Below are 111,823 nucleotides of genomic sequence, written 5' to 3' on the forward strand. Positions count from 1 at the left end.
GGAACGGCGCGACGACATCCACGAAGCCTTCCTCGGCCTCGCCACCTGCCTCATCACCCACCGCCACGTCCAACGCCTTTGTTAGGACCTCTTAGAGGTTGTCTCACGTGACTTGATGTTCGTGCGGCCTGATGCCGGTTGTGGGTGCTCGTCCATCGAAGTGTCTGGTTCCTGTTGAACTCTGGTAGCCGGCTGCCCCGTTGCTGCCATCCTTCGCTGCTCGTCCGCAAGGTGGTGGGACCGCTCCGTGTGACGAGCGGGCGTGTTCACGGCAGTGGTGTACTCGCTGACCAGCGGCTGTGCTTGGCGGCATCTGCCGCCGGCGTTCGGCACGTTGCCCGCCACCGCGCGCTACTTTCACGGTATGGACCGAGGCCGGCCTGTGGCGTCGGCTGCACCGGACGGTGCTGGACGAACTCGGGTCCCAGGGCGAGGTGGAGTGGAGCTCGGCGATCGTCGACACGGCCTCCGTTCGCGCCGAAGTGCGGATCGGTGACCGGGCTGAACCCGGTCGATCGCGGCAAGAAGTGCAGCAAGCTGCACGTGCCGTCCGATGCCCAGGGCATCCCGCTCGCCGTCGCCGTGTCCGGCGCGAACATGCACGAGAGCCTCGCCCTCAGACCACTCATCCGCGGCAATTCCCGCCGTCCGGTCCCGCCGGGGACCTCGGCGGCGCCGACCCGTCAAACTCCGCGCTGACAAGGCGTACTCCCCGCCGAACACTTGGCCTGGCTGCGCGAGCGCGGGCTCGTCGCGCGCATCGAGCGGCCCGGCATCGAGTCCGGCGAACGTCTCGGTGAGCACGCTGGAAGATCGAACGGTCGATCGCTTGGCTCTTCGGCTACCGCCGCCTCACCGTCCGGTACGAACGAAGGGGCGGCCACTCCCTCGCCTTCCTCGGCCTGGGCGCCGCCCTGACCTGCTACAAGAAGCTCGCGAAACCTGACACGTGAAACACCCTCCTGCAGTGAAGCGACGGCCTAGCGCAACCATTTGCCATGCGAGTGGTCTTTCTGGGAGAGCAGAGGCGACCGGGGTCGGCCGGGTACGACCGCCGCAGTTGTCCGGGGGCCTCCGCTGATTTGCTACTCGTTCGCGTAACTACGCACAACCGGGGGATGGTTCATGCTGGACTCTCGATTCCGTACCGCATCTGCGGTCTTCGTGGCGCTCGCAGTCACCGGGTACGGCGCTCCGCTCGCCTTCGCAGATACGGCTGTGGCCACCGGATCCGCGGCGGTCTCGGGGCAGCACGTCGACTTCAACGGCGACGGGTACGAGGACATGTTCGCCTCGGTCCCCGCGGGTACCGTCTCCGGGGTCCCGAAGGCCGGCTACATAGCGGTGTACCCGGGTGACACGAAGGGCATCAGCCCTTCCCGCCACCGGGTGATCAGTCAGAACTCGGACGGCGTGCCCGGGGCGGTGACGGCGAACGCCCGGTTCGGGGCGGGAACGGCTGCCGACATCGACGGCGACGGATACACGGACCTGCTGGCATCCGTCGGCCAAGGTGGGCAGATCATCCTGTTCGGTGGGACGAAGGGGCCGGGAACCCGGGCGGTGGCGTTCCAGGGCCAGGGCAACGCGGTCGGCGACTTCGACGGGGACGGCCGCACAGACGTGGCCGGGATCGACCGGGCCGACTGGGGTGGGACGGTCGTGGTGAACGAGAACATCGGCGCAGACGGCTCGGTCGGCAGCACCCGCACGGCGCTTGCCGCCGACGGCAGCAGCGTCCTGGAGAGCGTGCAGGCCGTGGACATCAACAGCGACGGCAAGGACGACCTGTTGGTGCGCAGCGGCTGCAGTGACGAGCCGGACTGCGACGGGACCGCGCTGTATCTGTCGACCGGCACCGGTTTCAAGCACACCACGCTCGTTACCGCCCCCGGGACCTACCTCAACCACTCCGCGGTGACCGTCGGCTCGGTCAACGGGGACGCTTATCCGGACCTGGTCTTCACCCGGCAGCCCACCGGTTTGGACAGCGACCTGGACTTCCCGAGCAAGGGCGGTGCCGTGGCGGTTGTCTACGGCGGCCCCTTGGGGCAGAACACCGCGCTCAAGCCGAAGTGGATCACCCAGAGCACGACCGGGGTGCCGGGCGCCGACGAGACCGGTGACAAGCTCGGCGCGAGCGCGGCGGTGAAGGATCTGGACGGTGACGGCTATGGCGAGGTCGTCGTGGGTCTGCCGGGCGAGGACGTGGGCGAGGCCAGGGATGCCGGCGGGGTGCTGGTGTTCAAGGGCCGCGCCTCGGGCATCACGGGCGCCGACACGAAGGTGATCGGTCAGTCCACGGCGAGCGTCCCGGGCGTCGACGAGAACGGCGACGCGTTCGGCGGCGAAGTCCACATCGTGACGGCCGCCAACGGCGTACCGGCCACACTCGCGGTGGCCGCCCCCAACGAGAACGCCGGACAGGGCGGCGTATGGCTGCTCAAGGGCAGCGCCTCGGGGCCGGTCACCCAGGGCAGCATCGCCTTCGGCGAGGCAAGCCTGGGGCTGACGCCCTCCGCGGTCAACTTCGGTGGCCTGCTGGGATGACGGCACTGACCCGCTGATGGAGCGGGGAACGTCCGGCGGAATGGCGACCGACGCCCGGTCGCTGCTCCGCCGGACGCCGAAGGAGCACCTGCCGACGGCCAGAGACCAGAGACGAGCGACCGGGAGACGACTGCGGCTGGAACCCGGCACAACAAGGGGCTCCGAGTGCAACTACGCCACCCACGCACACGATCTTGAGGGGCCAACCAGGGACGTGACCCCAGGATCCCGCTCATCAGCCCGCCTTCGCACCACCGATAGGCGAGGAGGGTCAGCGGGTGGGTGGGACGAACTCGGGCTGGTCGAGCAGTCGCAGCCAGCTTCCGTCGGGCTGGCGCCGAACGACCTGCGCCCGGGCGCCCGCACCGTCCTTCGGCGGGGTCGAGGTGAGAGCGATGTCGCCGCTGATCAGGGTCGGCAGGGGTGTTTCCGGCTCGAAGTGGGGACCGCCGGCCAGCACCTTCTCCCACAGCACACGGATCGCCTCCCTCCCGAGCGTCAGCTCGCCGGGCGGGAAGGCCAGCACCGCATCCTCTTCGTAGAGCGCGGCGACGCCGGCCGCGTCACCGGCGTTGGATCGCTCGACGAACAAACGGGTGATGTCTTCGGGTCGCATCGCCTGCTCGTACTCCGGCATGGATTCCTCCTGTGTCGGGCTCTGGGCCTCCCAGCGTGGTCGCCAACCTTTCAGAAGTCCAACAGATGGAACTTCCACAAACTAGAATCTATGGATATGGAACTGAGGCAGCTGGAATACTTCGTGGCAGTCGCCGAAGAGCAGAACTTCACCCGGGCCGCCGAGCGGGTGCACATCAGCCAGTCCGGCGTCAGCGCCCAGATCCGCCAGCTCGAACGTGAACTGGGTGCAGAGCTGTTCGACCGGTCCGTCCGCACGGTCACCCTCACCGTCGCCGGCAAGGCCGCACTCGAACCCGCTCGTGCCGCACTCGCCGCTGCCGGGGCCGTCCGTCAGGCGGTGGGCGAGGTGACTGACCTGATCCGGGGTCGGCTGACCGTCGGGATGGTCACCGGCTGCACCCTCACCCCGCTGTTCGACGCCCTCGCCGCATTCCACGCGGCACACCCCGGTGTGGAGATCTCGCTGCTGGAGGACAGCTCCGACCGCCTCGCCGAAGGGGTGCGTACCGGCACTGTCGACTTGGCACTCGTCGGCGCGGCAACCTCCGCCCCCGACGGGCTGGACTCGCTGACAATCATCACCGAACGGCTCGTCGCGGCGGTCCCGGCCGAGCACCCCTTGACCAGTCAGCAGCGAGTCACCCTGCGCGACCTGATGACCTACCCGATCGTGTGCATGCCACCCGGCACCGGGCTGCGTGCGGTGTTCGACCAGGCTTGTGCCACTCAGTGCCTCCAACCCACGATCGCCCTGCAAGCCAGCGCCGCAGACGCCATCGCCGGCCTCGCCGCCCGTGGGCTCGGCGTCGCCATCCTCAGCAACTCGATGGCCGAGAGCTATCGCGACCGGCTCACCGCCCGCACCATCGTCGATGTCGAGACACCAGCACTGCTCGCCCTGGTCTGGAAGAACGCGCGCAATCCCGCTGTGCGCGAGTTGCTCGTGCACAGCCGGCAAGCGTTCATGGACTCTCCGGAACTCCGTCAGTAGACGCCGGCCGGCGCAGTCCCTGTGAACGTACCAACTCATCACTGACCAGGTCCCGGCCTACGACGCGTGCGGATGTTCGGCCGCACGGCCGCTCAGCAGCACACCGATCCGGGCCAATTGCGTGGCCGACGGTGCGGGTCATCGAACGGCGACACCGGGCCGGGACAGCCTGTCCCCCAGAGTCGGTTCGGTCAGGCGACAGCCCGGAAGGCCCTCGGTGTCATCGGTAGCCAGCCAGCCCTCACGTGGCACAACGTGGCACGCGCCTGTGCCACGCCTTGATCCGCTCGTTCTCGGCAGAGTCGGGCTCGGACAACGGGAGCAGGTCATGGAGCAAATGATCCGCACCCAGGTCCCGACCGAACACCACTACCTGCCTGCACGTGACCGATCCTGGGCGCCGTGCTCATGTGGACTGCGGACCCGCGGACCCTCAGACCCCCAAACCCCCCGCAGACCCCCGCAGCGCCAAGAAAGCGCTCCTCCGCTCGCCCCTCTGCAGTGGTGGGGTCGCGGCAGCGGGGAGAGCATGGGCGCATTGGAGACCGGTCTGCGGGACGAGCGCCGACGGCGACGCCGGAGCCGGATGTGGGGCGTCTTGTCATGCTCCGGCGTCCGGTCACCCGGCTGCGCGGCACGCGACCGCATTCCTGTGACAGCGAGAAGGAGCGGTTGGCAGTGACAGACGCAGCGAGCTCAGGGCCGAACCCGGACGACGACCGGCCGGAACTCACGAACCGGCAGGGGCATGCCGTCTTCGACAACCAGAATCAGCGCACGGTGGGCGCGAGGGGCCCGGCCACCCTGGAGAACTACCAGTTCCTGGAGAAGATCAGCCACTTCGACCGGGAGCGCATCCCTGAGCGCGTCGTGCATGCGCGGGGCGTGACTACGTACGGCCATTTCGAGGCGTACGGGAAGTGGGGCAGCGAGCCCATCTCCCGATACACCCGGGCCAAACTGTTCCAGGAGGCCGGCAAGCGTACCGACGTCGCTGTCCGCTTCTCGACCGTGATCGGCGGCCGCGACTCGTCGGAGTCGGCGCGTGATCCCCGTGGGTTCGCCGTCAAATTTTACACGGAGGACGGGAACTGGGACCTCGTGGGGAACAATCTCGGCGTCTTCTTCATCCGGGACGCGATCAAGTTCCCCGACGTCATCCACGCGCTCAAGCCCGACCCGGTCTCCCACGAGCAGAAGCCGGGCCGCATCTTCGACTTCATGTCGCAGACCCCCGAGAGCATGCACATGCTCGTGAATCTGTTCAGCCCCCGGGGCATCCCGTCCGACTACCGCCATATGCAGGGATTCGGCGTCAACACCTACAAGTGGGTTAACGCCGAAGGGGATTCGGTGCTGGTCAAGTACCACTGGATGCCCAAGCAGGGCGTCCGCAGCATGACCGCCGAGGACGCGGCGAACGTACAGGCGCAGGAGCTGGGCCACGCGACGAAGGATCTCTACGACGCCATCCAGCGGGGCGACCACCCCGAGTGGGAGCTGGTCGTCCAGATGATGTCCGACGACGAGCACCCCGAGCTGGACTTCGACCCGCTGGACGACACCAAGACCTGGCCCGAGCAGGACTTCCCGCCGAAGCCGGTGGGCCGGATGGTGCTGAACCGGGTGCCGGAGAACTACTTCGCGGAGAATGAGCAGGCATCATTCGGCACCGGCGTGCTGGTCGACGGGCTGGACTTCTCCGACGACAAGATGCTGGTCGGACGGACCTTCTCCTACAGCGACACGCAACGCTACCGAGTGGGCCCGAACTATCTGCAACTCCCCGTCAACCAGGCGAAGAACGCGCACGTGGCCACCAATCAGCGCGATGGGCTGATGGCGTACGACAACGGCCACCACGGTGCGAACCCCGAGGTCAACTACGAACCTTCGATCACCGGCGGGCTGCGCGAGGCGCAGTACCCGACGCACGACGAGCAGGGGCCGGAAATCCGTGGCCGCCTCACGCGCAAGCGCATTCCCAGGACCAACGACTACCTGCAGGCCGGGCAGCGCTATCTCCTCATGGAGGAGTGGGAACGGGACGACCTGGTCGCCAACTTCATCGGCCAGCTCTCCGAGTGCAGCAGGGCGGTGCAGGAGCGAATGGTCTGGCATTTCCTCCTCGTCGAGAACGATCTCGGGCTCCGGGTCGGCAAGGGGCTGGGCATCACCCCGCAGGATGTGGCGGGGCTGAAGCCTCTGGCCGGCCAGGACCTGTCGGACGACGACCACAAACGGCTCGCCCGGCTCGGCGAGAACCCGCCACGTGACGTCGAGGGCCTGACGATGACGCACTGCGTCCACAACGAACGGCACGTCGTCTCCCGCTGAGGGCGACGGCGCCGACCGTTGGCATGTGGACCGGGCACTCCGGGTGAGTGCCGGGTCCGCCTTCGTCTCCCGAGTCACCGGAGTGTGATCCCGTGCGGCTGCTGCTCACGTCCGACACGCACGTGCCCAAGCGCGCGAGGCAGCTGCCTCCACTCCTTCTAGCGGAGATCGAGAGGGCCGATGTCGTCTTCCATGCCGGCGACTGGGTGGATTCGGCAACGCTGGATCTGTTCGAGGCCAGCGCACAGCGCCTCGTCGGCGTGTTCGGCAACAACGACGGGCCGGAACTGAGGACCCGTCTGGCTGAGGTGGCCCGGGTGGAGTGCGGAGGCGTCCGCTTCGGAGTCGTACACGAAACAGGGGCTTCCCAGGGCCGCGAACGGCGCTGCGCGGAACGCTTTCCCGGCGTCGATGTGCTTGTGTTCGGTCACAGCCACATCCCCTGGGACACCACCACCCCCGGGGGTCTGCGGCTGCTCAATCCGGGATCACCGACCGACCGGCGGCGACAGCCGTACTGCACCTACATGACCGCCGAGGTGTCGGATGCCCGGCTGCGCGACGTACAACTACACCGGCTGCCTCCCCGCTCCTGAGCCGCGCCGAACCCGACGACGCCCAGTCGCTCGGCCATGACCCCCGCGGATACGGGCCCGGGAAACCTCATCGCGCCCTTCGTACGTGGCAGCACGCGACGCCCGGAACCACCACCACCTACAGGGATGGCAGGGTCACCCGTGCCGCCGCAGGCTCTCACCCCAGCCAGGGGAGTAACGCGTCGGCAGGGACGCGCACTTCAGGAGCGGGTGGCGGTCGCGCAGCCGTCGCCCGCGTCGGTCGTGCCGTCACTCGTGTCGATTGCCTTGGTGCGGTCGTACGGATCGACGCGATGGGGCTGTTCTGCGGGCTGCTGGTCGGCCGTACCGAAGGGCGGCACGAAGTAGCCGGTCGGGACGGAGCAGCCGCCGTTGGTCATGTCGAGCGCGTACGAGACGAGTGACATCGTGCCCGGCTCGGTGATGACCTTGCCCGGGTTGTCCCAGCTCATCACCACCTCGCGCCGCACAATCGTGCGGACGACCTCGGCGTCCCGCCCACCGTCGCCTGTCCGGATCACCGGGTACACGAAGGTGACGTCCGCCGTCACCTCGACCGCTCCCCGCTTCCCCTCTTGATACATGAGCCGACCGCGCGTCTTGACCACGTCACCGACCAACTGGGCCTGTTCCGGCCGGAAGCGGCTGAACAGGAGCAACGGGTCGGTGTCAGGAGCGGGCACCTTCGAAGACAGGGCGGTACGGAGATAGTCCTGCACGTCCTTCTGGTGCGGGTTCAGCAGCGCGATCGCCTTCGTCGGCCGCGCACCGCGCAGCACCCGGGGGTCGAGCCCCGTGGCCACCAGGAAGTCCCGGCTCTTCCGCAGTGCCCGATCGACCTGGTGGACGTCCATCCAGCCGGTCGCCTTGGCGGGCGGCACCGCGATGCCTGCCGATCCATCGGCCCAGCGGGCGGCAGGTGAACCCCGGAAGGGTTCGGAAACGGTGGGGCGGAGACCCGGCTCAGCACCGGGCGCGTTCCGCGGGCTTTCCGACTCGGCGGCCAACGGCGCCCCGTCCTGCCCGCCGCCGTCGCCACCGAACCAGCCGACGAACTGCTGCGGGAAAACCCCCACGACCAGGAGGGCCACGGCCGCCACAAGCCCGGTGACGTACCAGCCTGTCCTGCGCCGCGGGCGGGCCGGCGAGTACGTACGCCGGCCCTCCGGCGGCCCGGAGCTCTCCGGCGGCCGCCGCTCCACCTCACGGGCGCGCGCCGAGGGCTCCACGGGGGCCTCAGCCGCACCCGTCACCGATTCGCGGAGGAACCGCTCCCACTCCTCGTCGGACGCTGATGACCCGTCCCGCTCCCCAGCCCCGCTCACACCGCACGCTCCCGTTCTCCGTCAATTGCTCGATCGCTCGATGTCCGATGGCTATACCGCTCTCCCCCGCACTCAGTTGACTGAGCATCAGGCGTCGGACGCCAGCCTCAGAATCTCATTCTTCGGGGTCGGGCACACCGACGGGTAAGCCCCGGCGAGATGGACTACGCGACAGCCCTTAGGCTCCATCGCCATGACCAACGATCTCGGATTTGCCTGCGCGGGCTGCGGGGCGCATCACCCTGAGCTGCCGATGAACTACACTGCCGACGCCCCGGCCGTGTGGGAGCCGGATTTCGCCGAGGCCGACGACTGCCTGCTCTCATCCGACCAGTGCGTGGTCCGCGCGCAGCACTACTTCGTCAAAGGCCTGATCGAGATACCGGTCATCGACAGCGACGCGGTGTTCTCCTGGGGTGTCTGGGTATCGCTCAGCCGTGAGAGTTTCTCTCGGACGGCGGACCTGTGGGACCGGACCGGTCGCGAGGACGAGACGCCGTACTTCGGCTGGCTCACGACCGACCTGGCGGTCTACTCCCCAACAACCCTCAACCTCAAGACCCACGTCCACACCCGCCCCATCGGTGAGCGACCCTACGTCGAGCTCGAGGACACCGACCATCCTCTCGCAGTCGAACAGCGCAAGGGGATCACCCTGGCCCGAGTGCGGGAGATCGCGGCGGTACTGCTCCACCCGAGCAGCGACGAGCAGCGATGACGGCTGCCAACTCAGGATCGCCATTCCCTGTCGCGCCTGCCGGCCTGAGCCGAAGGGCCCGGAACTTCGTCGAGGTGGACGGCATCCGTGTCCCCCACCAGGACATCCGGCACCACCGCTCGGCGTGGATCGAGCACGGGATCCCCGCTGCGGAGATCGACCGTGCCGCAGCCTTCCAGGACCGCTGGGGCGGGCTCGCACTGCCGCCTGCCCCGTTCTACGAGGGCGGCCCGCGGATCCTGGACGCCGACTGTCCTGAGGGCTCGGCCGCGGAGGGCTGGTGGTTCCCGGCCGGGAACTGCCGGGTGTCCATGGCCTACGGATTCCTGATCGGCCCCGACGGCTCATTCGGGATCGACGCCTACCGGTGGACACCCCTTCACGCCAGCACGGTCGGTTGGGTCGAATCGTTGGCACTGGCCGCCCACGCGAGACACTGGGCCAAGAACATCACGAAGATCACAGGCAAGGCCGTCGAGTCCCTGGACCTCGACGGGTACGAGCCCGTGTCCGAAGTGCAGGGCCTGACCGACACGTGGTGGCGGGGCACGGACTCGCTGATCGCCATCTATCGTGGCGAGGCCGTCGGTCTCGATGCCCCGCAGTGCCTCCAAGCTCACGTCTACGGCGGCCTCGACGAATGGGGGCTCCACGGCAACTGACTGCCCGCCGGCACCGCCAGGCTGAGCAACCACCACCTACACCTCGCCGGAGCCGACGCGCGCGGCCTGATCACCAACGGCGTCGGGGACGACCCCACCAGCCCGCGCCCGGGACTTCCCGCTTCCCGTCCCCGCGCGTCCTTCGGGCTGGGGCTCCCCACCTTCAGACCGCGGGGTTGGCCCGGCAATCCACGAGCCCGGGGTCAGCAGATGCTCGGTGCGGTCCTGTCGGCGAACCGGTCCACCGGGCGAGCCAGGGCAGGCCGTCGGCGCCTCGTGCCCTCGGTCACGGCGATGTGGGCCGGGTACGTGATGGCCGGCGAACTTCACCACCGCCCGCGACGGCACCAGTGGCCAGCCAGGTTCTTGCCGCCATGCTGAGGGACGACATTGCCCAGCGCACTGTGCGAGAGCAGAACGGGCGCCCCGGGCTTGCGCTTGCCGAGCTGCTGGTCGGCCACGATCGAAGCCCACGGCGCGCGCTTGAAGCGCTCGGTCAGCGGGCGCCCGTCCGGTGTGAGGAAACGGGAGTTCAGCACCGACAGCGAAGCCGTCCGTCACCCGGCCTCGTGCAGGTCCGCCAGTCTCCAACCCGTCCTCCGTCCTTGCCCGCTCGGTCCGGCAGCGAAGCAGGGGCTGGGACTGGGACTGGGACTGGGACTGGCCGAGGGTGTGGCTGCCTCGCTACTTCGAGGCAAGTAGTGAAAGCTTTGCAGGGGCCGATACTCTCTCGCCGTAAAAACCCACGCCTGTCTCGCGGGTTGGGTCGTCGGGTACGCCGTCCTCGGAGCGGTCATGAGCGTAGCGATGAGTTTTCTTGGCCCATCAAGTCTCAATGCCGTTGTCGACAGCACAGGAGGAGCACATGGCGCAGTTGCTGAGAGTTCAGAACTTCAATGTGTCGAGCGACGGGATCGGTGCCGGTGAGGATCAGACTCTCGAGAGGCCGTTCGGTCATGTCGATCCCGGGAGGCTGTTCGCCTGGGCCGGTGCCACGGCGAGCTGGCCCATGCGCACCGACCCCGGGGGCAGCCGCGGCCTCGATGACTACTTCACGCGGGACTTTTCGCACAACATCGGCGCCGAAATCATGGGCCGCAACAAGTTCGGGCCTCAGCGCGGGCCCTGGCGCAACCATGAGTGGCAGGGCTGGTGGGGTGACGAGCCTCCGTTCCACACCCCGGTGTTCGTCCTGACCCACCACAAGCGTCCTGCCTTCACGCTTTCCGACACCACGTTCCACTTCGTCGACGGTGAACCCGCCACGGTCCTCGAACAAGCCCGGGAGGCGGCGCAGGGCAAGGACGTCCGGCTCGGCGGCGGTGCTACCACCATCCGGCAGTTTCTCGACGCCGACCTCGTCGACACCATGCACGTGGCGGTCTCTCCACTGGAACTCGGGTCCGGAGTACGACTCTGGGAGTCCCCCGACGAGCTGCTCGACCGGTTCCACTTGGAGGTCGTTCCCAGCCCCAGCGGCGTGAAGCACCACCTGTTCTGGCGAAAGTGACCTGCCCTCGGGTCGCCCCCCGGCAGCTGATTCGCCTGCCGGGGGCGCCCTGAGGCGGCCCGCGTCTTCCTTTCCCGAACTACTGGCACGGCGGATTGTCTGAACTGGCTGACGGCCACCCTCTGAGTCGGACCAGGATCGGATGCAACTATCGAGGTGCCTGGGTGACATCACCAGACAGGCGCCTCGTCGCGGCACGGCTAGAGGTATCCGGCCTGACGGCTGCTCTGTGAGCTGTACGTCGGCCGCGATCAGGCCGTGGGCCTCTTCGGTGGCCAGATAGAGCAAATAGGCGGTCACGACACCGATCTCCTTGCCCCTGCCCGCGTCGTACCCAGCCATCGGCTCTTCTGTGCGCGTACTGCACGATGACCACGATCTCGACCGGTCCGGTCCGGTTTGCGGGCCGCCCAGTAGTGCTCGAAACTTGCCTGCTTTCGGTGCAAGCAGGGCCGTCCACGTCAGGCGACCAGCTCGTAGACGCTCCGGGCCGTGAGAAACAGACCTGCGAGCAGGGAGAGCCTGACGATCAGCTGCTCCTGGTGTTGCTCGAGCCAGCTCCGCAGGGCGTTCAATCGGGCGTCCGCGGCTGCGGGCGCCCGGAGCGCGTACATCTCCATGACGATGAGACTGAGCGTGGCCAGCAGACAGTAGCCGGTCAGTGCGAGCCAGGCGGTGAAGGTGGACAGGTTCGCGTCGACGGCGGTCGCTGCGCCGGCGCCGACCAGCGCCCAGGGCTGCAGCAGCCAGGCCAGGCCGGCTGCGGTGGCCTGTGAGGCGTCGTCGATCCGGGCGGTCCAGCGTGGTGGGCCGTGCGGGCGGGGCGGTCGGCGATGCCGGTGCGCGCCGTACAGCAGCAGGGCCAGGCCGATGGCGAGTTTCGCAGCGATCGCGGCCGTCGAGGGCGCGCTGTGATGGGCAGGGGGCTGACCGCCGGTCAGCAGCGCCACGCACGCGATCACCGCAAGCAGGTTGGCCAGCCACGACAACAGGAACGCCAGGCCCTTGCGGACGCCGCGCCTCGAAGAGAGCAACAGGATGAAGGCGCTGTTGTGCAAGGGCCCCAAGGTGATGGCTGTACCGATCACAATCAGGTCGAGGACCATCGGATCGGCTGCTCCCGGGTGTCAGGGCCGGCTGTCGCCTGTGGACGGGCGGATCGGTCGGCAGGGTTGCGCGGCGCTGCTGCTGTGCCGCATCCCGACTTTGCAGGGGGCGGCCCGGCCGGTCAAGCAGGCCACGCCCGCGTCCCCGCCCGCGTCGATCCGGGGCTCGCACCTGCCTTCGATGGCCACGTGGCGACATCCCACGATGTGGTCCGTGCTGGCCGGCTGCACATCTGAGGTGAGCGCTTCCTTCGGCGAGGATTCGTACCATCGCGGCATCACACCGGCCTGACGAACTGCCACTCAGCCTCGGGAGAACACCCAAGCGACGGCGCTCAGGTCTGTCGGCCCACTCCGATGCAGGGCTGAGTGAGCGTCGGCCTATGTGCCGGTCGGGAGGGTGACGGAGCGTCGGCGTAGGTGTGGTGACCGGCTCCCACAGCCGCCGGGAGGTGTACCTGCGGGAGAAGGCCGTGGGGCGGCGGAGGCCTTCGAAGCCGCTGCCCGCGAGGGAGATCCTGGGTGGCCGCAGCTGCTCACGGGGCCACCTGCGGCCCCGGGGATGTGTCACCCACCGCTCCCAGGCACCCGGGCACCCGCCAAGGTCGTGGCCCCACGCGACGTATGCCCGTACACCGGAACGTCCGCAGCTGACTTCGACCCCTCGACACAGGCGAGTGCCTAACTCACTTGCCGGCCGCACCTAGTGGCACCTGGTGGCGACAACCGCTGAGCGGCGCTTCTTGATCCTTCTCGGTGGCCACGGCGCCGGCGGAGAGGAGCGTCGCAGCGGCGAGGCTGCCCCAGAGGGCGGTCACACCGTGAGGTGCGAGAACGGTGATGACCGCCGGGGAGACGGCGAGGCCGAACCCCGTCGAGAGCTCGAAGCGGGCGAGGGTGCGCCCCAGGACGTGGGCCGGGGCGAGAGCGGTGACGAGCGCGGTGGCACTGCCGGCATAGATGATCTCGCCGAGCGTGCAGACCACGGACACCGTGGCCACAGCCGGGGCACCCCAGCCGTGCCCCAGTGAGATGGCCGCGAGGAAGCCGAGGTAGGACGCGGTGAGCACTACGCCGGCGAGAGCGAGCACGGTCCGTCGGGAGAAGCGGGACATCAGTACGGTGACCGGAACCTGGAGGGTGACCACCAGGACCGTATTGGCCACGAAGATGGCTGCGGACCACACCGGGGATGCGTGCAACTGTGTCACCAGAACCAGAGGAAGGGCGATCTCGGGGACGTTGAGGCAGAAGGCGTAGACCACGTTGGCGGCCAGCAGAGCGGGCATCCGGGGTGCGGGCCCGTCCTCCCTGTCACTTGCCGGGGTAGCCGCCGGATGGGCACGCAGACGGACCGACCATGCCAAGGCAGCCGCGGTGAGATAAGCGAGCCCGGTGACGGCTGCCAGTGCCTGCAGTGCCGTGGTGCCGCCCGCCAGGCATGCGGTGGCAAGGAGCGCGCCCGCGCCCATGCCGGCGTTGCGCAGGGCCCGGCCTCCCGCGAGAGCGGTGTCGCGTTCCCGGCCGTGGGCGACCGTGGCCACCAGAGCGGCATGGGCGGCAGGCCATGCCTGGTTGCCGATGCCGAGGAGAAGCGCCGCCGCCGCGAACAGCCAGACGTGTCCCGCGGGGGTGGCCAGGAGCAGCACCACACCCAGCACCCGCACCAGCATCGACGCCGCCACGACCGTGCTGCGTGCGCCACTGTCCAGCCATCGCCCCACCCCGGGCATGCACACCAGCCCTACGACGACGCCGAGCGTCATGGCGACTCCGGTGACCGGCGCCGACAACTCCAGCACCGTCACTCCGTACAGCAGCAGAAAGGGCCGCAGCAGACCGGTGCCGAGCGCGTCCACGGCCAGTGCAACGGCGTAACGGGGGCCTCCGGAGGCCCGAATGAGGGCGCGGGGCCGGACCTTGGTGGTGAGTTCCATGGCGGTAACGGTGCGTACCGGCCGCCGGGCTGCGTACGTCGGTTGACGGATAGCGTCAACCGACGCCGCCGTCGGCCCACGCGGTCGGTGATGATGAGGAGTGACCTTGAGGATCGACATCAGCGGACTGCCGTCTGAGCGGATACGGTTCGCCGCCTCCCCGCTGGCCGAGCTGACGGCGATGCTGCACGTGCTGGCCGAGCCCGGGCATCATCCGGAGCGCGCGGTCTGGGTACGGGATGTACAGGGCAGGCTGCCGCCGGAACTGACCGAGAGGTTGCGGGAGGCGGAGTTCCTCTGGCGTTCCTCACAGGCCGACTTCCTGATCCCCGCCCGTCCTCGCCCCACCCTCGCCCAGGAGCTGGACGATGTGGACCGGATCGACGACGAGGCGTATGTGACCGCCGCGCTCGTCACGACGTGCGGCAGCAACCGGGTCCCCTTCGCCACGTCGTCGCCGCTCTCCGACGCGACCGCGCGCGAGCGGGCCCTGGACCTGGCCCAGGCGCGCGGGCCGCGGCAGGAGGCCTTCGCGGAACGGCTGCTCGCTGACCCGGGCGCCGTACGGGCGCGGGTGCGCCACACGCTCGAACAGTGCGCCGAGGCATTCTTCGGCACCGCCTGGGCGGGCGTGGCCGTGCAGATCGCCACCGACCTCCGGGTGAAGAAGGACCTGCTGAAGCGCCGGGGCATCGAGGCGGCACTCGCTTCGGTCTCCGGTGCAGTCACCCTGGCACCGGACGGCGACTGCATCATCGTCGACAAGCTGCAGGACAAGGCCACCGCCGCCCGCGGGGGCGGGGTCACGTTCATCCCCAGTGTCTTCAGCCGCCCGCACCTGGTGGCGGTCCACGCGCCCGGGTGGCAGCCGGTGCTGCAGTACCCCGTGACCGATACGCGTCCACCGGAGCCGGTCTCGCTGGAAACGGTGACACTGCGGCTGGAGGCACTCGCCCATCCGGTGCGGCTGCGGCTGCTGCGCACCCTGGCCCGCGGCCCGCACACCACGGGTGAACTGGCGCACACCTGGGGACTTTCGATGCCGGAGGCTTCCCGCCACCTGGCTGTCCTACGCCGCGCGGGTCTGCTCACGGCCCGGCGGCACGGTCGTTACGTCCGTTACTCCCTGAATCTTCCCGATCTGACGACGCTGGGCGGCGATCTGCTGGCAGCCGTACTGCGCTGAGGATCTTCGGGCTTACCAGAAGCCAAGGACCAGCCAGAACGCGAACGCCGGCGCCGCCTGCGTGACATCGTCCGGCGCGGCTCCCGGCCGGTGTAGTCCCTTCACGCCGGCCAGCACTCCATCTACTGATGCGCACCGGCCGGGGCCCGGAGTTCACGAGGGCCCCGCTGTCCGCGCTCAACGTCGACCGGACGAAGCCTGCCTGCCGTCAATGCCCAGTCCAGCCTCAGATGCGCCACAACCGTTCGACTCGCGACCGAACGCCCTGGTCTCGTCCACCGCCGGCAGAACATCCGCGGTTGACGAAAAGGCTTCGGCTACGCGGGCGGGGGCGATACTGAGGGTGACAGTCCGCCCCGCAGCCCGGCCTATCTCATGTGGCAGGCCCGGTTCGGGGCGGCGCCTCCATGTCGATGTCTCCGAGGGGAGCCGTTCATGACCACGGCGAAAGACCTGTTCATCATCACCATGGACCCGGGGTCGAAGCCTTCCGTGGGACAGGGTGACCTGTCGCTCGCACTCGCGGGAGCCGAGCTGATCGATCTCATCGGTGCGGGCGCGGTCACCGTGGACGAGGACCACATCGTGCCGGGTGGCCCGCCGACGCCGGACGATCGGCTCATGGGCGAGGCTGCGGCTGGGCTCACTCGACAGGAGCCCTATGAGCGAATCGAAGACTGGCTGTGGCGCCGGGGCCGCGACCTTTCGGCCGCGTACCAGACCGCTCTGGAGGAGGACGGTGAACTGACGCGGAAGCGAAGCGGCCGGTTGCCCTTCGGCTCGGAACGCGTGGCGCTGGTCGATTCGCCCGCGCGCCGCAGGGCGGCGGACCGCTGGCAGGAGAAGGAACCCGTCCTGGCCGCCCTGGCCTCGGTCGTGGGCATCAACGGCGAACGGCCCGACGATGAGCCCGGCCTCGATGACGAGGCGATGACGACGGTGGTGGCCGCCATCCACGACGCGGTGATGGAGCTGGAGGCCGTACGTCAGCGGCGGTCCATCGAGAACGCGGCATTCGCCAACCTCTGGCGCGGACCGTAAGCCGAATCGGGTCCCGGGGTGCGGTCGCGCCCGACGGCGCGGGTGAACGGCCGTCGGGTGCGTACGGGACGGTTCCACCGGGATCCGGTAGAGGCCCCTCCGTCAGGCCCCCCGCGTCGGGCCAGCGACTATTCGACGCTTGGGGACCAGTCTGACTTGGCCAGGCTCATCTGCAACGCCGACCAGGACCGGCCCTCCACACGTTCCACGTCGGAGAGCACCTCGTCCACGCGAAACCCCAGCCGTTCATAGAGCCGCACCGCGTTGTGGTTGTGGGTGAAGACTCCCAACTCCAGGCGTTCCAGGCACAGTTGCGCGAAGGCGAGCCTCAGCACCTGCGTCAGAAGTGCGCCCCCGTACCCGCGGCCTCGGGCATCCGGAGCGATGAGCACCCGTCCTAGCCTGGCAGTCACCTCATCAGCGCCCAGTCGCAGCGACGCATGCCCCACGAGGCGGCCGCCCGGACCGACTCCCATCCAGGTCCGGCGCCCCGGCTCCACTGCATAGGCTGCGATCTGCGGATGATCCAACGGCCACGCGAACCCGGGGCCGGCCCAGGTCAACAGCTCGGCCGGTCCGGATATCCACGACACGAGCGCATCAGCATCCCCGAGCGTGAACTCGCGTAGTTCAACCACAACGTCCCCCTCGCCGAAGTCGGCTTTCTTGCCGCCGGACACTACCGATGGCAGGCACACCCTGGCCACGCGCCAGACCCGCAGAAGCCGACCGTGCACAACAACAGTCCTTCCCGCTGCGGGCGCAGGGGGAAGGAGCTGTCTGCCGCACGTCGGCCCGGCCCGCGTCAGCAGGTGGCGGGCAGCTCCCTGCCCCGGGAGTGCCCTAGCCGATCCTCAGAGCGGTTCGAGGCATACGCGCACACTGACAACATCGTGAAGGCTTCGAAGTGCCGCAGCTGACACGACTGTCGGGTTTCGCGCGCACCCGTCAGCAAGTCCGCCGCACATTCCGCAGGCTGCGACGGCGCCTCTTCTTCGGAGTTCCCGCCGCCGCGCTGATCGCCCTTGGCACTGCCGCTACGGCGAAAGCGTTGTGGGACAACACAACGCAGGCGTGCGTTCATGGGCAGCCACTGCTGTCGACTGGGCTACGAGGCATGCCGAAGACATCTGGCAGGGTCGGAGTATCGGAGCAGGATTCGTTGTGACACTGGCCGGCTTGCTCTTCTGGCAGATCGGGAAGTCCGCCTCATGGCGGCGAAGACTGCTGCGGGGACCTGTCGTTCTGGTCCGCGTCACCGCTCTCTGTCTGATGCTGGGGCCGGTCATAAGCCTCTTCTTCGATCCCGATCTCAGACGCCGGTTCTTGGCGCTGAACGAGATGACCACCGTCGGAAATCTCATGGCCCTTCTGGTCGTGCTGTTGTTGGTCCTCTCCCTGTGCGCATTGATCCGCAGCGCCAGGTTCTCCAGCACCATGCAGCAGCGAACGTGGAAGCTCGTCAGTCTCGGGTTGGTGGTCATGGCCGCCACCGCCGTCCTGCGAAGCGGCACTGTCCAAGGGTTCCTCCTCGACTCGGAGAACCCTGTCAGGGTGGCCTACTGCGTAGCGGGGCTGCTTCTCCATCACCTCGGAGGCTTGAGAAGTAAGCCGGAGGAACCTGAACTGGTGATCAAATGTCGTGATCATCTGTATCAGCTCAAGACAACCCAATCGACGTCAGCCACGGTCAATTTCGGCGTTGCAGGACCCACGGTTCTGGGCAGCGCTCACGCTTCGTCGCTTGCCAGCGTTCCGCCGAACTTCCCGCAGCTGGTGGAGGACCTGAGGGCCCGACTGGCCGAGGTTGCCGAACATGTCCATCGCCAGCGGGGCCGAACCATCATGTGCATCGATGAGCTCGACCGCCTCGGGTCCGAGCAGCAAGCGCTGCACTTCCTCAGCGAGATCAAAGCGATCCTGGGCGTTTCCCGAGTGCATTACCTCATCTCCGTCGCCGAGGACGTCGGTGCGGCCTTCGTCAGGCGGGGGCTGCCTCATCGTGACGCCACCGACAGCTCACTCGACGACATCCTGCATGTTCAGCCTGGCGACGTCACGCAGTCACGCGCCATCATGGGCAAGCGAGCCAGCGACCTCCCGGAACCCTATGTCCTCCTGGCGCACGCACTCGCCGGAGGCATCCCTCGCGATCTGATCCGTTACGGGCGTCGGATGCTGGAGATGCATGCGGAGATCTCATTGATTCAGCAGGCGCGGGCGGTGGAGCTCACACAGATCTCCGGACGCCTGATCGTGGAGGAGCTTTACGACACGCTCGCCGGATTCCGCACCCTTCTCGCGAAACAACAGTGGACGCACGAGAACGCGGCCTGGTTGTCCACCTATCGCATCGTGATCGACCATTTGCGTCACGCCCGCCCCGGCACCACCGGGGAATTCATGGTGGCTCTGGAATACCTTGCCGCCTCGGGAGCCGTGCCGCCCAGCGGATCTCCGGCCGAACCGCCAGAAGCCGCACGACAACTCTTCACCGAGGCATCGGCTTACACGTATTTCGCGCTGACCTTGCTCCAGATCTTCCGCCCTGACTGATTCGAGGACCGACGCGTCCGCGCCGGCGCGACGCCGGCAGGGGACTTTCAGTTTCTTGCAGAAGCCAGGCTTGAGCTGACGGTGTCCCCGCACAGCGCACGACCACTGATCGATGCCGTCCGCGACGCATGGCACCTGCCTGCTCTCCGTAGCACGCTCCCGCCAGTCAGCATTCCCACCGCTCGTAGTTGAGAGTGCCCCGCAGAAGGACACAGAAGGACGCAGCCGGCCCGCACGGCGTTGTGGGGACAGGTTTGACTGCAGTCGCTGAGCAGTTCGTTGACCGAGTCGGTCACGAGCGGAGGCGACGGTCGCGGGTGTCGGCCGTGTGACGCGCTTCAAGGGCCTGCCCGCTTCGGAACTGTGTGCACCTGGTCGGTCTTGCGTTGCGGACCGCCCCGACGATGTCGTTGCACGGTTGGGAAGGTATCGGGGTCGCGCCGTACGGGACGGGGATCTGGTGTGAGGCGTTGACCCAGCCGAAGACGATGACGCTGTCCTCGCCGTAGTCCTCACGTCCGGTGACGGGTGGGTTGAAGTAGCACACGAAACGCGAGTCGACTGTCGGGCGCGGGGTGCGCTTCTCGTGGCCGTTGAGGAGGTACATGGTGCCGGAGGTGATGGGGCGCTTCTCGCCCGTATCGTCGTTGCTGAGCTCGGTCTCGCGCTCCGTACAGCGGTCACCCCACATTGCGGCCCCTTGGTCATGCACCTAGTGCACCTGAGCGACCGGGGCTCCGCCGGCGGTCGGGAAACCGATTTCGGTGGTGCTCGATGCACCGGCGGTCCTGGTGTGGTTCGTCGCCTCAGCCGCTCGTTCCGGGCTGCGGCGTCCGCGTCCCGCCAGGCGGCAGCCCCAGCAATCCGGGTGGCCCTGGGCTGCTGCCCGGTCCCGTGTACGCCAGTGGTACTCGGCGGGCGGGCGCGGGCCACTGGGCTTCCCCCAGCCGTTCAGGTGCAGGACCCAGGTGACGAGGGCGGCAAGGGCAAGCGCGCCGAGGCCCAGCCAGAAGCCGATCGGCCACGCTGCGATCATCGCGGCACCGGAGAGGATGAATCCGACGAGGGCGACGCAGGTGCCCGTCCATCCGGCGACCGTGTGCCCGAGGTCATGGTCGCCGTGTATGCCGCTCATAGCTCTCCTTGTCGGTATCTTCGCAAAACGCGAGCCACAAATTTATCTCGCGAGCTAAGTAACTTAGATGCTAAGGAGAATTTTGGTGAAGGGCAAGCCCCGCCCCGAGACGACGCCGCAGCAGGCCCTGGACGCGATGGACCAGATGATCGCGCTCGCCCTGATCTCGCAGCACGACATCGCTCAGCGGCTTGGGCTGAACGTCACCGACCTGACGTGCCTCGGTCACGTCATCGGTGCCGGGGACCAGCATCTGAGCGCGGGAGACCTCGCCGCACGCGCCAACCTCACCACCGGCGCCGTCACCGGCGTACTCAACCGTCTGGAACGCGCCGGATACGTGCACCGGCAGCCCGATCCCACCGACCGCCGCCGCGTCCGCGTCGCTCTCGACGAGTCGGCGGCCTCCCGGGTCTTCGCCGTGTATGGCCCGCACTACGAACGGCTCGGCGCTCTCTTCGCCGACTACACGCCCGATGAGACAGCCGTTCTGGCCGACTGGTTCGTGCGCGCACGGGCCGCGATGCAGCTCTCGCTCGACGAGATCAGAAGGGGATGACGCCTGACCGGTCCTGGGCAGGGAGCGCGCCTACGCTCTACGGGACCGGCTGCATCAGCGCTCCGACGGCGGAGTCGCCGCTCGCCCGCAGCCGTCAGGCGCGGCCGAAACGTCGTGCGACGGCACCTTTCGCCCTGCGAGGCGGCTGCGCCTCATAGGTATGGATCCGGTCGCGCCAGGGACTGCCCGGAGAACACAAAGGCGGGACCCGATGAGGGTTCCGGACGCACTATGCGCGCACAGTTCAGACGGCCGTACGCGCATAGTTCAGACGTGAGTCGTGGCCTGCGGACGGACGCCTGGGCACGCGCGGGCGGTACTCCACCCCCACGATCGCCGGCGCGACGTACCGGTCAACGAGCTCGTCCAGCCCGACCACGCCATCAGGCCCACACCGCTGAGAGATCGCATTGCACATCGGGGTGACCGCGGTGAGCGTCGTCGGGTAGTGCGTCAGGAGAACGCCCACGCCCCCACCCTGCTCCTGGGGCCAGCGCGGATCCGGCGGAGCAGGGCTCGCGACGCCCTTGTCCAGGCCCGTGTGACGCATGCGGCACACGTCGACCTGCTGCGTATGGGGCTCGGCCGGCGCCGACCGTCCGACTCGGTGCGGACTCTAGAGGCGGCGGGGAAGGCGAGGCGGCACGGGAAGCGAGTGTCGCCCCCCTCGGGGGCGAGCCACAGAATCTGCCCCGGGCGGTGCGCCATGCCGGATTGCCCCTCGATCGGGGCGCGCCGCAGCGTCCCCGCCCTGGTTCCTGCCGGTTGCCGGCCGGTCGGTCGGCAAGGGTGTGTCGCTGTTGCATTCGGGAGATGCGGCGGGTGCGATGGGGTGCGGCTGCGGGACCTGACTCCGGACCTGACCGCTACCGCTGTCCGCTCCCGGTCCCGGCTCTGTGCTGTCAGCGCCACGCCCGCCACGACTCGCGGCGGGCTGTGACCGGGTTGTCTGGCCGACAGGGAAGGAAGGCACCGATGGCGAAGCCCAGTCCTCGATCCGCTGCGGACGACAGCCCGGCGCAGCCTCAGGAGGCGGATCGTCTGCGGGACCTGCTGCTGGCTCCCGGATACCTGAAGCTGCTCGTCCTGTGTGCTCTCATCGGCATCCCGGTATCCCTCGCGGCATTCTGGTTCCTGGTGGCACTGCACGAACTGGAACACCTCCTGTGGGACGAACTCCCGCACGCCCTGGGATGGGACACGCCCACGTGGTGGTGGCCGCTGCCTCTCTTCCTCGTCGCGGGCGTGGTCGTCGGCCTGATCGCCGTTCGTCTGCCTGGAGCGGGCGGACACATCCCGGCCCTGGGGCTCCATACGGGAGGAGCCTCACCGAGCACGCTGCCAGGGGTACTCCTCGCCTCGGTGGCCAGCCTTCCGTTCGGAGCCGTCCTGGGCCCGGAGGCACCGCTGATCGCCCTGGGCGGCTGCCTGGCCCTGCTGTTCCGCAACCTCGCACGTGCACCCGCCACCCCGCAGAGCACCATGCTGCTGGGTGCGGCCGGAGCCGCGGCAGCCATCGCGGCGATCTTCGGCAATCCACTGGTCGCCGCCATCCTCCTCATGGAGATCGGCGGTGTGGCGGGACCGCAGCTGTTCGCCGTCATGCTGCCTGCCCTGTTGTCGAGCGGGGTCGGAGCCCTGGTGTTCAGCGGCTTCGGGCGCTGGACCGGGCTTGAGACGGGCAGTCTGAGTCTCGAACTCCCGGAGTCGTCCGCCCGTCCGGACGTCGGAGACATCGTGTGGACCCTTGTCCTGGCCGTGGCCATCGCCGTCGCGATGCGCCTGGTCCTGAGCGCGGGACGACGGGTGGCGTCATTCGTCCGCAGCGGCGTATGGGTGCGGACGGTCGTCTGTGCGCTGGGAGCAGCGGTCTGTGCCGCGCTCTACACACTGATCACCGACCGCTCACCTGCCGAGGTCGCATCGTCCGGCCAGAGCACCCTGAGCGCGCTGGCCACCGACCCGCACGCATGGAGCGTCGGTGCGCTGCTCGCCGTGCTCCTCTTCAAGAGCGCCGCCTACGCGCTGTGTCTGGGCAGCCTGCGAGGCGGCCCTGTCTTCCCCGCCCTCTTCCTGGGAGCCGCCATCGGCGTCCTGCTAGCTCCGCTGCCCGGATTCGGCACCGTCCCGGCGATGGCGGTCGGCATGGCAGCGGCCACGACGGCGACGCTGAAGCTGCCCGTCAGCAGCGTCGTGCTGGTGGCCCTGCTGCTCGACAGCCCCGACATGATGCCGCTGGTGATCCTCGCGACCGTCATCGCCTTCATCACCACCGAGCTCCTGCAGCCGAATCCGGGCAAGGCCGGCGGGCAACTCCCCTCGTCCGGCGGCGAAACCGCTTGACACGGTGCGTACGCGCGGAGCGGCCGGCGTGAGCCGCTTACCCCGCCGGAGGGCCCAACGACCGTTACGCCTGGGGCCTGTCGGCAAGAGCACGTCGGTGGCGGGAGTGATCTCCTCGGCCGATCCGGACCGAGCGGCGTAACCGCTCTTGGGCAGCGATGCACTCCGGGACTAACCGCCCACGACGGCCGTGGGCGCGGGACGCCCCGCGCCTGTCGGTGACCTACCGGGCACCCACTGGGCACGCACTCCTACGACGCGTACGCACTGATCAATGTGTCTGGCCATCACGTGTCTGGCCATCACGGCGAAAATCGGTTGCGCCTGGAGTGTGGACCGGCTTGGGTTCGTGCTCGTGACTGACTTGAATGATCTCGTACGTCCGGACCGCTACCCGCGTTCCTCCCGCTATGACCCCGCCTGGTTGCTCGACCTCGACATGGGTCCGAATCCGTTGTGGCTGCTGGAGGACCTTGCAGGGGACCTCGATCTCCGCCCGGGAATGCGCATTCTCGACCTCGGCTCCGGCAAGGGCGCCACGTCGGTGTTCCTTGCGCGCGAGTACGGCGCCCGGGTCGTCGCGGCAGACCTGTGGATCGCCCCCGAGGACGCGGCAGCGGTCTTCGCCGAGGCTGGTGTCAGCGACCAGGTGGAGGCTGTACGAGCCGAGGCTCATGCCTTGCCGTTCGAGGAGGAGAGCTTCGACGCCATCGTGAGCGTCGACGCGTTCGAGTACTTCGGTACGGCGGACAGCTACCTTCCCTACCTACTGCGGTTTCTCCGCCCGGGCGGGCAACTGGCGGTCGCGACTCCCGCCATGACACAGGAGACCCGCGAACTCGGTGCCATCCCGTCCCATATCAAGGACGTGGTCGGCTGGGAAGCGATCGCCTGGCACACCGCGGAGTGGTGGCGCTTCCAGTGGGCGATCACCGAACTGGTGGACGTCACATCCGCACGGTTGCAGCAAGACGCCTGGCGTGACTGGCTGCTGTGGGTCCAGGCGTGCGCCGCACACCAGCCGGACGGTCGGGACGCGAACCAGCCCGTCATCGACATGCTCACCACCGACGGCGGGGAATATCTCTCGTTCGCCCTCGTAACAGCACGCAAGAAGTAGCCGACACCACCCGCACCAAGTGGAGGAGCGCCGTGGGGGTCCGCAGGGCAGGGAAGAACGTCGGCGAGTTCCTGGTGGAGACGGTGGGGGAAGCCGTCACCGAGGCGCTGCTCAGTGTGCTCGCCTGCGCGCTCCTTGTCGGCCTGGCTCTGATCGCCTACCTGAGCTGGACCTTCAGCCCTCGCCTGACCCTCGCGGGTGCAGGGCTGTGCAGCCTCTTCCTGGCCCACGGCGCCTGGCGCGGCTACCGCGACCCTGCGAAGGGGCGCCGCCGCCGGGGCGTTGCCGCTGTGACCACGGTCGGCTTCACCCTGACCGCCGCGACAGCCGTTTTCCTGTTGCTCTACGCCGACGGCTGCGACTGCCTCTGAAGTGGTGAAGCCGTTCCCCTGCCTCTGGGGAGCGATCGTCGTGTGACAGGGTTGGGGCGCGGACGGGGGTCCGCCCGAGAGACCCCGGACAGCCCAGGGAGCGGCACGTGAACAGCCCGGACACCACCTTGCCCGGCCGCAGCTCGACCCGGGAACGTTCGGACCTCACCCACGTCAAAGCCTGGTGGAGAGGGCTGGGGCGCAGCGGGTTCACGGTGCTTCCGCCGCCGAACCGGAGCCGATACACGCAGTCCGACGGGCACGAGGACGCCGCAGAGATCTTCGCGACGCGAGGGCTCGACGACACCACGTCCTTCGCGTACTGGCACTGGCAGTCCCACCAGCGGGCCTTCGACCGGTCCGGTGCACTTGTGCACGAACTGATGCTGCATTGGGGCGGCGACCACGCGGTCGTCGCCGGTGGACTCGGCGAAGGACCGGCCGGTTTCCGGGTGGTGGACGGCGGATCGCGGGGCGCCTTCCGGCTGGACCGGATCACGCACCGGGACGGCACGGGGATGCCCGACCCGCAGGACCCCTCCGGCGTACGCCAGTTCCTCGACGGGCTCGACGAACCGGTCGACCGCAGCGGTCACGTCCTCAGCTACCGGCCGCTGACAGCGGCCGAGGAGGCATGGCTCCATGAGCGCCTGCGCGGCTCCGCGGACCTGTCCGGCGCAGCCAGGTTCGCGACCGCCCTGGAGCGGCGGGACGCGCTCACGTCCGACGAGACGGTACGCCTGCTGAGGTCCTGGCGGGAGGAGTACGAAGGACGCCTCGCCGAGTGGAGCACCTGGAAGGTCCTGCTCCACGCCCTGCTGCGCCACCATCACGGCGAGGCCTGGGATGTCGTCGCCACCCTCGGCGCCGGGGCATCCGGCGTACTCCGCGAAGTCCCGTCCGAGAGGGGCCTGGAGGTCGTGCGCGCGTACGCGCTCGCCGGCGACCGTGCCGCGATCGCCGGCTGGCTGGCGTTGCACCGGTCGCTCCGCGAGCCCGACGCCGTTCGGGCCGCAGCCGCTCTCGCGCAGGAGCTGACCGCGCACGACGCCCCGGAGACATCGCTGCGCGCCCTGTACACCGCGCTGACCGGGGCCGTAACGGCCGACTGGCGAGACGCGTCGGGAGCCGACCACCGGACGGGCCGGTCCTTCGCCGCCCTCTCGGAGGTCCGGTTCAGCACCGACGAACGGCTGCCGCGCGCGCTGCGCGTCCTCGCCGCGGAAGCCGCGCGCGACCGGGTCGCGCACGTACGGGAAGAGGCCCTCCGCCTCGGCCCCGGCTACACCGCGCTCACCGGCACGGACACGGCCGGCGCCCTGGCCGCCGCGGACCGCTACGAATCTGCTCGGGACGATCTGCTGGCCGGGACCGGGCCCGATCTCACCTCGTACGAGGGTGCGTTGGGTGACATCTGGCACCGGTACCGGGCTCTCACCGACGCCGACGTGCGCTGGCTCAGAGACCGTGTGGCGGATCCGGCGACCGGTATGCAGGGGATGGGCTTCTGTCTGGAGCTTCTCCACTCGCACGGCGTGGCCACGGAATCCGAGGTCGAAGCGCTGCTGCCCCGCTGGAAGAAAGAGCTCACGAAGAAGTACCGGACCACGTACACCGAGTGGCGCCATCCGCTCGTCACACTCACCTGCCTCGCCATGGAGACGGGCCATCCGGCAGCTGACGAACTGCTGTCCTGGTGGGCCAAGCCGCGGCCGGTCTGGAAGAACGAACTACGGTTGCTCACCCATCTCGGCGCCCCCGACGAGGCCGGAGCCACCGAGCTGTGGGACCACGTCGTCTCGGGTGCCCATGACGTCGGTCAGCTGATGGCGTGGGTGCTGTTGCGCGCCCGGCTCGACAAGGAGCCCCCGCTCCTCGTCGCCGACCGGTTGCTCGGCTCTCCGGGGCTGCGCTCACATGACCTGCAGCGTGTGCTGATCGGCGTCACCGACCCCGCGCAGCCCCTGTGGCACTACGCCACCGACCTGCGCAGCCGGGGCTGGTGGCAACGGGCGCGGGAGGTCGCCGAGCATCCCGGGCTCTCGCCCGACGCACGAGCGATCGGTCTGCACGTGGCCCGCGAGCACCACCTGCTCCGCCACCCGGACCAACTGCGCCCGCCACCGACGGAGGCCGAGCGCGCGGCGGCCCAGGCATGGATCGACCGGCACACCCCTTGACACCATGGTCCGCGTGACTGGAACAGCAGCTCGGAGGCCGCCGTCACGCCGCTGTTCCCCCACTGACGATCCCGCCGGGCACGGACGCAGCCGACGGGACGGACCCGCACCACCGGGGCCCGTCGGTACACCGGTGCCGCCTGGCAGACTCGGTGGCATGTCCGAGCAGCTTCCCGGCGGCGTGGCGCCGAACGATCCCATGAGCGCGTACGTGACGCTCTATCCCGAGATAGTCCAGGCGGGTTCCCTCCAGAACGCGCTGCAGGCCGAGGCCGATCGCTCGGGCCGCAGGCTGGCGGTCGAGCTGACGGCCTCGCCGGGCTGGCGCCATGAGGCCGCGCGCGTGGAAGCCGACGGCCGCTCGGCGCATGTCCACATGGGCCTCACGGAGCGAAGCTTCTCCGTCGACTGCTGGACCAGCGGTGTCCACATGGCTTCCGGCGACACTCAGAACCTGTCCGAGGCTGTCGGGGCTCTGCACTCCTGGCTGCAGGGGCCCGGGGTCCGCGAACTCGTCGCGCAGTGGCCCTATCTGCGTACCTGGGAGCTGGCCGAGGCGCATGAGCGGGGCGAGGCTGTGCCGGTGAGGTGGCGCCGGCTGCGCGAGAGCGCCGCACGCACGCCGGGCTCGGCGCTGCACGAACTCGTCGAGAGCGCCTTCGCGCAGGAGCGGCTTCGTGCCCTGTCGCCCGGCCGGAGCATGTACTGGCTCACCTTCAGTCGCCGTGCCGCGCCGCCGATCTGCCACGACCTGCCGCGGGCCATGCCGATCGGGAACGGGCGCTACCGGGTGTTCGTGGGAGGCCGGCTGCTGGAAGTGGACGGTGCGGCCCAGGCCGTCGCGGCCATCCTCGACGGCCTCCCCGACGACGCCGTCCCACAACGTCAGGGACCGGGCACAAGCAGCCCGGAGGCCGCCTCCTGACAGGCCGGACGCGGGCTCCAGGGATATGAGAGTCCGGCCTACATGCCCAGCACGTACCACTGCCTGGTCGACGGGCCCCGCAGATAGATGTGCCGTCCCCGTCCGACGGGGCGTGCGTACCGCCTGAGCGGGGCGCCGTTGGGCATCGTGGCTTCCGCTTCCTCGAACACCACGACCTCCTCGTCGGTCATGCGGCAGTAGTGGAGCCGGCCTCTGCGGTCCGGAGCGCCTCCCCCCAGCATGAGCACCCGGTCACCGTGGACAGCGAGGCCCACGGGGCCGGCCACGGGGCTCCTGCGCACACGGACGCTGCCGTCGTCGTGCACTTCGAGGAGGGGGAAGGTGGGATAGTAGGCCGCCCAGGCGGCCTTGTCCGTGACGTTGAAGGCATAGACCGTGTCGATGTACTCGATGCCCGGCGGTGCCGAGTAGCCCCACAACCGGTTGCCACCGCTGTCCCAGCGGACCAGGCCGGCGAAGCTGACGGGATCGACGTAGACCCCCTCGTCGAAGTAGGCGCTCCACAGGTTGTTCCGCCGGTCCGCCATCATGAACTCGAGCGCGCTCCCCATGACGAAGGTGTGTCGCAGTCGGCCGTCACGGCCGAATATCTGCGCGTTCCGCTCCCCCACCGCACCATGGCTCTGCAGGATGAGCCGCCCGTTGGGCAGAGTGTCCACGTGACCGGGCAGCAACGTCAGGTTGTGCAGAACACGCTCCCGTACGACTCCCGCGGCGCCGGTGACCAGAAGCGCGTCGTACGGGTATCCAGGGGGATGGGGCCGCGGTTTCGCGTACGGACGCGACACCGGCTCAGCCTCGGGGCAGATCAGCCACAGGGCCCTGCCCCACCCGTCCACCGTGGTGGCCAGTACGTTCCGCTCGTCGTACTGCCGAGGCAGAGTCGCGTAGGGACGCAGCGCCACCTTTCTCAAACGACCACCTCGCGGGCGAAGGTACGTGACCGAGCCATCGTTTCAGACGCGGGGATCAGGCCGGTCGCCTGGCCCCGTCTCCGCGCGCCTCATCCGCTCCACGGGTCCGGCAGCTTCAGTACGGCCGAGCGGCCAGGCGCCACCGACACGGCACGGTCGCGCAGCCGGATCTCGATGGGGGGCATGTCGGAGGGCGGCACGCTGATCTCCAGGCCCAGCGGACGGACGCGGAGCCGTACGCCCCAATGGCCTTGGTAGCGCAGGGAGAACCCGTATTCGGTGAAGTGGGGCGAGGGAACCGGATCCAGCCACAGCGCTCCGTCCCGGGCCTCCAGGCCCGTGAGCCCTCTTTGCACGAGGTCGATCGTGCCGGCCATCGCGCCCAGGTGGATGCCCTCCTCGGTCGTCCCGCCCTGCAGGTCGGCGACATCGCCTTCGAGCGCCTCCTGGACGTACGTCCATGCCTCGTCCCGCCGCACACGGGCCAGTACCCAGCCGTGCACCAGCCCGCTGAGCGTCGAGCCGTGGCTGGTGCGGTGCAGGTAGTAGTCGACGGTGCGGTGCCAGGTCTCGTCGTCCAGCTCGTACCCCAGCCGGTGGAAGATGCCGGCGAGCTCGGGGGGCGAGAAGAGGTAGCCGAGCATGAGGACATCGGCCTGCTTCGACGCCTGGTAGCGGTTGACCGTGTCGCCTTCGGCCTCCAGGATGCGGTCGAGGCGGCGGATGTTGCCGTACCGGGTGCGATACGCCTGCCAGTCGAGTTCCGCCAGCTCGCCGAAGCCCTCGAACTGGCTGATGACACCGTCGTGGAAGGGCACGCGCAGTTTTCGTGACACGTCCTCCCACAGTGCCAGTTCCGAGACGTCGACACCGGTCCGCTCGCAGAGTTCCGCGCGGCGGGGCGGCGGCAGTTCTTCGAGCACGTGCAGCGCCCGGGACAGGACCCAGGCGGCGCACACGTTCGTGTAGGCGTTGTCGTCCAGCCCCGGCACGGGCGAGCCGGGGTAGGAGTCGTGGTACTCGTCCGGCCCGAGCACGCCCAGGATCCGGTAGCGGCCCATGTCTTCGTCGTAGGTGGCCGAGTCCGCCCAGAAGCGGGCGATCTGCGTCAGCATCTCCGCGCCCTTGGTGTGCAGGAACTCGATGTCGCCGCTCGCCTCGCAGTACTTCCACACGTTGTACGCGATGGCCAGCCCCACATGGTGCTGAAGGTGCGAGTGGTCCGCGAGCCAGTGCCCGGACCGGGGGTTGAGGTGCAGTTGCTGGGTCTCCTCACGGCCGTCGCTGCCGCTCTGCCACGGGTACATGGCGCCTCTCCGTCCGGCGTCGTGCGCCGCGGCGAGGGCGCGTGGAAGTCGCCGGTGACGGTAGAGCAGCAGCGCGTGTGACACCTCGGGCAGGTGCAGGTTGAGGTAGGGCAGGACGAACAGCTCGTCCCAGAAGACGTGCCCGCGGTACGCCTCGCCGTGCAGTCCTCGGGCGGGCACACCGACGTCCAGTTCGGCGGTGTGCGGCGACAGTGTCTGCAGGACGTGGAAGAGGTGCAGCCGGAGGATCGCGCCTGCGTCACCCGGCACGTAGAGGTCCGCCTTCTCCCACAGCTGTTTCCAGGCCGCCGTGTGCGACTCCAGCAGGTCCGCGAACCCCGGCGCTCGCCCGACGGCATCGATCGCCGCGTGGAGGGGGTCGCTGATGGCGGGGTCGTGCGAGGTGTACAGGGCGACGATCTTGTCGACCGCGCACGTGCCGCCGACCGCAGGGGGACGCAGGCGCAGGAGCTGGACGGCTCTGAGGGGCTCGTCGGCGTGTGCGGTGCCGGTGTGGAGGGCTCCGCTTCCGTCCGTCGTGCGGGCCGCCAGACCGATCCGGATGTCGGACGTACTCGTCCGGCAGCGCAGCCACATGGTGCCGGGCGAGTCGGCGCCGGTGTTCACATGGACCAGATGCCGGCCGTCGAGCTGCTGGTAGCGGGCGACGCCTGAGTTGGTCACGGAGCCGTCGAGGGCAGCTTCCACCTCGATCTCACCGGACCAGCCGCCGTGCGCGGTGAACTCCGTCCGAAGCGCAGCGAGGTGGGGCTCCGCCATGTGTACGAGGCGTAGTTGGCGCACCCCGAGGACACGGCCGTCGTCCGTCTCGTACGTGAGGGTTCGCTCCAGAACTCCGGTTCGCAGGTCGAGACGCTGCCGGTGCTCGCGCAGCGCCTCACTGTCGGGCGTCAGCCAGGGCGTGTCGCCCTCCGGGCTGTACATCCTGAAGCGCAGCGGCAGCCAGTTGGGGAGGTTGACCATGTCCTCGTTCTCGACCTGGCGCCCGGCCACGGTCGAGGTGAGCCGGTTGTAGCAGCCGGCGGCGTACGTGCCCGGGTAGTGCACCGTGTCGGCGGCGCACTCGGGCGCCGCGCCCCTGGTCGCCATGTAGCCGTTGCCCAGGGTGCACAGCGCCTCGCGCAGCCTCTCCCGGGCGGGCTCGTACCCCACGTATTCCCAGGAGTGGTCCGCTTCGGGAAGGTGCTCAGCCATCATCGTCCTCGGTGGAGTCGGTGAGCAGTTCGGAAAGGTCGTCGACGACGACGTCCGCGCCCCTGCCGAGCAGTGCGGCGCGCGTGTCCGGAGCGGCGTTCCGGTCCACTCCTACGACCAGGTGGAATCCGCCGCGCCGGCCCGCCTCCACACCTGCCAGCGCGTCCTCGATCACCGCCGTACGTGCGGCCGGCAGAGCCAGCCGTCCGGCTGCGGCGAGGAAGAGATCGGGGGCAGGTTTGCCCGGCAGCCCGAGGCGGGCCGCCTCGGCTCCGTCGATGACGGCGGCGAAGTACGGGAGCACCCCGGAACGGTCCAGGAGCTCCCGGGCGTGCCTGGACGCGGACACGGCAGCCATGGCCACCCCCTCACCGCGAAGGTGTCGCAGCAGGAGGAGCGTCCCGGGGTACGCCTCGACGTCGCGCGTCCTGATCCGCTCGGTGAAGAGCTGCTCCTTGCGGGCCGCCACCGCTCCCACCGTGTCCGTCCCGGGCGGGTCCGCGATGGTGCCGGGAGGCAGGGTGAGCCCTCGGGAGGCGAGAAAGGCCGTGGCACCGTCCATGCGCGCCTTGCCGTCGACGTACCGCAGGTAGTCGTCCCTGTCGAAGGGGCGCCGCGCGGACAGATCGTCCGGCGGGTTGGCCTTCAGGCACGCGTCGAAGGCGGTCTTCCATGCGGCGGCGTGCAGGCGCGCCGAGTCGATGATCACCCCGTCGGTGTCGAAGACCACCCCCGCCGCCTGCCGAAGACGGCCCGGGGGCGTCTGCCCCGCTTCTGCGTGTCGTCCGGCGCTCACCGGCGGCCGTGCCGGTGCCGGGACTCTCCACTGCGGCCTGCGGTCATGTCCAGCCTCCAGGCGGTAGCTGCCGGAACACGCGCGTACTGCTGGGTGCCCCACCTCCCATAGTGCCCACACTTCGCGGGCCTGCGCGGGAGGCCCGCGGCGCTCGGCGGCGGGTCTCCCCGGCCGGAGGCACCCCGGTGCGCCTCGGACAGGGTGACGAAGCCCGAGTCCACGCCCGCAGACGGCGCCCGCCCTATTGATGCGTACGCCAGTACAGCTCGTTTGCAATAGCCCGCGCACACAACTATTGTCGACGCTTGTAAAGAGCTTCCGCGTCTAAAGGATTGGCGTCATGCCCCTCGCACTTCTGGCCCTTGCCATCGGGGCCTTCGGCATCGGGACCACCGAGTTCGTGATCATGGGACTGCTGCCCGAGGTCGCCGGCGACTTCGGAGTCTCCGTCCCCACCGCCGGGTACCTCGTCACCGGCTACGCCCTCGGCGTCATGTTCGGTGCTCCGCTCATGACCGTTATCGGCACCAGAATCACCCGCAAGCGGATGCTGATGGTGCTGATGGGCCTGTTCGTCGTGGGCAACCTGCTGTCCGCCGCGGCTCCGACGTTCGGCATCATGCTGGTCGGCCGCGTGGTCGCCTCCCTGGCTCACGGAGCCTTCTTCGGCATCGGTTCCGTCGTCGCCGCGGAACTGGTGGCCCCGGAGAAGAAGGCCGGCGCCATCGCGACGATGTTCACCGGCCTGACCGTCGCGAACGTCGTCGGTGTCCCCCTGGGAACCTTCGTGGGACAGACCGCCGGCTGGCGGATCACGTTCCTGTTCGTGGCGGCGCTGGGACTGGTCGGCCTGGCCGGAATCGCGAGGCTCGTGCCCGACCTGCCCAAGCCGACGGGCGTCCGGCTGCGCGACGAGCTGAACGCCTTCAGGGACGTACAGGTCCTGCTCGCCATGGCGATGACCGTTCTCGGCTTCGGCGGAGTGTTCGCCGCCATCACCTACATCGCCCCGATGATGACGCACGTCACCGGCTACGCCGACTCCTCGGTGACCTGGCTGCTGGTGCTCTTCGGTCTGGGCATGGTTGCCGGAAACCTGCTCGGCGGGAAGTTCGCCGACCGTGCGCTGATGCCCATGCTCTACACGGCGCTGGGCGGCCTGGCCCTGGTACTGGCTCTGTTCACCGTCGGCGCTCACGACAAGACCGCCGCAGCGGTCGCGGTCTTCCTGATCGGCGCCCTGGGCTTCGCCACCGTACCGCCGCTGCAGAAGCGGGTCCTGGACCACGCCCACGGCGCCCCCACCCTGGCGTCCGCCGTCAACATCGGCGCCTTCAACGCCGGCAACGCGCTGGCCGCGTGGCTCGGCGGCGTCGTCATCAGCGGCGGGCTCGGCTACACCTCCCCCAACTGGGTCGGCGCCCTCCTGGCCGCCTCCGCCCTGGCGCTCGCCGTCCTGTCCAGTTCGCTGGAGAGGCGGACGGCCCGGCGCTCACCCACCACCGGCGAGGCCGCTGCGACCAAGCAGCCCGTCGCGGCGCGCTGAGGTATGAGGGGGACATCGAGGGGAAGGCGTCGTACCGCATCCCCCGGCCTCCTGCCCCCGCAGCTCCGACGTGGCCCGTACCCAGCTCTCTGACACCCGATCCACGGCGCCGGCGCACGTACCTGAATAACTGCCGCCGCCGCGCACATCACACGCAAGGAGACACAGCATGACCTCCATCCCCCACATCACCCTCAACAACGGCGTCGAGATGCCGCGCCTGGGATTCGGCGTCTTCCAGATCCCCGACGAGGAGACCACCGCCGCCGTGAGCACGGCACTCACGGCCGGGTACCGCAGCATCGACACCGCCGCGATCTACGGCAACGAGCGCGGTGTCGGCCGCGCCCTCGCCGAATCGGGGATCAGCCGGGGCGAACTGTTCGTCACCACCAAGCTGTGGAACGCCGACCAGGGCTACGACAGCACCCTCGCGGCCTTCGACGCCTCCCTGGACAAGCTCGGCCTCGACCATGTCGACCTGTACCTGATCCACTGGCCCACTCCGGCCCGCGACCTGTACACCGATACCTGGCGTGCCATGGAGAAGCTGCTCGCCGACGGTCGTACCCGCGCGATCGGCGTATCCAACTTCCAGCCGGCCCACCTCCAGCGCCTCCTGGACCACAGCGGCACCGTGCCGGCCGTCAACCAGGTGGAGCTGCACCCCGGCTTGCAGCAGCGCGAGCTGCGCGCCTTCCACGCCCGGCACGGCATCGCCACCGAGGCGTGGAGCCCGCTGGCCCAGGGCGCAGTTCTCAAGGACGAGGCGATCACGTCGATCGCCGCCCGCCACGAGGTGACCCCTGCGCAGGTCGTCCTGCGCTGGCACCTGCAGACCGGCAACGTGGTCATCCCCAAGTCCGTCACCCCGCAGCGCATCCACCAGAACCTCGACGTCTTCGGATTCGAACTCACCGCTGACGACATCGAGGCTGTCGCCTCGCTCGACAGCGGGATGCGCACCGGCCCCGACCCCGACACCCTCAACTAGGACAGATGCGCAGCTGCTGGCGCTGACCGTTCACTGGCGGGCCGGGCCCCGGACCGCCAGGAAACGGCGCGCGCCGTCATAAGTCCCGCCCTCGCACTCCCCCACTGTGCCGGGCGAACCGAATGCCTGGTCCCCCTCATCGAACCGGTGACACCATCCTGATGTGTTCGACTTCGGAATCGAGGGCTACCGGCCCCAGTGGCTCAACAGTCACTCCGACCTCTCGGCAGGCCACGGCCGGCGCCTTCGGGGGCTCATCGGCCGCCCGTTGACGCGTGTGTGGCTGGTGTGGGACGTGCGGGACGACGAGTGGTTCTCCGACTGCCCCGTCCTGCTCGACTTCGCCGGGGAGCAGGTGGAGATCAACCACCACAAGTTCGACGATCTCTCGGTCACCTGGAACACGGTCGACCCCCACCAGCCGGTTCTGTGGCCCGGCTTCGACCTGCGGTGGCGCCACGACACGCACTCCGAGCTGTCGGCCCTCCAGGGCCACATCCTTCAGGACGTCGAGCTCCTCGAATGGACCGGCAGCGACGTGGCGGCCGGCTCGGTCGCCGTCAGCTTCCGTTTCTCTCACAGCCGACTGACCGTTGCCAACTCCCTCGACGAGAACGAACTGACCTTCGGACCACCCGATGCGCACCACCGTCGTCACTCGGTGGCCCGAAGCACATCCGCCGAGCCCGGCCACCTTCAGGGCTGATGCGCGTGGGCTCCGCCCGCTCGGCAACTCGCGGAGGAGGTGGCCACGGCGTGGAAGCGATACACAGACGGCGCACCACTCACGGCACGGCTCCTCCCCCCGTGTTCCTCAGGCCGCGAGGCAGACGGAGCCCGAGCACGGACCGTGGCGATCTACGGGTCAGTGGGGACCACGACGGGGTGGCCTCAACAGGGCCCACATGGCGAGTGTCTGGACAGAGTACGAGAATCGTCCGGCGAGTTTCCGGACAGTGGAGCGGCGCAGAGTGCGATTCCCAGTGCGGCCAGGCCGGCCCCGACCGCCTGGCCGCGAACCGCACAGTGGCAGACCATGATCCGGTGGGCGCTGATCGACATCATGGTCCCGCTCAGCTGAGGACGCCCAGCAAGCCGGCCAGGACCACAACGTCTTCGGTGAACAGCCCGCAGTAGACGACAAGCACCCGATCGGCGTCAGGAATGCGACGCGGCGCCCACGAACCGCTCGACCTCGCTTTGCAGGTCCTGCGAGAGGCCGGACAGACCGCCGACAATGGAAGTCAGCTGCCTTTCAAGATCCGGATAGACACTCCAGACGGCTGACCTCCTGGTCAGGACCGCGCGCAGCAGGTCGCCCTCGTACATGTCGCCTTCGGCGAGCGGGTTGTCACGAAGCACCTCCACCGCGAGCGGGAGAAGTACCGGCAGCCCGATGTCCTGCCCGATGAGCAGGCGCAGGTCCTCGACGGTCAGAGTCCCGACCGGTCGGCTCCGCAGGGTGTGCGCGGTCGACATGAGGCGTGTGGCGTCGGGTGGAGGCGCCCCCCAGCGATCACGTTCAAGCTCCTCGAGGGACCGCTTACGGTCGATGGATACAGTCATCAGGCGATTCTCGCGTAAGCGCGTGACTGCGCGCTTCGCTGGCCCGCTCAGCAACTGCAGCGCTTAGCAGTTGGTCATGTGAGAGCCGATCGACATCATCGCTGGGACGCCCAATCTGACGAAGCTCGGGCCACTTCGATGTCGTACTGATCGGCGTCGAAGTGAAATATTGGGGGCCCCGCCTCTTTGCCGGGCACCTGCCAGTCGGACCACTCCACAACGCGTCCCTGCCGCTGCACGAACACCGAGAGGAAGCCGCAACATCCGCCCGTGCACTCGGGCTCCCCCAACACCACGCGTCGCCGCTCTCCGGTCGCCCACAGCCGGCTGCGCCCCTTGGCGCCCAGAGCCTCTTCCGCGACCGGGCCACGGCCTCCGTCGCCGACCGCCTCTGCCACCACATCTTCGCCGTCGATCCACAACTGCGCCTGGGCAGGCCACCGGGACCCCGGCGGCAACACCCTGACCTCCAGCTGATTGAACATCTCTTCACCCTATGGGAGGGCCGGCCGCCGCAGGCCAACGCGGACGCCCGGTCGGATCGACTCGATCGCACTCGGGCAACTGAGGCACTCAGCCGAGGTGAAATCTCAAAGTCGGTCTCAGAGTGCGATAGGCCGGTACCCGAGGGCCGCGTCGACGATCTCCTCCGCTGTCGCGTCGTGGAGCTCCCCCGAGGCATGGAAGGAGTGTGACCGAGATACGCGATGTGCTTGAAGCCCTGATCCGCTCGGATTTCATGTGCACTCCGGCGGCCCGAATGGTCCGCCGCAGGTCGCGGTGATCACGGTAAGGGCTCCGCCGCCCGACGCCGACCAGGCCTGGCGCCAGCATGTTTGCCTCGGTCATGCCCCCAGATCCTCCGTCACGGGCAGGCACTCTGCGAGCAGGTCGACGACGTCGCGCCAAGCTCGCTGCGCGTGCCGTGGGTGGTAGCCGACGCCGGGGACCACGGGGTGGCCGACCGGCGGGTGGTGGAAGGCGTGCAAGGCGCCGCCGTAGACCACGAGGCGCCAGTCGACGCCCGCGGCCTGCATCTCAGCGGTGAACGCGTTCCGTTGCGCGGGTGGCATGATCGGGTCTTCCGACCCGACCCCGGCCCACACCGGGCAGCGAATGCGGGCCGCCTCACCCGGTCGGCCCGTGGTCAGGGCGTTGACTGTCCCGATCGCGCGCAGGCTGACGCCGCCGCGGCCCAGTTCCAGCCCGACGGCACCCCCGGTGCCGTAGCCGACGGCGGCGATCCGCTCGGGGTCGGTCCGCGGTTCGGTGCGCAACACGTCGAGCGCCGCATGGCCGATGCCCCGCAACCGGTCGGGGTCGGCGAGCAGCGGCAGGCAACGGGCCAGCATCTCCTCGGGGTCGCCCAAATAGCGCCCGCCGTGAAGGTCGAAGGCCAGCGCTACGTATCCCAGCTCGGCGAGAGCATCGGCCCGGCGGCGCTCGACGTCGCTGAGTCCCATGCCCTCTGGTCCGAGCAGCACCGCGGGCCGGCGGCCGACACCGGCCGGGAGCGCGAGGTGTCCGATCATCGTCAGCCCGTCGGCCGGATACTCGACCGTACGCGTCGTAATCGTCGTCATGGGACTGGACTTTAGTGATCGTCGAGCCCGGTCCGGCCGGTGTTCTGCCGCTGGCAGAGCGCGGTTATCCCTCTGAAGTACGGCAAGGGCTCACAGGAACCGTCACCACCGGCCCTCTCCCGTGAAGGGCGTCGGCTGGTTCACCTCACGGTTCAGGCGGCCTGGCCGAGACCGGCGGCTCGATGGGGTTGTTGTCGGCGATGACTTCGCGATTTCCGAACCCGATCCACTGGGAGGACCGGCAAAGACAGGGAAGCTCTGGCCCTGCGTATCCGCGTGCACCGTGGTCGGCCGCACCTCGGAGGTGTTCTTCAGCGGGCCCTCTGTGATGTAGACGGCCTCCCATACCGCATCCGGGGCAAATGGACGATAGGGCCGCATTTATGCAGGTAGAACACTTGCGGTCGCGCCTGTGACGGTGCGCCCCGTCACCCCGGTGAGGGGGAGAGGTTGTCCAGGACATCGGCGGCCAGCTGGTCTGCGTTGTCGATCGCGGTCGTGAGCTCGTCCCGGGTGGCGCCGAGTGCGTCGAACAGGGACCCCGGATCGCTCCCTCGGCATCCCCGGAGCGGCTGTCGAGCAGATCGGCGATCCGCTCGATCTCCCAGCACAGCTCCGTCAGCCGCTCGCTGCTCACGGGTGCGGGAAGCAGCTCAGGTCTCCAGTCATCCCTGGCCGTAGGTCCGGTCTCCGGCCGGAATTCCAGGCGCAGGCCGTCGTCCGGCGTCCTTTCGGACGTTTGTCATAGACCGACGTCAGGCGCCCCGCCCGGCTGGGAGACGGCATGGCGCGCGAGGGGCAGGCGGGCGCACCGGCGGCAGGCTCGGGCCGAGGAGGCGATCGGCGCATGGGAGGCGGCTGCGAGTGTTCCGGCGAACGCGAGCAACGTCCAGTTGGTGGCCAGCGCGGAAGCGGTGGCCAGGGCCAGTGTCGTGACCGCCATGGCGACGCCGGCGGCCGTACCCGCGCAAGCGACGAGGAACGGCAGCTGGTGCGGTGTGGGGAGACGGCGGGCGAGTGTTCCGGTTGCGGCAAGGGTCCCCGCGGACAGCAACGCGGCCACGGTCGCGACAGCGGCGAGGTGCACCGCCAGCGCCTGTGCCACGTAAGGGAGTTGCCAGGTCGCCTCGTGGTCGGTGGTGCGGGCGAGGTGCCAGCAGGCGATCAGGAAGGGGGTTGTGAGAGCGACAGTACGGGCGGTGTGCCTGGCCTGCGCGATGGTCAGTTCCCGTTGGCAGCTCGGCACGAGTTCGTCGAGCGTCCCGAACTCCCGCACCGCTCGCTCGGCCGCGCGCGCGTAGGGCACGTCTTCATCGGCGATGGCCTCGGCCGTGTCCGTGAGGCCGTCGTGCAGTTCCTCGATCATCCGGGCCTTGGCCTTGGCCGGCCCGTGGAGGGTGGCCGCCAGGGCGACGATGTGGCGCTCGATGGGGTCGGCGTTCCGGCCGTGGGCGTTCATGTGGCCAGGCCGGGCGGGGTGGCAGGGTTCAGGACGGAGCCGATGGCCGTGGTGAACTCGTTCCACGCCGTGCGCTCGCCCGCGAGCGTGTGCCTTCCGGCGGCGGTGAGTTCGTAGCAGCGGCGGCGCCGTTCACCGGCGGACTGCCAGCTGCTGCTCAGCAGGCCGATCCGCTCCAGCCGGTTCAGAGCCGGGTAGATCGTGCCCGTGCGTAGTTCGAGTACGCCCCCGCTGCGGTCCTGGACCGCGGCGATGATCGCGTAACCGTGCAGCGGGCCCGATTCCAGCACGGCCAGCAGCAGTCCATCGAGGTGCCCTCGCACCGCATCAGCCTTCATGAGTAGGCAGCCTACCCAATAGAAGCGTTGGCAGTGTATGTATTGGCAGCCAACGTATTACTGTTCCGACTCGGAGGCTTCCGCCGTGACCAAGCTGCTCCTGTCCGTACACGTCCTCGCGGCGATCCTGGCCGTCGGGTCGATCACCGTGGCGGCCTCGATGTTCCCGCGCTACGCGGTGCAGGCACTGGGAAGCGGGGGAAGGGACGGCCGTGCCGCCGCGATCGCCGCCCTCCTGCACCGCGTCTGCCGCGGCTACGCACTCGCCGGGCTGGCCGTCCCGGTGTTCGGCATCGCGACCGGCGCCCAGCTCGGCGTCCTCACCGACGCCTGGCTCATCGCCTCGCTCGCCCTGACCGCGATCGCCGCAGCCCTCCTGGCGGCGGTCATCCTGCCCGGTCAGCAGCGCCTGCTGGCGCTGGACGAGGAGACGCCCGCAGGGGAGACGGCCGCCGCCCAGGACACACCCGCGCGGGAGGATGCGGTCCAGGAGGCGTCCGCACAGGAGGGACCGGCTCCGCTGATGCCTGAAGCACGACTGGAGGCCATGGCCCGCCCGGCCGCCATGCGCCTGACCATGATCACCGGCATGTTCAACGTCCTCTGGGCGGTCGTCGTCGTCCTGATGATCGTCCGCCCCGGCTCCACCACGGGCGCGTGACCGGGTGCGTATCCTGCGGTTCGCGGCAGGCGTCGAGGCCCTGCCACTCGTAGCCCTGCTGGGCAATCTGTTCAGCACCCGTACGCCGGCGGTTTCCGAACTCCTCGGCCCGCTGCACGGCACCGCCTACCTGGTCACCATCGCGGCCACGTGGATGCTCCCCGCCACCCTCTCGTCGGTCGCCCGGTGGCGCACCCTCACCCCCGGAGTCGGCGGACTGCTCGCCCTGCGCCTGATTCGGACCCAGGAGCCCTGACGGAGTAGTCCTCAAGGGACTTGCCTGAGCCGCCTACCGTCAAGACTCGAACGCATCGCAACGTTTCGTAATCGGCAACTGCCCCTGGTGTGCGCTCTATTGACACTACGTTTCAGGAGTTTTACGTTCCTTGACATCTGAGAGCGCTCTCAATGGCGCCTCCGTCCTCCTCCCACGACTTCGAGGTGCTGCTCATGCAAGCCTCCTTCTCCAGACCTGCCGCAGCGACGGTACTGGCCATCGCCCTGGCCACTGTCGGTCTGGGTTCTGCCGCGACCCCGGCGGCAGCCGCCACCATCCCGGCCGGTGCCGGCAGTTACTCGGATTCCCGTCCCGCGGGCACCTCCGGCCCGACCACGAACACCGGCGCCCCCGTCACGCCCAAGCTCACGGCCGCCGCGCGGGACAAGCCGGTCCCCACCAACGACTGGTGGACCTCACTCGCCTACCAACGGTACGGCGACAACCCGTACTCGACCCCCATGTACGGCCACCCGCTCACCTACCAGGCCACTTCCGGTGGACTGGAGGTGGGCTACCCGACGAATCCCGCCGTCGTCGGGGACGGCCGCCAGTACGAATACCCGCACAAGGCCGACCTCACCGTCGGCCTGAGCGGCCTCAACTCCCCCGACACCAAGGCCGACGACTGGTCGGACTGGACAGTCACCCCGTACTGGTCGGACGGCGCCCGTACCCTGCGTACGACGATCGGGCACGGTATGCCCTTCGTGTACGCCAAGGGCTCCGGCGGGGACGCCCGGATCACCACCGCCGGTACACCGGCCGTCTTCGCCGACAACGGCAACGTCCTGGGCATCACGGTCGCCGGTCACCACTACGCCCTGTTCGCCCCGACGGGCAGCGACTGGACGGTCTCCGGCACCTCCATCACCGCGGGGCTCGGCGGCAAGGACTACTTCTCGCTCGCCGTACTCCCGTCCACCGACGCGCTCGCGACGTACCGCAAGTACGCCTTCAGCTTCGTCACCGGCTCCCGGGTGAGCTGGGAGTCGACCGGCGGCACCGTCAAGGCGACCTACAGCCTGACCACCGAAGCCAAGGAGGGCACCGAGCGCGGCACGCTCCAGGCCCTCTACCGGCATCAGTGGCTGCACACCGCCGACGCGCTCACCCCGTACACCTACGTATCCCCGCGCGGCACCATGAAGGTGCGGGAGTCCGCCTCCTTCACGACCAGCCAGAAGAACTCCGGCGTCATGCCCGCGCTCCCCGCGTCGAGCGGCGTCGACAAGGCCCGGCTGACCGGATATCTCAACGAGGTCGCCAACGCCTCAGATCCCTTCTCCGGCGCCAGTGACACCTACTGGACCGGCAAGGCGCTCGGCCGACTCGCCCAACTGGTGCCCGTCGCCGACCAGATAGGCCAGCCCGGCATCCGGGACAAGCTGCTCGGCCTGATGAAGGGGCGCCTTCAGGAGTGGTTCACCGCGGGCGGCGCCAGCGAGTTCAGTTACGACCGGGACTGGAAGACGCTGACCGGCTACCCCGCCTCGTACGGCAGCGACACCGAGCTCAACGACCACCACTTCCACTACAGCTACTACGTGTACGCGGCGGCGATCGTCGCCCAGTACGACCAGGCGTGGGCAGCCGACTCCGCCTGGGGCACCATGGTCAAGACCCTCGTGCGCGACGCGGCCAACCCCAGCCGCACCGACACCGCGTTCCCGTTCCTGCGCGGATTCGACGTCTACGCGGGCCACAGCTGGGCCTCCGGTCACCAGGGATTCGCCGCGGGCAACAACCAGGAGTCCTCCTCGGAATCCATCAACCTCAGCGCGGGACTCGTCCTTTGGGGTGCGGCGACCGGTGACACGGCGCTGCGCGACCTCGGCAGCTACCTCCTGACCACGGAGTCGGAAGCGATCACGCAGTACTGGTTCGACGCGAGCCAGCAGGTCTTCCCGAGCTCCTTCGGGCACGACACGGTCGGGATGGTCTGGGGCAGCGGTGGCGCGTACTCCACCTGGTGGACCGCCAACCCGGAGGAGATCCACGGCATCAACGTCCTCCCGGTCACCGGTGGTTCACTGCACCTGGCCCGCGAGAAGGCCGCCATCAAACGCAACATCGCCGAGATGGAGCGCGAGAACGGCGGGCCCGCCGTCGAGTGGCGGGACCTGCTGTGGGAGTTCGAGTCGCTGGCGGATCCGGCTGCCGCGAAGTCCAAGTGGGATGCGGGCAACGCCGGTTACTCACCGGAACAGGGTGAGTCCAAGGCACACACCTACCACTGGGTCGCGACGCTGGACACCCTGGGTGCTCCCGACATGACCGTCAGCGGGAACACCCCGACCTCCGCCGTCTTCGCGAAGAACGGCGTTCGCACCTACACGGCCCACAACCACGGCTCCACGGCCCGTACCGTCACCTTCTCCGACGGTGCGACCCTCTCCGTCCCGGCACGCTCCACGGCCACCGGTACGGGTACGGGCGGCGGGGACCCGGACCCGGATCCCGACCCGTCCACCGGCAACACCTTCCGGCTGAAGTCCGGCGGCGTCCTCACCACCGCGACGGACGGCGCCGCGGGGGCGGACACAGTGGCCTCCGCCGACGGCGTCAACCGCGACGGTACGCCGTACAAGCCGACGGTCTACGAGGTCAAAAACGTCGACGGGACGCTCGCAACGGGCACGTCCACCACGTTCCGCCTCCGGGTCGACGCGGGGACGACGGTCGGGCTCGCCCCGCAGGTCAGAGTCAGCTACGACCTGACGGGAGACGGTACCTTCGACCGGGCCGAGACCTTCCGCTACTTCGCGACCGACCCGGTCACGGGGTGGGAGGAGTACACCCAGGCCGTGGGCACGAAGTCGGTGACCGGGAGCCTGGGCGCCCTGCGCGGCGGAACGGTCCGGCTGGAGATCTGGAACGCCCTGAACAGTGGTACGTCCAAGGTGCAGACCGGGACGGACGGAGCGGTCCTGAAGATCCCGTACGTCTGACCTGACCCACTCACGTGCGGCGGGTCTCGTGCCACTCAGGCCGAGGCCCGCCGCACCAGTGTGGTGGGCGTGATCACGGAGTCGGGGCTTTCGGCATCTTCACGGTCCCCGTTCAGACCGCGCAGCAGCAACCGTGCCATCAGCCGGCCCTGCCCCTCTATGTCCTGCCGCACGGTGGTCAGCGGCGGATCGGTCGCCTCGGCCACCGAGTCCATGTCATCGAAGCCGACGAGCGCCACCTGCTCGGGAACCCGGATCCCGTGCTCCCTGAGCACCCTCAGAGCACCCGAGGCCATCAGGTCGTTCGCGGCGAACACGGCGTCGAGGTCGGGCCGCCGCTCCAGCAGCTCCTGCATCGCCCGCGCCCCGCTCTCCACCGTGAAAGCACCTTCGGCGACGAGGGTCGCGTCCGCGTCCAGCAGGATGTCCTGGTATCCATGGAGCCGGTCGATGGCGGAGGTCTGGTCGGGCGGCCCGGCAATGTGGGCGATCCGTTCCCGTCCGAGGTCCCGCAGATGCTGAACGGCCGCCCGCGCACCGCCACGGTTGTCGGCGTCCACGTACGGCACCGCGCGATCGTCCGGTGCCGCGCTCCAGCTCGGCCTGCCGCCGTACACCGTGGGCACCCCGGCCCGCCGCGTGATCGCCGGCAGCGGGTCGTCGGTGTGCAGGGAGAACGCCAGGGCCCCGTCGACGTGGCCACCCGCCAGATACCGCGCGACCCGGTCGAAGTCGTCGGGTCCCTCCACGATCAGGAGGACCAACTGCGTGTCGTGGGAAGCGAGTTCTCTGCTGATCCCCCGCAGCTGCTGGGAGAAGAAGGGGTCGGAGAAGATACGGTTCTCGGGCTCCGCTATGACCACGGCGACCGCCCCGGTGCGCCGGGTGACCAGCGTGCGCGCGGCGGGATTCGGGATGTATCCGAGTTCGTCCACCGCCAGGCGGACCTTGTCGACGAGCGGTTGACGTACCCCGTCACCCCCGTTCACGACGCGTGACGCCGTGGCCCGTGAGACACCGGCACGCGCTGCGACGGCTTCCAGGGTGGGGCGGGGCCCGGGGAACTGCTTGGGCAAGGCGGAAGCTCCTCGGCGCTGGGGACTGCGGCGGCACGGGCCGGCCATGGCGACGCCGGATCCGCTACAGCGTATCGCCGCCCGATCGGCGCGGTGCGAGTGATTCCACCTGGCGGGAGGCGATCGTGCCGGTGGAGCGGTGCCTCAGTCGGTCTGCTTCTGCCACACCTTGACGGCCGTCTTCGGGTTGGACGCGGAGTTCGACTTGTGGGTCACCGAGCAGCGGTACTGCTTGCCCAGATACGTCACCCGGTCGTTCGCCGCGTACTGCCGGTTGACTTTCCACTCCGAGAATCCCGCTGCCATGTGAGGACTTCCTTTCCGCAGGCCGACGCACTGTCGGCCTGCGGGAATCCTCCCACGTCCAGCGCTGTCCCCCGGCCGTCCGCCTCACTCTCCGTCTCGGCCTGACGGTGAAAGGATGCTCCGGAACGCGGGAGGCGCCCGTGGGCGGTGGGGTGGGGGGAACCATGCTGGAAGGGCTGGACACGGTCGACTGGCACGAGCTGGAGCCGGGACGGCGGGACCGGCCGGCCACCGACATTCCGAAGGTGCTGCGCCGGATGGCGCGGGCGGACGCCCGCACCCGGCAGGAGGTCCTGGACCGGACGTTCGCTGATCTGCAGGACCTGCTGCTGGGCGCCGACCGGGCCTCCGGGACGGCTACGGCCGCTCTGCCGTTCCTGGTGGACCTCGCTGTCACCCCGAACACGGTCGCGCGACCGGACCTGATCGACGTGATCGCCGGACTGGCCGTCGGTGCTGCGGGCGCCGAGACCGGTGCCACCCCGTCGGACGGGGACTGGGATACGGCCTGGCGGCGGGAGTGGCCCCGGCTGCGGAGCCTGCTCGTGGACGAGGACCGGAATGTGCGGCGCTCCGCGCTGCAGCTGGTGTCCGACCGAACCGATTCCTTGTTGGAGCGGTGGCACGTGGAGGCCGACCGCTCGGTGCGGCTGACCGTGCTGCTCGCGCTGGGCGCGGCCGCGGCCGCCGACGACCCCACCGGCACGACGGCCGCAGCGGTGCGCACGGTGCTGGACGGTGCCAGGCACGGCGCTGACCGGGTGATGCGCGTGGCGGCGGTGATCGCTACGGCGCGCCTGGACCCGCAGGCACCCCTGCATGCCTTGCCGATGCTGCTTGAACTCCTCACCGACCCGGTGCTCGCTCCGGAGTTCGGGAAGGTCTGGTACACCCTGGACTGCGAGTATCCGTACCACCGCGACGAGGTCGCATCCTGGGTCATGGGTCTCCTGGTGAACGACACGTCTGCGGCGACGTCCTTCGTGACAGGGCTCGCCGGGGCCGGGAGCCGGACCGACGACGTGGAACTGCGTCGGTGCGCGATGGACGAGGCATGGAGACTCCTGGTCCTCCGGCCGTCGTCGGCCCCCGCTCTGCTGGGGTCGGCCGCCGGGCTGCTGGCCGACCGGGATGACGACGTGCGCTACAAGGCGGTGCACCTTCTGGCTGTTCTCGGCCCCCTGGCCGCCCCGTACGCCGACCGGCTGGCCGCCCTCCTGGACGATCCGGGCGAGTCCCAGATCTTCGACGGCACCGTCGGCGAGCACGCCCGCTGGGCACTGACCCGGATCGGGGATCCGCGCGCGCTCCCGGATCTGGTCGAACGGCTCGTCGCGCCGTACCGGGACACGCAGGGCCGGGGCTACTGCGTCAGCGACCCCCGCCGGCCTGACGTCGTCGACGTACTCCGGCCGCTGCGTGCACACGCCGCGGGACTCGTGCCGGCTGTACGGGAGGCGCTGCGGGACGAGGTCGCGCGCCGGGGCTGGCTGGTGCGTGAGCTCAGGGAGGTGCTCCAGGCGTGGGGCGAGGACCCGACGCTCCCTGAGGAGACGGAGCCGTACCCGCAGCCGTGGGAGCCGGGTCCGATGGAAGCGGAGGAGGCGGCGACGACCGTGCAGGCGTTCGCCGCCGAAACCGAGCAGCAGCCGTACTGGACGTTCCACGCAGCCCTGGCCTCGCTCCTACGTCTCGGGCACATCACCCAGCCGGTACGGGAAGCGCTGGCCACGCTTCGGAGCGCGGACCGCCGCTTGTCCCAGTACGGCGACTACCGGGCGTTCCTTGAGGACGAGGAGATCCGCGAGCGGATCGACACGGTACTCACACTGCCGTAGCCGTCCCGTGTCCGGCGGAGTCGTCGACGCGGGTCCACGGGTGGTGCGGGCGCGCCGGGCAGTCTGCCTGCCATGGAGTGGTCTTCGGACCACCCGCGTGTACATCGGCGAGGTGATCTTCGGGCGTCTTACGGTCGTCCCATGCGATCTGTCCCGCGGTGGGTCCTGTTCTCCTCGATGTGCGCTCCGATCCTGCTGGTCTGCGGCTGGTCGGTCGCGGCGGTGCTCCACGGACCCGCGTACGACCCGGCCTCGACGACGATCAGCATCCTCGCGGCGAACGGCGCCGACGGGTACTGGATCATGACGTCCGCTCTGATCGCTCTGGGGGTCTGCCATGTGGTCACCGCCTGCGGGCTGCGCCCCGCGGCGGGGGCGGGGCGCCTGGCGCTGTGCGGCGGCGGAGTGTCGGCCATGCTGCTGGCCGTGTTCCCGGCACCGAGCAGCGGGGGCTCGCTGAAGCACGGTGCCGTGGTGGTGGTCGGATTCTCGCTTCTCGCGTTATGGCCCGTCCTCGCCGTACGCCGCGAAGTCCTGGGGCGGAGCCTCGCCACCGGCCGACGTCCCGCCTCGGCTCCGGCGCCTGCGGGGAGCACGCCATGGGCTCTGCGGCGCGGACCGTCGCTGGTGGCGACCACTCTGATGTGGCTCGGCGGTGCCTGGTTCCTGCTGGCCCTGCTCGTGCACGACACCGCCGGGGCCGCGGAACGGGTGCTGACGTTCGCGCAGTCCATGTGGCCCCTCGTCGTGGTCCTGTCCTGCCTACGGCAGCCCACTCGCGACGACGGGCTGACATAGCCTCCATCAGGGAATCCGTGAAGCCGGCACGATCCGAACCCGAGCTGTTCCGTTCAGGCGCCCTTGCGAGGTCCGGCCGGCCGGGGTTGCGCGAGCAGCGCTGCGGTGACGATCACCAGGATTCCGAGCAGCTGGGGCAGCGACAACGACTCCTGCAGGAACACGTATCCGAGGATCGCCGCGACGACGGGACTTGTCAGGGCGAGGAAGGACACCGCGAGCGCCGGCAGCCTCTCTATGCCCCGGAACCAGATGGCATAGCTGATGACGGCTCCGAGCGAGATGAGGTAGGCGAACCCGAGGACGTTGGTGCCGGTGACGGCAGTAGGCAGCCCCTCGACGGACAAGGTGAAAGGCAGCAGCACGAGCCCTCCCGCGACGAGCTGCCAGCCGGTGAAGGCGGGCAGTCCCACGCCGGCGGGGCGCCTCCAGCGTTTGGTCATCGTGATGCCGGTAGCCATGCACGCGGCCCCGCCCAGCGCCGCCGCCACACCGACGACGTCCAGCGCCACTGCCCCCTTGAACACGAGCAGCCCGACACCGCCCGCACCGAGGGCACACGCCACCACGTGGAGCAGTCGAACTGCTTCCTGGAGGAAGAGCGCCGCCAGGACCAGTACGAACATCGGCTGCGCCGTCATGATCACCGCCGCGATCCCGCCAGGCAGCCGATAGGCCGCGACGAACAGCAGGAAGAGGAAGGCGCCGATGTTGAGCGTTCCGAGCACCAGGACACGCCACACCCATACTCCGGTCGGTCTCGTGCGGGCGAAGGCCAGCAGAATCAGTCCTGCGGGCAGCGACCTGACGGTGGCGGCCAGCAGAGGACGGTCCGGGGGCAACCATTCCGTTGCCACCAGATAGGTGCTCCCCCAGATCGCCGGAGCCGGCGCCGTCATACCCGCAGTGAGAAGAGGGTGCCCGTTCCTCACGGGGCGTCACCAACCGCGCTGCGCGGCGAACCGTCAATATCCTTGCTTGTTAAGGGACTTGTCACGCACACAGTGTCGTCCGGGCCTGATCGATGAGTCCAACACATGTTTGTCACCTCATCCATCGTGATCCACGATGGATGGATGGAGCTTCAGCAGATGCGCTACGTCGTCGCCGTCGCCGAGACGAACAGCTTCACCCGGGCCGCGACACGTTGCCTCGTCGTCCAGTCCGCCCTCAGTCACCAAATCGCCCGCCTGGAAAAGGAATTGGGCGCCAGGCTCTTCGACCGCACCAGTCGCCGGGTACGGCTGACACCGGCAGGTGCGGCATTCCTCCCCGCGGCCCGTCAGTGCCTGGACGCCGCCGAGCGCGCGGCAGCCGAGGTCGCGGCGGCTGTCGGTGAGGTACGGGGACGGCTCGCCGTGGGCCTGATACCCACCGTCACCGCGGTCGACATTCCACGCGCGCTGCGCGACTTCCGCGAGCGGTACCCGCACGTGCGCATCAGCCTCCGCGTGGGCGCGAGCGATGAGCTGGTCGAGCACGTCAGGGAAGGAGTGATCGAGGTGGCCTTCCTCGGGCTGCCGACCACCGCGCGACCGCAGGGTGTCAGCGCCCACGAACTCGCCCGTGACCGACTGGTCGCCGTTGTCGCGCCGGACCACGCACTCGCCGGAGAGGCCACGGTCACTCTTGGCCGGCTCTCGTCCGAGGCGTTCGTGGACCTGCCGGCCGGCACCGCGGGCCGCATCCAGTCCGACCAGGCCTTTTCAGCCGCCGGCCTCAGCCGCGACGTCGCCTTCGAAGTGACCACCGCCGACTTCATGGCCCGGCTGGTCGGACAGAACCTGGGTATAGCGATGCTTCCCTCCGCCTACGTGCCCCAGCTCACCGGCGTCCGCACGATCGAGGTCACGGACGCACCGGCCCGCATCGAGTACGTCGTCTGGAGCCGTGGCAGCCGTACGCCGGCGGCGGCCGCCTTCCTGTCCGTTCTCGACATCCCGGCCGCGCACGACAGGGCGTGAGCCCGACACGCACAGGCGGGGGCACGGCTCAGCGCGCCCCGGCTCAGTACGGGCATGGCCGGTCCGGGCATGGCATGGCAGGCCCGGGAGCCGGCCGGCCCGTATTCCCGCGGAGCCATTCGACTTCCTATACCGGACATGCGATTCCCCATTGGAAAACCGTTGAGGTCTGCGTATACGTTCGAGGACATCGCCTCACCGACGATCCGCCCGAGGAGCGTAAAGCTCGCGGGCGGGTCGAGGCGCCCGATCCATCCTCCCGGGCCCCAACGGGCCCGCAATCCCCGGAGTCACCCCATGTCCAAGATTCTCTTCGTGATGACCGGCGTCGACCACTGGACGCTGGCCGACGGCACACAGCACCCCACCGGTTTCTGGGCGGAGGAAGCCGTCGCACCCTACGAGGCGTTCAAGGCCGCGGGCCACGACATCGTCGTCGCCACGCCCGGTGGCGTCGTCCCCACTGTGGACAAGGCCAGCCTGGCGGCCGACGTGAACGGGGGCCAGGAGGGCGCCGACAAGGTCGCCGCCACCCTCGACTCGATCAGCGAGATCAAGAACCCGGTCCGGCTGCAGGACGTGAACCCGGACGACTACGACGCCGTCTTCTACCCCGGCGGCCACGGCCCCATGGAGGACCTCGCCGTCGACCCCGTCTCCGGCGCACTGCTGATCGCCACACTTGAGTCCGGCAAGCCGCTGGCCATCGTCTGCCATGCCCCCGCCGCCATCCTCGCCGCGACGCGGCCGGACGGCACGAACGCCTTTGCCGGATACCGGGTGGCCGCGTTCACCAACGTCGAGGAAACCCAGGCAGGCCTCGCCGGGAAGGCGAAGTGGCTGCTGGAGACGCGGCTCCTCGAAGCCGGACTCGACGTCCGCACCAGTGAGCCGTGGGCCCCGCACGTCATCGTCGACCGCAACCTCGTCACCGGCCAGAACCCCTCGTCCTCGGCCCCGCTCGCTGTGGAGCTCCTCAAGAAGCTGGCCTGAGCGACCTCGGCCGCGCCGCCCGACCGCCCGGCGCGAAGCGTCATCGGAAAAATTAGGCTCACACCCATGAGGCATGAAGATCCGCATGGCAGCGGCATCCCGCCGCACTCCCCCGGCCAGTCCACGGCGCCGGTGGTGACGGACCTCAACCTGCTGCGTACGTTCCTGGCCGTGTACCGCTCAGGTTCCTTCACCGCCGCCGCCAAGCTGCTGGGGCTGTCGCAACCCACGGTGACCACACAGATCCGTGCCCTGGAGCGGCAGGCGGGCCGGGAGATGTTCGAGCGGCTGCCGCGCGGCGTGGCCCCGACCGCGGTGGCGCATGACCTCGTGGCTCGCGTCGCCGCACCTCTCGACGCGCTCGCCGCCGCCACGGGCCAGGACACGGCGACGAACGAGCGGGCCGCTCCCGTACACCTCGCCGGGCCGGCCGAGTTGCTGTGCTCCCTCGTTCTGCCGGCGCTCGCCCCTCTGACCGCCACGGGCGTACGCCTCCGCGTGAGCATGGATCTCACCGATCCGCTCCTGGAGGAGCTCCGCGCGGGGCGTCACGATCTCGTGATCGCCACGTCCCGGCCGCGCGGCAGGACAGTGACCGCCGTTCCGCTCATGGACGAGGAGTTCGTGCTGGTGGCCGCGCCCTCGTGGGCCGGCCGTCTCATGCCACGCCTCGCGACGGTCGGCCCGGCCGCACTGCACACCGTCCCCCTCGTCACGTACGCGGAGGACCTGCCCATCGCGCGCCGTTACTGGCGCCACGTCTTCGGCACGCGCCTGTCCTGCGGGGCCGCCGTCACCGTGCCCGACCTGCGCGGTGTGCGCGCGGCAGTCGTCGCGGGTGCCGGCTTCACCGTCCTGCCGCGCTATCTGTGTCTGGACGAGATCGCCTCCGGAACCCTCGTCCTCCTGCACGAGCCGGAGGACCCGCCCATCAACACCGCCTATCTCGTCCAACGGCCGGGCACTCCGGACAACCCCGACGTCGTCCGGGTCCGCGACCTTCTGCTCAAGGCGGGGCGGACCTGGTGACCGTAGGCCCGGGACAGCTCTCCGGCCGGAGGATCACCGGCGGATACGGGCGATGAGCAGCGCCACGTCGTCATGGTTGCTGGGCTGGCGCAGTGCGGCCAGCAGGTGATCGCAGGTGCCTTCGATGTTGCGCTGCGGACCGTCGAGGAGAGCGACGAGCATGTCGAGACGGGCGTCGATGTCCTGGTCGCGCGTCTCGACCAGTCCATCGGTGTACAGGAGCAGTTGGTCACCCGGGTCCAGGTCGACGGAGGTGGTACGGAAGGGCACGCCGCCCACGCCGAGCGGGGCGCCGGTGGGCAGGTCGAGGAGTTCGGGCCGGTGTCCCGGCCGTATGCGGACGGGGGGCAGGTGTCCGGCCGTCGAGATCTGGCACTGCGCGGTGTGGGGGTCGTAGAGCGCATAGATGCAGGTGGCGATGTACGGGTCGAGCCCGGCGGTGATCCTGTCCAGATTGCGGAGTACGTCCGCGGGCGGCAGGTCCAGACCGGCGAGCGTCTGGGTGGCGGTACGGAGCCGCCCCATGGTGCTGGCGGCGTTGATGCCGCTGCCCATGACGTCACCGACGACGAGCGCCGTTCTGTCGTCGGTCAGGGACAGGACGTCGTACCAGTCACCACCCACCTCGATGGCGGCGCCCGCGGGCTGGTAGCGGGCGGCGACCTCCAGGCCGTAGAGGCACGGCGGCGGGTGCGGCAGAAGACTGCGCTGGAGGGTCAGAGCCGTGTCCCGCTGCGCCTGGTACCAGCGGGCGTTGTCGATACACACGGCGGCGCGGGCCGCCAGTTCACCGGCCAGCGTGGCATCGTCGTCGGTGAAGGGCAGCGGGTTCTGTGCGCGTACGAGGTCGAGGGCCCCGAGGACTTCCCCGCGGGCGATCAGGGGCACGGCCAGGTAGGAGTGGACACCCGCCTCGGCGAGGAGCGTGGCGGACTGCGCGTTGCGGGCGATGAGCCGCAGATCGGCCTCGCCGACGTGCGGGACCATGACGGGCCGCCCGGTGTTGACGCAGCGGGCGATGAGCCGTTCGGCGTCGTAACGGGCCACTTCGCCCGGCGGGTCGGCCGCGGAGACGGCGGCCGTGGGATAGGCGGTGACGACGGCCAGGGCTCGGAACACGGCAGGACCGTGGGAGGGATCCGGATTGCGGTGCCCCTTGAGGGCTGCCTCGAGAACGTCCACCGCGGCCAGGTCCGCAATCTCGGGCACAGCGACATCGGCCAGCTCACGGGCGGTCTGATCCAGGTCCAGCGTGGTGCCGATGCGAACGGACGCGTCCGCGACCACGCTCAGGCGGTGCCGTGCCCGCTCGGCGTCCAGCGCCGCACGGTGCCGGTCGGTCACGTCCACCGCCGAGACACCGACGCCGAGAACCTTCCCGCTGGAGTCCTCCAGCCGGTAGAAGGACACCGACCAGGCATGTTCGGTGTCGGGGTCATCGTGTGTGTGGCCGACGGTGTACTGGTCCACCAGCGGAACACCCGTGGCCAGGACCTGCCGCATCGCGGAATCGACGATGCTGCCGCCCATGAACGACACCGCCTCCGCACTCCGGCCGAGGTGGTCGTTCGCGGACATGCCGTTGATCCGCTCAAGGGCCGGGTTCACCATCACGTACCGCAGATCCTTGTCCACGACGGCCAGACCGATCGGTGACTGGTCGACCAACCGGACGGACAGGGCCAGGTCGCGCTCGACCCGCCTCAGCGTCGCCTGGTCGGTGGCGAGCCCGAGGGCGTACACGTCCCCGAGGTCGTCCAGCAACCTCATGTTGCGGAACTCCAGCAGTCGTGTCCCGCCGTCCTTGTGCCGTACGGGGAAGGTGCCCGCCCAACTCCCTTCGCCGGACATCACCTCACCGAAGAGGCGGAGCACGAGATCGACATGTTCCTCCGCCACCAGGAGCTGGATGGCGAGCTGGCCGAGCGCCTCCTCCGCGCTGTAGCCGATCAGTTCATGCGCCTGCGGACTCCAGAACACGATCCGGCCGTCCGAATCAAGAACGATCGCAGCCACGCCGAGGACGTCAAGGAGACCTCCGGGAGGCGAGCCGCCCAGCTGAGCGCGTCCCGCGGAGCCCGGATCCGCCTGAGGCCCGTCTGTAGCCATCGTCTGCCGCTCCTTCCGCCGCAGGCAGACCGTGCTTGCGGCGTTCCGCAGGCGGACACCCTGCAGGCGCCGACTCCCTCCCATAGTCCCCCTCCCGAGCCACCCCCGCAGCGCTCTGTCGTCGGACCGGCAACGACGTGGCCGGGCTGACGACCGGCGGCGTCGGTCAGCCGCGTTGCGAAGCGTTGAGGGACAGGGCTCAGCCGGGCATGGAGCCGACACCGGCGGACGGGACGGCGGCGGGGAGGTCGGCCGGGACACCGGCGGATACATCGGCCGGGGCGGCGACCGCGGCGTCGGCCGCAACAGAGCCCTCCGCGATGGCATCGCGCTGCCTCAGGTACGTGTCCAGCTCCGCCGCACCCGTCAGCATGGCCCGCGCGCGGGCGGACAGCCGATCCTGCCAGTCACGCAGTGTGGCCTCCAGCAGCTCCGGCCCGCCGGCCGTCCGCACCTGCGTGATCAGCGGGGCGATCTGCTCCAGCAGGTAGCCGCCTCGCCTGAGCTGGTGGGCCAGCCGGGCGTCCCGTACGTCGGCCTCGTCGTAGACGCGGTATCCGGTCCGCGGGTCGCGGCGTGGGCGCACCAGGCCGGCGCGCTCCCACTTGCGCAGCGTCGCGGGCCGGATCCCGAGCCGCCCCGCCAGCGGGCCGATGAACGTGTCGCCACGCCCGGACACGGATTCGGCGTCGGGTCCGGACGCCGTGGTGGGGGCCAGGTCGCGGAGCGCGCTCTCCACGGCCCGGAGCGTCCTCCGGTCCTCCAGGAGCTGGGCGTGGCCCTCGTCGATGAATGGGAACGCCCCGTCGGTCTCGCCCTCGTTGACCGCTCGCATGATCGACGCCGCCGTCCGGTGACCGTGGCCGGGCACCAGGGCGAGAAACGCGCGCAGAGCCCCCGCGTGCAGGGAGGTGTAGGTGCGGTAGCCGTGGGGCGTGCGGCCCGCGGCCGGAAGGATGCCGGCCTCCTCGTAGTTCCTGACCGCCTGCGTCGACAGCCCGTGCCCGCGCGCCAGATCCACCGGCCTGAGCCGTTCACTGCTTTGAAGGTTTTGCCCCATGAGGCCGACGGTAGCGCGAATCGCAGGAATAAGTTTCAACCGATGGTTCAACGATAGCGTTTAAGGCATGGCTATCGACATCAAGGACACCGTCCACGCCGTACAGGCTGCGGCCCTCATGAGGATGCTGACGGTCCGCCCCCGTCTGCTCGCCCTCGGCGAGCCCACGCACGGCGAGGACACTCTTCTCGGACTGCGCAACGAGCTCTTCCGGCAGCTCGTCGAGCAGGAGGGCTACCGGGCGATCACGATCGAGAGCGACTGCATGATGGGCCTGGTCGTGGACGACTACGTCACCGGGGGCGCGGGCACGCTCGACGAGGTCATGGAGCACGGATTCAGCCACGGCTGGGGCGCGTCTGCGGCCAACCGCGAACTCGTATGCTGGATGCGCGAGTTCAACGACGGCCGGCCCGCGTCCGACCGGCTCCGTTTCGCAGGTTTCGACGGCCCGCTGGAGATCGCCGCCGCAGCGAGCCCACGGGAGGCTCTCACCGCGCTCCACGGCTACCTGACCTCCGCCGGAGTGGACACGGACCTCCTCCCCTGCACGGCAGACACACTCGACCGCCTGCTCGGCACGGACGAACGGTGGACGGATCCCGCCGCGATGAGGGACCCGTCCCGGTCCGTGGGGCGGTCGGACGAGGCGGGTGAGCTGCGGCTGATCGCCGACGATCTCGTGAACCTCCTCGACACCCAGGCGCCGCATCTGCTCATGGCGACCTCGCGGGAAGGCTGGGACCGGGCGCGTCTGTACGGGCGCACCGCTACCGGCCTGCTGCGCTACCACCACTGGATGGCCGACACCTCAACGACCCGCTTCGCACGGCTCGTTGTAGTGCGGGACCAGATGATGGCCCACAACCTCCTCGCCGTCGCCGCTCGGGGCCCGGCGCTCGTCCACGCCCACAACTCCCATCTCCAGCGGGAGAAGAGCACGATGCGGATGGGCGGGGCGCCGCTTGAGTGGTGGAGTGCCGGTGCGCTCGTGAACGCCCGGCTCGGCGCGGACTACGCCTTCGTCGCCACGGCTCTCGGCACCGTTCGGCACCAGGCAGTGGACACGCCTCCGGCCGACACCCTCGAAGGGCTGCTGTACGCGCTACCGGAGGACACCTGCGTCATCGACGCCTCGCGGCTGGCCACCACGCTCGGCGACACGCTGCCGGCACCCCGCGTCTCCCCCTGGTTCGGCTACGCCCCGCTCGACCCCGCCCACCTGGCGGCCAGTGACGGCATCGTGTTCGTCAAGGACGTCACGAGACCTCAGGGGCTCTGACCGGACCTCATCGGCTCAGCGGAATTGGTGCAACACCTGAAGTTCGCCGACGAACCGTTGCGTCAGACGTCAGACGTCATGGGCGAGTGTCAGAGGCTCCAGGCATGATCGGCATGTCGATTCCTCGTGTCATACACAGGGCAAGGGAGCATCATGCCGGTGACGAACCAGCAGGTGGCGGAACACGCTTTTCTGCAGCAGCTCTACGCGGACGCGTACTACCCGGATCACGTCGTCGACAAGGGACGGGCCATCCTCCTGCGGCTGTGTGAACGCATAGAGGCGGAGCGGCCATCCGACTTGGCAGCGCTGTACGTGCTCACTCACGCGGCGACTGAGGAATTCAATCAGCTGGACGCGGAGTTCGTGGTCGCGGGAAGCGAGATCGAGACCGTCGCACGGGAGGAGATCGGCGGGGACTTCTGGTTCGTGGCGTCGGCCTACGGGTTCTCAGCCGCGGACGGTGAGGAGTTGATCGGCACCCGGGACTGGTAGGTAATCCTGTGGAGGTCCGCTGCCGGTGGTGACAGGCTCTTCAGCGTAGGCCGATTCCGTAAGGTGCCACAGCGGTTACACGCCCACTCGGCCTGCTCCGAACTTCCCCGGCATTTCTCTCACTTCCAGAAGCGAGGGCGAATCAGTGATCGTGTCGCAAGCCGTATTCCTCCTGCTCCTGGCCGCCCAGGCGGTACTGGTCGTACGGCACAGCCGCGGCTGGAAGCTGGAGTCGGCCGTCTCCGCCGGGTTCGCCATGGCGTTCCTCCTCCTGCCTCCCGAAGACGGCTGGCGTCTTCTGGAGACGGCAGTCAGGGTGTACGTCGCGGTGGGTATCGCCCCACTCGTGGAGAAGGGCCTCCGTAAGGCCGGAACCTCGCGCAAGGTTCTCGACGACGCCCGCTCCCCCCGCTTCTGGGCGGCGGCGGTCGCCTGTGCACTGCTGGCCGCACTGGTCGCGCGCGTTCCGCTGTAGCGGGGCCGGCGTCGGGGTGTCGCCGACGCGCCGTGCGCAGGCGGCCTGCGTCAGAAGCCGCAGTGGTCGTAGGCGCCGTTGTTGGGCAGTAGGGAGTCTTTCACCCACCCGTACGTGCCGTCGTGAGCGTTCCTGAGATACGTCCAGGTCGAACCGTCAGCGGCCCACGTGTAGCAGTAGTAGACCAGCGTGTCCCGCTGGTCGGCCCAGCCCCTGACGGCGCAGCCCGTACTGGAGCCGCTGCGCATGTTCGCGCTCACGCCCGCCGTCATCGTCACGGTGGTGCCGTCGTAGAACGGGCCGCTCTGGCCGCAGGACGCGTTCGCCGAGGCCAGGCCCGCAGTACCGAGCACCAGCCCCGCAGGTACGGCCAGTGCTGCCACCGTCAACGCCGCCGAACTCAACCGTCGTTCGCGCATGTCTGATCCCCTCCCGATGGCCCGGGGTCCGATACCGAGGGCACGACCGGAGCATGAGGGAAGGCGGCCCCGGCCGGAAGAGTGCGGAACGGCCGGAAAACAGATGTGCACCGAGGGTTTGGGTTCGCTCGGCGCTGGGCCGGCCGGAGCCGGGTGAGGGGGCCTGTCCCCTCACCCGGCTCCCTGCCTACCGGAGGCAGTTCATGACGCGTCGGGGCCCACATCGGCTGATGTGAGGGGGCGGCGGACCGGAGCCGAGGTCGCGTACTCGTCGGCACCGATGTCACGCGTGCCGCCCCGCGGCTGGCCGTCGATGTCATCGGCCACGGCCTGGCCGGCCAGTGTCGCCGCGTTGATCGCTGGACTGCCCGCCGACAGCCGGTGAATCCCGTCGGCCTGCTGCCGCAGGAGCGGGTCGACCCGCCGGTAGCCCCCGGAGGGGATGTTGCCGTTGGCAGCCGCGCCCCACAGGATGTTGCTCTGCCAGGTGAAGCCCGTGGTCGCTCCCATGGCCACCAGGGTGCCGGCACTGCCTACCAGGAGGTTGTCGGCGATGATCACGCTCCGTGGCTCGTGGTCCCGGCTCTCCCCCGTCAGCGTCCTGGCGTTTCCGACCAGGGTGTTGTGCACGATCACCGCGCGGTCGCAGGCGTCGTTGCCGCGCCTCTCCTCGGTCGTCTCACCGGTGTGGTGGTCGCGGGTGGTGCCGCTGCCGATCACCAGGGCACGGTCCGAGAGGCCGCCGAGGTAGTTGTTCACCACCAGGTGGTCGTTGCCGTACACGCGGACACCGTTGTCGCCCCCGATCAGGTAGTTGCCTTCCACCCTGGAGTTGTTGCCGTGCCTCAGCACGATTCCGCCACGGCTGTCGCGGACGGTGTTGTACCGGATGGTGTTGTCCGAGGACTTCACCGAGATGGCCTCGGGGTCCCCGTCGCACCGCTCGAACAGGTTGTGCTCCACGACGGCGTCGGCGCTGGACAGCGCCCGCCCGCTGTATCCGATGCGGATCGACTCGCCGCCGTTGTCACCGGCGAAGCTGTGATCGGAGAAGTGGTTCCTGAAGATGTGCAGGCGCTGGGCCATCGCGGTGGAGCCAGGGCCGTCCACGACGAGGAAGATGCCCTCGGTGGTCTTGTCGTGGAAGTGGTTCCGGTCGATCTTGACGTCGTCGCCCCGCACGACGACCCAGTCGAATCCGCTGCCCGCGTCGGTGAAGCCGAAGTCGTTGCGGGTGAGCCGGATGCGCGTACAGCCGGCCGGGATCTCCAGTGTGGTGCTCTGCCGGAACGCGAAGTCCCTGACGGTGACGTAACTGGAATCGCTGAAGACGAAGCCGCGTTCGCCCCGCAGCACCACACCGCCCCTCGACTCGGCGACGATGGTGATCGGCGCGTCGGCGGTTCCGTGCTTGCCCGACACTCTGATGGCGCCGCCCGACGGAACGGTGTACGTACCGTCGGCCAGGACGATCTGGTCGCCGGGAGCCGCCCCGTCGATCGCTTTCTGCAGGTCCGTCAGAGAACCGGCCGTCGCGGCCGTCGCCGTCGAGGCGTGGAACGGCACGGCGGCGAGCGCCGCGCCCAGCAGGGTGCCCGTGAGGAACGTACGTCGTTGCATGATGCCTCCTGATGGTGGGGGAAGGGCCGCGGCGCCACGGCAGCCCGACGCGTCCACCCGCTCACGGAGCGGATGGACGCGTTGTCAGTGTGCAGGGGCCTCTTGTCGCGCACAGGTGACGGTGGGCCGGGCTCTAGAAGTCGTCGGCGCCGGTGCGCAGCTCGTACGTCCAGTAGCCGGTCTTCGCCGCCGCGTCGTCGACGGCGATGCCTCCATTGGGCACGGTGACGGTCTTGCTGCCTTCGGCGGGACCCCCGGAGGCGAAGAGGTTCACGTAGAACGAGGTCACGGCGTGGTTCGCGTCGTCGACGCCACCGTTGTTGACCCGCACGGCCGCGTACGCGGGGGCGCCTGCCGCCAGTACGACGGGCGCGCCCGGCTTGCTCTTGGCGACCGGCGGGACGTCCTTGGACGTCTGCGGAAGGTCACCGAACCCGAGCAGCGGGTACTGGAGCAGCGTGCAGCTGTGGCCCGAGATGTTCGTGGCCGTCAGCGTGATGTGGGTGGTGGGCACGCCGTCCTGCTTGGCCGCGGTGACCTTCACGTCGTTGACGGTGCAGGCGGGGGACTTGGCGGCACCCTTCTTGGCGCCTGCCTGTGTGGCGGCGCCGGTGGAACCCGCCGTGTCCGAACCCGATGTACCCGTCCCCGCGTCGGCCGAACCGCTCGTGCCGGAGCCGGCGGTGGTCGAACCACTCGTACCCGCGGTGGCCGAACCGGTCGTGCCCGAACCAGCGGTGGTCGAACCGCTCGTGCCGGCACCGGCTTCGCCCTTGTCGGCGTTCGAGGCCGCGACGGCGGCCGCCCCGTCGCTCTTCGCGCTGTCGTCACCCCCACCGCAGGCGGTGAGCGCCATGCCGAGGACGGCTACGGCGGTCGCGGTGAGAACGGCCGGGCGGCGGATGGAGGTACGCATGTGGGGCTCCCCGTGTGATGCGGTCGGTGCGTGGTCGATGTCCGGTGCGAACATCTGGTCTGCTCTCAGTTTGCGACCGCGCTCTGCCGTCCTGCTGACGTCCCGCTAACGTCCCGCTGACGTCCGCGGACCGGCCGTCGACCGCGTGGCGCCGGCGATGGCCTGCTCACGGAAAGGGTGTCACCGACACGCGTACGCCGCCGCCCCGAGGATCAGGACGTGCGTTCCAGGAGCATGGCCATGCCCTGCCCTCCGGCGGCGACCACCGTGATCAGCGCGGTGGTGAGGTCGTCCTGGCGCAGGGTGGTGAGCGCGGTGGTGGTGAGGCGGGCGCCGGCCGCACCGTAGGGCTCGCCGAGGGCGATCGAACCGCCGTGCGTGTTCATCCGCTCAGGGTCCAGGCCCAGTTCGGCGCAGTAGGCCAGGATCTGGGCGGCGAAGGCTTCGTTGCCCGCGATGGTACCGATGTCCTCCAGGGACATCCCGGCCCGGGTCAGTGCCGCCCGGGTCGCGGTGACCGGGACCGGGCCCTCGGTCTCGGGGGTGCCGGCCGAGACCGCGGTGGAGAGGATACGGGCGAGCGGCAGGTGGCCGTGGGCGCGCGCGTACGACTCCGACATCACGACCACGGCGGCCGCCCCGTCGGAGAGCGGGGCACTGTTGCCCGCGGTGACCCGTCCGTCGGGGCGGAAGCGCGGCGGCAGTACGGCGAGGCTCTCCTCGGTCACGCCGATGCGCGGGCAGTCGTCAGCCGTGAAGGTGGTGCCGTCCGGAAGTTTGACGGGGAGGGTGTCGCCGAAGTGGAAACCGTCGGACAGCGCCTCTTGGGTGAGCCGGTGCGAGCGAGCGGCGTACGCGTCCATGTCGGCGCGGGTGATGCCGTAGAGATCGGCGGTGTTCTCAGCGGCCAGGCCCACGGGGATGTACGGGTCGGGCCATTCCCCCCGATCGCGCGGATCGGCCCAGGGTCCTGTGCCTGCGCCGGAGCGCTCCACCGTGCGCAGGCCCGCGCCCCGGAAGGCCGGATTCTCGGTGCAGGGCCAGGTGTCGGAGCTGCCGTTCGTCAGCCGGGACTGCGACTCGACCCCGGCCGCGATCACCACGTCGGCGTCCCCGCACCGAACCGCCTGCGCTGCCATTCGGATCGCCTGGAGCGATGAGGTGCAGAAGCGGTTGACCGTGACTCCGGGCACGTGGTCCCAGCCGAGCAGCACGGCGGCGATGCGGGCGATGTTGAAGCCCTGCTCACCTCCGGGCAGGGCGCAGCCGACGACCAGGTCGTCGACGCTGCGGGATTCCAGACCGGGAGTGCGGACGAGTACCTCGGCAACGGTGCGGGCGAGCAGGTCATCGGGGCGTACGGCGGCCAGGGCGCCCTTGTGGGCGCGGCCGACGGGGGTGCGGGCAGCGGAGGTGATCACGGCGTTCTGCATGATTCCAGGGCGGCCGCGAGGGCCGGGTCGAGCAGCCGTGTGAGGTCGGCCCGGCCCAGCACCGAGTCCCAGGGAAAGAATTCTGCTGCGGCGGTCTCAGGCGTGAACCAGCGGTAGCCGCCGAAGAGTTCGTCGGCCTCGTCCCCGGCCAGGGTGACCGGAAAGTGCTCGCGTACCGCTCGGAACAGCTGGAGCAGTGACGTGTCGAAGTCCCCCAGGGTGAGTCCGTCACGCAGGCGCCCCGCGTGGGCGCGCCCGGCCGGGTCGGCCAGTTCGTGGGCGTCCAGCGACACCCGCCGGTGCGAACTGCCCAGGTGGCGCACCATCAGTTCCGCGTAGGGGCCGTCCGGGTCACGCCCCATCGCGTCCCGGTCAGACATGCGGGCGCCGAGGTCCACAGAGAGAGTGTGCAGGGGGTCGGCCGCGTGACGGGCGAGAGCGGCGATGGCGCTGGAGTCGAGCCCTCCCGACAGCAGGACGCTCACCGGGACGTCGGCCCGGAGCTGCCGCGTCACGGCTGCGTCCAGCAGGGAGCGCACCTGGGCCACGGTCGTCGGCAGGTCGTCACGGTGCTCCACCGGTGTCAGTGACCAGTAGCGACGAGTGCGTGTGCCCTCGGGCGAGATCACGGCGACAGTGCCGGGCGTCAGCTCGTCCAGCCCTGCGAAGACGCTGCGCCCGGGGGTTTTGATCATGGGATGGGCGGACAGCAGCAGTTCCCGCATTCCGTCCAGGTCCAGCCGGGAGGGTACGGCGGGATGGGCCAGCACGGCCTTGGGTTCGGAGCCGAACACCACGCCGTCGGCAATCTGCGCGTAGTAGAGGGGCTTGATCCCGAGTCGGTCGCGCACCAGGGTCAGCCTTCGCGGTCCTGGCTCCCAGGAGGCGTAGGCGAACATGCCCTCCATGCGCGCGGGGGCCGCGTCGGCCCACTCGTCGACTGCCCGCAGCACCACCTCGCCGTCACTCCGGGTCCGGAAGCGGTGTCCTCGTGCGGTCAGCTCCGCGCGCAGTTCCGTGTGGTTGTAGACCTCGCCCGTGAACACCACCACGAGGGCCGTGCGACCACCGCGCTCAAGCACCAGGGGCTGCCGGCCGCCGACGAAGTCGACGGTGGCCAGCCGGTGTGCCCCAGACCTGCCGACTCCTCGGACCAGACCGTGGAGGCGTCCGGACCCCGGCAGGCCAGGGTCTCCGTCATCTCCTTCAGCGAAAAGCTCTCGGTCCCTCCGGGCACGCAGCCCGCGAACCCGGCATAGCCGGTCAGCCCACACACAGTCGAAACTCCCCGCCCCGGCAGAAGGGCTCGTCCACTTGAGTCCAGGACACCCATGCGCCGGTACCGCGCCGGACAGATGCCCGTGGCCTCGCGAAACGCTCAGGCCACCGTCACTGGAACGATCAAGAGCCGCCCAGGTCACCGGTGGTCATGCGCCGAGAGCCTGGACACGTTCACCACGCCGTCCGAGTCGGCAGGGATGAGCGGCTCGGGTGCGTGAACGAGGACTGGCCGTAAACCGCAGGGAACGACGAAGGGCAAGGAGAGAATCCACTCCTTGCCCTCCCCAACTTATAGCGCACCGGGGGGCTTGCGGCAAGGCCCGGGTCGTCCCGCAGAATGACCGGCCAAGCCCACTACCTGGGCAAACAGCAGACGCGCCGCTCGGTGCGGTGTTGAGGACGCATGTGAACTCCAATCTCGTCGAATGGGCGTTGTGATGATTGACGTAATCGTGGTCGGCGGCGGACCGACGGGCCTGATGCTGGCGAGCGAGCTGCGGTTGCACGGCGTGCGGGTGGTCGTACTCGAGAAGTTGACGGAACCGACGCAGGAAGGCCGCGGGCAAGGTCTGCACACGCGCAGCGTCGAGGTGATGGACCAGCGTGGGCTGCTGGACCGGTTCCTCGCCGTCAGCGAGAAGTTCCAGGTCGGCGGTCTCTTCGGCGGCATCATGAAGCCCTGGCCCGACGGGCTGGACACCTCGCACCCGTACGGTGTCGCCACTCCGCAGCCGGTCACCGAGCGGCTGCTCAACGAGCGTGCGCTGGAACTGGGTACGGAGATCAGGCGCGGCTGCGAAGTGGTCGGGCTGAGCCAGGACGACGAGGGGGTGAGCGTCGAGCTGGCGGACGGTACGCAGCTGCGCTCGCGCTACCTCGTCGGGTGCGACGGCGGCCGCAGCCTGGTGCGCAAACAGATCGGCGTCGACTTCCCGGGCGAGCCCGCCACGGTGGAGACACTGCTGGGCGAGATGGCGCTGGACGAGGATCCCGCGACGATCGAGGCCGTCGTCGAGGAGGTCCGCAGGACGCAACTGCGCTTCGGTGCCGTCCCGCTCGGGGACGGGTTGTACCGAGTCGTCGTACCCGCCGACGGTGTGAGTGAGGACCGTGCGACAGCTCCGGTCATGGAGGACTTCGCGAAACAGCTGCGGGCGGTCGCGGGCACCGACTTCGGTGCGCACTCGCCGCGATGGCTGTCGCGGTTCGGCGACGCCACCCGCCAGGCCGAGCGTTACCGGGTCGGCCGCGTCCTGCTGGCCGGCGACGCGGCGCACATCCACCCGCCGACCGGCGGACAGGGCCTCAACCTCGGCGTGCAGGACGCGTTCAACCTCGGCTGGAAGCTGGCCGCCGAGGTCGACGGGTGGGCGCCGGACGGACTGCTGGACAGCTACCACGCCGAACGGCACCCGGTGGGCGCCCGCGTGCTGGACAACACCCGCGCTCAGATCACCTTGCTGGGAACCGATCCGGGTGCGACAGCTCTGAGGGAGCTGTTCACGAAGCTGATGGACTTCGAGGAGGTGAACCGGTACGTCACCGGCATCATCACCGCGGTCGATGTGCGCTACGACTTCGGCGAAGGGCACGACCTCCTCGGCCGGCGGATGCGGGACGTGGTGCTGAAGCAGGGGCGCCTCTACGAGCTGATGCACAGTGGCCGCGGGCTGCTCCTCGACGGGACAGGCGGGCTCTCGGTGGCGGGCTGGGCGGGCCGCGTCGACCACATCGTAGTCGGCGAGGAACTGGATGTGCCCGCGGTACTGCTGAGGCCGGACGGCCATGTGGCGTGGGTCGGCGAGGATCAGCAGGACCTGCTCCGCCGGCTGCCCACGTGGTTCGGTACGGCCGACAGCTGAGCCAGCATCGGCGGGAGGGGCGACCAGGACTCACCAGTGGGCTCCGACGTGGTGGGCGACGGTCGCCTCCCCGTGCCGCAGTGCGGGTGGCAGGGGCCTGGTGTGCACGATGTGCAGGCGGGAGACGGCCCGGGTGAGCGCCACGTACAGGCGGTTCAGGCCACGGGGCTCCGCTTCGACGATGGCTGCGGGCTCGACGACGACCACGTGGTCGTACTCCAGTCCTTTGACCGCCGAGGCCGGCACCACGGATACGCGTGCGCCCAGGGTGTCCGGCCCGTGAGCGGTGATTCCGGCCTCGGCGAGTGCGTCGCGCAGTCCGGGCGCGTCGGCGTCGGCCGCGACGACACCGATGGAACCGGCGTGCTCCATCGCCGCGTTCACCGCCGCGACCGCTGCTGCGGCCGTGTCCTTGGCACGTGTGAAGCCGGCCTTGCCGTCGCGACGCAGGGAGCGGGAGGGCGGTACGTCCACATCGAGATGACCCAGCAACCGGTTGGCGAGCTCGGCGACAGCGGCGGGGACCCGGAAGCCGGTGGTCAGGGGGGTGACGACGGCTTCGGGTTTACCCAGGTGCGCGAGGAGTCCCGGCCAGTCACGTGCGGCCCAGGGGGTGGTGCCCTGGGCGAGATCGCCGAGGACGGTGAGTGAGCCGAACGGCGAGCGCCGGGCGATGACACGGCACTGCATGGGGGAGAGATCCTGCGCCTCGTCGATCACGATGTGCCCGTAGCCGGCAGGGCGCTCGATCAGCCCGGCCAGCTCGTCGAGGAGTACGAGATCGGCCGCCGACCAGCGGGCCGACTTGTGGGAACGCGGCGGCCCGGACCGGAGCAGAGCGCTCTGCTCGCCCGCGTCGAGGACGCCGTCCGCCGCGGCGGACAGGACGTCCGTATGGGTGAGCAGGTTCGCGAGGATCTCCTCCGGACGTACGGCGGGCCAGACGGCGTCGAGGACGGTGGTGAGCGGCCGGGCCCGCGAGACCTTCTGCACCCAGAGGTTGGTGCACGGACCGGCACGGTGCTCGGCCTGTTGCTGGATCCGGCGCACGATGCGGGTGCGGACCCGGTCGCGCCCCACGGCGTAGGGAGGTTCCTCGGCCCGTACGTCACGGACGATCTGCGCCAGTTCGTCCGCCTGTACGCGCCAGCGGTAGGAGCCGTCGGCCAGTGTGATGGACCGCGCCGGCTCCGGGCTCACACGGGCGTACAGCGCGCGACGCAGGACCTCGGCGAGCCGGATGTCGTGTTTGAGGGCTGCCGTCTGCTCGCTGTCGTGGGCGGTGACGGGGTGCCGGGCGATCTCGTCGTCGAGGGTGGACTGCCTCACGCCGGTCTCACCGAGGGCGGGCAGCACTTCGGAGATGTAGGAGAGGAAGGTGCGGTTGGGGCCCAGGATCAGCATTCCGCCGCGCTGGATGCGCTGCGGGTAGGTGTAGAGGAGGTACGCCGCCCGGTGCAGCCCGACCGCGGTCTTGCCGGTGCCGGGGGCTCCCTGAACGCAGAAGCTTGCGCCGAGGTCTTCCCGTACGAGGTGGTCCTGCTCGGGCTGGATGGTGGCGGCGATGTCGCGCATGGGGCCGATGCGGGGACGCTCGATCTCGCCGGTGACGATACTGCTCTCCCGCGTCTCCCCCGCACCGAGGTGTTCGTCCTCGAGGCCGGTGAGATCTGCGGAGTCGCCGCGGCTCGCATACGACCAGCCGAAGCGGCGCCGCACCGCGACACCTTGCGGGTCATGGGCGCCGGCCTGGTAGAAGGCCCGGGCGACGGGGGCGCGCCAGTCCACGACGAGGGGCGGCGCGGACGGATGGGACGTGATGCGCAGGCGGCCGATGTGGTAGCGCTGACCGGCGTGGTCGCCCGCCGTCCGGGCGGACGGGGTGAAGTCGAGGCGGCCGAAGAACAGGGGCCCTTCCGGCAGCTCCCGGAACGCCTTGGCCTGGGTCCGCAGCTGGTAGCCGAGCACTTCGGCGTCGGCGCCGGACGCGGAGACGTCCTCGCCGACGACCACCCGTTCCTGCGCACCGTCGATCATGGCGTCCAGTGCGGCACGGCAGACGTCGTGGAAGGACCGCTCCTGATGAAGGGCGTCGGCGAGTGCGGAGTCGGTGCGTGACATGCCACCACAATAATGCAACCAGAGCATTTTTATTACTCAGTCACTGTTTACTTCGCGCCTGCTACGCCGGGAAGCGCACGAGCCGCCGCCGGCAGGTCACGACTCGCGCGCCGGCCGAAAGGCTCTGCCGACTCACTCCACCAGTGCGGCGGCCTGCCGACGTGCCTGCTGCAACCAAGCCGCCCGCGCCTCGTCGCTCGCGCCCGCGACCGTGCGGAAGACGGTCCGCCGTACGTCGCCGACTCCCACGTACGGCAGGACGCACGCCGTCCAGATCCGCTCCAGCGGGTCTCCGAACTCCTCGTCCTCCCGGTCGGCAGGCGTGTCGGACGTGTTGAGGACGAGAGCCTTCCCGGCCCTCAGGAGCGCTGCGGGCTCACCCTCCGCGGTGCCGAGCTTGTAGGCGACACCTGGCGCGAGTACCCGCTGGACCCAGCCCGTCATCACAGCGGGGGGCATACCCCACCAGTTCGGGTGGACGAACACCATGGCGTCGAGCGTGGCCACCTCGGCGCGGTGCAGCGCCACCTGCCCGTCCTGGGCAGGTGGCGCCGACTGAACCGTGCCGGTCTCACCGGCGGAGAGCGCCGGTTCGAAACCCTCGGCGCAGAGGTCGTGCGCCACTACCTCACAGCCTCGTCCGCGCAACTCCTCCACGACGGTCTCGAATACCGCGTGGTTGAAGCTTCCCGACCTCGGATGCGCGAGATACACACCGATACGCATTCTTCGTCCCCCACTGGCGCCCCGGACCGTCAACTCTCCACGGAGAGTATCGGGTTGGGCCACACGCGCTGGAGCAGGGGTTTTCTACGGCTACCAGCGATACCAACGGCCGCGTCGGCCACCGGCCCCGGCGGAGCGCATGACGAATCCGAGCAGCCATACGGCCAGCACGATTACCGCCACGAACCACAGTGCCTTCAGCGCGAAACCGGCACCGAAAAGAACCACGGCGAGAAGGAGTACGAGAAGCAGGGGAACCATGGTTGTCACCTCCAGAGCAGCGTGTGCCCTGGCAGTCGCGCACCATGCACCCGAAAGGACGGGTTTCCCCTCCCCCTGTGCGGGCAGACGCGTCCGGCCGAAGTACCTACGCGCGGCTCACAGCGGGCTCTCGCGCTTCAGTCTGCGCCGCTCCTTGCCGTTGGGATGGCGAACGATCACGCCCGCCAGTCCGCCGTCGCCGGTGAGGCGGATCAGGGGCGTGCCGGGGAGCCGGTCGCCGGTAGTCCTGTCCCTCACACCGCCGTACCCGGGGTCCACGGCATCGGTCTCCACGGCCCAGCCCTCAGGGATGACGATCGTGACTCCGGCTGCCTCGCCGTGCACTTCGACATCGACCACCGGCCTGCGGCAGACGGCCTGGGTGAAGTCGAGCACGACGCCTGCCATACCGCCGTACGCGGTCACCTGGGCCGGCACCTTCCACGGCCCGACGCGCTTGGCCCCGTAGTAGCCGCCCTTCAGAACCAGTGGCTGTCCGGGGTCCACCGGAACCACGGGCGGCAGATCGGCGGTGACGTCGTCCAGATCCCCGCGGGTCCTGGCCGCCAGTGCACGACCCACCTTCGTGTCCAGCTCGGCGAAGTCGATCCGGCCGTCGACCGCGGCGACCTTCACCTGCTCCACCACCGCCTCGCGCTCCTCATCGGAAACGCGCCACTCGTTCCGGCGGTCCGGTGCCGGCGGCTCAGCAGTCATAGCCCCCAGGATACGTACAGTTGGGGCCGCCGACGCGGAATTCCGTACACGAAACCTGCCTTGGCCCCGTCCACCTCATCGGCGCGTTCAGACGGAGAGGGACGCGAGCCAGTCGGTCAGCATCCTGTTCGTCTCGGCCGGGCGTTCCTGCTGGATCCAGTGGCCGCAGCCTTCGATGATCCGGGAGGACATCAGGCCGGGCAGTGTGGTGGGGTACGCGTCGATTGCGTCTGCCATCCACATGGTGGAGGCGTCCAGGCTGCCGCCGAGGAACAGGGACGGCTGCCGGATCGGCGCACCGTCGAAGCCGGCAAGGTCCCTCCAGTCCCGGTCCATGTTCCGGTAGCGGCCGAGCGCCCCGCTCATACCGGTCCGCTCGAACTCACCGGCGTAGAAGTCGAGGTCGTCCTCGCTGAGCCATGCGGGCCGGGGACCACGGGGAAAGCGGTCGCGCAGTGTCGCACCGCGGGCGACGAAGTGGGGGTCGGGGGCTCCGGGCTCTGGCATGGTTTCGCCGTCAAGGGCTGCGTAGAAACCGGCGAGCCAGCCGCGTACATCGGGCTCGATCTCGGCTTCGGCCCGGCCCGGCTGCTGGAAGTAGGAGACGTAGAACTCCTCCTCCCCACCCATCTGCGCGAAGATCTCGCTGGGTCGGGGGCCACCGCGCGGGGCGTAGGGAACGCTGAGAAGTCCTACCGCGCGGAAGACGTCCGGCCTGAGCAGGGCGGAGTCGGCGGCGATGGTCGCCCCCCAGTCATGGCCGACGATCACCGCGGACTGTTCGCCGAGCGCACGGACCACCGCGACGTTGTCCTCCACCAGTTCCGTCATGCGGTAGGCGTCCACGGCCGTCGGCCTGGACGAACGGCCGTAGCCGCGGACATCGATGGCCACCGCGCGGTACCCGGCCGCGGCGAGGGCCGGCAGCTGTCGGCGCCACGAGTACCAGGACTCGGGGAATCCGTGCACGAGCAGCACCAGCGGCCCGGTGCCCTGTTCCGCGAGATGGATGCGGCCGGCGGGGCCTGCGATCAACCGGTGAGTGACGCCTGTGCCCTGCTGCGACATGGGTGCAGATCTCCGATGCTCTCGATGTTCCGGGTGCCGCGTGCGCGAGCCCGGAACATCGATCATGCGGGGACGGCTCGGGCGGGGCCAGCATCCTTGCCGGTTCGGCAAACAGAACGACGCCTCAGGGCACCATTGCCGATATCACCGCGCGCGACAGCGATGGATTGGCGGCCGCGGCCTCCACCACCTGCCAGTCGCCGTCCGAGAGCAGGTCCGCGACAACGGTGGGCGGGAGTGCCGGGTGACCGGCGGCGAAGAGCCTCGCCCGTTTCACCGGCAGGCAGGCCAGCAGCGCCCCGGCCGACGCACGGCGGTGCCGTGCGACCTCACGGAACGCCTTCTGCGCCGGTGGTTCGTGCCGGGTCAGATCCTCCAGCAGTGCCGGAGTCGCGTCGGGGTTGGTCGCCGCCATGGCGGCGACCTGGACGCCGTACCGGTCGATCATGCCGCGCAGCAGGGAGTCCGACAGACCAGGGTGCGGGGCGATGGACTTGACCACCTTCGCGTCAGGATCGGTGGCCAGGGCATCGCGGATGGCGGCCGGGAGATCGCGTCGCCGGGCGACCAGCAGACGCGCGGACGGCTCCGTTGAACCAGCCAGCTCCTCCACCTCGGCAGGAGTGGCGGTGGCTATCCGTGGCAGCAGCGTGGCACCGGTCCTGGTGGAACGGGCGAGCCGGATGAGCACGTCGAGCGGCACCAGTGGGTTCTGCGCCAGCCTTCGCCGCACTTCGTGGTCAGGATCGCCTGCCAGCAGCCGGATCACGGCGTCGCCGATCGCAGGGTTCTCGGCGAGGTCGGCTCGGACGCCCGGGTGGGTCTGCGCGGCCAGCCGACGGCACACCTCCGGTGGCAGGTCGGTACGCGCTGCGAGTGCCCACCGCAGCAGTAGTGACGGATGGTCGACAAAAGGGATGACGGCCTCGGTGGGCGTGCCCGGGTTTCGCAGTGCGGCCAGCTGGATGTCGTGCAGGGTCGACTCGTGGGAGCCGTCACAGGAGGCACCCGGCCTCAGATCGCAGTCGAGCCGCGGGCACTCAGGATCGTGCGAGAACGGCGGCTGCTCCCTGTCGCAGACCAGACATCGCCTCGCGGGACCCAACCCGCTACCGGTGATCAGGGCCGACAGCACCGGTGGGGGCGTGGCTTCGTTGGCGGCTACCCCACGGCGTACCTCCGCGTGCGGATGCTCCGCCAGTGCGGCCGCCACGTGCGGTGTGGTCCACAGCGCGAGTTCCGTGACGACTCGCACATCCTGATCTGCGGCAAGGTTCTCCACGACGTCGGCGGGGAGGTCCGGGCAGGCAGCCAGCTTCTCCCGGTACTCATGGTCGGGGTGTGCCACGAGGAGGCGCGCCCACTGCGGGCGGCCGGCACGCGTGTCGAGCAGGGCCAGGGCGACCAGTGGTTGTGCGACGGGGTCAATGTCATCGGCGGTGAGGAGGCCCCCGTACGCAAGCCGCACCGCGGTCTCATCGCCACGGGAGGCCAACTCCACCGCTTGCGCGTGGCTGAGATCCGCCCGGCGAGCGAGGACCGCGCCGAGGTCGTCGTCCGCGACCGCGATCAGCCGGTCGACGAGCTCGGACGACAGGGCCTCATTGGCGGCGAGGCCGCACAGCACGTGGTTCACGAGGGGAATACTGCACGGGTCCCGCCCGGATGACTCGCCATTTCCGTGCGCAGGCGGCTTCGGGAGCTCAACGGGTTTTGCGGGTCACGCACTTGCCTCCCGGTCAGCCGTCCCCGAAGCCGCGGAAGGTCGACGATCCGTCGGCGGAGTCCGCGAAATCGGCGAAGTCCATGTTGCAGATGCTCAGGTTGGTGGAGATATCGGGGTACCACTCGACAGGGACCCGGATCGTGCGCCCCGGCTCGTCGGAGAGATCGACGGCCAGGAGAGGGTACGACGGGTCCGTCATCGTCGTCCGGTCGGCGAGGAACAGGTAGAAGACCTTGTCGTCGCCCTCGGCGGCACTGTCCTCGTCCATCAGCATCCGGACACTCACGCCGTCGAAGCGTACGTCGCTGACACAGGTCGCGCTCGATCCTTCGTACGGGGCGTCGAGCGCCTCGCGTACCGCGTCCCAAGCCGCGTCGTCGGCGAAGTCCACGCGCAGCACGAGCGAGGTCAGGTCGTCAGGGGAGGGCAGCGTCATGTGCGCCATCCTCGCATCCGTGACGGGGAGCCCGATGGCGAGGAGATGGTGGACGTGAAAGCCCCGACCAGTCGGGGGAGGCCGGCCGGGGCGGTAAAGGTGTGGGCTCGGAGGGCGGTCGCCTCTCGGCGAGGGGCTCCATGGGGCTTCAGCCGAACGATCTTCCCCATGGGCTACTGGTGAGGCCCGGGGACACTGTCCCCTCCGTACCCACATACAGATGAACGGTCAACCTTCTGTGGTTGTTCCAGAGCCTCTCCCCCGGCAGCGGTGAGCTGCGCCACCCCGCGCCGCTCCTGCCGGTGCGCCCGCCGGTCGGCCTGCTCCCGGCGTCCATGGGGCGCAGGGTCGGAGATGAGGTGGGCGGGAGAAGGCGACACCCATCCTTGGCTCAGCCGGCTACGGAGCCCTCACGCGCACCGGGGAGGCGGCCCCCCGCTTCCGCCGCCCGCCCGCGGAGCTCCGCGACTTCACGCCGGAGGTCGGCGAGCTCCCGGTGCAAGGCCTGGATGGCCACGAGGGCGACACCGTTGGCGTCGGTGCAACAGATCGTCCGGTCATCGCCGCCCAGACCGAAGCTTGCTTGCCAGTCCTGTGCCATCGGCCCGAGGTGGCGCACCTGGTCGCCCTCCCAGCGGTAGCGCCAGGTACTCACCGGGAGATCCACGACGGAAGCCAGAACGTCGAAACCGTTCACCGGTGTCGCCGACGCCTCCACCGTCTCCCTGGCGGCGGTGGACGTCAGCCCGGCCGGGTGAGGTACGTCCGGGTGGAGGCGCGCCCGGTAGGCGCGGACGGCCGCGGACCGGGCGCGCCGGAGACGCTGGGTCAGCGATCCCATCGCACCGGGGTGACGTCGGTCTTCACGCCACGGTCCGAGAACAGCAGCGAGCCCAGGGGAACCCACTGGGTGGAGGCCTCGGGCCCGGGTTCGGCGACGGCCGGGCTCTGCTCCACCGCGCGTACCTGGGCGGGCTCGGCGGCCGAAGCCGCCGAGGCCGCGCCGAGGCACACCGACACGGCGGCCACCGCTGCGGTCGAGACGGCTGCGATACGGGTCACTGCGGCAACAGACATGGACACACTCCGGGTTGTTCGTCGATCAGATCATCAATGGAACGACGACGACCTCGATGGGTCACGGCTCCGGACCGGCTCGGCCACCATCCGAAGGCTCGGCCATGGGGTGGCGACGGCCTGCCTCGGCTGGACCGATGGCGGGCCTGACCACTGGGCATGGCCTCCCGGAGGACGCTGCTGACGGGCGCGCTCTCCTGCCGATCGCGGCCCCGGCGTGCGGACCGACCGCGCGGTCGGAGATCATACGGGCGTGACCGACGTGGGGAATTCCTTGTTCAGCCCGACCAGGGCCGGTGGCCACATGCGACCGGACCCACGCACCTGGAAGGCGGCTGTCCGATGAGCTCCGGTACGGCAAAGGTGCGCCACGCGCGCGTCGCCGATCTCTCTCATGTCGCACAACTCGCTTCTGAACACGCCGCGTTCGAGCAGGCCGCGCCACCGCCCGCCGACCTGGCGGTACGCCTGGAGGCACTGCTCTTCGGCGGCCCTGCTCCCCGTCTGCGGTGCTTCGTCGCGGAACTGGGCGACGGGCACGTCATCGGTTACGCCTCGTGCGCACCGGAGATCTCCACCTGGGGCGGTACCGAGTACCTTCACATGGACTGCCTGTTCCTGAGGGAGGGCCACCGCGGCCTGGGAGTCGGCCCCATGCTCATGGACGCCGTGCGCTCCGAAGCGCGCCGCCTGGGGCTCGCCCTGGTGCAGTGGCAGACCCCGGCATGGAACACGGACGCGATCCGGTTCTACGAACGGCTGGGCGCAGAGGCGAAGGAGAAGCGGCGGTTCTCCTTGTCCGTGGACTGACGCGCTCGGGGTGCGGCGGCGGAGTCGGGCCGGGACGTGAGGAATCGAGGCCGCCCGGAACCGCTCGCCGGGCTCCCAGGACGGCGGAAGTGCCTGTCTGTTGGCGAGAGAACCGGGGAGACCCGTATGGCTGACTACTATCCGTACCGGATCGCGGAGGAGAAGGGCCACCTGACGCTGATCTGGCGTCCGGGAGAGGGCGACGCGCCCGACGAGTTCGTCGTTGACGAGGTCGGGGAGCTCCTCGCGTTCCCCGACGTACAGACGCTGTGGCACTACTGCGACCGCAACGGCTGGGAGCTCGTCCGGGAGGGCGAAGCCACTCTCGACACGGCGGCTGTGCGGTTGTGGGTCGAACATCCGGCACGTCGCCCGGTGTCGGCGGGGCTGCTCCTGAACGCGTGGAACTTCTACGAGGACCTCGCCCGCAGCGTGCGGGCGGAGCCCCCTCTGCCCTCCCAGGGGTCGATACACGACAGCGCCTACGAGAAGATCTTCGGCGGTCATGCTCTCGACCCGGACGCCGGCCAAGATGCCTGGACGGATGAGGAGACGGCGGCCGTACGCGGGTTCCTCCGCGCGGGACTTGACCTCTGGGAACGGACGGCGGCGAGGGCGTGGCCGTAGGCCGTCCACACCCTCGGCGCGCAGGGGCGACCGCTCACTGGGAGGGGGCGTCAGGGATCCCCTGGTCGAGGGGCCGCAGGAAGCGGCGCTCGTAACGCCGGATGCACTGCGTCCGGCGAGCCAGCTCGAACGCGGCCTGGCACTCCGGGTCGGTGACGCTGTCCGCCCGGTACCGCTCGTACTCAGCGAAGCCGGGGAACGAGAAGAGCGCGTAGGCGATGTCACTGTCGCCCTCGCTCGGCAGGAAGTAACCGTGGTGGGTGCCCCCGAACCGGTTGACGAGGGTGACCCAACGGCGGCCGTACTCCTCGAAGTCCTCGATGCGGTCGGGGTCGATCTCGTACTTCAGGTGAATGGTGATCATGTGATGGCATGATGCCCGAGAGCGGCGAGCCTCGCCGAACCGGGTACACCCCGGAATGCCGCCGGGCGTTCGCGTCGGAGACCGGTGGCGTGCGGCCTCGCCTGAGGGGGACGATGCGCCCGGTACTGCTGATCGATGTGGACGGGCCGCTCAATCCGTACGCCGCGAAGCCCTCCCGTCGGCCCGAGGGCTACGAGACGCATCGGCTGGTGACGCCCCGGTGGGCTGCCGCCGAGCGGGACCGGCTGATCGAGCACGGTCTGCCGAACGGGCGGGTGAAGCCCTTGCGTGTGTGGCTCAACCCCCTGCACGGACCGGCGCTCGACGCGCTTCCCTTCGAGCTGGTCTGGGCAACGACCTGGGAGGAGGAGGCGAACGATTTCGTCGCGCCGGTCCTGGGTCTGCCTGAACTTCCCTTCATCTCCTGGGCTTCGACGCGAACCACGCCGCAGGGCGGTGTGTTCTGGAAGACTCCGGAGATCGTCGCGTGGGCGCGAGGCCGGGCCTTCGCCTGGGTCGACGACGAGATAACGGACTCGGATCGCGCCTGGGTGCGCGCCCACCACGACGGTCCCGCCCTGCTGCACCGCATCGACCCGCGGCGCGGCCTCGGCGCCGACGATTTCACGGCGCTCGAGGAGTGGGCGGCCGGCCTTTGACCGGTCGGCTGCGGCAGCGGGGCGGGTCCGGGGACCTTGACGACCAGTCCCACCCCTCGGCCGACTACTGCCGACCTGTCAGCGGTGACCGCGCAGGCGCGCCCGCAGCAGGTTGGGATCCGCGCCGGTGGTGTACGCGGCGCTGAGCACGAACACCTCCTTGCCGCGCAGCGCTACCGAGGTGGGGTTCTGCAGTCCGTCCTCAGCGTCCAGCACGGTGCTGGTGGTGCCGTCGGACCGGATGCGCACAACCGTGTTGGGGCCGTTGAGGGCGGCGAGCACCTCATCGCCCCGCCCGGTGAAGGTGAAGTCGTCGATGCCGGTCATGTCCGATGCCTTGACCTCGGGCGCGCCCGCCCGGTTTCCCCGGAGGATCGGAATGCGCAGGAGCGTGCCCCTGTCGAGGTTGGTCACCCACAGGGCACCGTCGCGTACCTTCGCGCCGTTGGCTCCGAGGAAGCCTGTCGACGCCAGTTCGGGAGCGGTGGACCATGCTGTGGGTGTGCCGCCTGAGACGGGGACGGTCCATACCGTGCCCAGCACCGAGTCGGTGATGTAGAGACGTCCGCTGCGCCGGTCCAGGGCCAGTCCGTTGGGCAGTCCGTCCGCGGGCAGCGGGGCGACGCGCTGCGGAGCCCTTCCGGGGGCCACACGCCACAGACCGGTGAGCTCGGCCGTGCCGGTGGCGTACAGCACGTACAGGGCGCCGTCGGGGGCATGGACGATGCCGGTGGCCAGGGGGAAGCCCAGGACGGGTGTGCGGACTCCTCCGTCGGCGGGAGCGGGCAGCGTAGCCAGGACGCGCGTCGCCCCTCCGGGGGCGACCTCGGCCACCTGCCGGCTCGCCGCGAAGGTGACGACGGCCGTGCCGTCACGCAGCAGGGCGATGTTCTCCGGCATCTGACCGGCGGACAGGTCGAAGTGGGTGGCGATCCGTACGTCCGCGAGCGGTCCTGCGGAGGGCGTGGTGGCGGTGGCCGGGAGGGCCGTTGCCACGGTGGCAGCGGCTACCAGAGCGACCGTCTTGATGATCTTGCTGTTTCGCCGGGACATGGTTCCTTCACTGTTTTCGGGCATGGGGCAGCCGCACCGCGGCGCCATGGGGTCGGGTGAACGCGAGCCGGATGTCAGATGGGACGGGTGGAGGAGTCCTGGTGCTGCCGGGGCGTCGCGCGCGGCGCGGTGCCGTGCGCCAGCAGCATCAGCGCGGTTGCCGAAGGGGAGCCTGGGGCGGCCGTGGCCACCACCAGGGAGGGACCGTTCCCTTGGGGGCTCTGGAGCGTCTGCTGGGTGACGGTCAGCGAGCCGACCAAGGGGTGGCGCAGTTCGTAGTCGGCGACGTCGCAGGCCAGAATTCGGTGATCGGCCCACATGGAGGCGAACTCCGGGCTTCGCATGGTCAGTTCGCCGATGAGACCGGCGAGCAGATGATCGTCCGGATACCGGCCGGCGGTCAGGCGCAGATTGCCGACCACGGCCCTGGCCTTGGCGGGCCAGTCCGTGTAGAGGTCGCGCGTGTGCGCGTCGAGGAACACCGAGCGCGCCATGTTGGGCCGCTCGCCCGGTGTGTCGGGGCCGTCCGGGTCCAGATGACCCGCGAAGAGTGCGTGCCCCTGACCGTTCCAGGCCAGAACGTCGCTGCGGCGACCCAGGACGAGGGCGGGTGTGCCCTCGATGGCGGCGAGCAGGGCGCTGGTCGCCGGGGTGACGCGTTCGGGGCGCGGCCGGGTCGCGGCTCTGCCGCGTTGCGGCGCACGGGCGAGTGCGTGCAGATGGGCGCGCTCTGATTCATCCAGACGCAAGGCGCCCGCCAACGCGTCGAGCACCTCCCGCGAGGCGTTCCGTGACTGCCCCTGCTCCAGGCGGGCGTAGTAGGGAGCGCTGATGCCCGCGAGCATCGCGAGTTCTTCCCGGCGCAGTCCCGGCACCCGGCGCCGCTCGCCGTAGGTCCGCAACCCGACGTCCTCGGGCCGCAGTTGACTGCGGCGTGCCTGGAGGAAGTCGGCGAGTTGCCGGTGCTTGTTCATGGTGCCGAGTATGCGCAGCACGGCCCGGCTCGCGCCTCACCCTGTCGGGGTAGGGGAAGAGTGCGTGCGCCGGGTGCGCGAGGCGGCGGCCGCATGGAGGGGGAGGCTCCGGAAATCTCACCGCCGACACACGAAAATCAGTAGGCCGGTGCGGCGGGACGTGCCAGGATGATCACCACCGAAGGGGTGTAGCTCAGAGGCCAGAGCGCCGGTCTCCAAAACCGGATGCCGCAGGTTCGACTCCTGCCACCCCTGCCAGTTCATTCCGTGCGGGCCGCCATGCCCGCCCGCTGCTCGTTGGAGCTCGCGGGCGTCGGCGCCGTCACAGCCGGCCCGTCAGACCCGTTCGAGCGGCCGGTGCGGCTCTGCGGGGAGTTCCACCTCGATGCTGTCGCCGGGGCGCACCACGCCGCCCGCGAGCACGATGCTCATGATTCCGGCCTTCCGCACGATGCCGCCGGCCGTGTCCCGGCCCACGACGTGCTTGAGCAGCCCGTCCTGGAAGTGGTCGATCTGCAGGCACGGGTTGCGCAGGCCGGTCACCTCCAGCACCGCCTCGTCGCCGACGCGCAGCCGTGTCCCTGCGGGCAGTCCGAGAAGGTCCAGGCCGCGGGTGGTGATGTTCTCGCCCAGTGCGCCGGGTGCGACGGCGAAGCCCGCCTCGCGGAGTTCGGTGAAGAGCTCCTCATGGATGAGGTGGACCTGGCGCAGGTTCGGCTGGGTGGGGTCCTGGGCGACGCGTGAGCGGTGCTTGACCGTCACTCCCGCGTGGACGTCGCCCTCCACACCGAGCCCGGTCAGCAGGGTGACGCTGTCCCGGTTCGGCTTGGTGAACGCGTACTCGCCGTTGCTGCTGATCGCTGTCACTGTCCCGCTCATCGCGCGGAGCCCCCTCTTCACACGTATTGGTGATCCGCCCAGAGCCTAACTCGGGGCGAGATCCACCGGGCCGCGTACGTGGTGCGGGCGCCGCTCATCCTCGGCGTACCGCGGGGCCCTGCCGTCCGGCGGGGGCGGTCACTCGGGTTCGTCGGTGACCGGCGGGAGGTTCGGCTCCATGAACAGGCCCGCGTACTGCGGCTTCGGCTGCCCTCCGTCGAGGCCGGGGCCGTTCAGCGTCTGCCCGTCGGCAGGGGTGTCGTCCACGCGGCGCTGCGCCTGACGGGGCGAGGCATAAGACATCGAGTCTCCAGTACATGGCGGTAGCGGTGAGGACACAGCCCGAGCAGATTGCAGGGCTGGTCCGGCGACGAGTTTCCGGCGCCGGTGCGGCGACCGTTCCACGGTTCGGAATCTTGTCGCGCCTGGAGACTGTAACCCCAGGATCACCGGGACAGCCAGGCCACCACGGCGAGGAGCGGGGACCTGTGCCCCAGATCCTTCGGAACAGGGCCGCCCTGAGGGATCTCAGCTGGTGGCGGGCTCGCCGTCCCCCTGCGACGGAGCGAGCTGCGACGCGGCGAGAATCGCGACGCGGGTGATCAACGCGGCGAGCAGAACCGTACCGACTCCGTCGACGCGAAGTTCCGCGCCGGCCGCCTCGCCCAGCCAGGAGAGCAGCCACCAGATCAGGGCGTCCTGAACGAATCCGGCGGCCCCGAAGGCCAGGAGTACCGGGGCGCGTACGCGCGCCGACGGCCCGATGAGGATCAGCTGGGTGATGAGCGCAACTGCCAGGAACGCGACGGCAATTGAGTACATCACGTCCACACCCGACGGTCCGAGCGTGATGCCGGGCAGCAGGCCCCCGGCGAGACACACTCCGACGAGCGCGCCGAGCTTGCGCCTGCCTTGATCAGTCATGCGCGAACCCTGACACACCGCGGTGCGCTCTGCGACGCATTTGTGGGGCGGGCGACGAACGGGCCCGCCCGGCCGCAGTTGCCCGCGACCGGGCGGGGCGCGGGGACGGTGTGTGCGGCACCGGTTGCGGGTGTCGGGCGATGCCCCGCTCCGTCCGGGATCCGGACTTGGCCGAATCTTTCCCATGAAGACAGCTGCGGTTCCCGCACCTGGCGATTCCGTTGATCTAGGGCCCTGATCCGCCGAAAACCGCAAGAACACAGGTCCACGACAACGGATTCCGAAGATGTACGGCCCTTGACCTACGGAAGACATAGGGATTGCATGACGCCGCCGGGAGCGATGGAACCACGCACCACCCGCTCGTCTGGAGGCGATACCGCTCCCGCGCTCATACTCCGTACCTGTTGATCGGAACCTGCCGAATGACCGACACGCTCAGCGCCCCCCAGGCACTCGCGCCCTCGACCGGACCCACGCCGCGGAAACTCAAGCGCTCCATCGGTGTCGTGGGCGGCACGCTGCTCACGCTCTCCTGCGTCACACCCGCCTCGACCCTCTTCGTGGTCGTGCCGGATCTGTTCTCCACCCTCGGCACCTTCACCGCGCTCACCATCGCCATCGGATCGCTCCTCTGTATCGGAGTCGCCTTCTGCTACTCGGAGTTGGGCACCCTCATCCCGAGTGCGGGCGGTGAGTACGCCATGGTGTCGACGATGGCCGGACGGCTGGCCGGGTGGCTCGTCTTCGTCCTGTCGCTGCTGGTCGTCATGATCGTTCCTCCCGTCATCGCCATGGGAACAGCGGACTACCTGGCTCCGCTCGTGGAGGTACCCGCTCCCCTCGCCGGCGCGGGAGTCATGCTGCTCGCCACCCTCGCGGGCCTCCTCGATCTGCGCGCCAACGCGTGGATCACCGGCGTCTTCCTCGTACTCGAAGTGATCGCGGCGGGTGTCGTCGCCGTCCTCGGCTTCGCCCACTCGGAGCGCGGCCCGTCCTCGCTCGTCCAGGGCTCCGTCGTGGCGGAAGGCGGTACTGCGTCCACGGTCACCGCCATGATGGTGGTCTCCGGGCTGGCGATCGCACTGTTCATCACCCAGGGCTTCTCGACGGCCGTCTACCTCTCCGAGGAGTTGGAGAACCCTCGGCGCAACGTGGCCCGCACCGTGCTCGCCACCCTGGCCATCTCGACGGCCGTCATCCTCGTCCCGGTCGTCGCCATCACGATGGGCGCCCCCGACCTCGCCACCCTGGCCTCGGGCGACCTCAACGGCATGGTCGCCGCCTGGTCCAACTCCGCCGTCGGTACGTTCGTGAGCCTCTGCGTCGCCCTCGCGATCGTCAACGCGGGCATCGTCATGGTCATCCAGAACTCACGCGTGCTGTTCGCCTCGGCCCGTGACAAGGCATGGCCGGAGCCGGTCAACAGGGCGCTGTCCCGCCTCGGCGGCTTCGGTTCGCCGTGGGTGGCGACACTGGTCGTCGGCGTCCCGGGCGGCGCCCTGTGCTTCGTCAACCTGGACACGCTGTACGGCGTCACCGGCGTCTCCGTCACCGCCATGTATCTGCTCGTCGCCGTCGCCGCACTCCTGTGCCGCCGAGGTCCGCACCGGGAGACGCCGGCTTGGCGGATGCCGCTGTGGCCCGCGATTCCGGTACTGCTCACCGCCGTGCTCGCTTACATCCTGGTGCAGCAGGAGACCGAGTACCTGCTGTGGACCGGCGGGATCACGGCCGTCGCGACCCTGTACTGGGCCCTGTACCTGCGACCCCGCAGGGACACCCGGTGGCTGGTCAGCATCCCGGAGGACGCCCAGGCCTGAGCCGGGCTCCGTCGCGCCCCGCCGCACGGCTCCTTCCGGGCGTGGGATGACCGGAAGGAGCCGTGCGGCACCGTTGCCCGGTGTGGGGCATGGGCCACCGTCCATACCGGGTCGCCTACCCGGAAGCGTTCGTGGCGTCGTCCGGGCGCCCGAACGGGCCGTCCAGGGCCGCCCATTGCAGGAGCATGATGGTCTTGGCATCAGCGATCCCACCCTCGCGGATCATCGCCAGCGCGCGAGGGAACGACAGTTCCACCGTGGTGATGTCCTCCCCTTCGGCGGCAACGCCTCCGCCGCCGTCGGTGGTGGTTGCCGAGGTGTAGGGCGCGGCGAAGAAGTGCACGCGTTCGGTGACCGAGCCAGGGCTCATGTAGACGTCGAAGACGCGCTCCGCCGCGCCCACGGCGCAGCCGGTCTCCTCGGCCGCCTCCCTGCGGATGGCTTCCTCCGGACTGTCGCCGTCAAGCAGTCCGGCGGCCGTTTCGATGAGCATCCCGTCCGGGTGACCGTTGACGTAGGCCGGGAGACGGAACTGCTGTGTCAGGAGGACGGTGCGGCGCTCGGGGTCGTACAGGAGGATCGTGGCGCCATCACCCCGGTCGTACGTCTCGCGTTGCTCGCGGCTCCAGTGGCCGTCGCGGTGCTGGTAGTCGAAGGTCGTCCTGCGCAGGACGTACCAGTCGCAGGAAAGTACCTCCACGTCGCGGATCCGCACCCGTGCGTTGCCGGTCACGTCCAGGCCGTGGCGGTCGAGGTGTGTGCGGCCACGGCGGTCGGGGGTATCGATGCCGGCGGTCAACGGACGGCCGGGACGTCGTCGAGGCTGGCATAGACGTGCTTGCCCTCCGCGCGGGCCTGCTCCACCATCCGGTCGGCGCCGTCAGAGGCTCCCGCGATACGCAGCACGGCGTCACAGCGTGAGAGGAGTCGCTCGGCTATCGGGTGGAAGATCTCGTCGAAGAGGGCGTCGCCCGGCCGTTCGCTTCCCGCGGCGTCCAGGAGCGGGAGGGCCAGCGCCTCGCCGGTGACTCCGAAGTGGCCGGCGCGGAAGAGGGCGAGTGCGGCGCGGTTCATGGCCCGTACGTTCGCTGCGAGCGCGGCCGGGTCGTCACCGGTGCCGGATCGGTAGGGGCCCGCGACGAGGATCATCTGCGGGCCGGGGGCGGGGGAATCGGGGGAAGTGGTCACGGATGCCGTGGTCATGGGGTCACCTCGGTTGCAGCGGAGGGAGTTGAAGTGCGGCTTCAGCTTTCGGGCGGAAATCAGGGGATCAGGGCGGCGGATGCGGGGACTCAGGCGAGCACGACAGGAACGCCCGCTCCGCGCAGGGCCTTGAGCGTGTGCGGACCGTTCGGATGGGTCTCGGCGTCCTCGGCGGCGAAGTCCGTCACGAAGGTGTCCACCGCGTCGAGGGGCGCGACCTGACTGAACGCCCGGACACCGAGCTTGGTGCCGTCGGCCACCGCTACGGTGCGGGCCGCCTGGGCGAGACCGGCCTGTTTGACCGCCGCGTCGTCCAGGGAGAACTCCGACCAGCCGTGCTCGCCGTGGACACCCCCGATGGACATCACGAAACAGTCGAAGGCCAGCGACTCCAGCGTGCGCAGGGCGAGGGGCCCCACCAGGGAACCCTCTCCCGCGCGGGAGCGTCCGCCGACGACGAGCAGCTCGATTCCGGGGCGGTCGGCGAGGCGCACCGCAGCCTGCAGGCTGAGCACCGCCACGGTCAGGGGCGCCCGGGCGGCGAGGTGTTCCGCGACGTGGACGGTGGTGGTGCCCGCGTCGAGCAGTACCCGGGATCCCGGCTCCACCATCGCGGCCACAGCCGCGCCGAGCCGGTCCTTCGTCGCTGCCTGCCAAGGTTCGCGCGCCGAGAATCCGGCGTCCTCCGCACGCGTCCGGGTGGCGACGGCTCCACCGTGCACCCGGCGAACCAGGCCCTTGCGCTCCAGTGCGTCGAGATCTCGGCGCACGGTCATCTCGGAGACGCCCAGTCGCTGGGAGAGCTCGGTGACGGAGACGCGGTCGGAACCCTGGACCAGCCGCAAGGTCAGGTCGAGACGATCAGCAACACTCATGGGGCATTCCTACCATGTCGATGTTCGAATGCACAGAACCATGAGCGATCACCGATCCGACCAGCGAGGTCCTCCTGAGCACGTTCGTGTGTTCCGCCGCTACGGCTGGTGCGTTTCGACTAGGGTGGGGGCGGAGGTGGCCCTGGTGCCCAACGAGCAGCACGAGCTTTTCGCGTCGGTGGACGCGCTACTGGAGCAGGCGGCGGCGCAATGCGACCTGCCGGAGCCGGCCGAGCGCAAACGGCTGCGGGAAGCAGCCGGCCTGAGCCAGGACCAGGTCGCGCGGGCGCTGTCGGTGCGGCGCGAGACCATCACGGGCTGGGAGTCGGGACGCACCGAACCACGTGCGCCCAAGCGCGCCGCGTACGCCCGGCTGCTCGACGGCCTCGCCGCCCGGCACCCCGATCCCGCTGACCGCACCTCTCCTGAGCCGGCGAGCGCGACGGCTCAGGAGGCAACGCTGCCCCACGGAGCGGCTCCCCGGGAGGCACCCTCCGCCCGGCCCGCCCCTTCCGAAGCGCCCCCCGCCGTCTCCCCCACCGTCCCCCGCACTCCGGCTCGCCCGACGGCCTCGCGCGGCCCCGCCGGGAGGCAACAGCCTCGCGATCCCGCGGGGAGACGACAGCCGCCCGCCCCCGATGCCGCGCCCCCCTCCACCCCGCTCGATCCACGCTTCGCCCACGGCCCCCTCGCCGTACTGGACGGCGAGGGAGCGGCGTACTGCGTCGGCGGCCTGGTCCTCGACTGTCCGGCCAAGGACATCGTGGCGCTGACCGAATGGGCCCTCAACGAGGCGAAGTTGGGCGCACCCCGGCTGAACCGCCACGGCAAGGACGCCGATCCGCTGCTCGTGATCACCGAAGCGGCTGCCGGGCGGCTCGGGCTGCCTGCGGTACTGGAGGACAGGCGGAACCTGCGCCTGCCCGATGACCACAAGATCAGCCGGCAGATCGCCAAGGCCAAGTGGAAGCTGACGAAGCGCGGTTTCGGACCCTGGACGCGTGTGTACCGGCCCGCGCAGGCGGGACGCCGCCAGTGCGTGCAGTTCGCGATCCTGCCGTGGGGCGCGCTCGACGCGCGCTCCTGGGGCGGGGCCGCCCAGCTGGGCGCGGCCGAACTCGCCTCCGTGCTGGGCGCGTACGCGATGCGCGTCCTCACGCCCCGGGGCTCGACGGCCGTGTCGGGTCTGGAACTGATGACGAGCCTGCGGCCCCCGACCCGGGCGGTGAAGGACGAGGCGGGCGAAGGCTGGGTGTCGGGGCCGAACCCGGGTTCGCTGACGGAGCCGGTGGATCCCGCGCCGCCCGAGGCCCCGTCGGAACACCCGGTCGTCGCCTCAGTTCACCCGCGCGGACATCAGCGGAGCCCGGACGAAGTCCTCGACGAGGAGGCCTTCGAGTGGATTCGCGATCCTCAACTGCTCACCGATGACGAGTGTGCAAGGAAGTACGCGGTCGGCATCGACGTGAACACCGCCTTCCTCGCGGCCGCCAATCGGCTGACCGTGGGCCTCGGAGCACCGGTCCACGTGAAGGCGCCCGCCTTCGACAAGGCCATGCCCGGCTCCTGGCTGATCGACCTGTCGGGCATCGAGCTGGACCCACGCCTGCCGAACCCGTTCACGCCGCACGGCGAGCGGCCGACCGGACCCGCCTGGTACGCGACACCGACCGTCTCGTACGCGGCCGAGCTCATCGCCACATACGGTCTGCCCGTCAGCCTCGCACCGCTGGAAGCCTGGGTCCGCCCGGAGAACGGGCCATATCTGGACCCCTGGTACAAGCAGCTCTCGGAGGCGTACAAGTCGACGATGGCCGATCTGGGCATCACGCCGGGCATGACGGAGGCCGACTTCCTCGCCGCGATGGCCACACACCGCCAGACGGACCCCGGAATGGCTGTCGTGCTCTCCGCGATCAAATCGACGGTCAAGGGCGGCATCGGCAAACTCAGGGAGCGGCCCCAGGGTGCGACGTACACGTATGGGGAACGATGGCCCGCACTGGAGCGCCCGACGTGGCGCCCCGACATCCGGGCCGCTGTCATCGCCGCCGCGCGGGCCAACATACACCGGAAGATCCTCAAGACGGCGCTCGCCACTCAGCACTCGACGGCGCCGGCGGGTCATCTGAACCTCGAAGCGGAGGCGTTGATCCCCGTGGCCCTGCTCTCCGACTGCGCCGTCTACCTGGCGGACGGGCCCGGCCCCCTCGACTTCCTGCCGCACACACCGGACGGTAAGCCCGCTCCCGGCTCCTTCCGCCTCGGCGTCAGCCCCGGCATGGTCAAACACGAAGGAACCCAGGACTTTCTGTGGGCCGTACAGATGCTCGACGAGGGCCACAACCCGGCCCGGCACATCAAGGGCACCGACGCGGCGGAGGGCGGCGAGTGATGACCCGGACCGCCCACTTCCCTCGCAGCGTCTCCATCCCGTGGGGTGCGTCACGCCACCCGGACGGTGGCCTCTTCCTCTGCTCCCACTGCCCACGAAAGGACTGAGATGGGCATCCTCGGAGACAGCCTGGAGAAGGCCTCCGCGAACACCGCCACCCGCCCACCCCCGAAGTCGGCGCCTGCCCAGATGCGCTACCTGGTCAAGCAGCACGCCGGCTCCACCAGAACCGTGGCGCAACTCCTGGGCATCTCGCAGCGCACGGTGGAGCGCTACCTCAAGGCACAGCTCAAACGCCCACGGTCCGAACTGGCGGCCCGCCTCGCCGACGAGGTGCGCAAGCGGTGGCAACCGCGCGTCCGGGAACGGGCGAAGAAGCAGGCCGCGAGCACCGGCGGCATCGTCATCGAGACCCGCGCACGGTTCGGTTTCACGGCCGCCCCGGGCACGACGGACGACGGACGCATCAGACTCATCACGCAACACCTGCCGCCGACCTACGCCGCCCGCCTCTTCGACGCCCAAGCCACCGGAGCCACCGAGGAAGACCTTCAGCGCATCGCCGCCGAAGGTCTCCAGGAGATCTACTTCCGGGACCGGGGCCGCCGAGCCGAGGGCCTGCTGGTCGAACTCAACGAGATCGACTACATCGAGATCGATTTCTGACCACCAGTGAACTTCGAGCTGTCGGTGCCCGTGCGACTGAGCGTCCGCTCTGCGGCTCAGCGCTTGATTCGGCGCGGCTGAGCATCTCAGTTGGCCGGCAGGGTTGAGGTCCTGACCTGACTGCTGTAATCGTTCATGGGCGCCCCGGCCCGAGATCTCAGGGCGCACACGGGCACGGGGGAGAAACGCTCATGCGATACGAACTTCGCGCTGCCTTCGGGGCAGCGATACTTCTGGTCACGGCCTCGACAGGCTGCTCGAGCGGCGAAGGGAGTTCCGCGCGGCCGTCCGGCACCCGCGCCACCGCCTCGACTGCTGCGCCGACTCCCACGCCTTCGGCCCTGACCGAGGTGATCAACCGGAGCCGCGACTCCTTGCTGACGTCGGGAGCGGTGGGCGCCGATACCCCCGGCCCCGAAGGCCTGATGCTGGTGGAGGCCTGGCCGAGGGGCGCCGCCTTCACGTGGGAAACCCGCGACGAACGGCTGTGCTGGGCGTCAGCCTCCGCGTACTCGTTCGGCGAGCGGGGCTGCGTCGACGAGCCCATCGCCGTCCAGAACTCCAGGGCGGTGCACTCGCTGGCAACCCTCTTCACCGATGGGGTGGTTTCTCTCTTCGCCGCCGACCATCAACAGGTGACGTCCGCGACCTGCGGCGGCACCCGCCTGGAAGTCCGCCGGGTCGGCACGATCAGGCAGGGCGCCCGGACTCTGTACGCCGTGAGGTTCTCGGACTACACGAAAGGCAGTATCACGTTGGCACTGAGCCACGACGGCACGAAGTCCGAGGCCCCGTTCTCACTCGGCGACATCGGCGACCGCAACTGCGCCGCCTCCTAGTGGCGCCTTCCCAGCCGGTGCGCTCGAATCGCAGCCCACCGGCACCAGCAGGACAACGCTGTGAAACCGCCTGCCCGGCCCGCTGTTGGACATGAGGGAAGTCCGGGCTCCACGCCTGGCGAGAGGACGTTCTCGGACATGTCCTGCCGTCGCCCGCAGCCATTGCCGAGCGGCCTACGGGCACTCCCGGAAGGCTCGGCGGGGCCAAACGATGCGCCTGACCGGTTCAGGTCCGCTTGGCCTCGGCTGCGGGGGCATCCGGGCCGCAGGACAGGCGGGCCGCCTCCAGGCCGGGAGTGTGTTCTTTGACGTTTCCGGCCGGTTCGGAGCACTCCAGGACACCCGAGCCATTGATCGTCCAGCTGGTGGCCCTGCCCGTCACATGCGTGCCGTCGCCACACGTGTACCGGAAGTCGGCGGTGACCTGCCGCACCCAGGCGTAGTCCACAAAGGTTCCGGCGCCGTCCACGCCGGTGCTGTTCTTGCTGAGAGCCGGCGCGGCTCTGCGCACGTCGGCGAACTCATAGCCGTTGCCGTCGGCAGCCTCGGGGTCTCCGAGGTGGGCACCCAGCGAGCGAAGCGCCGTCTCCGCGCCGGCCTGTGGTCCTCTTTCGAACGTGACGGCTGTGCGTGGCGTGTGGAGCGGGCGCAGCCGGTGGGTCAGAGTGCCGCCTCCCGGCCCGAGGGTCTGCTTTTCGGCGACCCCTGTCAGGACGTCTCGCTCGTGGGTGTTGAACCATGCGTACGTGCCGTTCTCGCACGCTGCGCCGACCGTGCTCCTGCCCTCGCCCCTGGCGGACGGTTCTCTTCCGTCGGACGTACAGCCGGCGGCAACCGCGACCAGCGCGGCTATCGCACCCACGGAGAGGCAGGTCTGTGTGATCTTCACGCTCATATCCCCCGGACCACTGGTCAATGGTGAAGTTGACCATGCCCTCCGTGCGCCCTCAGGACAAGGAACTTGAGCCACTTGTGAGCTCTGGCCGGGAGTCGCCCACTCGCAGCGTGGACGCGAGCGGACTACCACCGCGCCCACCCGACTTCTTCGGGCACAGGATGTCGGGTCCGGCCAGGTGTGTGCTGCCTACTGTGATCGCAGCAAGGAAGGAGGACCTGGAAATGCTGGAGCGGCTCAATCAGGCCATGGAACGCGTCGAGCACGGTCTCGACCAGCCCCTCGACGTGGCGGAGCTGGCGCGTATCGCGGCCACCTCGGAGTACCACCTGCGGCGGATGTTCTCGGCACTCGCGGGGATGCCTCTGTCGGAGTACGTCCGGCGCCGTCGGCTGACGGTCGCCGGCGCCGAGGTGCTCGCAGGGCAGGAGCCTCTGCTGGGGATCGCCCTGCGTTACGGATACAGCTCGGGCGAGGCGTTCGCCCGTGCGTTCCGCGCGCTGCACGGCGTGGGTCCGGGGGACGCACGGCGTACGGGATCGGTGCTCGTCTCCCAGCCCAGGTTGTCCTTCCGTCTCACCGTCGAAGGGAGCAACACCATGCGCTATCGCGTCGTGGACAGGGCGGACTTCACCGTCGTGGGTCTCAAGTCCAGGGTGCCATTGGTGCATTCAGGCCCCAACCAGGCGATCATCGACTTCGTACGTGGCATCGCGCCGCACACGCTCGAACAGCTTGAGAAGCTGTCCGACCAGGAGCCCCAGGGCATCGTCGCCGTCTGTGACGACCTCGACCCCAGCCGGGCGGAAGGCACGGAACTCGACTACTACCAGGCGGTGATCACGTCGGCGGACGCTCCCGAGGGGACAACCACCCTTCGCGTCCCGGCCGGCACCTGGGCGGTGTTCACCACGTCGGGGCCGGTGCCGCAGGCCATCCAGGAACTGTGGCGGGATGTGTTCACGGAGTGGTTTCCCTCGAACCCGTACCGCAGCCGCCCAGGACCCGAGATTCTGCGCACTGTCCTGTCCCCGGACAAGCTCAGCGCCGACGCCGAGCTGTGGCTGCCGGTGGAGCGCGAACAGCGCTGAGGACAGACCGGGTGTGCCGGCTCCGGCCCCCCAGGGCGGATGAACCACGCCTCGCCGGACCGGACCGGCCGGAGGCACGGGGACCGACCGACAGCCCGGAGACCGACCGGGGGGCACGGGGACCGGCCCGGGGCACGGGGACCGGTCGGTCAGGGGCAACGGGACCGGTTGGGGGCATGCAGCGGCGTGCTGGGAGGGGACCGACGTCCTCGGCCTGCGACGGGCAGTGCCCGGGGACGCCGGAAGGGTGCGAGGGCCGGGAGAGGCGCCCTCTCATGCCGTCGGGAAGCCGCTCCGAGCATGTTCGGCGGGCGGCCGTGTCCACCGTCCCCTCTCCCGTGCCCGCGGGCACGGGAGCCGTTGGAGTCGCACTCGTGCTCTCCTCGAAATAGGATTCAGGCACTTACGCACAGCGGAGCGGCCATGAACCGGCGTCGGACCCCCCGCTCAGCAAGCGCCGAGGAGCTGCTCACCACTCTTCACCACCTGACGGCGCGTGCCCGGCAGGAAGTGGAACTACATCGAGCGCGGGTGGAGCTGGCTCAGGCATTGCAGCGCGGAATGTTGCCCACCTCGTTGCCCACTCTTCCCGGGCTGCAGACCGCCGCGCGTTATGCCCCGGCGCACCACGGCCTGGACATCGGCGGCGACTGGTACGACGGCTTCGCCCTGCCCGACGGCTCGCTGGGCTTCGCCATCGGTGACGTCCAGGGCCACGATGTCGAGGCCGCCGCGTTCATGGGGCAGATCCGCATCGGTATGCGGGCCATCGCGGGGACCGAACCCGATCCGGGCGAGGTCATGGGCCGCACCAACGACCTGCTCGTCTCGGTGGGGTCCACGCTGTTCGCCACCTGCACGTTCTTCCGCCTGGACCCGTTGACCTGGGAGCTCCACAGCGCGCGTGCCGGTCATGTTGCGTGCGTGTGGGCCACGGCCGACGGCAGGACCGGCGTCACGACCGACGAGGGCGGGATGCCCCTGGGAATCGCGGCGCACGAACGGTATCCGGTGACCAGGCACGCCCTCGACGCGGCCGGGGCTTTCGTCCTCCTCACCGATGGCGTGGTCGAAGGCCCGTCGCTGCAGATCGAGGAGGGCCTGGACCGTGTGCGCCGGATCGTGAGCGCCCATGTGGAGGACCCCGCCGACGCACTGGCCGACGAGATCCTGCAGTCGGCCGCGCTCACAGGCCACGAGGACGACGCGGCGGTCCTCGTACTGCGCCACGAGGCTGCCGCCCGTCGGCGGAAGTGACGGGCGGGGTCCGCAAGGCGTGTCACGGCCGCACGGAGTCATGGCCGGTGTCTCATGAGAGCCGTGATCCGTAGCAAGGAATCCAGACGCCGGGCCGTAGCCGTCCTCCAGACGGTCGGCGTCGCCGCTGTCTACTACGCGTCCGCGCAGCTCGGTCTGCTGCAGGAGATGGTGGTGGAAGGCTCCGTCGTCACTCCGCTCTGGCCTCCGACGGGAATCGCGCTGGGTGCGCTCCTGTGGCTGGGCATCCGGATCTGGCCGGGCATCGCACTGGGCGCGCTGCTGACCATCATCGACATCAGCGGATCCCTCACCCTCTACGGTGTCGGGATCGCCGCGGGTAACACCCTGGCCCCCCTGTGCGCCTTTCTCATACTGCGCCGGATCGGCTTCCGCATCGGGATGGACCGGTTGCGGGACGGTGTCGCGCTGGTCTTCCTGGGCGCCCTCGTGGGGATGCTGATCAGCGCGACGGTCGGGTCCGCCATGCTGCTGCTCAGCGACAAGCTGCCGCCGGGCAGGTTCTGGCCGGTGTGGTCGGCCTGGTGGGTGGGGGACGCCATGGGTGTCCTGGTCGTCGCCCCGTTCCTGCTGGTGCTGGGCAGGATGCGGATGCCCCGGTCGACCGACCGGTGGGGGGAAGCGGCGTTGCTGCTGATCACCGCGGTGGCGGCGACGGGGGTGGCGACCAGGAGCTCACTGTCGATGATCTACCTGGTGTTCCCGGTCATCATCTGGGCGGCCCTTCGCTTCCGGCTGCCGGGCAGCGCCCCGTGCGCGCTGCTCGTCTCGGTGCTCGCGGTGATGGCCGGTCGGGACCACGTGGGGCCGTTCGAGGACCACACCGTGCTCGAGGTCATGGTGAACCTCGCCTTCCTCAACGGCTGTGTGGCACTCACCGCGCTGCTTCTGGCCGCGATCGTCACGGAGCACCAGACCATACGGCGCGAGACTGAGCTGGCCTGCGAGGAACTGGCCGCGCTGGTGGAGCAGCTCGCACCGCTTCCCACGATCCCCCGGCCGGACACCGGCACCAGCCCGCCGGACGGCCGGCCCTGACCCGTCGCAGCGGAACCCCCGCACAGCCCGCTTCTCACGGGAGATCACTGCGGGCAGGGGACCGGCGCGTTCAGTACGGGAGGGGGCGGCCGGAGGGCGTACGCAGGTCGAGCGGCGGCGGCCCCGTCGGCGGCTGAGCAGGACGACGAACAATCTGGATGCGGCTCATGGCCACCACCCCCTCCTGGTTATCCGGTATGTGCCCACGGGGGCTCCGTTCACACTTCCGAACGCTTCGGCCCCGGCACGGGAGTCCGTCGGGATGCGAACATCACGAGGTGCGGTGACCCTGGGTGCGTGGGGGGCGCAGATTCCAGGAGGATCATCCATGTCCGCGATGGACAAGATCAAGAAGATGCTCAAGGGCCATGAGGACCAGGCCTCCAAAGGCGTCGACAAGGTCGGCGACATGATCGACGACCGTACGCAGGGCAAGTACCGCGACAAGGTCGACACCGGCCAGGACAAGCTCAAGCAGCAGCTCGGCACCGATCGTGACCAGGACGTCCCGCCTCCCCCGCCCAGTCCCTGACGCCGCTCCCCGGGCACGGTTCACCGGCCGCCCGGGTGCGTTCCGTCCCTCTACGCGCCGGCTCCCGGCGGGCTCCGTGCCCGCCCGGAGCCGGCGTGCGGTGGGCCCCCGGCCGATTTCTTGTTATGTTCCCGGCCTCACCGCATCTCCCGAGTGTGGGACGTGACGAAACAGGACTCCGAAAGAGTGAGCGCAGCATGGGCGAGGCACACGAGACGGCGTTGATCAGGGCGGCGCAGGCCGGTGACGAGCGGGCACAGGACCAGCTCGTCACCGCGTATCTGCCGCTGATGTACAACATCGTGGGCCGCGCGCTCAACGGGCATGCCGACGTCGACGACGTGGTGCAGGAGAGCGTGCTGCGGATGCTCCGCGCGCTGCCGTCACTCCGTACGCCCGACAGTTTCCGCTCCTGGCTCGTGGCGATAACCATGAACGAGATACGCGGGCACTGGCGTGAGCGACGCCCCGAGCACATACCGGCCGGCGGCCTGGAGGACGCGCACGACGTCGTCGATCCCGCCGCGGACTTCGTCGGTCTGACCATCATCCGGCTCGGTCTCTCCGGTCAGCGCCGCGAGGTCGCCGAGGCCACGCGCTGGCTGGACGAGGACGACCGGGCCCTGTTGTCGCTGTGGTGGCTGGAGACCGCCGGGCAGCTGTCCAGGTCCGAGGTGGCGCTGGCGCTCGAACTGTCCCCGGAACACACCGCGGTGCGGGTGCAGCGTATGAAGAGCCAGTTGGAGACGGCCAGGCTGGTGGTCCGGGCCCTCGCGGCGGCGCCGCGCTGCACCCTGCTGGAGTCACTGGTCGCCGGGTGGGACGGACTCCCGTCCGCGCTCTGGCGCAAGCGGCTGGCCCGGCACGCCCGTGAGTGCACGGTGTGCTCGGGTCACCGGGTGGGTCTCGTGCCTGCGGAGGGGCTGCTCGTAGGCCTGGCGCTCGTTCCCCTGGCCGTGTCCGCCGGCGGTACGGCGCCGGATCTCCTGCTCACCTCAGCCGCAGCGCACACCGGGGGGCCCGGCCGGGCGGAGCGCAGACGCCGGCAGACCCGGCGTCGTCGCCGCAGTACGGTCCTGGCGGCGCTCGTGGCCGTCGCGGTGCTGGGCACGGGCGGCGGTGCGGTGCACCTGTACACCGACAAGGAAGGCGACGAGGAGAGCCAGGACGAGGGGCCCGCGACGGCTGCCGCGCCCGCGTCGCTTCCCACGCCCTCGGAGCCCGCTCCGACGCCGACGTCCGCATCCCCTTCGCCCTCGGCCTCACCGACGCCGAAGGCGTCCCGGAAGCCCAGCGCCTCCCCCACTCCCAAGGCCACGCCGACGACACGGAAGCCGTCGTCTCCGTCCCCCCGTCCCGCGCCGCCCAGGACCGTGCAGCCCGCTCCCTCCGGCCTGTCCGAACAGGTCACCGCTCTCGTCAACTCCGAGCGTACGAAGGAGGGGTGCGGAACCGTGCGGAGCAACGAGAAGCTCACGACGGCCGCGTCCCGGCACTCCGCCGACATGGTGGCCCGCGACTACTTCTCACACACCGCCCCCGACGGTTCGGACCCCGGCGACCGCATCACAGCGGCCGGGTACCGCTGGAGCACGTACGGGGAGAACATCGCGAAGGGCCAGCGCACGGCCGCCGACGTGATGGATTCCTGGATGAAGAGTCCAGGACACCGTGCGAACATCCTGAACTGCTCGTTCAAGGAGATCGGCGTGGGTGTGCAGGACTCGTCCGGCGGCCCCGTGTGGACCCAGGCCTTCGGCACCGCACTGTGACGGACAGGCGGGTCGGCGGCAGGTGAGACCGGTCTGTGGGGTCGCCGCCGAGCGGGCAGTGACCGGCCGGGGCAGCGACATCTGGCGGAAATGCGGCGGAAGCATTCCCTCCATGTCGGCGTCCTAGGCTGAGATCACCGCACAGGCCGAAGGCGTCCGCGCGCATCCGATTCCCCTCGCACCACAGGAGTCCGGTGTTCACACCCGCCTTTCTCACCTCGTCCGCTACCTCTTCCCTTCCGCTGTGGCTCGGTCATGTGCTGCGGACCCAGCGGGGGCCTGTCCGCCGGAGCGCGGTCCTGCGCGGGGCGCTCGCCGCGCTTCCGCTGCTGGGAGTCGTGCTCGCCGGGTACCCGACGGCCGGAGTTCCCCTGGCGCTGGGGGCGATGTTCGCCGGGATCAACGACAGGCCCGGAAGTCGTCGGGCCTCGGTCACCCGGCTGGGTGTGCCGGCCCTGTCGGGCGCGGCCGGGCTGCTGCTGGGCACCGCGACGGCCCTGGCCGCCGGTCCGGACCGGTCCCTGGTCCTGCTTCCGCTGGTCTTCGGCGCGCTCGGCCTGGTGGCGGGAGCGATCAGCTCGGTCGGACCGGTCGCTTCCGCCTGCGGTACGCAGATGATGGTGGCGGCCGTGATCGGCGCCGGGATGCCCCTGCCGGAACCGGGCTGGCTGCGGGCCCTGTTGTTCCTGTCCGGGGCGGCCTGGCCGATAGTGCTCCGGCTGGCGCTTCCTTCACCCGGGACGTCCGGCGGCGGCCCGTACCGCTTCGACGGTGAACGGGCGGCGGTGGCAGCCGTCTACACGGCCGTGGCTGACCTGCTTCTCGCGGCAGGCGGGCCGCGGGCACTCGCCCGCCGGGCCGCGCTGACCGCCGCCCTCGATCACGCCCAGGACGCCCTGTCCGGTCCCCGGCTGCGGCGGTACGCGAGTTCCGCGGCCGAACGGCGACTGCACGCGCAGTACGCCGCGGCGCTGCCGCTCGCCGAGGCCGCGACCGCACTCGCCTGGGCCGGCGAACCGCTGCCGGCCCGGATCGCGGAGGGGCCCCGGCGGCTGGCCGCGTCGGTGCGCACTGGCGGGCCATCCGGTTCCCTTCCCGCTCCGGCGCGCGGCACGGCAGGACTGCGCGCCCTGGACGATGCGCTGTTGCGGGCAGCCGCGGCCTTCGACTGCCGTGCCGGACAGCGGCTGCGTCCCCGGCGCCGGGGATCGTACGTGTCCGTTCTGCGCATGGCCTTCGGCGCGGCGGGCCGCGAGTACGGCATCCGGGTCGCGCTGTGCTGCGCGACGAGTACGGCGGTGGCGCAGAGCCTGCACCACGACCACTGGTACTGGCTGCCGGCCACCACGGTGTTCCTCGTCAAACCCGATCTGGGGCCGCTCGCGTCCCGGGTGCTCTGCCGGGCGGTGGGCACCGTGGCGGGCGCCGTCGTGTTCGCCGCGCTCGTGGCGGTGACGGCCGGTCAGCTCGCGCAGGTCGCTGCCGTCGCGCTCTGCGGCGCGCTGATCCCGGTCGCCACCAGGCACTTCGCGGCGCAGACCGCGGTGGTCACCGTGCTCGTACTCTCACTGGTGATGCTCGCCGGGGAGCCACAGGCCGCCGGGGACCGGGTGGTCGAGTCGCTGCTCGCGTGCGCGACGGTTCTGCTGGTCGGACACCTCCCCCTGCCGGGCCAGCGCGGCCACACCGTGCACACGGCCCTCGATACGGCGACGGGCGCCGCGCACCGCTACCTCGGCCACGTCCTCGACTCTCCCGATGACCGCGCCGGGCGCATGGCACTGCGCCGGGACGCGTACCGTTCGCTGGCGGCGGCGCGCACGGCCATCGACCTCTCCGCGGCCGAACTTCCGGCGGTCGCCCGGCGTACGGCAGGCTCCGACGACGTCGCGGGTGCGCTGGAACGCCTCATCGACACGACGACGGCCTGTGCGGTGCACCTCGACCACAGGGCCGCCCGACTGTCCTCCGCCCACGCCGAGAGGCTCGCCGAGCAGTTGTCGGCGCTGGGCGAAGCGCAGGGGGACACGTGGCCCGAGAGGCGGGACCGGGGGCTCGGCGCCGGACGGCGCAGGGCGGTGCGCGTTTCCTGACAGGCGCCCCGTTCGAGGCCGTCCGGGCTGCTTCGTAGGATGCTGTCATGATCGCTGAACTGCAATGTGTGGTGCTGGACTGCCCGGACCCGACGCGTCTCGCGGAGTTCTACGGCGCGTTGCTCGGCGGAACCGTCAACCGGCCCGATCCCCGGTGGGCCGTCGACGAGAGCTGGGCGACCGTGCACACCGCGAACGGGGCCGTGTACGCGTTCCAGCGCGTGGCGGACTACCGTTCGCCTCGGTGGCCCGACCCGGCCGCACCACAGCAGTTCCACCTGGACTTCGCGGTCCGAGACCTGGACCGGGCGCAGGACGATGTGCTGGCCCTGGGCGCGGACCTGCTCGACGAGGGGCCGACCGGGCGTGGCTGGCGCGTCTTCGCGGACCCGGCGGGGCATCCTTTCTGTCTGGTACGGCACTGAGGGAAGTCGCCCTGAGCGCGCGGCCCCGCACCCGTGAACCTCTCCCGTCCGGCCACCGGCGCCCGGTCGTGGCTCTCCACCAACCAACCTTGAGGACCGATTCCCTTCATGAGTGCTCACACGCCCGGCGGCCCCGGTCACGGACGCCGCACCGCTCCCCTGCTCCGGATGAGATCCCGGGACCCGCACGAGGACCATCGGGCGGCGACACCGCTGGAGTTGTTCTTCGACCTCTGCTTCGTCGTCGCGGTCGCCCAGGCGGGTGCGCGGCTGGTCCATGCCGTGGCCGAGGGCGACCCCGGCCATGGCATCACCGGGTACCTGTTCGTCTTCTTCGCCATCTGGTGGGCCTGGGTGAACTTCACCTGGTTCGCCTCCGCGTACGACTGCGACGACGTGCCGTACCGCATCGCCACCCTCGTCCAGATCTCGGGCGTGCTGGTCCTGGCGGCCGGAGTTCCGCGGGCCTTCGACAACGCCGACTTCACCGTCGGCATCATCGGCTACCTGATCATGCGGGTGGCACTCACCTTCCAGTGGCTGAGGGCGGCCTACAGCGAGACGGGCGCTGCCAGGGTGACCGCGCTGCGGTACGCGGCAGGCCTGGTGGTGGTCCAGGCCGGGTGGGTGGTCCTGCTGTTTCTGCCTGCCGGAGCCTGGACGTGGGGTTTCCTGTTCCTGGCAGCCTGCGAACTCTCGGTGCCCGCCTTCGCCGAGCGTCACCGGCGCACCTCCTGGCATCCGCGCCACATCGCGGAGCGCTACGGCCTGTTCACGATCATCATGCTGGGTGAGACCATCGCTGCCGCGACGGTGGCGGTGCAGTCGGCGCTCGACGATTCAGCCGCGCTCGACGAACTGCTTCCCATCGCGGCGGGTGGACTGGTCATCGTCTTCGCCGCGTACTGGATCTACTTCGCCGTCCCCATCCACGAGCATCTGGTGGGCAGGCGGCAGGCATTCGTGTGGGGCTACGGCCATTTCCTGATCTTCGCCTCGGCCGCAGCGATCGGTGCGGGCATCGAGGTGACGGTGGAGCAGGTGACGCACCACGCGCACATCTCCGCGACCGCCGCCGCAGCAGCGGTGACCGTTCCCACGGCGCTGTTCATGTTCGTGGTGTGGGCACTGCACGCCCGGCACTTCAAGGAGGGCGGGCGTCAGCAGCTCGTTCTTCCGGTCAGCTCGGTCCTCGTGCTCGTCACGACGTTCGCGGGGCACTGGGCCGTCCCGCTGGCCGGTCTCGTCTGCGCGCTCACTGTCGCCGTCGGCGTCGCCATGTCGGCGCGTCGGTCCGCCGCCGAGTGAGAGTGGGGAGCACACAGGTGTTGCCGGGAGTCTTTCCGTGGCCTGTGCGGGGGGTCAGCGGGTGAGGAGGAGCAGCGCGGCGCAGGTTCCGCTCGCCGCGCCGACGGCCAGGGCCACGGCTGCCAGGCAGCGCCTCCTGAGCAGGCGGTAGCGCTCGGAGTATTCGACGCGGAGTTCGGCTGCCCGGTCGGAGATGCGGCCGAGCGTTTCCCCGCTGGAGGCCACACGGTCCGCGGTGTAGACGCGTTCGACATCCTCACGCTGGCCACGGGTCAGCCAGGGAAGCTGGTTCGTGAAGCGAGCGGCGCGCCTGCGGGCGTCCTCCACCTCGGCGTTCCACAACAGGTAGCCCTCCAGCTGGGCCAGGCCCCTGGCACTGTCCTTGTCGTGCTGCATGGTTCACCTTCTCCGTCGGGCCGTCCTCGCGCTGGGAGGGCTCCTCACGTCGTCCACCGGCCGCCCGGCAGCCACGGCTGTTCGGCGGCGGCGTCGAGCTGACGGACCGCGGGGCGCTGCGGGTCGGACGCCGGGGACCGGCCGACGGCCGTTCGCGGACTCGGCGACCAGAATGGACCTCCGGCCGTCCCAGCTGTGGGACATCCCCCTCAGCGCGACGAGCCCGGACGCCAAGGACACTCCTTTGGCCGACCGCCACGCCTTCGCGGCCGCCGGAACGGATCAGGGCGGGCCTTCGCGGCCGCCGCAGATCAGGACAGGCATTCGGGGCCGTCGGAGAATCAGGGCGGAGGGCGGCGATCGCTCAATCCATGCGAAAGCCTCAGGCACCGGCCCACTCGCGCATGGCCTCGCGGGAAGGGAAATCCGCGACGTCCCTGTCCAGTGGGTCATCGGTGTACTGGTGAATGCGCCAGGGTGCCTCGATACGGGGCCGGCCCCGGGTGCCGTAGTCGGCGATCCACAGTCCGTCGCCCGCGTACGAGGTCGTGTCGTGGTTGAGCCAGAAGTGACGGTTGCAGTACAGCAGGACGCGGTGGCCGGGCCGCAGGCCCTTCACCGCACGGATGAAGCGGTCTTTGTCCTCATTGCTCGCGCGTGTTCCCTCGCCGGTCTGTTCCCAGTCCACGGCGAGCAGGTCACCGGCCCTCGCGGGAGCCTCGCCCACGAAGTACTCGGCCTGATCGGAGACGTCTCCCGGCCAGAGGAAGTGGTAGAAGCCGACGACGCACCCGGCCTCTCGCGCACGCGCGGTCTGGTCCTTGAGGCGTGGGTTCACATAGGAGCGGCCTTCGGTGGCCTTGATGAGAACGAAGTCGAGACCGTCCGTGTCGAAGGACGTCTGGTACGCGCTGACGTCGACGCCGTGCAGCATTGGCGCCACCTCCAAGTGGGGGAAAGAGGGCCGGCTCTCCTCCTCTACGTGCCCGGGCCGTCGACCGCCCATCCGCCCGAGGGAAGAAGAACCGATCCGTCATCGCCGGAATAGTGCCCGGCTGCACGCAGTTGGTGACCGAACGAGACTTGGTCACGTCACGCACCTCTGCATCGGAAGGTCGGAGCCATGAAGATCGGCATCATCGGAGCGGGCAACATCGGCGGCAATCTGACCCGTCGTCTCACAGCACTCGGGCACGAGGTCTCCATCGCCAATTCGCGCGGTCCGGAGACCCTGACCGGTCTGGCCGAGGAGACTGGGGCTCACCCCGTCACCGCGAGCGAGGCGGCGCGCGGCGCGGAGCTCGTCGTCGTGACGGTCCCGGTCAGGGCCGTCCCGGACCTGCCGAAGGACATTCTCGACGCAGCGGCGCCCGGCGCGGTGGTCGTCGACACGGGCAACTACTACCCGCAGCAGCGCGACGGCCGCATCGACGCCATCGAGGACGGGCTGCCGGAGAGCCGCTGGACCGAGCAGCAGATCGGCCACCCCGTCATCAAGGCGTTCAACGGGACGTACGCGCAGGACATCCTCGACCGGGGCCGTCCCCAGGGCACCCCCGGGCGTCAGGCCCTGCCCGTCGCGGGTGACGACCCGGCCGCCAAGCAGACCGTGCGGGATCTCATCGACGAACTGGGCTTCGACACCGTGGACGCGGGCGGCCTGGACGACTCGTGGCGCCAGCAGCCCGGTACACCGGTGTACGGCAGCCAGGGCGACGTGGACGCCATCGTCAAGGCCCTCGCCGAAGCGTCCCCGGAACGCACCGCCGAGTTTCGGGCCTGAGTCCGACCCCTGCGGAGGGCGGCCGGGCGCACACGCTCCCGGCCGCCCTCCGCGCTTCTCCGGGCCGTCGTGCGCGGAAGCACACCACTGACCGCCTCCACCCCGGACGCTACCGGTGAGTAAGGTGTGGCTCCCCGGGCGGCGGCTCCACGGTCCCATCGGCCCGGCAGTCGTCCAGCACGGCCGTGGAGAGGGAGCCTGCCGCATGTCCCGCACCATGTCCGTCTCGGACAGCATCGTGATCGACGTCGTCCCGTCGGCGGCGTACGAGCAGCTCAGCGACCCCACGGCGATGGGCCGGTGGAGTCCGGAGAACACGGGCGCGACCGTCGTGGGGGATCGCAAGGACGCGTACGTCGGCATGGTGTTCGAGGGACGCAACAAGCGCGGCCCCGTGCGCTGGACGACCAGGTGCACGGTGACGGCCGCCGAGCCCGGGAAGCGCTTCGCCTTCCGCGTCCACGCCATCGGCGCACGGCGCCCACTTCTCCCGGGGGCGATAGCCACCTGGGAGTACCGCTTCGAGCAGGTCGACGGCGCCACCCGCGTCACCGAGACCTGGACCGACGACCGGCGCGCCTGGCCCGACTTCGTGGCCAACGCCTTCGACCGTGTCGCGACCCGGGGACACACCTTCGCCGTCTTCCAGGCCCGCAACATCCGGACCACCCTGGAACGGCTGAAGCAGGCACTGGAAGCCGGCTGACCCGTACCCGTACGGCGGTCGGCGTCCACCCGGGTCAGGCGGCCCAGTGCGAGGGCCGGGTGAGCGCGGGCGGCAGCTTGGTGGAGGCGTCACCTCTCGCCGCGTTGAGCTGCGCCTGGGTGAGGAACAGACTGCCGGTGAGGTCGGCGCCCGCCAATTCGGCGTCACGGAAGTCCGCGCCTATGAGGTCGGCGAGCCGCAGGTCCGCCCCCGTGAGGTCCGCCGCTATGAGATAAGCGCCCCGGAGGTCGGCGCCGCGCAGATCGGCCCCGCGGAGCCGGGCCCCTATGAGGTCGGCGCCGCGGTGGTTGCGCCTCTTTCGCCGGGGGGCGGTGGCGCGCGCGAGTTCACTGGTCCGCTGGAGCAGGGTGGCCACGCCGTCGCGGTGGGCCGACACGTCCAGTTCGGCCAGGGATCCGGCCGGGCTGTCCGTCAGACGTTCAGTGACGTCGCGCGCCCGCCTGAGCTCGGCGTGGAGGGGCTCCGCCGCGGGCAGTGTCAGCGCCTCGGTGAGATACCAGAGCAGTTCGTGCAGCTGGCGCATCACAGGGAACACCTGGAACATCTGCTGCGCGGTGGACGGTTCCCGTCGCCAGTCCCGGCCGGCATACGTCTCCTGGGAGACCTTCTGACCGGCGCCGAAGCAGTCGTACACCGTGCAGCCGGAGAATCCCTCCGACCGCAGCCGGGTGTGAATCCCACAGCGGAAGTCGTCCCGGAGGTTGCGGCAGGGCTTCCCCGCCTCCTTGTTCATCGCGAAGTCCGCCGAAGCCGTCAGGGTCAGCGCGACGCAACACAGCCCGAAGCAGTTGGCGCAGTCGGCGCGCAGTGCGAGGCGCCCGTCGGCGGGTACGGCGGTCGGATCGTCGTCGGGCACGGTGCGTGACTTCCTCTGGTTGTCGTCCGGGAGGCCCGATTTTAACGAGGCGTCACCCGTACGCGCCGCCTCATGATCATCACTCGCCGCGCGGGCCGCCGTAACGTCCCGTTTCGCCCTACCCTCCAGGCGAAAGAGCCCCCTTCATGCGCGTACGTCCGATGGCTGCCCCCCGTTCCGCAGCCCGTCTCGGTCCCGGATACCGGCCCTTCTCCCGTCGGCTGGTCGTCTCCCTGCTGCTCCCGCTGCTGACCGTGGCGGGCGGCGCGCTGTTCGCACCCGGCGTCGCGGTGGCGGTTCCCTCAGCGGTTCCGTCAGTCTCCATCGGCTTCGCGCCGGCTGCCGACGAGGCGTGCACGAGCAGCGACCCGGTCGTCTGCGCGATCCGGCAGATGACGCCGGAGGAGCGCGCGGAAGCGCGCGGGGTCCGGATCCGCTATCACGCGCTGCTGGACGAGATGGAGCGGGTCGAGCAGCGGATGCGCGACGAGGGCCGGTCGGACGAGGAGATCGCCAGGGTCCTGGTGCACATGCGCAACGAGGCGAAGGACATCACGAGGGCGGGGATGTATCCGGAGGCGGTCGCCCTCCTGGAGGCCCGCAACATCGTCAAGTACGGCAACCCCCTCGGCCCGACGGCCGACCAGCAGTTCGCCAGGTACGGCAGCTGGGACAAGGTGATCGACGCGGCGACGCGCAGCAGCGCAGCGGTCGACCAGGAGCTCGGTCTGGAACCGCGCCGCTGATGTCTCCTGTCGTGCTGCGGGACTACGACCGCCACGGCGACGTGTGGCTGCTCGATCCGGTCTCCGGCCGCCTCTCCCCCGGCGCCCCACGGGCTGCCGACGACGCGAACACAGCGGACCTCTGCCACGGTTTCGTCCATGTCCTGCCGCGCGACGCCCTCTCCTCCCGCACGTCCGCCGAAGGCGCCGCCCTGTACGCCGAGTCGTCGAGACTCTGGCTGCAGCTGGGCGCCGAGCGGTGGGACTGCGATCTGGCATCGGTGCGCTACACCCGGCAGCCTGACGGCAGCCGCCTCCTGACGATCGCTTCCCGGGGCGGACCGGCGCGTGAGGTTCCGGTGCCGGCGCCGGACACCGGGCCGTTCGATCCGACCTACGACTGGACCGACGCCCTCGCGGACGACTTCTTCCTGTGGGCGGCCGACCAGCTCTCCAGGTCAGGCCACCGGGACGTACTGCGGGCTCACTACCTGCGAGGCTTCGAGCCCGCGTGACCGTGGCGCGGTTCGCCCCGGGGCGTGCCGTCGGTCTGCCGCCTGTCGCGCGACGCCCGGCGCGTCCTTCGGGTGGACGACGGCTGTCCGACGTCACGCGCTGGCACTGTCGGTGGGGTGACGCACACTTGGGCTCACGCAGGTCACCGCCGAACGGGGGCACCGATGAGCACTGCGGACGAGACGGGCTTCGAGCCCGCGACCGGGGACGGTCCGCCGCTTCCCGGCATCCCGAAGGAGCGCGCCGGGTCGGTCAGGACGGCGTACGAGGGGATGCTGCAGATCCGGCGGCTGACCAACGCACAGCATCCGGAGCCAGAAGCGGTGCCGGCCCCCTGGGAGCTTCATCGCTCGGCCCGGGCCGTGGCGCTGGCTCTGGAGGCCGCGGGACTGCCGCCCTCAGCCGTCGACGCCTCCGGCCGACGGGTCGCGCTCGGCTACCGCGTGAGCCAGGGCGAGGCCCCGGGTTCCGTCCGGGTGGAGTGGCTTGGCCCGCCCGGCAGCGGGGCGGCGCACGACGAGGAGGAATCGCTGCCTCGATGCGCGCTGGTGCTCCGCCGGCTGGGCTGGACCGCACTGCTGTACCGGGGACCACGCCGAAGACGCTTCCTGGAAGTGGAACCGCCGGCCGGGCAGCCGCGCGCGGGCGGAGCGTGACCGGGCTCGGACGTGCGTCGGAGTGACCTGAAGGCCCGTTGTCAGACCCATGGTGAATGCTTGACGGTCCGACACCTCTGACGGGGAGATGCTGAGATGCGCAAGGACGAGATCGCCGCGGCGCAGGCGTATGTCCGCCTGCTGGAAGCCACCCGGGCCGCGCTCGCCGATCCGGATGACGCACCGTTGTACATACCGTTGCTCGCTTCGCCGATCGCGGAGGCCGACGAGGCGCTGACGAGCGCGGGGCTCTCGGGGAACGAGGAGCGACTGTTCTCGCTCGTACGGGCCCTCCGGCCGAGCCTGACCGGCTCCGAGCGCTGAGGGCCTGTCGGGGGCGCCGTGGGCGCGGCGCCCCCGGCGTGACTACGGGGTGCCGTACAGGAGCGAGCCCGGCGTGGTGAGGAGTTCGCCGGTCTCCAGCCAGGTCTTGAGGCCGGACAGGATCATCGGCCAGCCGCCGTACAGCTCTTCGAGCGCGTCCTCGCGCAGTTCGTCGTGGGTGACGGTCAGCCGGCAGGAGTCGCCGACGGGTTCGATCTCCCAGGTGACGCGGCTCGTCCCTTCGCCCTTCGCCTCCTCGCTCCAGAGCGCCACCATGCTCTGGACGAGCTTGCGAGGCGGGTCGACCTCCAGGTTCTCGCCTTCGCCCAGCGGGCCAGGTGCTCCGGGTGCGCTCATCTCGAAGCGTGACCCAGGCGTCCAGTCGGAAGTGACACCGGCGCCGAAGTTGTACTTGCTCCTGATGCCGGGATCGGTGATCGCTTCCCACAGGCGCTCGGGGGTGGTGCGGATGTAGATCTCGAAGACCTTCTGCATGGGATTCTCCAGCCGGCTCTTGAGGCCACTGAGCCCCGCGGCCCAGGGCTCCGCGTACTTGCTCACCCACCGGTCGTGGACGAGCCGAATGGGCACCGGGTTCAGGAAGTGCAGCTTCTCCCGGCCGCGTCGCCTGCTGACGACCAGACCGGCCGCCTCCAGCAGCTTGAGGTGCTTCATCACGGCGAACCGCGTGATGTCGAAGCGGGCCTCCAGCGCGCCCAGTGTCTGCCCGTCCTCGCGGAAGAGCTCGTCGAGCAGGCTGCGCCGGGTCGGATCGGCCAAGGCTTTGAACACCGCGTCCATACAGGCAAAAATATGTGACCTTTTGGTCACCTGTCAACCAGGGACCCACCGCCGGAAAGCGCCTGGGTCATGCACCTTTAGCCCGGGATGAATTGTTTCAAGTCAGAAAGAAGCCTGGCCAGCGGCTTGACTGGCCGAGCCCTCGAAACCTAGCGTACGTTCCCGATGAAACGATTCACATCCTCCGATCAGAACGGGTCGCCGGATGACTCTGCATACGAGGTGCTCATGTCTGATGTGTCGGCCGTCAAGGCAGCTCTGAAGTCCCAGGTGATCGAGACACCCTCGTGGGGCTACGGAAACTCCGGGACCCGTTTCAAGGTGTTCGCCCAGCCGGGCGTCCCGCGCGATCCGTTCGAGAAGCTGGAGGACGCCGCCCAGGTACACGCCTTCACCGGCGTGGCACCCAAGGTGTCCCTGCACATCCCTTGGGACAAGGTCGATGACTACGCCGCACTCACCCGGCGCGCCGATGACCTCGGGATGCGCATCGGAGCCATCAACTCCAACGTCTTCCAGGACGACGACTACAAGCTGGGCTCGGTGACCCACCCCGACCCGAAGGTCCGCCGCAAGGCCACGGACCACCTGCTGGAGTGCGTCGACATCATGGACGCCACGGGCTCCCCAGACCTCAAGCTGTGGTTCTCCGACGGCACCAACTACCCGGGCCAGGACGACATCGTGGCCCGCCAGGACCGGCTGGCCGAGGCGCTGGCCGAGGTGTACGGGCGGCTGGGCGGAGACCAGCGGATGCTGCTGGAGTACAAGCTCTTCGAGCCGGCCTTCTACACCATGGACGTGCCGGACTGGGGCACCGCGTACGCCCACTGCCTCAAGCTCGGACCGAAGGCACAGGTCGTCGTGGACACCGGCCACCACGCCCCCGGCACCAACATCGAGTTCATCGTCGCCCTCCTGCTCCGCGAGGGGAAGCTCGGAGCCTTCGACTTCAACTCCCGCTTCTACGCGGACGACGACCTGATGGCGGGCGCGGCCGACCCCTTCCAGCTGTTCCGGATCATGAGCGAGGTGGCCAGGAACGGCGGTCTCGACGCGGAGACGAACGTCAACTTCATGCTCGACCAGTGCCACAACATCGAGGCGAAGATCCCGGCCGTCATCCGCTCCGTCACCAATGTGCAGGAAGCGACCGCGAAGGCGCTCCTGATCGACGCCGAGGCCCTGGCCCAGGCGCAGCGCTCCGGCGACGTCCTCGGGTCCAACGGCGTCCTGATGGACGCCTTCAACACCGATGTACGGCCGCTGCTCGCCGAGGTGCGCGAGGAACTCGGGCTCGCGGCGGACCCCTTCTCCGCGTACCTCGCCTCCGGCAACCAGGAACGGATCGCCGCAGCACGGGTCGGCGGCGAGCAGGCCGGCTGGGGCGCCTGAGCCCTCTCCCGCACCTCACTTCACAGTCCGCACGCGCCCGCCCGGCCTCACCACCAAGGAATCCTCATGACGTCCGCGACACACGCCGAAGTCGCCGCTCTTCTGGAGCGCGCCCACCGGATCGGCTCGGACCCCCGCAACACGAACTACGCCGGCGGCAACACGTCGGCCAAGGCCTCGGCAGCCGATCCGGTCACCGGCGGCGAGACCGAGCTGCTCTGGGTCAAGGGCTCGGGGGGTGATCTCGGCACGCTCACCGAGTCCGGTCTCGCCGTGCTCCGCCTGGACCGGGTCCGCGCGCTCAAGGACGTGTATCCGGGGGTCGGGCGCGAGGACGAGATGGTGTCCGCGTTCGACTACTGCCTGCACGGCAAGGGCGGTGCCGCTCCGTCGATCGACACCGCGATGCACGCCCTGGTGGAGGCCGCGCACGTCGACCATCTGCACCCCGACTCGGGCATCGCGCTGGCGTGCTCCGCCGACGGCGAGAAGCTCACCGCGGAGTGCTTCGGCGACAAGGTGGCCTGGGTGGGCTGGCGCCGTCCGGGCTTCCAGCTGGGCCTGGACATCGCCGCGGTCAAGGAGGCCAGCCCGCAGGCCGTGGGCGTGATCCTGGGAGGGCACGGCATCACCGCCTGGGGCGACACGTCCGAGGAGTGCGAGCGCAACGCGCTCTGGATGATCCGTACGGCCGAGACGTTTCTCCAGGAGCGCGGCAGGGCGGAGCCGTTCGGCGCCGTTCTGGCCGGCCGCGCGGCCCTGCCGGACCCGCTGCGACGCGAACGGGCCGCCGCTCTCGCCCCGGTGATCCGCGGCCTCGCTTCGACCGACCGGGCCCAGGTCGGGCACTTCACGGACGCGGAGCCGGTGCTGGACTTCCTCTCCCGTGCCGAGCACCCCCGCCTCGCGGCCCTCGGAACCTCGTGCCCGGACCACTTCCTGCGCACCAAGGTCAGCCCTCTCGTACTCGACCTGCCCGCCGACGCTCCCCTGGACGAGGCGGTGACGCGCCTGAAGGAACTGCACGCGGAATACCGGGAGGCGTACCGCGCGTACTACGAGCGGCACGCCACCCCGGACTCCCCCGCCATGCGCGGCGCGGACCCCGCGATCGTGCTGGTCCCCGGGGTCGGCATGTTCTCGTTCGGCAAGGACAAGCAGACCGCCCGGGTCGCCGGAGAGTTCTATCTGAACGCCATCAACGTGATGCGCGGTGCGGAGGCCGTCTCCTCGTACGCGCCGATCGAGGAGTCCGAGAAGTTCCGCATCGAGTACTGGGAGCTGGAGGAGGCCAAGCTGCGGCGGATGCCGAAGGCGAAGGCGCTGGCCGCCCGGGTGGCTCTCGTCACCGGAGCGGGTTCCGGCATCGGCAGGGCCATCGCTCAGCGGCTGGTCGCCGAGGGCGCGTGTGTCGTGGTCGCCGATGTCGACGCGGAGAACGCCGCCGCGGTCGCCGAGGAGCTCGGCGGGCCCGACAAGGCCGTCGCGGTGACGGTCGACGTCACCGGTGAGGAACAGATCGCCGACGCCTTCGCCTCGGCCGTGCTGGCCTTCGGCGGTGTCGATCTCGTCGTGAACAATGCAGGCATCTCGATCTCGAAGCCGTTGCTGGAGACCACGGCACGGGACTGGGATCTCCAGCACGACATCATGGCGCGCGGCTCGTTCCTCGTCTCGCGCGAGGCGGCCCGGGTGATGCTGGCGCAGAACCTCGGCGGGGACATCATCTACATCGCTTCCAAGAACGCGGTGTTCGCCGGGCCCAACAACATCGCCTACTCGGCCACCAAGGCCGACCAGGCCCACCAGGTACGTCTCCTGGCCGCCGAACTCGGGGAGCACGGCATCCGCGTCAACGGGATCAACCCCGATGGCGTGGTGCGCGGTTCCGGCATCTTCGCCGCGGGCTGGGGTGCCCAGCGCGCGGCGACGTACGGCATCGAGGAGGAGAAACTCGGTGAGTTCTATGCCCAGCGGACCCTGCTCAAGCGCGAGGTCCTTCCCGAGCACGTTGCCAATGCCGTCTTCGCCCTGACCGGCGGCGACCTCACGCACACCACCGGCCTCCACATTCCCGTCGACGCCGGTGTGGCGGCGGCCTTCCTGCGCTGACCACGTGCGATGAGCCGCACCTGCCCTGTCGCCGCCCCGGCGCGCCGTCCGGCGTTGCGGAGCAGGCTGCGGCGGTGCGGCTCCGCCCGGATCGGATGAGTTGAGCGATGCCAGCGACTTCACGACACGACGCGGTCTTCGCCGCCGTGGACCTCGGTGCCACCAGCGGCCGGGTCATCACGGGCCGGGCCGGACCCGACACCCTCCTGCTGACCGAGGCACACCGCTTCCCCAACACTCCGGTGCGGCTGCCCGACGGGCTGCGCTGGGACGTACTCGCCCTGTACCAGGGTGTGCTGGACGGACTGCGTGCAGCGGGGCGGCAGGGCCCGGTGACATCCATCGGGATCGACACCTGGGCGGTGGACTACGGGCTCCTCGACGCCGACGGGGCCTTGCTCGGGCTGCCGTTCCACTACCGGGACAGCCGCAACGGCGCCGCCGCCGCGCGAGTGCTCGCGCGCTGCGGCGCGCAGGAGTTGTACGCGGTGAATGGGCTGCAGCATCTTCCCTTCAACACGCTGTTCCAACTGACGGCTCACCGGTCGACGGCGCAGTGGCGGGCGGCCCGGAAGCTTCTGCTGATGCCGGACCTCCTGGTCCACTGGCTGACCGGCTCGGTGGGTACGGAGATCACCAACGCCTCCACGACCGGTCTCTTCGACGCGCGCAGCGGCACATGGTCCGACGCGTTGATCGGCCGGCTGGGGCTGGAGCGTTCGCTGTTCCCTCCGCTGCGCGAACCGGGCGACCCCGCGGGGACGCTGCTGCCGCACGTAGCGGAGTTCACGGGGCTGCCCTCGGACACGCCGGTCACGACGGTCGCCTCGCACGACACGGCTTCGGCGGTCGCCGCCGTACCGGCTTCCGAGCCCGGTTTCGCGTACGTCTCGTGCGGCACCTGGTCCCTGGCCGGGCTCGAACTCGGCGCGCCGGTTCTGTCCGACCGCTCCCGGGCGGCGAACTTCACCAATGAGCGCGGGGTCGACGGGACGGTCCGATATCTCCGCAACATCATGGGCATGTGGCTGCTTGAGGAGTGCCGGCGTGCCTGGGAACGGGAGGGTACTGCTCCGGGCCTGGCGCAACTGCTCGCCGACGCGGCGAGGGCGCGGCCCTTCGCCGCGATTCTGGACCCGGACGACGCGGACTTCCTGGCTCCGGGTGACATGCCGGCCCGGATCGACTCCTTCCTCCTGCGGACCGGGCAGACACCGCCGGACAGCCTCGGCGGCTATGTGCGCTGTGTGCTGGAGAGCCTGGCGCTTGCGCATCACCGGACCCTGTCGCAGGCCGCGGAGCTGGCGGGACGCGAAGTGACCCGCATCCATCTGGTCGGTGGTGGTTCACGCAACGAGCTGTTGTGCCAGTGGACCGCCGACGCGACCGGTCTGCCGGTGACGGCCGGGCCTGCCGAGGCGACGGCTCTGGGCAACGTCCTGCTCCAGGCCCGGGCTCATGGGCTGGTGGGCGACCTGGCCGACATGCGCCGGCTGGTCGCCCGTACGCAGGACCTGCGCCACTACACGCCCCGGGGCGATCGGCGGGAATGGACCCGTGCGGCGGCGCGGCTGGAGGCCCGTTGAGCGGCCCTGTCCTCTACGCGGGAGTGACGAGGCCCAGTTCCTGGTCGCCGAGCGGCGCGAAGTAGCGGGCGACGTCGGCTTCGGCGACGTCCGCGAGCGCGGCGGGCTGCCACCTGGGGTTCCGGTCCTTGTCGATGATCTGTGCGCGTACGCCCTCCACGAGGTCGGGTGCGGTGAAGGCCCGGCAGGAGACGCGGTACTCCTGGGCGAGCGCGGCTTCCAGGCTGTCGAGGCGACCGGCCCGGCGTACGGCGGCCAGTGTCACCTTGAGGGCGGTGGGTGATTTGGCGAGAAGTACCTCGGCGGTCTCCTTCGCGGCGGTCACACCGCTGGCGTTGAGCCGGTCGATGATCTCCTCGACGGTGTCGGCGGCGTAGCAGGTGTCGATCCATGCGCGGTGGGTATCGAGTTCGCCTTCGGGCGCATCGGACGCGAAGCGCAGCACCGTCGGCACCACGTCGTCGGGGTGGTTGCTCCCGGCGAGTGCCTCGGTGAGTGCGGGCAGCCGCTCCGAGGGGACGAAGTGGTCGGCGAGCCCGCACAGCACTGCGTCCGCCGCGCCGACGGCCTGCCCGGTGAGTGCCAGATGGGTACCGAGCTCGCCGGGCGCCGCCGCCAGGAGGCGGGTGCCGCCCACGTCGGGGACGAAGCCGATGCCCGTCTCGGGCATGGCGACACGGGAGCGCTCCGTGACGACGCGGACATCGCCGTGGGCCGAGACGCCCACGCCGCCACCCATCACGATGCCGTCCATGAGTGCGACGTACGGCTTGGGGAATCGGGCGATGCGGGCGTTGAGGTGGTATTCGTCGCGCCAGAACATCAGGGAGGCCTCGCCTCCGGCACGTGCGTCGTCATGGATGGACCGGATGTCCCCTCCGGCGCACAGTCCCCGCTCCCCTGCCCCGCTGATCACTACCGCGACCACCGCTTCGTCCTGTTCGGCGGCGGTCAGGCCTTCGTCCACGAGCCGCACCATGGCGTGGGTCAGGGCGTTGAGAGCCCGGGGCCGGTTGAGCGTGATGTGCAGGATGCGGCCTTCGGTGTCCAGCAGGACGGTGTCGTCGTTCATCTGTGCGCTCCCGGTCAGGGCCTGGGCGTGTCTTCCGCCCGCCGTGGACGATCTCTCCCGGTCATTCTGCGACGGCGGTCACCGGGCCCGGACAGCGGGTGACCGCCTCGCGCCGCGATTCAGAGTGCCTTGTGCATGATGTGCAGCCCGACATATCCCTTGACCGGATGGTTGAAGCCCTCGGGCAGTGTCCCCAGCACCTCGAAACCGAGCGACCGGTAGAGACGCACGGCGTGGACGTTCGTCTCGACGACGGCGTTGAACTGCATCGCCCGGAAGCCCGCGGCGCGGGCCCAGTCCACGCTGTACTCGCACAGGGCACGGCCTACGCCCTTGCCCGAATGGGCGGGGTCGACCATGTAGCTGGCGCTGGCGATGTGCGAGCCGTTCCCCATGTGGTTGCGGTTCATCTTGGCCGTGCCGAGGACGGCCCCGGAGTCGTCGACGGCGACCACGGCACGGCTCGGCGCCTGCACGAGCCACCACTCCCGTGCGTCGTCCCGGGAAAGGCCGACGGGGTAGGTGAACGTCTCGCCCGCGGCGACGATCTCGTGGAAGAACGGCCAGATCGCGGCCCAGTCCTCGGTAGTGGCTTCCCTGATCAACATGGGGAACACAATGCCCGTTCACTTCGTCGGCCGCGAATTTTTTCCCGTGGGAGCGGCGGCTGCCAGGGCGGCTTCCGGCGAGGTCACGCGCCTGCGCAGCCCCAGCCGGGCCAACAGGCCTGGCCCTGAGGCCCGTTCGGTGACCGGCTCCGAAGATGCCATCTCCGCCGGCGCCCGCCGCGCTGCCGGTCCTGCCACCTCCGCCGGCAGATCCGCCCGCCCCGGTGCACGTCGGCCGACGCGGTCCTCCCCCGGACGTGGGGCGGCCCTGGTCTCCCGTGCCCGGTCGAGCTCCAGAGTGAGATTGACCCGACGCCACAGGATCTCGTCCGGATCGTCGGCGAGCATCAACTGCGCCATGATTTCGCGCCCGCTGACCGAACCCGGGCGTCCGAACACCGGCTCCGGCCTGACCCTGGCGAGATGGGCGCGCTCGTACGGATCGTCGACCACCTCCGCCAGCTGCACCGCATCGAGCGCGGAAGCCTGCACCGAGGCACGCACCCACGAGTCCTCGGTGCTGCTCAGCAGCCTGTCGATCCTGCCCGATCGCCAGTTGCGCGCCCGCCAGTCGATGCCTGCCTCCAGCATCGTGCGCATCCCGACCGGACTCCTGCCGGCCAGGAGCCCGGGCTCCCGCCTGGCGAAGCGGGCGACGTCCTCGGCGAGATAGAGCCACACCACCACGCGGTAGCGATTGAGGTAGAACGAGACCGGCGAGAGGCAGCCCACCCGGGCCAGGCGCGTGACGCGGACCGGACTGATTCCGAGCAGGCCGGCCGCCTCCGCCGTCCCCACCGTCCGCACCCGGTCACGCAGCGCTTCAGGAAAGCCGGGCTGCGCCCGCAGGCGAGCGATCTCCTCGCGGGAGACCCTGGGCCGCCCGCCGCCGTGTCCCGCGATCACGCCGATCAGCCCGAGATGCACGGCCAGCTCGAACTCACCTCGCCTCAGCTCCAGTTGCTGCGCCGCACGGCTCGCGGCCACCGTGGACGCGACGCCCGCCTCGGCGTCAACGACACTCCCTGCGGCGTGTCCGCGCGTAGTTTCCGTAAGGGCCATGACTGTCCTCCCCCGTGAGGCTCGAATACTCTGTGTGACCAAAGTAGCCCGGAGGGGACTCTCCCCGTTCGGCCTGTGGATAACTTCCGGGCCGAACGGAGGGCTTACGGAGAACCGACAGACCGCACAGGAATAGTCACAGGTCAGAGGCGCTGAGGGCCGCCAACGCTCCCGTTAC

108 protein-coding genes, 1 tRNA gene and 3 pseudogenes (1 of these 112 cut by a window edge) are annotated in these 111,823 nt (G+C 69.9%); 58 read left to right on the forward strand and 54 right to left on the reverse strand.

Annotated elements, in window-relative coordinates:
- Positions 1-200 precede the first annotated feature (200 nt).
- Both AB0C82_RS23260 and AB0C82_RS23265 read left to right on the forward strand, forming a co-directional pair.
- Positions 201-953, forward strand: a pseudogene (locus AB0C82_RS23260) (IS5 family transposase).
- Positions 954-1,125: 172 nt separating this feature from the next.
- Positions 1,126-2,550 (forward strand): VCBS repeat-containing protein, encoded by a 1,425-nt coding sequence (locus AB0C82_RS23265; RefSeq protein ID WP_362845223.1) that lies wholly within the window; start codon positions 1,126-1,128, stop codon positions 2,548-2,550.
- A 271-nt stretch (positions 2,551-2,821) separates the two neighbouring features.
- Here the strand turns inward: AB0C82_RS23265 and AB0C82_RS23270 are convergent, their stop codons facing one another.
- A complete protein-coding gene (locus AB0C82_RS23270; RefSeq protein WP_362845226.1) occupies positions 2,822-3,187 on the reverse strand; it encodes a nuclear transport factor 2 family protein in 366 nt (121 codons plus the stop codon).
- Between the two features lie 96 nt (positions 3,188-3,283).
- Between AB0C82_RS23270 and AB0C82_RS23275 the strand changes: the two genes are divergently transcribed.
- The 3 genes from AB0C82_RS23275 to AB0C82_RS23285 all read left to right on the forward strand — a co-directional run bounded on the left by AB0C82_RS23275 (position 3,284) and on the right by AB0C82_RS23285 (position 7,113).
- The gene (locus tag AB0C82_RS23275; protein WP_362845228.1) at positions 3,284-4,180 is read left to right on the forward strand and encodes a LysR substrate-binding domain-containing protein; all 897 of its coding nucleotides are present in this window, start codon (positions 3,284-3,286) and stop codon (positions 4,178-4,180) included.
- Between the two features lie 678 nt (positions 4,181-4,858).
- Complete coding sequence (locus AB0C82_RS23280) at positions 4,859-6,517, forward strand: catalase (RefSeq protein WP_362845231.1); 1,659 nt, start codon at positions 4,859-4,861, stop codon at positions 6,515-6,517.
- A 92-nt stretch (positions 6,518-6,609) separates the two neighbouring features.
- The gene (locus AB0C82_RS23285; protein WP_362845234.1) at positions 6,610-7,113 is read left to right on the forward strand and encodes a metallophosphoesterase; all 504 of its coding nucleotides are present in this window, start codon (positions 6,610-6,612) and stop codon (positions 7,111-7,113) included.
- A gap of 200 nt (positions 7,114-7,313) precedes the next feature.
- On the opposite strand, the gene AB0C82_RS23290 is transcribed toward AB0C82_RS23285, so the two are convergent.
- Positions 7,314-8,438, reverse strand: coding sequence for a hypothetical protein (locus AB0C82_RS23290; protein WP_362845237.1), 1,125 nt, complete (start codon positions 8,436-8,438; stop codon positions 7,314-7,316).
- Positions 8,439-8,691: 253 nt separating this feature from the next.
- On the opposite strand from AB0C82_RS23290, the gene AB0C82_RS23295 reads away from it, so the two are divergent.
- Both AB0C82_RS23295 and AB0C82_RS23300 read left to right on the forward strand, forming a co-directional pair.
- Entirely contained in the window at positions 8,692-9,156 is a 465-nt protein-coding gene (locus AB0C82_RS23295; RefSeq protein ID WP_362845935.1) for a DUF2199 domain-containing protein, read from the forward strand.
- Positions 9,153-9,818 (forward strand): hypothetical protein, encoded by a 666-nt coding sequence (locus AB0C82_RS23300; protein WP_362845240.1) that lies wholly within the window; start codon positions 9,153-9,155, stop codon positions 9,816-9,818. The genes AB0C82_RS23295 and AB0C82_RS23300 overlap by 4 nt, the downstream gene beginning before the upstream one ends.
- A 326-nt stretch (positions 9,819-10,144) precedes the next feature.
- Here AB0C82_RS23300 and AB0C82_RS23305 read toward each other — a convergent pair whose 3' ends face one another.
- Complete coding sequence (locus AB0C82_RS23305) at positions 10,145-10,357, reverse strand: hypothetical protein (RefSeq protein ID WP_362845243.1); 213 nt, start codon at positions 10,355-10,357, stop codon at positions 10,145-10,147.
- Between the two features lie 326 nt (positions 10,358-10,683).
- On the opposite strand from AB0C82_RS23305, the gene AB0C82_RS23310 reads away from it, so the two are divergent.
- A complete protein-coding gene (locus AB0C82_RS23310) occupies positions 10,684-11,328 on the forward strand; it encodes a dihydrofolate reductase family protein (protein WP_362845246.1) in 645 nt (214 codons plus the stop codon).
- A 461-nt stretch (positions 11,329-11,789) separates the two neighbouring features.
- Here the strand turns inward: AB0C82_RS23310 and AB0C82_RS23315 are convergent, their stop codons facing one another.
- Positions 11,790-12,434 (reverse strand): GAP family protein, encoded by a 645-nt coding sequence (locus AB0C82_RS23315; protein ID WP_362845249.1) that lies wholly within the window; start codon positions 12,432-12,434, stop codon positions 11,790-11,792.
- A gap of 686 nt (positions 12,435-13,120) precedes the next feature.
- Positions 13,121-14,371, reverse strand: coding sequence for an MFS transporter (locus tag AB0C82_RS23320; protein ID WP_362845252.1), 1,251 nt, complete (start codon positions 14,369-14,371; stop codon positions 13,121-13,123).
- 100 nt (positions 14,372-14,471) lie between these two features.
- Between AB0C82_RS23320 and AB0C82_RS23325 the strand changes: the two genes are divergently transcribed.
- The gene (locus AB0C82_RS23325) at positions 14,472-15,557 is read left to right on the forward strand and encodes a DUF5937 family protein (RefSeq protein WP_362845255.1); all 1,086 of its coding nucleotides are present in this window, start codon (positions 14,472-14,474) and stop codon (positions 15,555-15,557) included.
- A 435-nt stretch (positions 15,558-15,992) separates the two neighbouring features.
- Complete coding sequence (locus tag AB0C82_RS23330) at positions 15,993-16,598, forward strand: GPP34 family phosphoprotein (RefSeq protein ID WP_362845258.1); 606 nt, start codon at positions 15,993-15,995, stop codon at positions 16,596-16,598.
- 128 nt (positions 16,599-16,726) lie between these two features.
- Here AB0C82_RS23330 and AB0C82_RS23335 read toward each other — a convergent pair whose 3' ends face one another.
- Entirely contained in the window at positions 16,727-17,335 is a 609-nt protein-coding gene (locus AB0C82_RS23335) for a GNAT family protein (RefSeq protein WP_362845261.1), read from the reverse strand.
- A 442-nt stretch (positions 17,336-17,777) separates the two neighbouring features.
- On the opposite strand from AB0C82_RS23335, the gene AB0C82_RS23340 reads away from it, so the two are divergent.
- Positions 17,778-19,154 (forward strand): hypothetical protein, encoded by a 1,377-nt coding sequence (locus AB0C82_RS23340; protein ID WP_362845264.1) that lies wholly within the window; start codon positions 17,778-17,780, stop codon positions 19,152-19,154.
- 490 nt (positions 19,155-19,644) lie between these two features.
- Here AB0C82_RS23340 and AB0C82_RS23345 read toward each other — a convergent pair.
- Together AB0C82_RS23345 and AB0C82_RS23350 are read right to left on the reverse strand one after the other, a co-directional pair.
- Positions 19,645-19,830: pseudogene (locus AB0C82_RS23345) on the reverse strand (ectoine synthase); the annotation flags it as partial.
- Between the two features lie 36 nt (positions 19,831-19,866).
- Positions 19,867-20,289, reverse strand: a complete 423-nt coding sequence (locus tag AB0C82_RS23350) for an HGxxPAAW family protein (RefSeq protein ID WP_362845266.1) — start codon at positions 20,287-20,289, stop codon at positions 19,867-19,869.
- A gap of 85 nt (positions 20,290-20,374) precedes the next feature.
- Between AB0C82_RS23350 and AB0C82_RS23355 the strand changes: the two genes are divergently transcribed.
- The 6 genes from AB0C82_RS23355 to AB0C82_RS23380 all read left to right on the forward strand — a co-directional run bounded on the left by AB0C82_RS23355 (position 20,375) and on the right by AB0C82_RS23380 (position 27,787).
- Positions 20,375-20,848 carry a MarR family transcriptional regulator gene (locus tag AB0C82_RS23355; protein ID WP_362845269.1) on the forward strand — a complete coding sequence of 158 codons (474 nt, stop codon included), beginning with the start codon at positions 20,375-20,377 and terminating at the stop codon, positions 20,846-20,848.
- Positions 20,849-21,823: 975 nt separating this feature from the next.
- Positions 21,824-23,191, forward strand: a complete 1,368-nt coding sequence (locus AB0C82_RS23360; protein ID WP_362845272.1) for a chloride channel protein — start codon at positions 21,824-21,826, stop codon at positions 23,189-23,191.
- A gap of 355 nt (positions 23,192-23,546) precedes the next feature.
- On the forward strand, positions 23,547-24,311 hold the full coding sequence (locus AB0C82_RS23365) for a methyltransferase domain-containing protein (protein ID WP_362845274.1): 765 nt from the start codon (positions 23,547-23,549) through the stop codon (positions 24,309-24,311).
- Between the two features lie 32 nt (positions 24,312-24,343).
- On the forward strand, positions 24,344-24,682 hold the full coding sequence (locus tag AB0C82_RS23370) for a lysine transporter LysE (protein WP_362845276.1): 339 nt from the start codon (positions 24,344-24,346) through the stop codon (positions 24,680-24,682).
- Between the two features lie 107 nt (positions 24,683-24,789).
- Positions 24,790-26,862: a hypothetical protein gene (locus tag AB0C82_RS23375; RefSeq protein WP_362845278.1), complete on the forward strand. Its 2,073-nt coding sequence runs from the start codon at positions 24,790-24,792 to the stop codon at positions 26,860-26,862.
- Positions 26,863-27,019: 157 nt separating this feature from the next.
- Positions 27,020-27,787, forward strand: coding sequence for a DUF6193 family natural product biosynthesis protein (locus tag AB0C82_RS23380; protein ID WP_362845280.1), 768 nt, complete (start codon positions 27,020-27,022; stop codon positions 27,785-27,787).
- Between the two features lie 38 nt (positions 27,788-27,825).
- Here AB0C82_RS23380 and AB0C82_RS23385 read toward each other — a convergent pair whose 3' ends face one another.
- From AB0C82_RS23385 to AB0C82_RS23395, 3 genes are all read right to left on the reverse strand, one after another.
- Positions 27,826-28,713, reverse strand: a complete 888-nt coding sequence (locus tag AB0C82_RS23385) for a hypothetical protein (protein WP_362845937.1) — start codon at positions 28,711-28,713, stop codon at positions 27,826-27,828.
- Between the two features lie 98 nt (positions 28,714-28,811).
- Positions 28,812-31,244, reverse strand: a complete 2,433-nt coding sequence (locus tag AB0C82_RS23390; RefSeq protein ID WP_362845282.1) for a glycosyl hydrolase family 65 protein — start codon at positions 31,242-31,244, stop codon at positions 28,812-28,814.
- Positions 31,237-31,974, reverse strand: coding sequence for an HAD-IA family hydrolase (locus AB0C82_RS23395; RefSeq protein ID WP_362845284.1), 738 nt, complete (start codon positions 31,972-31,974; stop codon positions 31,237-31,239). Before AB0C82_RS23395 ends, AB0C82_RS23390 begins: the two co-directional genes overlap by 8 nt.
- Positions 31,975-32,380: 406 nt before the next feature.
- Between AB0C82_RS23395 and AB0C82_RS23400 the strand changes: the two genes are divergently transcribed.
- The 3 genes from AB0C82_RS23400 (at position 32,381) to AB0C82_RS23410 (ending at position 35,286) form a co-directional block, all read left to right on the forward strand.
- Positions 32,381-33,586 (forward strand): MFS transporter, encoded by a 1,206-nt coding sequence (locus AB0C82_RS23400; protein ID WP_362845286.1) that lies wholly within the window; start codon positions 32,381-32,383, stop codon positions 33,584-33,586.
- A gap of 169 nt (positions 33,587-33,755) precedes the next feature.
- Positions 33,756-34,580, forward strand: a complete 825-nt coding sequence (locus AB0C82_RS23405; RefSeq protein ID WP_362845288.1) for an aldo/keto reductase — start codon at positions 33,756-33,758, stop codon at positions 34,578-34,580.
- A 163-nt stretch (positions 34,581-34,743) separates the two neighbouring features.
- Complete coding sequence (locus tag AB0C82_RS23410; protein WP_362845290.1) at positions 34,744-35,286, forward strand: hypothetical protein; 543 nt, start codon at positions 34,744-34,746, stop codon at positions 35,284-35,286.
- Positions 35,287-35,738: 452 nt separating this feature from the next.
- Here AB0C82_RS23410 and AB0C82_RS23415 read toward each other — a convergent pair whose 3' ends face one another.
- The 6 genes from AB0C82_RS23415 to AB0C82_RS23440 all read right to left on the reverse strand — a co-directional run bounded on the left by AB0C82_RS23415 (position 35,739) and on the right by AB0C82_RS23440 (position 39,526).
- Positions 35,739-36,146: a contact-dependent growth inhibition system immunity protein gene (locus AB0C82_RS23415; RefSeq protein ID WP_362845292.1), complete on the reverse strand. Its 408-nt coding sequence runs from the start codon at positions 36,144-36,146 to the stop codon at positions 35,739-35,741.
- A 95-nt stretch (positions 36,147-36,241) separates the two neighbouring features.
- Positions 36,242-36,631: a hypothetical protein gene (locus AB0C82_RS23420; protein ID WP_362845294.1), complete on the reverse strand. Its 390-nt coding sequence runs from the start codon at positions 36,629-36,631 to the stop codon at positions 36,242-36,244.
- A gap of 360 nt (positions 36,632-36,991) precedes the next feature.
- Positions 36,992-37,729 (reverse strand): dienelactone hydrolase family protein, encoded by a 738-nt coding sequence (locus AB0C82_RS23425; RefSeq protein WP_362845295.1) that lies wholly within the window; start codon positions 37,727-37,729, stop codon positions 36,992-36,994.
- A 102-nt stretch (positions 37,730-37,831) separates the two neighbouring features.
- Positions 37,832-38,110 (reverse strand): Tn3 family transposase, encoded by a 279-nt coding sequence (locus AB0C82_RS23430; protein ID WP_362845296.1) that lies wholly within the window; start codon positions 38,108-38,110, stop codon positions 37,832-37,834.
- Positions 38,111-38,471: 361 nt separating this feature from the next.
- The gene (locus AB0C82_RS23435; protein WP_362845298.1) at positions 38,472-39,188 is read right to left on the reverse strand and encodes a permease prefix domain 1-containing protein; all 717 of its coding nucleotides are present in this window, start codon (positions 39,186-39,188) and stop codon (positions 38,472-38,474) included.
- The gene (locus tag AB0C82_RS23440; protein ID WP_362845300.1) at positions 39,185-39,526 is read right to left on the reverse strand and encodes a helix-turn-helix transcriptional regulator; all 342 of its coding nucleotides are present in this window, start codon (positions 39,524-39,526) and stop codon (positions 39,185-39,187) included. The genes AB0C82_RS23435 and AB0C82_RS23440 overlap by 4 nt, the downstream gene beginning before the upstream one ends.
- A gap of 85 nt (positions 39,527-39,611) precedes the next feature.
- On the opposite strand from AB0C82_RS23440, the gene AB0C82_RS23445 reads away from it, so the two are divergent.
- The 3 genes from AB0C82_RS23445 (at position 39,612) to AB0C82_RS23455 (ending at position 43,415) form a co-directional block, all read left to right on the forward strand.
- Complete coding sequence (locus tag AB0C82_RS23445) at positions 39,612-40,187, forward strand: hypothetical protein (protein ID WP_362845302.1); 576 nt, start codon at positions 39,612-39,614, stop codon at positions 40,185-40,187.
- Between the two features lie 4 nt (positions 40,188-40,191).
- Positions 40,192-40,443: a hypothetical protein gene (locus AB0C82_RS23450; RefSeq protein ID WP_362845304.1), complete on the forward strand. Its 252-nt coding sequence runs from the start codon at positions 40,192-40,194 to the stop codon at positions 40,441-40,443.
- Between the two features lie 194 nt (positions 40,444-40,637).
- Positions 40,638-43,415 carry a glycosyl hydrolase gene (locus AB0C82_RS23455; protein ID WP_362845939.1) on the forward strand — a complete coding sequence of 926 codons (2,778 nt, stop codon included), beginning with the start codon at positions 40,638-40,640 and terminating at the stop codon, positions 43,413-43,415.
- A gap of 35 nt (positions 43,416-43,450) precedes the next feature.
- On the opposite strand, the gene AB0C82_RS23460 is transcribed toward AB0C82_RS23455, so the two are convergent.
- Together AB0C82_RS23460 and AB0C82_RS23465 are read right to left on the reverse strand one after the other, a co-directional pair.
- Positions 43,451-44,491: a LacI family DNA-binding transcriptional regulator gene (locus AB0C82_RS23460; protein ID WP_362845306.1), complete on the reverse strand. Its 1,041-nt coding sequence runs from the start codon at positions 44,489-44,491 to the stop codon at positions 43,451-43,453.
- A 144-nt stretch (positions 44,492-44,635) separates the two neighbouring features.
- On the reverse strand, positions 44,636-44,797 hold the full coding sequence (locus tag AB0C82_RS23465; RefSeq protein ID WP_362845308.1) for a carbohydrate-binding protein: 162 nt from the start codon (positions 44,795-44,797) through the stop codon (positions 44,636-44,638).
- Between the two features lie 164 nt (positions 44,798-44,961).
- Between AB0C82_RS23465 and AB0C82_RS23470 the strand changes: the two genes are divergently transcribed.
- Together AB0C82_RS23470 and AB0C82_RS23475 are read left to right on the forward strand one after the other, a co-directional pair.
- Complete coding sequence (locus tag AB0C82_RS23470; RefSeq protein ID WP_362845310.1) at positions 44,962-46,635, forward strand: HEAT repeat domain-containing protein; 1,674 nt, start codon at positions 44,962-44,964, stop codon at positions 46,633-46,635.
- Positions 46,636-46,776: 141 nt separating this feature from the next.
- Positions 46,777-47,433: a DUF998 domain-containing protein gene (locus tag AB0C82_RS23475; protein ID WP_362845312.1), complete on the forward strand. Its 657-nt coding sequence runs from the start codon at positions 46,777-46,779 to the stop codon at positions 47,431-47,433.
- Between the two features lie 53 nt (positions 47,434-47,486).
- Here the strand turns inward: AB0C82_RS23475 and AB0C82_RS23480 are convergent, their stop codons facing one another.
- Entirely contained in the window at positions 47,487-48,332 is an 846-nt protein-coding gene (locus AB0C82_RS23480; RefSeq protein ID WP_362845314.1) for an EamA family transporter, read from the reverse strand.
- A gap of 177 nt (positions 48,333-48,509) precedes the next feature.
- Here AB0C82_RS23480 and AB0C82_RS23485 point away from each other — a divergent pair, with 177 nt between their 5' ends.
- The 3 genes from AB0C82_RS23485 to AB0C82_RS23495 all read left to right on the forward strand — a co-directional run bounded on the left by AB0C82_RS23485 (position 48,510) and on the right by AB0C82_RS23495 (position 51,419).
- Positions 48,510-49,397, forward strand: coding sequence for a LysR family transcriptional regulator (locus AB0C82_RS23485; protein WP_362845316.1), 888 nt, complete (start codon positions 48,510-48,512; stop codon positions 49,395-49,397).
- Between the two features lie 297 nt (positions 49,398-49,694).
- Positions 49,695-50,390, forward strand: coding sequence for a type 1 glutamine amidotransferase domain-containing protein (locus AB0C82_RS23490; protein ID WP_362845318.1), 696 nt, complete (start codon positions 49,695-49,697; stop codon positions 50,388-50,390).
- Between the two features lie 66 nt (positions 50,391-50,456).
- The gene (locus tag AB0C82_RS23495; protein WP_362845320.1) at positions 50,457-51,419 is read left to right on the forward strand and encodes a LysR family transcriptional regulator; all 963 of its coding nucleotides are present in this window, start codon (positions 50,457-50,459) and stop codon (positions 51,417-51,419) included.
- 33 nt (positions 51,420-51,452) lie between these two features.
- On the opposite strand, the gene AB0C82_RS23500 is transcribed toward AB0C82_RS23495, so the two are convergent.
- Both AB0C82_RS23500 and AB0C82_RS23505 read right to left on the reverse strand, forming a co-directional pair.
- Positions 51,453-53,528, reverse strand: coding sequence for a SpoIIE family protein phosphatase (locus tag AB0C82_RS23500; RefSeq protein WP_362845322.1), 2,076 nt, complete (start codon positions 53,526-53,528; stop codon positions 51,453-51,455).
- 199 nt (positions 53,529-53,727) lie between these two features.
- Complete coding sequence (locus tag AB0C82_RS23505; RefSeq protein ID WP_362845324.1) at positions 53,728-54,588, reverse strand: TioE family transcriptional regulator; 861 nt, start codon at positions 54,586-54,588, stop codon at positions 53,728-53,730.
- Between the two features lie 67 nt (positions 54,589-54,655).
- Between AB0C82_RS23505 and AB0C82_RS23510 the strand changes: the two genes are divergently transcribed.
- The 3 genes from AB0C82_RS23510 (at position 54,656) to AB0C82_RS23520 (ending at position 56,840) form a co-directional block, all read left to right on the forward strand.
- Entirely contained in the window at positions 54,656-55,870 is a 1,215-nt protein-coding gene (locus AB0C82_RS23510; RefSeq protein WP_362845326.1) for an erythromycin esterase family protein, read from the forward strand.
- Positions 55,871-56,023: 153 nt separating this feature from the next.
- Positions 56,024-56,365 (forward strand): DUF5713 family protein, encoded by a 342-nt coding sequence (locus AB0C82_RS23515; RefSeq protein ID WP_362845328.1) that lies wholly within the window; start codon positions 56,024-56,026, stop codon positions 56,363-56,365.
- Positions 56,366-56,516: 151 nt separating this feature from the next.
- A complete protein-coding gene (locus AB0C82_RS23520) occupies positions 56,517-56,840 on the forward strand; it encodes a hypothetical protein (RefSeq protein ID WP_362845330.1) in 324 nt (107 codons plus the stop codon).
- 50 nt (positions 56,841-56,890) lie between these two features.
- On the opposite strand, the gene AB0C82_RS23525 is transcribed toward AB0C82_RS23520, so the two are convergent.
- From AB0C82_RS23525 to asnB, 5 genes are all read right to left on the reverse strand, one after another.
- Entirely contained in the window at positions 56,891-57,259 is a 369-nt protein-coding gene (locus AB0C82_RS23525; RefSeq protein WP_362845332.1) for an SH3 domain-containing protein, read from the reverse strand.
- A gap of 201 nt (positions 57,260-57,460) precedes the next feature.
- Positions 57,461-58,879, reverse strand: a complete 1,419-nt coding sequence (locus tag AB0C82_RS23530; RefSeq protein ID WP_362845334.1) for a polysaccharide lyase 6 family protein — start codon at positions 58,877-58,879, stop codon at positions 57,461-57,463.
- 133 nt (positions 58,880-59,012) lie between these two features.
- Complete coding sequence (locus AB0C82_RS23535; RefSeq protein WP_362845336.1) at positions 59,013-59,795, reverse strand: DUF4232 domain-containing protein; 783 nt, start codon at positions 59,793-59,795, stop codon at positions 59,013-59,015.
- A 212-nt stretch (positions 59,796-60,007) separates the two neighbouring features.
- Positions 60,008-61,228 carry an acetyl-CoA C-acyltransferase gene (locus AB0C82_RS23540; RefSeq protein WP_362845338.1) on the reverse strand — a complete coding sequence of 407 codons (1,221 nt, stop codon included), beginning with the start codon at positions 61,226-61,228 and terminating at the stop codon, positions 60,008-60,010.
- On the reverse strand, positions 61,213-62,310 hold the full coding sequence (gene asnB / locus AB0C82_RS23545) for an asparagine synthase (glutamine-hydrolyzing) (protein WP_362845340.1): 1,098 nt from the start codon (positions 62,308-62,310) through the stop codon (positions 61,213-61,215). Before asnB ends, AB0C82_RS23540 begins: the two co-directional genes overlap by 16 nt.
- Here asnB and AB0C82_RS23550 point away from each other — a divergent pair.
- A complete protein-coding gene (locus tag AB0C82_RS23550) occupies positions 62,248-62,487 on the forward strand; it encodes a hypothetical protein (protein WP_362845971.1) in 240 nt (79 codons plus the stop codon). The genes asnB and AB0C82_RS23550 overlap by 63 nt on opposite strands.
- A gap of 459 nt (positions 62,488-62,946) precedes the next feature.
- A complete protein-coding gene (gene rox, locus AB0C82_RS23555) occupies positions 62,947-64,371 on the forward strand; it encodes a rifampin monooxygenase (protein WP_362845941.1) in 1,425 nt (474 codons plus the stop codon).
- Positions 64,372-64,401: 30 nt separating this feature from the next.
- Here the strand turns inward: rox and AB0C82_RS23560 are convergent, their stop codons facing one another.
- From AB0C82_RS23560 to AB0C82_RS23600, 9 genes are all read right to left on the reverse strand, one after another.
- A complete protein-coding gene (locus tag AB0C82_RS23560; protein ID WP_362845342.1) occupies positions 64,402-66,492 on the reverse strand; it encodes an ATP-binding domain-containing protein in 2,091 nt (696 codons plus the stop codon).
- 132 nt (positions 66,493-66,624) lie between these two features.
- On the reverse strand, positions 66,625-67,218 hold the full coding sequence (locus tag AB0C82_RS23565) for an NAD(P)H-dependent oxidoreductase (RefSeq protein WP_362845344.1): 594 nt from the start codon (positions 67,216-67,218) through the stop codon (positions 66,625-66,627).
- A gap of 90 nt (positions 67,219-67,308) precedes the next feature.
- Entirely contained in the window at positions 67,309-67,479 is a 171-nt protein-coding gene (locus tag AB0C82_RS23570; RefSeq protein ID WP_362845346.1) for a hydrophobic protein, read from the reverse strand.
- A 117-nt stretch (positions 67,480-67,596) separates the two neighbouring features.
- The gene (locus AB0C82_RS23575) at positions 67,597-68,196 is read right to left on the reverse strand and encodes a DUF1707 domain-containing protein (protein ID WP_362845348.1); all 600 of its coding nucleotides are present in this window, start codon (positions 68,194-68,196) and stop codon (positions 67,597-67,599) included.
- A gap of 87 nt (positions 68,197-68,283) precedes the next feature.
- On the reverse strand, positions 68,284-69,264 hold the full coding sequence (locus AB0C82_RS23580) for an alpha/beta hydrolase (RefSeq protein ID WP_362845350.1): 981 nt from the start codon (positions 69,262-69,264) through the stop codon (positions 68,284-68,286).
- A gap of 124 nt (positions 69,265-69,388) precedes the next feature.
- Positions 69,389-70,900, reverse strand: coding sequence for a hypothetical protein (locus tag AB0C82_RS23585; protein ID WP_362845352.1), 1,512 nt, complete (start codon positions 70,898-70,900; stop codon positions 69,389-69,391).
- A 103-nt stretch (positions 70,901-71,003) separates the two neighbouring features.
- The gene (locus tag AB0C82_RS23590; protein ID WP_362845354.1) at positions 71,004-71,426 is read right to left on the reverse strand and encodes a hypothetical protein; all 423 of its coding nucleotides are present in this window, start codon (positions 71,424-71,426) and stop codon (positions 71,004-71,006) included.
- 391 nt (positions 71,427-71,817) lie between these two features.
- Entirely contained in the window at positions 71,818-72,267 is a 450-nt protein-coding gene (locus AB0C82_RS23595) for a tail fiber domain-containing protein (protein WP_362845356.1), read from the reverse strand.
- A complete protein-coding gene (locus AB0C82_RS23600) occupies positions 72,255-72,503 on the reverse strand; it encodes a hypothetical protein (RefSeq protein WP_362845358.1) in 249 nt (82 codons plus the stop codon). Before AB0C82_RS23600 ends, AB0C82_RS23595 begins: the two co-directional genes overlap by 13 nt.
- Positions 72,504-72,845: 342 nt before the next feature.
- Between AB0C82_RS23600 and AB0C82_RS23605 the strand changes: the two genes are divergently transcribed.
- On the forward strand, positions 72,846-73,313 hold the full coding sequence (locus AB0C82_RS23605) for a GNAT family N-acetyltransferase (RefSeq protein WP_362845360.1): 468 nt from the start codon (positions 72,846-72,848) through the stop codon (positions 73,311-73,313).
- Positions 73,314-73,439: 126 nt separating this feature from the next.
- Entirely contained in the window at positions 73,440-73,940 is a 501-nt protein-coding gene (locus AB0C82_RS23610; protein ID WP_362845362.1) for a hypothetical protein, read from the forward strand.
- Between the two features lie 34 nt (positions 73,941-73,974).
- Here AB0C82_RS23610 and AB0C82_RS23615 read toward each other — a convergent pair whose 3' ends face one another.
- Positions 73,975-74,304, reverse strand: a complete 330-nt coding sequence (locus AB0C82_RS23615) for an NIPSNAP family protein (protein WP_362845364.1) — start codon at positions 74,302-74,304, stop codon at positions 73,975-73,977.
- A gap of 113 nt (positions 74,305-74,417) precedes the next feature.
- Between AB0C82_RS23615 and AB0C82_RS23620 the strand changes: the two genes are divergently transcribed.
- Entirely contained in the window at positions 74,418-74,963 is a 546-nt protein-coding gene (locus tag AB0C82_RS23620) for a hypothetical protein (RefSeq protein ID WP_362845366.1), read from the forward strand.
- A gap of 78 nt (positions 74,964-75,041) precedes the next feature.
- On the opposite strand, the gene AB0C82_RS23625 is transcribed toward AB0C82_RS23620, so the two are convergent.
- Positions 75,042-76,016, reverse strand: coding sequence for a hypothetical protein (locus AB0C82_RS23625; RefSeq protein ID WP_362845368.1), 975 nt, complete (start codon positions 76,014-76,016; stop codon positions 75,042-75,044).
- 74 nt (positions 76,017-76,090) lie between these two features.
- On the reverse strand, positions 76,091-76,990 hold the full coding sequence (locus tag AB0C82_RS23630) for a helix-turn-helix transcriptional regulator (protein ID WP_362845370.1): 900 nt from the start codon (positions 76,988-76,990) through the stop codon (positions 76,091-76,093).
- Positions 76,991-77,172: 182 nt separating this feature from the next.
- Between AB0C82_RS23630 and AB0C82_RS23635 the strand changes: the two genes are divergently transcribed.
- A tRNA-Trp gene (locus AB0C82_RS23635) sits at positions 77,173-77,248 on the forward strand.
- Positions 77,249-77,326: 78 nt separating this feature from the next.
- Here AB0C82_RS23635 and AB0C82_RS23640 read toward each other — a convergent pair.
- From AB0C82_RS23640 to AB0C82_RS23650, 3 genes are all read right to left on the reverse strand, one after another.
- Positions 77,327-77,869 (reverse strand): MOSC domain-containing protein, encoded by a 543-nt coding sequence (locus tag AB0C82_RS23640; RefSeq protein WP_362845372.1) that lies wholly within the window; start codon positions 77,867-77,869, stop codon positions 77,327-77,329.
- A gap of 138 nt (positions 77,870-78,007) precedes the next feature.
- Positions 78,008-78,172 carry a hypothetical protein gene (locus AB0C82_RS23645; RefSeq protein WP_362845374.1) on the reverse strand — a complete coding sequence of 55 codons (165 nt, stop codon included), beginning with the start codon at positions 78,170-78,172 and terminating at the stop codon, positions 78,008-78,010.
- Positions 78,173-78,397: 225 nt separating this feature from the next.
- Complete coding sequence (locus AB0C82_RS23650) at positions 78,398-78,793, reverse strand: hypothetical protein (protein WP_362845376.1); 396 nt, start codon at positions 78,791-78,793, stop codon at positions 78,398-78,400.
- Positions 78,794-79,218: 425 nt separating this feature from the next.
- Between AB0C82_RS23650 and AB0C82_RS23655 the strand changes: the two genes are divergently transcribed.
- Complete coding sequence (locus tag AB0C82_RS23655; protein ID WP_362845378.1) at positions 79,219-80,616, forward strand: APC family permease; 1,398 nt, start codon at positions 79,219-79,221, stop codon at positions 80,614-80,616.
- Between the two features lie 115 nt (positions 80,617-80,731).
- Here AB0C82_RS23655 and AB0C82_RS23660 read toward each other — a convergent pair whose 3' ends face one another.
- From AB0C82_RS23660 to AB0C82_RS23670, 3 genes are all read right to left on the reverse strand, one after another.
- Positions 80,732-81,415 carry an NUDIX domain-containing protein gene (locus AB0C82_RS23660; RefSeq protein WP_362845380.1) on the reverse strand — a complete coding sequence of 228 codons (684 nt, stop codon included), beginning with the start codon at positions 81,413-81,415 and terminating at the stop codon, positions 80,732-80,734.
- Positions 81,412-81,819 (reverse strand): DUF4406 domain-containing protein, encoded by a 408-nt coding sequence (locus tag AB0C82_RS23665; RefSeq protein ID WP_362845382.1) that lies wholly within the window; start codon positions 81,817-81,819, stop codon positions 81,412-81,414. The genes AB0C82_RS23660 and AB0C82_RS23665 overlap by 4 nt, the downstream gene beginning before the upstream one ends.
- Before the next feature lie 89 nt (positions 81,820-81,908).
- Positions 81,909-82,694 (reverse strand): DeoR/GlpR family DNA-binding transcription regulator, encoded by a 786-nt coding sequence (locus AB0C82_RS23670; RefSeq protein ID WP_362845384.1) that lies wholly within the window; start codon positions 82,692-82,694, stop codon positions 81,909-81,911.
- A 145-nt stretch (positions 82,695-82,839) separates the two neighbouring features.
- Here AB0C82_RS23670 and AB0C82_RS23675 point away from each other — a divergent pair, with 145 nt between their 5' ends.
- The 3 genes from AB0C82_RS23675 to AB0C82_RS23685 all read left to right on the forward strand — a co-directional run bounded on the left by AB0C82_RS23675 (position 82,840) and on the right by AB0C82_RS23685 (position 86,594).
- Positions 82,840-85,089 carry a helix-turn-helix domain-containing protein gene (locus tag AB0C82_RS23675; protein ID WP_362845386.1) on the forward strand — a complete coding sequence of 750 codons (2,250 nt, stop codon included), beginning with the start codon at positions 82,840-82,842 and terminating at the stop codon, positions 85,087-85,089.
- A 108-nt stretch (positions 85,090-85,197) separates the two neighbouring features.
- Positions 85,198-85,755, forward strand: a complete 558-nt coding sequence (locus AB0C82_RS23680) for an XRE family transcriptional regulator (protein WP_362845388.1) — start codon at positions 85,198-85,200, stop codon at positions 85,753-85,755.
- Between the two features lie 191 nt (positions 85,756-85,946).
- Positions 85,947-86,594, forward strand: a complete 648-nt coding sequence (locus tag AB0C82_RS23685; protein ID WP_362845390.1) for a hypothetical protein — start codon at positions 85,947-85,949, stop codon at positions 86,592-86,594.
- 226 nt (positions 86,595-86,820) lie between these two features.
- On the opposite strand, the gene AB0C82_RS23690 is transcribed toward AB0C82_RS23685, so the two are convergent.
- Positions 86,821-87,483: a hypothetical protein gene (locus tag AB0C82_RS23690; protein WP_362845392.1), complete on the reverse strand. Its 663-nt coding sequence runs from the start codon at positions 87,481-87,483 to the stop codon at positions 86,821-86,823.
- 230 nt (positions 87,484-87,713) lie between these two features.
- Between AB0C82_RS23690 and AB0C82_RS23695 the strand changes: the two genes are divergently transcribed.
- The 8 genes from AB0C82_RS23695 (at position 87,714) to AB0C82_RS23730 (ending at position 97,026) form a co-directional block, all read left to right on the forward strand.
- Complete coding sequence (locus AB0C82_RS23695) at positions 87,714-88,580, forward strand: AraC family transcriptional regulator (RefSeq protein WP_362845943.1); 867 nt, start codon at positions 87,714-87,716, stop codon at positions 88,578-88,580.
- 423 nt (positions 88,581-89,003) lie between these two features.
- Positions 89,004-89,837 (forward strand): PP2C family protein-serine/threonine phosphatase, encoded by an 834-nt coding sequence (locus AB0C82_RS23700; RefSeq protein WP_362845393.1) that lies wholly within the window; start codon positions 89,004-89,006, stop codon positions 89,835-89,837.
- Between the two features lie 63 nt (positions 89,838-89,900).
- Positions 89,901-90,896: an MASE1 domain-containing protein gene (locus AB0C82_RS23705; protein ID WP_362845395.1), complete on the forward strand. Its 996-nt coding sequence runs from the start codon at positions 89,901-89,903 to the stop codon at positions 90,894-90,896.
- 328 nt (positions 90,897-91,224) lie between these two features.
- Positions 91,225-91,428 carry an antitoxin gene (locus tag AB0C82_RS23710; RefSeq protein WP_362845397.1) on the forward strand — a complete coding sequence of 68 codons (204 nt, stop codon included), beginning with the start codon at positions 91,225-91,227 and terminating at the stop codon, positions 91,426-91,428.
- Positions 91,429-91,625: 197 nt separating this feature from the next.
- Entirely contained in the window at positions 91,626-93,200 is a 1,575-nt protein-coding gene (locus tag AB0C82_RS23715; protein ID WP_362845399.1) for a sigma-70 family RNA polymerase sigma factor, read from the forward strand.
- 257 nt (positions 93,201-93,457) lie between these two features.
- Positions 93,458-95,293 carry an FUSC family protein gene (locus AB0C82_RS23720; RefSeq protein WP_362845945.1) on the forward strand — a complete coding sequence of 612 codons (1,836 nt, stop codon included), beginning with the start codon at positions 93,458-93,460 and terminating at the stop codon, positions 95,291-95,293.
- A gap of 47 nt (positions 95,294-95,340) precedes the next feature.
- On the forward strand, positions 95,341-95,718 hold the full coding sequence (locus tag AB0C82_RS23725) for a VOC family protein (protein WP_362845401.1): 378 nt from the start codon (positions 95,341-95,343) through the stop codon (positions 95,716-95,718).
- 168 nt (positions 95,719-95,886) lie between these two features.
- Positions 95,887-97,026 carry a low temperature requirement protein A gene (locus tag AB0C82_RS23730; RefSeq protein ID WP_362845403.1) on the forward strand — a complete coding sequence of 380 codons (1,140 nt, stop codon included), beginning with the start codon at positions 95,887-95,889 and terminating at the stop codon, positions 97,024-97,026.
- Positions 97,027-97,080: 54 nt separating this feature from the next.
- Here AB0C82_RS23730 and AB0C82_RS23735 read toward each other — a convergent pair whose 3' ends face one another.
- Together AB0C82_RS23735 and AB0C82_RS23740 are read right to left on the reverse strand one after the other, a co-directional pair.
- Positions 97,081-97,422: a hypothetical protein gene (locus AB0C82_RS23735; protein WP_362845405.1), complete on the reverse strand. Its 342-nt coding sequence runs from the start codon at positions 97,420-97,422 to the stop codon at positions 97,081-97,083.
- Between the two features lie 382 nt (positions 97,423-97,804).
- Positions 97,805-98,356, reverse strand: a complete 552-nt coding sequence (locus AB0C82_RS23740; RefSeq protein WP_362845407.1) for a glycoside hydrolase family 25 protein — start codon at positions 98,354-98,356, stop codon at positions 97,805-97,807.
- Between the two features lie 156 nt (positions 98,357-98,512).
- Here AB0C82_RS23740 and AB0C82_RS23745 point away from each other — a divergent pair.
- Both AB0C82_RS23745 and AB0C82_RS23750 read left to right on the forward strand, forming a co-directional pair.
- Positions 98,513-99,205 (forward strand): annotated as a pseudogene (locus tag AB0C82_RS23745) (NAD(P)-binding domain-containing protein); the annotation flags it as partial.
- Positions 99,206-99,410: 205 nt separating this feature from the next.
- Positions 99,411-99,911, forward strand: coding sequence for an SRPBCC family protein (locus AB0C82_RS23750; protein WP_362845409.1), 501 nt, complete (start codon positions 99,411-99,413; stop codon positions 99,909-99,911).
- A gap of 34 nt (positions 99,912-99,945) precedes the next feature.
- Here AB0C82_RS23750 and AB0C82_RS23755 read toward each other — a convergent pair whose 3' ends face one another.
- Positions 99,946-100,788 carry a pentapeptide repeat-containing protein gene (locus AB0C82_RS23755; protein WP_362845411.1) on the reverse strand — a complete coding sequence of 281 codons (843 nt, stop codon included), beginning with the start codon at positions 100,786-100,788 and terminating at the stop codon, positions 99,946-99,948.
- Between the two features lie 146 nt (positions 100,789-100,934).
- Here AB0C82_RS23755 and AB0C82_RS23760 point away from each other — a divergent pair, with 146 nt between their 5' ends.
- The 4 genes from AB0C82_RS23760 to AB0C82_RS23775 all read left to right on the forward strand — a co-directional run bounded on the left by AB0C82_RS23760 (position 100,935) and on the right by AB0C82_RS23775 (position 103,009).
- On the forward strand, positions 100,935-101,534 hold the full coding sequence (locus AB0C82_RS23760) for a hypothetical protein (protein ID WP_362845413.1): 600 nt from the start codon (positions 100,935-100,937) through the stop codon (positions 101,532-101,534).
- Positions 101,534-102,028, forward strand: a complete 495-nt coding sequence (locus AB0C82_RS23765) for a hypothetical protein (RefSeq protein WP_362845415.1) — start codon at positions 101,534-101,536, stop codon at positions 102,026-102,028. The genes AB0C82_RS23760 and AB0C82_RS23765 overlap by 1 nt, the downstream gene beginning before the upstream one ends.
- Positions 102,029-102,193: 165 nt before the next feature.
- Entirely contained in the window at positions 102,194-102,685 is a 492-nt protein-coding gene (locus tag AB0C82_RS23770; RefSeq protein WP_362845417.1) for a hypothetical protein, read from the forward strand.
- Between the two features lie 96 nt (positions 102,686-102,781).
- Entirely contained in the window at positions 102,782-103,009 is a 228-nt protein-coding gene (locus tag AB0C82_RS23775) for a hypothetical protein (protein ID WP_362845419.1), read from the forward strand.
- A gap of 42 nt (positions 103,010-103,051) precedes the next feature.
- On the opposite strand, the gene AB0C82_RS23780 is transcribed toward AB0C82_RS23775, so the two are convergent.
- Positions 103,052-103,810, reverse strand: a complete 759-nt coding sequence (locus AB0C82_RS23780; RefSeq protein WP_362845421.1) for a metalloregulator ArsR/SmtB family transcription factor — start codon at positions 103,808-103,810, stop codon at positions 103,052-103,054.
- 228 nt (positions 103,811-104,038) lie between these two features.
- Between AB0C82_RS23780 and rhaI the strand changes: the two genes are divergently transcribed.
- From rhaI to AB0C82_RS23795, 3 genes are all read left to right on the forward strand, one after another.
- Entirely contained in the window at positions 104,039-105,205 is a 1,167-nt protein-coding gene (rhaI, locus tag AB0C82_RS23785) for an L-rhamnose isomerase (protein ID WP_362845423.1), read from the forward strand.
- A gap of 66 nt (positions 105,206-105,271) precedes the next feature.
- On the forward strand, positions 105,272-107,317 hold the full coding sequence (locus AB0C82_RS23790; protein ID WP_362845425.1) for a bifunctional aldolase/short-chain dehydrogenase: 2,046 nt from the start codon (positions 105,272-105,274) through the stop codon (positions 107,315-107,317).
- 107 nt (positions 107,318-107,424) lie between these two features.
- Positions 107,425-108,903 carry a rhamnulokinase family protein gene (locus AB0C82_RS23795; protein ID WP_362845426.1) on the forward strand — a complete coding sequence of 493 codons (1,479 nt, stop codon included), beginning with the start codon at positions 107,425-107,427 and terminating at the stop codon, positions 108,901-108,903.
- A 13-nt stretch (positions 108,904-108,916) separates the two neighbouring features.
- Here the strand turns inward: AB0C82_RS23795 and AB0C82_RS23800 are convergent, their stop codons facing one another.
- From AB0C82_RS23800 to AB0C82_RS23815, 4 genes are all read right to left on the reverse strand, one after another.
- On the reverse strand, positions 108,917-109,975 hold the full coding sequence (locus AB0C82_RS23800; RefSeq protein ID WP_362845428.1) for an enoyl-CoA hydratase/isomerase family protein: 1,059 nt from the start codon (positions 109,973-109,975) through the stop codon (positions 108,917-108,919).
- A 119-nt stretch (positions 109,976-110,094) separates the two neighbouring features.
- The gene (locus AB0C82_RS23805) at positions 110,095-110,583 is read right to left on the reverse strand and encodes a GNAT family N-acetyltransferase (protein WP_362845430.1); all 489 of its coding nucleotides are present in this window, start codon (positions 110,581-110,583) and stop codon (positions 110,095-110,097) included.
- A gap of 18 nt (positions 110,584-110,601) precedes the next feature.
- Entirely contained in the window at positions 110,602-111,645 is a 1,044-nt protein-coding gene (locus AB0C82_RS23810; protein WP_362845432.1) for a DUF6397 family protein, read from the reverse strand.
- A gap of 143 nt (positions 111,646-111,788) precedes the next feature.
- Positions 111,789-111,823, reverse strand: partial view of a roadblock/LC7 domain-containing protein gene (locus tag AB0C82_RS23815; RefSeq protein ID WP_362845434.1) — the end only. 379 nt of this gene lie beyond the right edge of the window; only the last 35 of its 414 coding nucleotides appear in the window; the start codon falls outside the window, past its right edge — the gene reads right to left on this strand; the stop codon is at positions 111,789-111,791.

Source organism: Streptomyces sp. NPDC048560, from assembly GCF_040650955.1.
GTDB lineage: Bacteria > Actinomycetota > Actinomycetes > Streptomycetales > Streptomycetaceae > Streptomyces.

Coding starts and splice junctions, on each gene's coding strand:
- AB0C82_RS23265 (WP_362845223.1), top strand. CDS start 1,126: ATGCTGGACTCTCGATTCCGTACCGCATCTGCGGTCTTCGTGGCGCTC.
- AB0C82_RS23270 (WP_362845226.1), bottom strand. CDS start 3,187: ATGCCGGAGTACGAGCAGGCGATGCGACCCGAAGACATCACCCGTTTG.
- AB0C82_RS23275 (WP_362845228.1), top strand. CDS start 3,284: ATGGAACTGAGGCAGCTGGAATACTTCGTGGCAGTCGCCGAAGAGCAG.
- AB0C82_RS23295 (WP_362845935.1), top strand. CDS start 8,692: ATGAACTACACTGCCGACGCCCCGGCCGTGTGGGAGCCGGATTTCGCC.
- AB0C82_RS23300 (WP_362845240.1), top strand. CDS start 9,153: ATGACGGCTGCCAACTCAGGATCGCCATTCCCTGTCGCGCCTGCCGGC.
- AB0C82_RS23310 (WP_362845246.1), top strand. CDS start 10,684: ATGGCGCAGTTGCTGAGAGTTCAGAACTTCAATGTGTCGAGCGACGGG.
- AB0C82_RS23315 (WP_362845249.1), bottom strand. CDS start 12,434: ATGGTCCTCGACCTGATTGTGATCGGTACAGCCATCACCTTGGGGCCC.
- AB0C82_RS23320 (WP_362845252.1), bottom strand. CDS start 14,371: ATGGAACTCACCACCAAGGTCCGGCCCCGCGCCCTCATTCGGGCCTCC.
- AB0C82_RS23330 (WP_362845258.1), top strand. CDS start 15,993: ATGACCACGGCGAAAGACCTGTTCATCATCACCATGGACCCGGGGTCG.
- AB0C82_RS23350 (WP_362845266.1), bottom strand. CDS start 20,289: ATGAGCGGCATACACGGCGACCATGACCTCGGGCACACGGTCGCCGGA.
- AB0C82_RS23360 (WP_362845272.1), top strand. CDS start 21,824: ATGGCGAAGCCCAGTCCTCGATCCGCTGCGGACGACAGCCCGGCGCAG.
- AB0C82_RS23380 (WP_362845280.1), top strand. CDS start 27,020: ATGTCCGAGCAGCTTCCCGGCGGCGTGGCGCCGAACGATCCCATGAGC.
- AB0C82_RS23390 (WP_362845282.1), bottom strand. CDS start 31,244: ATGGCTGAGCACCTTCCCGAAGCGGACCACTCCTGGGAATACGTGGGG.
- AB0C82_RS23400 (WP_362845286.1), top strand. CDS start 32,381: ATGCCCCTCGCACTTCTGGCCCTTGCCATCGGGGCCTTCGGCATCGGG.
- AB0C82_RS23405 (WP_362845288.1), top strand. CDS start 33,756: ATGACCTCCATCCCCCACATCACCCTCAACAACGGCGTCGAGATGCCG.
- AB0C82_RS23415 (WP_362845292.1), bottom strand. CDS start 36,146: ATGACTGTATCCATCGACCGTAAGCGGTCCCTCGAGGAGCTTGAACGT.
- AB0C82_RS23420 (WP_362845294.1), bottom strand. CDS start 36,631: ATGTTCAATCAGCTGGAGGTCAGGGTGTTGCCGCCGGGGTCCCGGTGG.
- AB0C82_RS23425 (WP_362845295.1), bottom strand. CDS start 37,729: ATGACGACGATTACGACGCGTACGGTCGAGTATCCGGCCGACGGGCTG.
- AB0C82_RS23430 (WP_362845296.1), bottom strand. CDS start 38,110: ATGCGGCCCTATCGTCCATTTGCCCCGGATGCGGTATGGGAGGCCGTC.
- AB0C82_RS23435 (WP_362845298.1), bottom strand. CDS start 39,188: ATGAACGCCCACGGCCGGAACGCCGACCCCATCGAGCGCCACATCGTC.
- AB0C82_RS23440 (WP_362845300.1), bottom strand. CDS start 39,526: ATGAAGGCTGATGCGGTGCGAGGGCACCTCGATGGACTGCTGCTGGCC.
- AB0C82_RS23455 (WP_362845939.1), top strand. CDS start 40,638: ATGCAAGCCTCCTTCTCCAGACCTGCCGCAGCGACGGTACTGGCCATC.
- AB0C82_RS23465 (WP_362845308.1), bottom strand. CDS start 44,797: ATGGCAGCGGGATTCTCGGAGTGGAAAGTCAACCGGCAGTACGCGGCG.
- AB0C82_RS23470 (WP_362845310.1), top strand. CDS start 44,962: ATGCTGGAAGGGCTGGACACGGTCGACTGGCACGAGCTGGAGCCGGGA.
- AB0C82_RS23475 (WP_362845312.1), top strand. CDS start 46,777: ATGCGATCTGTCCCGCGGTGGGTCCTGTTCTCCTCGATGTGCGCTCCG.
- AB0C82_RS23480 (WP_362845314.1), bottom strand. CDS start 48,332: ATGACGGCGCCGGCTCCGGCGATCTGGGGGAGCACCTATCTGGTGGCA.
- AB0C82_RS23485 (WP_362845316.1), top strand. CDS start 48,510: ATGGAGCTTCAGCAGATGCGCTACGTCGTCGCCGTCGCCGAGACGAAC.
- AB0C82_RS23490 (WP_362845318.1), top strand. CDS start 49,695: ATGTCCAAGATTCTCTTCGTGATGACCGGCGTCGACCACTGGACGCTG.
- AB0C82_RS23495 (WP_362845320.1), top strand. CDS start 50,457: ATGAGGCATGAAGATCCGCATGGCAGCGGCATCCCGCCGCACTCCCCC.
- AB0C82_RS23500 (WP_362845322.1), bottom strand. CDS start 53,528: ATGGCTACAGACGGGCCTCAGGCGGATCCGGGCTCCGCGGGACGCGCT.
- AB0C82_RS23505 (WP_362845324.1), bottom strand. CDS start 54,588: ATGGGGCAAAACCTTCAAAGCAGTGAACGGCTCAGGCCGGTGGATCTG.
- AB0C82_RS23510 (WP_362845326.1), top strand. CDS start 54,656: ATGGCTATCGACATCAAGGACACCGTCCACGCCGTACAGGCTGCGGCC.
- AB0C82_RS23515 (WP_362845328.1), top strand. CDS start 56,024: ATGCCGGTGACGAACCAGCAGGTGGCGGAACACGCTTTTCTGCAGCAG.
- AB0C82_RS23525 (WP_362845332.1), bottom strand. CDS start 57,259: ATGCGCGAACGACGGTTGAGTTCGGCGGCGTTGACGGTGGCAGCACTG.
- AB0C82_RS23530 (WP_362845334.1), bottom strand. CDS start 58,879: ATGCAACGACGTACGTTCCTCACGGGCACCCTGCTGGGCGCGGCGCTC.
- AB0C82_RS23535 (WP_362845336.1), bottom strand. CDS start 59,795: ATGCGTACCTCCATCCGCCGCCCGGCCGTTCTCACCGCGACCGCCGTA.
- AB0C82_RS23540 (WP_362845338.1), bottom strand. CDS start 61,228: ATGCAGAACGCCGTGATCACCTCCGCTGCCCGCACCCCCGTCGGCCGC.
- rox (WP_362845941.1), top strand. CDS start 62,947: ATGATTGACGTAATCGTGGTCGGCGGCGGACCGACGGGCCTGATGCTG.
- AB0C82_RS23560 (WP_362845342.1), bottom strand. CDS start 66,492: ATGTCACGCACCGACTCCGCACTCGCCGACGCCCTTCATCAGGAGCGG.
- AB0C82_RS23565 (WP_362845344.1), bottom strand. CDS start 67,218: ATGCGTATCGGTGTGTATCTCGCGCATCCGAGGTCGGGAAGCTTCAAC.
- AB0C82_RS23570 (WP_362845346.1), bottom strand. CDS start 67,479: ATGGTTCCCCTGCTTCTCGTACTCCTTCTCGCCGTGGTTCTTTTCGGT.
- AB0C82_RS23575 (WP_362845348.1), bottom strand. CDS start 68,196: ATGACTGCTGAGCCGCCGGCACCGGACCGCCGGAACGAGTGGCGCGTT.
- AB0C82_RS23580 (WP_362845350.1), bottom strand. CDS start 69,264: ATGTCGCAGCAGGGCACAGGCGTCACTCACCGGTTGATCGCAGGCCCC.
- AB0C82_RS23590 (WP_362845354.1), bottom strand. CDS start 71,426: ATGACGCTGCCCTCCCCTGACGACCTGACCTCGCTCGTGCTGCGCGTG.
- AB0C82_RS23595 (WP_362845356.1), bottom strand. CDS start 72,267: ATGGGATCGCTGACCCAGCGTCTCCGGCGCGCCCGGTCCGCGGCCGTC.
- AB0C82_RS23600 (WP_362845358.1), bottom strand. CDS start 72,503: ATGTCTGTTGCCGCAGTGACCCGTATCGCAGCCGTCTCGACCGCAGCG.
- AB0C82_RS23605 (WP_362845360.1), top strand. CDS start 72,846: ATGAGCTCCGGTACGGCAAAGGTGCGCCACGCGCGCGTCGCCGATCTC.
- AB0C82_RS23610 (WP_362845362.1), top strand. CDS start 73,440: ATGGCTGACTACTATCCGTACCGGATCGCGGAGGAGAAGGGCCACCTG.
- AB0C82_RS23615 (WP_362845364.1), bottom strand. CDS start 74,304: ATGATCACCATTCACCTGAAGTACGAGATCGACCCCGACCGCATCGAG.
- AB0C82_RS23620 (WP_362845366.1), top strand. CDS start 74,418: ATGCGCCCGGTACTGCTGATCGATGTGGACGGGCCGCTCAATCCGTAC.
- AB0C82_RS23625 (WP_362845368.1), bottom strand. CDS start 76,016: ATGTCCCGGCGAAACAGCAAGATCATCAAGACGGTCGCTCTGGTAGCC.
- AB0C82_RS23630 (WP_362845370.1), bottom strand. CDS start 76,990: ATGAACAAGCACCGGCAACTCGCCGACTTCCTCCAGGCACGCCGCAGT.
- AB0C82_RS23640 (WP_362845372.1), bottom strand. CDS start 77,869: ATGAGCGGGACAGTGACAGCGATCAGCAGCAACGGCGAGTACGCGTTC.
- AB0C82_RS23645 (WP_362845374.1), bottom strand. CDS start 78,172: ATGTCTTATGCCTCGCCCCGTCAGGCGCAGCGCCGCGTGGACGACACC.
- AB0C82_RS23650 (WP_362845376.1), bottom strand. CDS start 78,793: ATGACTGATCAAGGCAGGCGCAAGCTCGGCGCGCTCGTCGGAGTGTGT.
- AB0C82_RS23655 (WP_362845378.1), top strand. CDS start 79,219: ATGACCGACACGCTCAGCGCCCCCCAGGCACTCGCGCCCTCGACCGGA.
- AB0C82_RS23665 (WP_362845382.1), bottom strand. CDS start 81,819: ATGACCACGGCATCCGTGACCACTTCCCCCGATTCCCCCGCCCCCGGC.
- AB0C82_RS23670 (WP_362845384.1), bottom strand. CDS start 82,694: ATGAGTGTTGCTGATCGTCTCGACCTGACCTTGCGGCTGGTCCAGGGT.
- AB0C82_RS23680 (WP_362845388.1), top strand. CDS start 85,198: ATGGGCATCCTCGGAGACAGCCTGGAGAAGGCCTCCGCGAACACCGCC.
- AB0C82_RS23685 (WP_362845390.1), top strand. CDS start 85,947: ATGCGATACGAACTTCGCGCTGCCTTCGGGGCAGCGATACTTCTGGTC.
- AB0C82_RS23695 (WP_362845943.1), top strand. CDS start 87,714: ATGCTGGAGCGGCTCAATCAGGCCATGGAACGCGTCGAGCACGGTCTC.
- AB0C82_RS23700 (WP_362845393.1), top strand. CDS start 89,004: ATGAACCGGCGTCGGACCCCCCGCTCAGCAAGCGCCGAGGAGCTGCTC.
- AB0C82_RS23710 (WP_362845397.1), top strand. CDS start 91,225: ATGTCCGCGATGGACAAGATCAAGAAGATGCTCAAGGGCCATGAGGAC.
- AB0C82_RS23715 (WP_362845399.1), top strand. CDS start 91,626: ATGGGCGAGGCACACGAGACGGCGTTGATCAGGGCGGCGCAGGCCGGT.
- AB0C82_RS23725 (WP_362845401.1), top strand. CDS start 95,341: ATGATCGCTGAACTGCAATGTGTGGTGCTGGACTGCCCGGACCCGACG.
- AB0C82_RS23730 (WP_362845403.1), top strand. CDS start 95,887: ATGAGATCCCGGGACCCGCACGAGGACCATCGGGCGGCGACACCGCTG.
- AB0C82_RS23735 (WP_362845405.1), bottom strand. CDS start 97,422: ATGCAGCACGACAAGGACAGTGCCAGGGGCCTGGCCCAGCTGGAGGGC.
- AB0C82_RS23740 (WP_362845407.1), bottom strand. CDS start 98,356: ATGCTGCACGGCGTCGACGTCAGCGCGTACCAGACGTCCTTCGACACG.
- AB0C82_RS23750 (WP_362845409.1), top strand. CDS start 99,411: ATGTCCCGCACCATGTCCGTCTCGGACAGCATCGTGATCGACGTCGTC.
- AB0C82_RS23760 (WP_362845413.1), top strand. CDS start 100,935: ATGCGCGTACGTCCGATGGCTGCCCCCCGTTCCGCAGCCCGTCTCGGT.
- AB0C82_RS23765 (WP_362845415.1), top strand. CDS start 101,534: ATGTCTCCTGTCGTGCTGCGGGACTACGACCGCCACGGCGACGTGTGG.
- AB0C82_RS23770 (WP_362845417.1), top strand. CDS start 102,194: ATGAGCACTGCGGACGAGACGGGCTTCGAGCCCGCGACCGGGGACGGT.
- AB0C82_RS23775 (WP_362845419.1), top strand. CDS start 102,782: ATGCGCAAGGACGAGATCGCCGCGGCGCAGGCGTATGTCCGCCTGCTG.
- AB0C82_RS23780 (WP_362845421.1), bottom strand. CDS start 103,810: ATGGACGCGGTGTTCAAAGCCTTGGCCGATCCGACCCGGCGCAGCCTG.
- rhaI (WP_362845423.1), top strand. CDS start 104,039: ATGTCTGATGTGTCGGCCGTCAAGGCAGCTCTGAAGTCCCAGGTGATC.
- AB0C82_RS23790 (WP_362845425.1), top strand. CDS start 105,272: ATGACGTCCGCGACACACGCCGAAGTCGCCGCTCTTCTGGAGCGCGCC.
- AB0C82_RS23795 (WP_362845426.1), top strand. CDS start 107,425: ATGCCAGCGACTTCACGACACGACGCGGTCTTCGCCGCCGTGGACCTC.
- AB0C82_RS23800 (WP_362845428.1), bottom strand. CDS start 109,975: ATGAACGACGACACCGTCCTGCTGGACACCGAAGGCCGCATCCTGCAC.
- AB0C82_RS23805 (WP_362845430.1), bottom strand. CDS start 110,583: ATGTTGATCAGGGAAGCCACTACCGAGGACTGGGCCGCGATCTGGCCG.
- AB0C82_RS23810 (WP_362845432.1), bottom strand. CDS start 111,645: ATGGCCCTTACGGAAACTACGCGCGGACACGCCGCAGGGAGTGTCGTT.